The following is a 115,343-nucleotide window of genomic DNA, read 5'->3' on the forward strand; positions in this document are numbered from 1 at the left end:
CGTAAATATTACAGGGAAAAAACCGCTGTTTGAAAAAATAGATTTAAGAGAAAAAACGGCAGTACAGGATTTCTTTAAAAAACATAGTGACGTTACAGGAGTAATTCATTTTGCAGCTTCAAAAGCAGTTGGCGAAAGTGTTGAAAACCCGTTATTGTATTATGAAAATAACATTAGCAGTTTGGTTTATCTTTTGCAGGAACTAAAAGAAAAACCGGAAGCAAGTTTTATTTTCAGTTCGTCATGTACAGTTTACGGTCAAGCCGAAAAAATGCCAATTACCGAAGATGCGCCCGTTCAGACAGCAATGTCTCCTTATGGAAACACAAAACAAATTGGCGAAGAAATCATTACAGATACCACAAAAGTTACAAACATAAGTGCTATTTTATTGCGTTATTTTAATCCGGTTGGAGCACATCCAAGTACAGAAATTGGAGAATTGCCTTTAGGCGTTCCTCAGAATTTAGTGCCTTTTATTACACAAACCGGAATGGGATTACGTCAGGAATTATCTGTTTTTGGAAACGATTATCCAACACCTGACGGAACTGCTGTTCGTGATTATATTCACGTAGTAGATTTAGCAAAAGCACACGTAATTGCATTGCAGCGTTTGTTGAATAAAAAGAATATACAAAAAGTAGAAACCTTTAATCTTGGAACCGGAAAAGGAAGCTCGGTTCTGGAAGTAATTCATAGTTTTGAAAAAGTGAGCAATAAAAAATTGCCATACAAAATCATGCCGCGTCGCGAAGGTGATATCACCGAAGCTTACGCCAATACAGATAAAGCAAATAATGTTTTGGGCTGGAAAGCAGAATTAAGTCTGGACGAAGCAATGGCAAGTGCCTGGAAATGGGAACAGAAAGTTCGTTCTTAGTTTTCAGTCTCAGTCTCAGTTTTCAATTAAAACTAAACATAATAAAAAATCCCAAGAATTCAGATAAAATAAAAATCCTCATAAACAATCTGTTTATGAGGATTTTTTTATGTGTAGTTTTTAAACTGAAAACTTAAAACTGAGACTGAATACTAAAATTTAAGCATTCGCTGTAACCGCTTCTTTGTCAATTTTATTAATCAAGCCGGCCAACACTTTTCCCGGACCAACTTCTGTAAATAAAGTAGCCCCGTCAGCGATCATTTGCTGAACAGATTGCGTCCATTTTACCGGAGCGGTCAATTGTATAATTAAGTTCTTTTTGATTTCGTTTGCATCAGAAACCGCATTTGCCGTTACGTTTTGGTAAACCGGGCAAATAGGAGTTGAGAATGTAGTCGCTTCAATAGCTGCAGCTAATTCTTCTCTTGCGGGTTCCATCATTGGTGAGTGAAATGCTCCTCCAACAGGTAAAATTAAAGCACGTTTTGCTCCTGCAGCTTTCATAGCTTCACAAGCTTTTTCAACAGCAGAAGTTTCTCCAGAAATTACCAATTGTCCCGGACAGTTATAGTTTGCAGCAACCACAATTCCGTCGATAGAAGCGCAAACTTCCTCCACAATATTATCGGCTAAACCTAAAACTGCAGCCATTGTAGATGGAGTAATTTCGCAGGCTTTTTGCATAGCAAGAGCACGTTGCGAAACTAATTTAAGACCATCTTCAAAAGATAAAGCTCCGTTGGCAACCAATGCAGAAAATTCTCCTAAAGAATGTCCTGCAACCATTTCTGGTTTAAAATCTTCGCCTAAAGTTTTTGCTAAAATAACCGAGTGTAAAAAAACAGCCGGTTGCGTAACTTTAGTCTCTTTTAGTTCTTCGGCAGTGCCTTCAAACATAATATCTGTAATTCTAAAACCTAAAATTTCGTTAGCTTTTTCGAATAATTCTTTGGCTAAAGCCGATGATTCATATAAGTCTTTGCCCATTCCTGTAAATTGTGCGCCTTGACCCGGAAATACGTATGCCTTCATTTGTCTAATTTAATTTTTACTTTTTTTTGAATTGAATATTAGTTTCAATTGAAAGGCAAAAGTAATATTTTTTTAGCTCGTATAATCCTTAAACATATAAATCCACACTAATCTTGAAAATCGAAGATTGAAAGAAGTAAGTAAAGTGATGACAACAGCAATAATAGGTATGATTCTTAAATCGAAGTTTTTTTCGAAGAAAAACTGCGCAATACAATAGGTTGCTATTCCCTGAGCAACTGTTAATCCGTAGTTTACATACATTGCGCCAAAGAAATAACCAGGTTCTTTCTGGAATTTATAATTACAATGACTGCAATATTCATTCATTTTTGGTAAACCAAAACTTAGAAAAATATTGTTGTCTTTAAAAACTTTTCCTTTATGACAAACCGGACATTCATTGCTTAAAATATGAGTTAATGCACTTGACATGATCTTGATGTTTTTTATTTATACAAAGGTAAATCAGAGTAAGATAAAAGTCTTTTTTATATCTTCGCTACTTATAGCACAATAAAGACATTTGTATGAAAAAATATCCAATTTATAGTGTTCAGAATTTTAGCTGTAATGATGTTCATCGTGATTTTTATGTAAACACTTTTACAGAACATTTAAAAAACCATAGTTTTGTCGAAGAGCCGCATCGTCATGACTCTTATTTAATGGTTTTTTTTACGAATGGTTCCGGATTACATGAAGTCGATTTTGACCAATTTGAAATAAAAACAGGAAGTTTATTTGTCCTGCAACCCGGACAAATGCATCATTGGAGTTTGTCTGAAGATATTGAAGGCTTTGTAATTATTTTTTCGCAGGAATTATATAATCTGTATTTCGGACAAAAAAACATCACTGATTATAATTTTTATCATTCGATTCACAATCGGCCAGAAATGGTTTTTGAAGAAAATGAAATACCTAAAATACTGCCTTATTTTAATTTACTAATTCAGGAAAATAATCAGGAAAATAAATTGCAATTAGACAAATTACTGAATTTATTAGATTGCATTCATATCGAAATTTCAAGAAAATATAGCGAGACTTATTCGCATCAGGCACATTCGTACAATATTAAAATAAATAAGTTTGAAACACTTTTAGAAGAATATTTCAGAACAGAAAAATTACCTTCTTTTTACGCAGAGAAATTGAATATCACATTAAAACACTTAAACCGAATCTGCAATGAAATTCTTCAAAAAACAGCAACAGAAGTTATTACAGATCGCGTTATTTTAGAAATAAAAAGAATGCTGATTGATAAACAATTGGCTGTAAACGAAATCGCTTTTAAGGTTGGTTATGAAGATTATTCGTATTTCTCCAGATTCTTCAAAAAACAAACCGGACTTTCTCCAACAGAATTTAGAAATACTGTGCGATGAGTTTTAGCCACGAATTTCACGAATTAATATTTTAATTTTTGCCACAGATTAATGGATTCTTTAGATTTAAATCAGTGAAAATCAATTAATCTGTGGCAAAAAAAAATCGTGCAATCCGTGGCAAACAAAAAAAGCCTGCACTTCCTAAAAAGTGCAGGCTTCTCAACCAACCAAATTAAAACCTAATTATAAAGTATTAAGCTTGTTTTACAAATTGTAACTCAATGTTTAAACGAACTTCTTCTCCAACTAAAACCCCTCCGGTTTCAAGAGCAGAGTTCCAGTTTAAACCCCAGTCTTTACGATTAATTTTTCCTTCAATGCTTAAACCTACTTTAGTATTTCCCCAAGGATCAGTCATGATTCCGCTAAATTCTACAGGAAATTTAACTGATTTAGAAACACCTTTAATGTTTAGATCTCCAGTTAATTCATAATCTCCGGCATCAATTTTTTTGAATGAAGAACCTTTGAAAGTTAATTTTGGATTGTTTTCAGCATCAAAGAAATCAGCGCTTCTTAGGTGACCGTCTCTATCTGCATTTGCAGTATCGATAGAAGCGATATCGCCAGAAAATTCGATTGCTGCATTTTCAAAATCATTTCCTTCTGTAGTAATTGTTGCATCGTAAGTTCCAAATTTACCTGAAACATTTGTAAACATCATGTGTTTAACTTTAAAACCAATTTCTGAGTGAGTTGGGTCAATTGACCATTTTGTAGTTGCCATAATTTTTATTTTTAAAATATTACTTTCATTTTGATAGGACAAAGTTACTTCTGCTGTCTTCATTTGGCACTTAACCTAGATTAAGAAATAAAAAACGAAATAACTTTTTGATTGCCCATTTGTTTGTTTTGTTGCTTGAAAATTGCTGTTGATCAATAATTCATCGGAATTTCCATTAAAAGAAACTCAGCATCAGTATTTGCTTTGATGTTTAAAGTTTCAAAATCTGAAATTCCCATTGCGTCACGCGTATTTAATTCCTGACCGTTTATAGTTACATTTCCTTTTAAAATGAAAGCATAAACTCCGTTTCCTTCTTTTTTCAACTTATATTCTGTTGTGGTTCCGGCATCAAAATTTCCCATATGAAACCACGCATCCTGATGAATCCAAACCCCTTCATCATCAGCATTTGGAGATAAAATTTGAGACAATTTATTATGTCTGTCAGCCACATCCAAAGTAATTTGCTGGTAACGAGGCTCTACATTTCTTTTATTAGGAAACAACCAGATTTGCAATAATTTAGTTTGGTCATCGGCATTTGGGTTAAACTCACTGTGCTGAACTCCGGTTCCGGCACTCATTACCTGAATATCGCCATTTTTGATGATTTCAGTATTTCCCATACTGTCTTTGTGTGCTAAATCGCCTTCTAACGGAATCGTAATGATTTCCATATTATCGTGAGGATGCGTTCCAAAACCCATTCCGCCAGCAATTGTATCGTCATTCAAAACACGAAGTGCTCCAAACTGAATTCTATCCGGATTGTACCAGCTTGCAAAACTAAAACTATGATAAGCGTTAAGCCATCCGTGATTTGCGTTTCCTCTTGTTTCTGCTTTATGTAATACTATATTTTCCATGATGTTTTGCTTTGTGTTATTATTATGGTACAAAGATATCACCAAGGTCAATGAAAGGCACTTAATGTAGATTAAGTTCTTTAAGGCTCAAAGTTGGAGAGGTTCAAAGAGGCAAAGTTTTTTAGGTTCAAAGTTTCAAAGTTGCAGAGGCACAAAGGTTTTTACGTAGAGGCGCAAAGCGGTGCGTCTTTTGAAGCACAGTTTGTTATCTCGACGAAGGAGAGATCACACACGAAGCTCGACAAAGATTGGCGATGTTCTGGACGGAGTTACTTGCGGAGATCTTTCGTTCCTCAGGTTGACAAGATTGCGCTTACTGGATTATGTTCAAACTAGCTAAAATCTAAAATCTACAATTAACTATACTGATTAATAAACTGCTGAACAACCAAATCCGTATTCTCATGGCGTTTTTTCTTTTCTAACGCAATTGGTGGCGCGGCTCTTTCTAAACAATTTTTTACATCGCAGGTTTCGCAGGTAACGCCAACAATTCTTTTGACTAATGGTTTTCCTTCAATGAATTTGAATTTCTTTTTCATTGTTGGATTAATTAAAATTCCAACAGAAATACTGCGAATATTATCTTTTATAAAAGGATCTTTTGTGGCCGATGAAAAAACCAAATATTCATTGCCGCTATGAACGTAACTTGAAATTTGGGCATCAAAAAAATGCGGTTTGTTTTGTCTGATGGCTTCGTCAATCGTTTTTACCGAAACCCATCTTCTGCAATAATGTTCGTTGGTTTCGTTGGCGTGCGGTTCTTGCTGATTGGTAATATGTAATTCTTTTTTAATCTGATAAAAATCAGAACCAATTTTATGAGACATTCTTAAAAAGAATAAATTTTTCAGATGGAAATCTTTTGGCAATAAATTGGTTAATCGCTGGTAGAAAGATTCCGGAGAAACTTCGAAACTTTCTATTAAAGCGACAAATTCTTCCGGATTTGGTTTCTCATTATTTAAGAAACTATTGATTTTGTCTACAACCAATTTTCTTGGTAATAATAAAGCTCCGGCAAAATAAGAAGCGTAAAAGTTGTGCAAAACCTGATCGAAATTTTCAAACTTAATCCAACTAAAAGTCAGCAAACGATCTGAAATTTTCAGGTAATTATAAGCAATTTCTTTGGCTAAAATAAAAGCCCTTTGTGGTTGATCAATTTCTGTTGAAAGTAATAAAGTCTTGCTTTTTGGTACATAAATAGAACGTAAATCTTCTAAAGCTTCCTGATCTGTAAAAGCAATTTCTTTTATAGTGTATTCAAATTCTTCTTTAAGAATGGCTTCCAATTCTTCAATTGTAATTTTAGAATCTAAATTAATTTGAAATGATTTCGAAAATGCAATTACTTTCTCTTCCAGATCTTCAAAATAATTACTGTGCGCTTCCTGATAAGAACGTAAAGCAGCGAGAAAAAAACTTTCTCTGCTTAAATTATAATGCTGAGCGATTTCGATAATCGTACTAATAAAAGCATTGACCTTGGCCGGAGCATTGGCAATTATATCAATTAAATCAGCTTCCTGAATTCCAAAAAGTTCGAGCGGAATTTCTTTTAAAATACCGGATTTTAAGATTTCGCCAATCGGAGCAAGGTTATTGTCCAGTTTTAAAGATATCATTTGATCGTAAGAAACATCTAAATGTTTGCAAAGCAGCAAAATTTTATCTGTTTTTGGATATTTTTTTCCCTTTTCAATTTCGTTTAAGTACGATTTTGAAAGATTTGTCAATTTGGCTAAGCCAAAAAGTGATAGGTTTTTTTGCGTTCGAACTTGTTTCAGTTTTAACCCAAATATCAGCTTTATATAGTCTTTTTCGATATCCATGATTCAAATATAACCATTTAAAAAATAAACGCCAAAATATTATTTTTAATATTTAGCGAACGTTCGCTTGTTTTGTAAAAAACTTTTTTCTAATATTGTGGTGTAGAAAATATTAGATATCAGATCGTTATCATTTAATGCTTTGAAAAAGACAAAAGCGATTCAATTGATACTAATAAAAATAAATCCACAGCTATGAAAAACCAATTAGAAATTACCGAAACGGCAATGGAATTTTTAGCCGAAAAGAAGCTTTCTTATCCAAACATCTGGACAGAAGAAGCAATTGCATTTATAATCGATTTGCATCGAAAATTCGAATCGCAACGAAAATTGCTGTTGTTGCAGCGTGATCAAAAACAAGTCATGTTTGATCAGGGAATAATGCCAACTTTTCCTTTAGAAACAAAACACATCAGAGAAAGTAATTGGACAGCAGGAGAAATTCCGAAAGATTTATTAGACCGAAGAGTTGAAATTACCGGACCGGTTGATCGCAAAATGATTATCAACGCATTGAATTCGGGAGCGAAAACTTTTATGGCCGATTTTGAAGACAGTACTTCTCCAACCTGGAAAAATTTGATAGACGGACAAATAAATTTGATAGACGCTGTAAATAAAACGATTTCTTATACCGATGAAGTTAAAAATAAAAGTTATCAGCTAAATGAAAAAATAGCCACGTTAATTGTTCGTCCAAGAGGATTGCATCTTTTAGAAAAGCACATTTTAGTTGATGGCGAAATGGTTTCAGGTTCTTTAGTTGATTTTGGATTGTATGTTTTTCATAATCATAAAAAATTGTTGGAAAACAATTCCGGACCCTATTTCTATATTCCAAAATTAGAACATTATTTGGAGGCACGCTGGTGGAATAATGTGATTGATTTTACCGAAGATTATTTGAAATTAGAAAGAGGAACTACAAAAGTGACGGTTTTAATTGAAACGATAACGGCAAGTTTTCAATTGGATGAAATTATCTACGAATTAAAAGAACATATCGTTGGGTTGAATTGCGGTCGTTGGGATTATATTTTTTCTTACATCAAGAAATTCCGTAAGAATCCAAAATTTATTGTTCCCGATCGCGATCAGGTAAATATGACTTCGCCTTTTATGAATGCATATTCTAATTTGGTAATTCAAAGATGCCACAAACGCGGGATTCATGCCATTGGCGGAATGGCAGCGCAAATTCCGATTAAAAATAATGAAGAAGCAAATGCTATCGCTTTCGCAAAAGTAAAAACCGATAAAGAACGCGAAGTAAAAAATGGTCACGACGGAACCTGGGTTGCGCATCCGGACTTGGTTTCAATAGCCAAAGAAATTTTTGATAAAGGAATGCCAACTCCAAATCAAATTCATATTAAAAGGGAACATCGCAAAATTACAGAAGCTGATTTGATTGAACCACCAATTGGAATCATAACAGAAAATGGTGCTCGAAAAAATATCAATGTAGGAGTTTTGTATCTGGCTTCTTGGCTAAACGGACAAGGTGCAGCTGCTTTGCATAATTTAATGGAAGATGCTGCAACAGCTGAAATTTCGAGATCGCAATTGTGGCAATGGCTTCAAAATAAAGTGGTTTTAGATAATGGCAAAAAATTAGATCTGGCATATTATCATGAATTGGCTTTAGAAGAATTTCAAAAAATTAAAAACGAATTGGGCGAAGAAAATTACGAGAAACGTCAATTTCCTTTAGCTGAAAAAGTTTTAGAAAGATTAGTTGTAAATACTGATTTTGTTGACTTTTTGACGATTCCGTGTTACAAATATCTATAATGAATTAAAAATTGAGAATTAAAAATTAAAAATTAAAAATCTGCTGGATCTGCTAGATCTACGGGCTAATAATTTTTCACGCAGATTTAGCAGATCAGGCAGATAAAAATGAGATTGTAAAATCTTCGCAGATTATTTAATCAAACATGGGAAATGCTTTAACACATAGAAACATAGATTTAAAATGTAAATAAAAAGAGTTTTACAAAAAAACTAGTTTTTCACACATAGCTATGTTTGTTTAAACAAATGAAATGCCTTGAACCACGAAGAAAGCTATGTTTCTATGTGTTTTAAAAAAATAAGTCCAGTTAAAACTGAAAACTTGAAACTGAGACTGAAAACTATTTACTTACTAACCACTTTAACTAAACTATTTATGAAAACAACAGAAGACAGAATTCAGGAATTGATTAACGATTGGATTACGAACCCAAGATGGAAAGGAGTTGAACGCCCTTATACAGCCACAGAAGTAGTTACGCTTCAGGGTTCGTATCAAATTGAGCATTCTATTGCAAAAATGGGAGCGCAAAAATTATGGAGAAAGTTAAAAAATCAGGATTATGTTGCTGGTTTGGGCGCTTTAACAGGAAATCAGGCAATTCAGGAAGTCGACGCTGGTTTAGAAGCGATTTATTTGAGTGGCTGGCAAGTTGCGGCCGATGCAAATTTGGCAGGAGAAATGTATCCTGACCAATCGCTTTATCCTGTAAACAGTGTGCCAATGGTGGTTAAAAAAATAAATAATGCTTTATTACGCGCTGATCAGATTCAGACCGTAAATAGAGTTGAAGATAAAAAAGATTATTTGGTTCCGATTGTGGCTGATGCCGAAGCTGGTTTTGGTGGAAATCTTAATGCTTTCGAATTAATGAAATCAATGATTGAAGCCGGAGCGTCTGGAGTTCATTTTGAAGATCAATTGAGTTCTGCTAAAAAGTGCGGGCATTTAGGAGGGAAGGTTTTGGTGCCAACTCAGGAAGCGATTAATAAACTAATTGCTGCTCGTTTAGCGTCAGATGTTATGGGAGTTTCTACCTTAATTGTTGCCAGAACAGATGCTGATGCGGCAAATTTATTAACAAGCGATGCAGATCCAAGAGATGCTAAATTTATTACGGGCGAAAAAACAAACGAAGGTTTTTTCTATGTAAAAAACGGAATCGATCAGGGAATTGCAAGAGGTTTAAGTTATGCGCCTTATGCTGATTTAATTTGGATGGAAACCAGTAATCCGGATTTGGTATATGCTAAAAAGTTTGCCGATGCCATGAAAAAGGAATTTCCGGATAAAATGCTTGCCTACAATTGTTCACCTTCATTTAATTGGGCTGCGAAATTATCTGTTGCAGAAATGGAAACTTTTAGGGAAGATTTGGCTGCAATGGGATATAAATTTCAGTTCATTACTTTGGCAGGTTTCCATGCTTTAAATACAAGTATGTTCGAATTGTCTAAAGCCTATAAAGAACGTGGAATGGCAGGATATTCTGAATTGCAGGAAAGAGAATTTGCTTTACAGAAAAACGGTTTCCGTGCTGTAAAACACCAGGCTTTTGTGGGAACCTCTTATTTTGACGCCGTTCAAAACACAGTAATGATAGGGAAATCAACCATAACAGCAATGAAACACTCTACGGAGGTTGAGCAATTTTAATTCAAAATAAAACCAGTTCAATGAACTGGTTTTTTTGTTTTTTGCCACAGATTTTATAGATTAAAGGATTAAAAATGTTGCCACTAATTTCACGAATTCTCGCGAATTTTAATTCAATTTTTAGTAAATTAATTTGTGCAAATTTGTGCAATTCGTAGCGAAAAAAATCATTTTAATCTGTGAAATCTGTGGCAAAAAAAATCTTTATTTCTTCAAAAGTCGGGCTTTCATTTTGCTGAAAAATTCGGGTGTTACGCCAATAAAAGAAGCGATTTGTTTTTGGGGAACTTTATGAACAAGTGTTCCGTATTTAGTACAAAATTTCTCGAAACGTTCTTCGGCTGGTAAACTCAAATTATCCATTAATCGCTGTTGATTGGCAACCAATGAATTTTCAATTAAAATTCTGAAAAAGCGTTCTAATTTTGGAATATCATGATATAATTGTTCCTGATTTTCTTTAGATAGAGAAATCACTTCGGCATCTTCTAAAACTTCTATAAAAAGCTGTCCAGGTTTTTGCGAAAAATAACTGTACATATCGCTCATCCACCAGCCTTGACAAGCAAATGACAAAACATGTTCGACAATATTATCATTGATATTGAAGCTTCTTAAAATTCCGGAATTCACAAAATAGGAATGTTTGCAAACTTCGCCGGCACTTAATAAAATAGTTTTTGCTTTGTAAGTATGTGTTTCGGTTTTAGATAAAAAATGTGCTTGTTCTTCGGGCGTTAGCGAAACGTGTTTGGCAATGTTTTCTAGAATTAAATCCATTTACGAATGTACTTTTATTAAGGTTGCTGTTTTTTTAGCGCGTTCTATAATTTCTTCAATTGGCGTTGCTAATGAATCGCTGCTTAAAACAACTCCCATTCTGCGATACGGTCTTGAAGTTGGTTTGCCAAATATTCTGAAGTCGGTTTTTGGTAAAGCAGCTACTTTTTCAATTCCGCTAAATGTTGGATTTGTAGAATCTTCAGAAGCTAAAATTACGGCACTTGCTCCGGCTTTTTCTAATGTGATTTCGAAAATTGGAAGACTTAAAATCGCTCTCAAATGCAATTCGAATTCGTTAAAATTTTGTGTTCCCGCCAAAGTTACCATTCCGGTGTCATGCGGACGTGGAGAAAGTTCAGAGAAATAAACACCTTCATTGGTCAGGAAAAATTCAACGCCAAAAAGCCCTGCGCCGCCAAGCGCTTCGGTAATTTTTTCGCCCATATCCTGCGCTTCGTACAAATCTTTTTCTGAAACTAAAGCAGGCTGCCAGCTTTCCTGATAATCGCCACGCTCTTGTCTGTGACCAATTGGTGCACAAAACAAGGTTGGATTATTATTTTGTGTAATAGTCAAAAGTGTAATTTCTGAATGAAAATCAACAAAAGCCTCAACAATAACTTCGATAACATCACCACGCGAACCAGCAACGGCATATTGCCATGCTTTTTCAATATCACTCTCGGTTTTTATTGTCGATTGACCTTTTCCGGAAGAAGACATTAGTGGTTTTACAACACACGGAATCCCAACTTCCTGAACGGCTTTTTGCAGTTCTTCTGCCGAAGTTGCGTATTGATATTTGGCAGTTTTTAAACCTAATTCTTTTGAGGCTAAATCACGAATAGCTTTACGGTTCATGGTAAAATTCGCCGCTTTCGCAGAAGGAACAACGGTGATTCCCTGTTTTTCGTAATCGTAAAAACGTTCGGTACGAATGGCTTCTATTTCAGGAACAATAAAATCTGGTTTGTGTTTGGCTACAATTCGGTCAAGAGCTTCACCATCTAGCATATTGATGACTTCAAAACCGTGAGCAACCTGCATCGCGGGAGCATTTTCGTAACTATCAACAGCAATTATGGTTTGTCCGATTCGTTGTGCGGCAATGACAAATTCTTTGCCTAATTCGCCTGAACCGAGGAGTAGTATTTTCATAGGGGGAAGTTTGAATTTGGAAAATAATGGAGTAGTAAAAGTAAGGAAAAATGTTTTTAACCGCAAAGTTCTATTTATATGTATTAACGTAGAGACCCGGAGGGACACGCCCAAATAAAAATAAAAAAACCGACACTTTAAAAGTATCGGTTTTGTATCTTAATGAAAATGATCTTCTTCGATTTCAAATTCGGCGTCTTTTTCCCAAATTTCCATTTCGCAAGGTTTACAGTTGAATTTTAGTTTGTATTCTAATTCGCCTTGTTTTAAAACCAGAGGTTCTTTTACCTTGACACCTACTATGTCTTTTTGGTGTATCGGACATTTTTTTAATTCGTATTTAATGCAATATTTGGTTGTCATTACACGAGATTTTCCCGGATCCCATTGTAATTCGAATGCTTTTTCGATTTCGGTAACACCGTGACGTTCATAGAATTTACGGGCAATTTTGTTCGAAACATTGTACATGAAATCTAGTTTGGTTTCAGGATACGGATGCGAAGTTTTTACCAATTGGTGTTCTTCGCGTTTGTAATTTGCCAAACGAATCTCTGTTAACTGATCGTAAACTGTTCTTCGCATTTCGTTGATTTTTGAAATAGGAAGGAACCAGTTTTGAGAGAACATCACATTAATTTCATCAGCAGTATAAGGCGTAAAACCTGTTTTTGCCAATTGTGTTTTGATGTTTTCTTCGATCGATTCTCCGGTTTTAGTCTGCTCTTTTGAATGTTCTAAATTTACAATGCTTACATTTCCGTCTTCATCAGTAGCGATTAATTCAAAACCTGTTTCGTTTTCTGTAAGCAATAAAGTCGTGCTAATTTTTCGAACTGCACTATCTTCTCTTTCAACAATTTTGATAAAAGCAGCATCGTTATTTCTATAGATAAAAGTTCCGTCTTTAATTTCTTTTAAAACGTTCGGATATATTTTTCCGTTTTCTGCCTTGTTCACATAAATTCCGTCGGCTTCATTATTTTCGTTGATGAAACAAAGTCCGTCACCGTTGTTTAGAAATTGACCGTTTTCAATTTCATAAGCGTTTCCAACAGTTCTGATTAATTTACCAATGTATTGTCCTTTTGATTTTGGGCTTTCCCAAGAACCAATAGAGCTGTGTCTTTCATTTACAAAATAATCGGTATAACCACGGTTAAAGGTTCTGCTTAAAGACGAATCAAAAGTGTAAGTACATTTTCCAGATGAAGCTTTTGTATATTTGTCGCTTCCTTCGCCTTCTAAGAAACTGTCTAATTTTTGACGTAAATAAGATACGTTGTTTTTTACATAAACAACATCTTTCAATCTTCCTTCAATTTTAAAAGAAACAATTCCGGCTTCGATTAGATTCGGAATCTGATCTGAAATATCTAAATCTTTAATAGAAAGTAAGTGACTGTTTTTGATTAATGTTTCTCCGTTTCCGTCGATTAAGTTATATGGTAAGCGGCAGTTTTGAGCGCAAGAACCACGATTGGCGCTGCGTTCTCCGTTTGCTACACTCATATAGCAGTTTCCGCTGAATGAGACACATAATGCTCCGGTTACGAAAAATTCTAATTCAACATCTGCGTGATCGTAGATTTGTTTAATTTGATGCAGGTTTAATTCACGCGCCAAAACAACACGTTTAATTCCCGCATCTTTAAGAAATTTAATTTTATCAGCATCGCGATTATTGGCTTGTGTACTGGCGTGAAGTACGATAGGAGGAAGCTCCATTTCCATAATCGCCATATCCTGAATAATCAGGGCATCAACTCCAATTTCGTATAATTCCCAAATCATTTGACGACACGTTTCCAGTTCGTTGTCATACAAAATGGTATTCATTACCACAAAAACCTGAGCGTTAAATAAATGCGCATATTTTACTAATGCTGCAACATCTTCAATTGAATTGTTGGCATTTGATCGCGCGCCAAATTGCGGTGCACCAATATAAACTGCATCGGCACCACTGTTGATGGCGGCCATTCCTCCAATTAAATCTTTAGCAGGAGCTAATATTTCAATTTTCTTCTTCATTTTTAAAACTTTAGGCTTTTGTGGTATTCACGGAAAAAAGTTTGCAAAGTTCTTATAAATAATTCGAGTTTGCTAATGCTGAAGTGACTTTTTTTGAAATAGTTAACTAATATGGAATGATGATGATTAAGATTAATCTAAAGGAAAAGAATATCCTGCCGTAAATCCTCCAAAAGATTGTTCACCAGATAGATTCCCGTAAAAAGAAACTCCAATTTCTATATTGTTTTTTGGACCTACTGCAAGTCCAAAACCGATGGGAATATGTGCGACTACACCACTTTTTTTCTCATTAACATAGTTTGTGTAGGTTTCAAAAGAACCTATTGAAGCACCAATACCAGTTTCTATAAATGGTGCGACCCAAGGTATTGGAGCACAAAGACGAACTTTTGTTCCAAGTAAAAATGCGTTAGTTTCTACTTTGTAACCTTGTGGGTTTTTAATTTTATCTTCATCAGTTGAAGTAAAAATAGCTCCGGCATATGGTCTTACACTAAACCATCTTGTTAAACCAATTATATATTCTCCTTCGGTATAAAAACCAAAGCCATCTATGATTTCCGGATTTTCTTCTTCGTAATTTGAAGTACTTGATCCAAAACCAATTGAGGCTTTAATAAAATGTCCTTTTGTTTGGGCATTTGCCAGATTAGAAAAAAATAATGTAAAAAGGATAATGGCAAAATAGCGGCGTACAGTTAAGATCATAAAATAAAGTGTTTTATTTATAAAATAATTGCAGCGAATCTAAGATTTGTTTTCGTTTTTACAAAAAAAACCTCCCCAACTTTTAAAAATTGAGGAGGTTTTCAGAAATAATATCTTTTAAATATTAATTCGATTTCATTTTAATTCTGTCCAATGTACTTTGAATATTGTTTAATTGTTTTGAAATAACAGCAATTTGACTTCCGTCAAGTTCGTTTTTTTCTAAAGCCATTTTGTATTTTTCAACTGCAGCTTCTTCTCCGGTTACGCAGGCATTAATGATAGCTTCTGTATCGCCACTTGTAAAAGATGATTTAATATCTATCCAGGCACGGTGTAAAACTCCTAATGGACCTCCGCCGGATGTTTCTGTTGATTTTCCTAATTTGTTGATTTCGTCTTGCAATTCAACAATAAATAAAGCTCTTTCTCTCGCATAATCAAGAAATTCAGCTTTGATTGCGTGATTGTCTACGTGCTCTGCGGCGTTTGTATAACCTAGTTTTCCATCTTCTAAAATAGAAATTAATCCGTTTAATGTACTAACTGCTTCTGTCGTGGTTTCATCTGTATGTATCATAACTTTTAATTTTAATTAATGTATAATACAAAGTTGGGATTTTATAAAGCCTTAATTATTATAGAATTACAATAGGTGTTTATAAAATTGTAGAATGGGAATTTTGAAAGTGATGAATTTTTTGCAACGAATTATACTAATTACTTTGTGTTTATTTTGAAAACAATTTTTGTAACCGATACAATAGCAATGTCGTCAAAGCTTTCATCAATCATTAATTAATTACAAAATGAAAACAATCTTAAAATATGTTATTTTATTCTTTTTAATTTCCTGCAATAATTTATCTGCTCAAAATTTAGAAGCAAAAGTAGATAAATTATTAAATGAAAAATTTAAAAAGGAAGGTCCGGGAAGTGTTTTTCTGGTAGCGAAAAAAGGAAAAGTAATGTATAGGAAAGCTTTTGGAATGGCAGATTTGGAAATGAATATAAAAATGCAGTCTGAGTTTGTTTTTGAAATTGGCTCGATGACGAAACAGTTTACGGCTATTTCAATTTTGATGCTGGTCGAACAGGACAAGATTAAACTAAATGATGAAATAACGAAATTTATTCCGGATTATCCAACTAACGGAAATAGTATTACAATTCATCATTTGCTCACACATACTTCTGGAATTAAAGATTTTACAAGTATGAAATCGATTAAAGATATTGCAAGAGCTGATTTGTCACCAAAGGAATTGGTTGATTTTTTTAAGAATGAACCAATTGATTTTAAACCGGGTGAAGCGTTTAAATATTGTAATTCCGGTTATGTTATTTTAGGATATATTATCGAAATAGTTTCCGGTCAAAGTTATGGGGAGTTTATTGATCAGCATATTTTTAAAAAGCTGGAAATGAAGAATAGCTATTATGCAAGCCATGAAAAAATTATTAAAAACAGGGTTTCAGGTTATCGTAATAAGGATGGATATATGAATACAAATTATATTAGTTTTTCTATACCGTATGCATCCGGTTCGATAATGTCGAATGTAGATGATATGTTGAAGTGGCAAAATGCAATTGATAAAAATAAATTGCTTAGTTCTGATATTGTTGAAAAGGCATTTACAAATTATAAGTTAAATAACGGAAGTAAAATTAATTATGGATATGGCTGGCATATAAAAGAGGTAAATGGAAAACTTACACGGGAGCATGGCGGAAGTATTTTTGGCTTTAAATCTATGGGCGTTTATTTGCCTCAGGAACAAGTTTATGTTATAGGATTGAGTAATTGTGATTGCAATTCGCCAACTGAAATAACGAGAGATATAGCAAGTTTGTTTGCTAATTAGAGTAAACAAAAAAAGGTGTTCTTTTGGAACACCTTTTTTTTTACTTTATTTAAAATAATTACACAGTCAAAGCTTCTTTGATTCTGCGTAAAGCTTCTTTTAATATATCGTTGCTTGTTGCATATGAGAAACGAATACAGTTTGGATTTCCAAAAGCATCTCCCGTTACTGTTGCAACGTTAGCTTCTGCCAAAAGATACATGGAAACGTCGTTTGCATCTTTAATTTCAGTTCCTCTCAACGTTTTTCCGAAGAAAGAAGAAACGTCAGGGAAAACGTAAAAAGCACCTTCCGGAACGTTGATTTTTACGCCTGGAATTTCTTTCAATAATCCAACAACTAAATCTCTACGGCCATGAAAAGCCTGAACCATTTCGTTCAATACGCTTGGGTCAGCATCTACAGCAGTTATTGTAGCACGTTGCGCCACAGAATTTGCTCCTGAAGTTACTTGTCCCTGAATTTTTGTACACGCTTTTGCGATAAATTCCGGCGCTCCAATGTAACCAATTCTGTATCCTGTCATAGCAAATGCTTTTGCCACTCCGTTCACAGTGATTGTTCTTTCTAACATTCCCGGAATTGAACCGATACTGCAAAAAGTTCCTGAGAAATTGATGTGCTCATAAATTTCGTCGGCAACTACGTATATATTTGGATATTTTTCTAACACTTTTGCAAGAGCAGTTAACTCTTCTCTGCTGTACACAGATCCAGATGGATTACAAGGAGAGCTAAACCACATCATTTTTGTTTTTGGTGTAATAGCAGCTTCTAATTGTTCTGGTGTAATTTTGAAATCAGTATCTACAGATGTTGGAACTTCAACAGGAATTCCTCCTGACAATTTTACAATTTCGAAATAAGAAACCCAGTAAGGTGCTGGTAAAATTACCTCGTCACCGTCGTTTAACATTACTTGTGCAATGTTGTATAAAGATTGCTTTGCTCCTGTAGAAACTACAATTTGAGTTGGTTTGTACTCTAATCCGTTGTCTCTTTTAAATTTTCTGCAGATAGCTTCTTTTAAATCCTGATACCCGTCTACTGGAGAATATGTACTGTAATTATCGTCGATTGCTTTTTTAGCAGCTTCTTTGATGAAATCCGGAGTATTAAAATCCGGTTCACCTAAACTTAAACTGATAATGTCTTTTCCCTGTGCTTTTAATTCACGTGCTAAAGCAGCCATTGCCAAGGTTTGTGATGTTGCTAAGTTGTTAATTCTGTCTGATAGAATATGATTCATTATAAAAATTTTGAATGTCCTTAATTTCAACTTTAATTAAGGAAGGTTAATTATTAATAGATTTTATGCTAGTTTCGGTTTCATACCAAGATCACGTAAATGTTTAAAGTGGGCAATTACGGCACTTGTCATGGTTTTATATTCGTAATATGGCAAGTTGCATTCTCTTGCGGTTTCCTTTACAATTTTTGCAATTTTACCGTAATGAATGTGACTTATATGTGGAAAAATATGATGTTCGATTTGGTGGTTTAATCCGCCTGTATACCAGTTTACAATGGCATTTTTAGGTGCAAAATTGGTCGTAGTAAACAATTGATGAATGGCCCATGTATTATCCATTTCGCCCAATTCATTAGGAGAAGGATTTGTAGTTTCCTCAACAACGTGAGCTAATTGAAAAACAACACTTAAAATTAATCCGGCTGTGTAATGCATAATGAAAAATCCAATTAAAACTTTCCACCACGTAATTCCTATTACCATTGGAAGAACAATCCAAATTGAAATGTAAATTACCTTTGTAATTATTAAAGTTGTCCAAAGAATTTTTGGGCTTTTTGGTTCTCCGTAAGATAATTTTCTTTTAAGATAATTTCTCATTTGCTTAAAATCGGTTGTAATAGCCCAATTAAAAGTCAACAATCCGTATAAGAAAACAGAATAGTAATGTTGAAAACGGTGAAAACTATGCCATTTTGCCTCTTGTGTAAAACGTATAATTCTTCCCGCGTCAAGATCTTCATCATGTCCGGGAATATTTGTATAAGTATGATGTAAAACATTATGCTGAACCTGCCAGTTATAAACATTTCCGGCCAAAACATAAATAGTTCCGCCCATGAATTTATTGATCCAGTTTTTAGTCGAAAAAGAACCGTGATTACCGTCGTGCATCACATTCATTCCAACACCTGCCATTCCAATACCAATAACGATGGACAAAAGCAGCATAACCCAAAAAGGCATATCAAGCGTTAGGATTAAAAAGTAAGGCGTTAAAAAAACTGCAAACAAAATAACCGCTTTTAAGTGCAGCTTCCAGTTTCCGGTTTTTTGAATATTATTTTCTTTGAAATAATTGTTTACCCGAGAGTTAAGTGTTCTGAAAAACTTCAGATTGTCTTGCCTTGCAAATGTAGGTGCAGTGTTATTCATAATTATTTTAAATAGTTTTCAAAGGTAATTATTATAAATTTTCAATTTGCAAAATTGAGTTAAATATTTCAATCGTAAAGTAGTACTTTTGTTAAAAAATTAGAGCAATGGATGAGATTCTGAAATATTTTCCTGATTTGACCGACATTCAAATCGAACAATTTCAAAAATTAGATTTTTTATATCACGATTGGAACGAGAAAATCAATGTTATTTCACGTAAAGATATTGATGCTTTATATACAAAACACATTTTGCATTCGCTTGGAATTGCAAAAATCATGAAGTTTGAGCCTGGAGCAACAGTTCTTGATGTTGGAACCGGAGGAGGTTTTCCGGGAATTCCTTTAGCAATTCTTTTTCCTGAAACCCGTTTTTATTTAATTGATGTTATTGCAAAAAAAATAAAAGTAGTTCAGGGCGTTGTTGATGCATTAGAATTAAAAAACGTTAAAGCAGAACAAAAACGTGCAGAATTAGTAAAAGGCGATTTTGATTTTATTGTAAGCCGCGCCGTAACCAATATGCCGGATTTTGTTTCCTGGATAAAAGATAAAATCAAAAAACAGCATAAACATGAGTTGAAAAACGGAATTCTTTATTTAAAAGGTGGAGATTTAACCGAAGAACTGGCAGCTTTCCCAAAAGCAGCTTTATATAATTTAGCCGATTATTTTGAAGACGAATTTTTTGAAACTAAAAAAGTAGTGCATTTGCCGTTGAAATTTCAGCCTTAAAAAAATATATGATTTGAAGTTTCACATTGTTGGAACTCTAAAAAATGAAAAATCCGAATCTAATTTTTAGATTCGGATTTTGTTTATAAATTAATTAGTGAAACTAAACAGCCATTTCGTTTATGTGTAAAAACGGATTGCTTTTATGGCTTAAATGATCTATAAAATCATTAAGTGTCTGTTGCGCTGATTCATTAGAATATTTGAATCTGGAATCAAAGAAAAATTCTCTGCAAATTACAGGTTCATTTGATGAATCATAAATTGCTTCGTCAGTTTCATCCAGATTTTTATCACTATATTGACAAGGATACAAACGCGATAATTTCATTATAGTAGTACTGAACCATTTATCAAAAACTTTCCTTTTAGGAGAAATATGACGCACCAGTAAAACCAAACCAACAATTTCACTTTGAATAAAATACGATCCTTTTCTATATCGTACATCAACCATTTTTGCATTCATAAGTGCAACCCAAACAGGTCCGTTTACAGAGCTTGATATTGGCATGTTTAAATCCGTATCAAAATCTAATGGCTCTGAATATTCAGGATTAGCAATTGAACACCAAAGTGCTTCTATACGCTTCTCGATATCGTTTGCTACTTTTGTGTATCCTGTAAAACGCCAGTTTACCCATTCTAATAGAGCAGCTGTTAAACCAACAGAAGCTTTGTGATTAATTCGGGCTAAAGCGTTTTCAAGTTCTTCATTTCCTTCTAAAGGATCTAAAAGGGCATTCATTTTCTTTTTGTTCCACTTAAAATCAATCGGATGACCAATGCATTTTGATTTTGCAATAATTTCAGGAACATTTTTTAAGTTTTTCATAAGCTTTTAATTTTAGGTTTTATTGTCATGTTTCTTTAAATCGGTAAAAACAGTTTGCACTCTTTTTCTTTGATCTAGATCTTTAACAAAATTATGTTTTAGCTTATTTCCAATGTCATACAAGAAGTTTTTAGAATGATAAATTAAGGTTTTTTAAATAGGTAAGTAGTTGATTATTAAGTAAATAAGAAAAATACTACAAATTTTACAATTATTTAAAAATGAGACGTTTATAATAAAAAAAGTAAATCCGCAAATTTCAATTTGAAATTTGCGGATTTATATAATTGACAAAGTTTCTAACTTGAAACCTGAAATAAAAATTAACCTAAAAACGGGTATCTGTAATCTTCCGGAGTTACAAAAGTTTCTTTAATAGTTCTAGGAGAAGCCCAACGCAATAAATTCAATGCAGAACCTGCTTTATCGTTAGTTCCTGATGCTCTTGCTCCACCAAATGGCTGCATTCCTACAACAGCTCCTGTTGGTTTATCGTTGATGTAGAAGTTACCTGCAGCATTTTGCAATTTCGTAGTTGCTACTTCAATAGCATAACGATCCTGGCTAAATACAGCTCCTGTTAAAGCATACTCAGAAGTAGTATCAACTAATTCTAAAGTTTCTTCCCATTTTGCATCTTCATAAACATAAATCGTAATAACTGGTCCGAATAATTCGGTTTCCATTGTAGTATATTTTGGGTTTGTAGTTACAATAACTGTTGGCTCAATAAAGTATCCTACAGATTTATCATAGTTTCCACCAATGATAACTTCAGCATCAGCATCTTTTTTAGCCTGATCAATATAACTGGCTAATTTATCAAAAGAACCTTCGTGGATAACCGCTGTAATGAAGTTTCCGAAATCTTCCGGAGAACCCATTTTCATAGATTTTGCATCAGCAATTAATTGTTCTTTTACAGCTGGCCATAAACTTTGCGGAATATAAGCTCTTGAAGCTGCAGAACATTTTTGCCCTTGAAATTCGAATGCACCACGAGTAATACCAGTTGCAACTTGTTTTACATTAGCGCTTGGGTGTGCAATGATAAAATCTTTACCACCAGTTTCACCAACAATTCTTGGGTATGTTTTATAGTTGTTAATGTTTGCACCAATTTTAGCCCATATATCTTTAAATACATGAGTAGAACCTGTAAAGTGAACTCCGGCAAAATCACGGCTAGCTAAAATGGTATCAGTAATCATTAAAGCATCTCCAAAAACAACGTTTATAACACCGTCAGGAACACCGGCTTCTTTGAAAACATCAATAATAATTTTTGCAGAAAATACCTGGCTGTCACTTGGTTTCCAAATCACAACATTTCCCATCATTGCAGCACTTGCAGGAAGATTTGCAGCAATAGCAGTAAAGTTAAAAGGAGTAATTGCGTACACAAAACCTTCAAGAGGTCTGTACTCTAAACGATTCCAAACTGTAGAATCAGATTTTGGCTGATCGTTGTAAATTTGAGTCATAAATTCTACGTTGTAACGTAAAAAGTCGATCAATTCACAAGAAGCATCAATTTCTGCCTGATGAATATTTTTAGATTGTCCAATCATTGTAGCTGCGTTAATACGGGCTCTGTAAGGACCTGCGATAAGTTCAGCAGCTTTTAAGAAAATAGCAGCACGTTGTTCCCATGCCATATTTGCCCATGCTTTTCTTGATTCAAGCGCATTGGCAATTGCTTTTTCGATATGTTGTTTTTCAGCTAAATGATACGTTCCTACGATATGTTTGTGATCGTGAGGTGCTGAGATAGTTTTTGTATTTCCAGTTTTGATTTCTTCACTACCAATGTATAATGGAACATCGATTTTAGAGTTCCACATTGAAGTGTATGCTGCCTGAACAGCTGCTTTTTCTGGTGAGTTCGGCGCGTAACCTTTTACTGGTTCGTTTACCGCTTTTGGTACATGAAAGAATCCTTTTAACATGGGTTGAAAGTATTTAAAATTACGAATTATTTAATTTTTTACAAAAGTACAAATGATATTTTGATTATATCATAACACAATATTAAAAGTTGTAATTAAATAAACTAATCCAACTAAATTGTAAAGAAGGTCAGATGATTAATAATTAAATTTGATAAAATGTACCAATAAGTTTTATTTTTATTTAAAAAGATAACGATATGAAAATCCCCCTTTTAGCTTTTAACGATAAAGGAATTTACTGCCAGCAGGCCGATGTTTATCTCGATCCGTGGCAGCCTGTAAAAAATGCTATTATTACACATGGACATTCTGATCATGCACGTTGGGGACACCAAAATTATATTACACATCATACCAATATTCCCATTATCCGTCATCGTTTAGGAGACATAAACGTAACGGGAAAAGACTGGAACGAAACCTTTGTAATCAACAATGTAAAATTCTCGTTTCATCCCGCCGGACATATTATTGGAAGTGCTCAAATTAGGGTAGAACACAAAGGAGAAGTCTGGGTTTTTACCGGCGATTATAAAACAGAAGACGACGGTATTTCGGTTCCGTATGAAGTAGTAAAATGCCATACTTTTATAACCGAATGTACTTTTGGATTACCGGCTTTTAATTGGACTCCACAAGCTGAGGTAATTACAGAAATCAATAATTGGTGGGCAGAGAATAAGGCAGAAGGAAAAACTTCAATTTTGTTTGGTTATTCTTTAGGAAAAGCACAACGGCTTTTAAAATACTTAGATACAGATCTGGGAACGATTTATACACACGGCGCCATCGAAAATATGACCAATGTGGTTCGTCCGTTAATTGATCTTCCGCCAACAAAATTGGTGACTTACGAAACCAAAAAAGAAGATTTATTAGGAAATATTGTTCTCGCACCGCCAAGCGCGCACGGAAGTACATGGATCAGAAAAATGACGCCATTTGTTACCGGTTCTGCAAGTGGCTGGATGGCTTTTCGCGGAGCAAGACGCAGACGCGCCATTGATAAAGGTTTTGTTTTAAGCGATCATTGCGATTGGTATTCTCTATTAGACAGTATTAAAGCGACAGGAGCAGAAAAAGTAATCTGCACACACGGTTATACCGATATTTTCTCTAAATATTTAAGAGAATTGGGTTATGATGCCAGAACCGAAAAAACGCAATACGAAGGTGAAACTTCAGAAATGGAAAAGGAAGTTGAAACAGAGAAAGAAGTGTAAACAATGAAGAATTTCGCCCAACTTATAAAAGTTCTTGACAGTTCGAACAAAACGAATGTAAAAGTCGACGCGTTAACAATGTATTTTAAAAATGCATCGCCGGAAGATAAAGTCTGGACAATCGCGATACTTTCACATCGACGTCCGCCAAGACCTGTAAATACTACTTTGTTGCGTAATTGGGCAAATGAACTGGCAAATATTCCGTTATGGCTTTTTGAAGAAAGTTACCATATCGTGGGCGATTTGGCCGAAACAATCGCCTTGATAATCCCAACCACAAAAGAACATTCAGATAAGAGTTTAACTGAATATCTACAGGAAATTATCGCCTTAAAAAAGAAATCAGATCCTGATAAAAAAGAATATTTACAGCAAAACTGGCTGGCATTAAATTATTACGAACGGTTTGTTTTTACCAAATTAATTACCGGAAGTTTTAGAATCGGCGTAAGCCAAAAATTAATGACCAGAGCACTTTCTAAAGCCGAAGATGTTGATGAAGATGCTTTGGCGTATAAATTAATGGGAAATTGGGATCCAAATACAATCACTTTTCAGGAATTGATTCTGGACGAAAAAAACAGCGATTATCTATCAAAACCATATCCGTTTTATTTGGCGTATCCAATTGAAGGTGAAGTTGATAGTTTAGGAAATCCCGAAGATTGGTCGATAGAACATAAATGGGATGGAATTCGGTCGCAAACCATTATCCGTGAAAACGAAATTTATGTATGGTCAAGAGGCGAGGAGTTAGTAACCGATAAATATCCGGAGTTTAAATCTTTCGTTGGTTTGATTCCGGATGGAACCGTAATTGATGCCGAAATTTTAGCATTTCCGGAAGGCGAAATTGGAACTTTTAATGATTTACAAACCAGAATTGGGCGCAAAACCATTTCAGCAAGTTTACTGGAGAAAGTTCCCGTAATATTAAAAGCATATGATATTTTAGAATGGGAAAGTCAGGATATTCGCCATTTGCCGTATGCAGAACGAAGATTATTATTAGAACAATTATACGATTCCATAAAAGATAAAACGCGTTATTTTCAATTATCAGAAAGAGTATTGCTCCATTCCTGGGAAGATGTTACGAACGAAAGAATGCGTGCCCGCGAAATGAAAAGCGAAGGTTTGATGTTAAAACGCAATAATTCTGCCTATTTGGTAGGAAGAAAAAAAGGCGATTGGTGGAAATGGAAAATTGAACCTTTGGTAATTGATGCCGTTTTAACCTACGCCATGCGAGGTCACGGACGAAGATCAAATTTATTTACCGATTATACTTTTGCACTTTGGCAGACAAATGACAACGGCGAAAAAGAATTAGTCACATTCGCAAAAGCCTATTCCGGTTTAACCGATGCTGAATTTAGAAAAGTGGATGATTTTATAAAGAAAAACACATTAGAACGATTTGGTCCCGTTCGAAGTGTAACGCCACAATTGGTTTTTGAAATTGGCTTTGAAGGAATTGCGCTTTCAAAAAGACACAAAAGCGGCATTGCAACCCGATTTCCAAGAATTTTAAGATGGAGGCATGACAAAAAAATCGACGAGGCAAATTCGATTGAAGACTTAAAAAGCATGATTTCTTAAAAGGTTCAAAGGGACAAAGTAACAGAGTTTCAAAGAAAAAAACTTTTGGAAACAGCTAAACTTTGTCTCTCTGAACTTTGCAACTTTGAACTTTATAAAAAAATGAACAGAGACGAACTATATACAATTGCAGAAAATTGGTTTCAGGATCAGGGCTGGAAAGTTTTTCCGTTTCAAACCCAAACCTGGACAGCATTTTTGCAGGGAAAAAATGGTTTATTAAACGCTCCAACCGGAAGCGGAAAAACGTATGCATTATGGTTTCCGATAGTTCTGGATTACATGAAGAAAAATCCTGATTTTAAAAACAAGCATAAACCGGGATTAAAAGCAATCTGGATTACGCCTTTGCGGGCACTTTCGGTAGAAATAAAACAAGCTGCCGAGAGAATTGTCGAGGATTTAGATTTGCCATTGACCGTAGGAATCCGTTCCGGCGATACTTCTCAAAGTGAAAGAACAAAGCAAAGTAAAAAAATGCCGGATTTGCTTATAACAACTCCCGAAAGTTTACAATTGCTTTTAGCATCAAAAGAATTTGCAAAAACTTTTGCCAATTGTTCTGCCATTATTGTCGATGAATGGCATGAATTGTTAGGAACAAAACGCGGTGTTCAAATGGAATTGGCTTTATCGCGATTAAAAACAGTGGCACCTAAAATGCGAATCTGGGGAATTTCGGCGACAATTGGTAATCTTGAATTGGCGCAGCAAGTTTTATTAGGATTAGATTCTGAAGCCTATAAAAACTCTGTTTTGATTAAGGCGAACATCAATAAAAAAATAAAAGTGCTTTCGATTTTACCTGAAAAAATGGACAGTTATCCGTGGCGCGGTCATATGGGTTTGCATTTAATTGATGAGGTTGCAAAAATAATCCGCAAAAGCAAAACGACTTTGATTTTTACCAACGTGCGATCAGCCTGCGAAATGTGGTATCAGGCAATTCTCGAAAAATATCCTGAGTTTGCCGGAGAAATGGCGATGCATCACGGAAGTATCAGTAGAGAAATCCGGCAATGGGTTGAAAACGCGATTCGAAATGAAGAATTAAAAGTTGTCGTTTGTACATCAAGTCTGGATTTGGGAGTTGATTTTGCGCCAGTTGAAACCATTATTCAAATTGGCGGTCCAAAAGGTGTCGCAAGATTTTTGCAAAGAGCCGGACGAAGCGGGCATCAACCGGGAAAAGAAAGTGTTATTTATTTTCTCGCCACTCACGCTATAGAATTAATTGAAGCATCGGCACTAAAAAAAGCAGCTGAAAGAACAATTGTAGAAGATCGGATTCCGTATTTGAATAGTTGGGATGTTTTAGTGCAATATTTAAATACACTGGCGGTTTCTGATGGTTTTTTTCCCGATGAAATTTTTGAAGAAGTCAGGAAAACATTTTGTTATCAAAATATAACCAAAGAAAACTGGAATTGGATTCTCAATTTTATCACCAACGGAAGTCAGAGTTTACAAGCGTATGATGAATACAAAAAAGTAGAAGTTGAAGAAGACGGACGTTTTAAAATAAACAGCCGGTTAATTGCAATGCACCACAGAATGCAAATTGGGACTATTATTGGCGACGCTGCTCTTAATGTTAAATTTTTAAGCGGAGGTTTTATCGGAACAATTGAAGAATGGTTTGCGTCTAAATTGAAACCCGGAGATGTTTTTACGTTTGCAGGAAAAAAACTGGAATTGTTTCGGGTTAAAAATATGCAGGTATTGGTTAGAAAAGCAGATCCTAAAAAAACGTCGAAAACAGTAAGCTGGATGGGCGGACGAATGGCGCTGTCTGTACAAATGAGTGAATTGTTGCGCGAAGAATTATATGCCGCAAATACAGAGAATCTAACACCGGAGTTAAAAGCCTTAAAACCCATTTTTGACAGACAGCGCAAAGAAAGTATCGTTCCTGATAATAACGAGTTTTTAATAGAAACATTTAAAACAAGAGAAGGATTTCATGCCGTTTTTTATCCTTTTGAAGGCAGGTTTGTGCATGAAGCTTTGGCGAGTATTTTGTCATATCGCATTAGTTTATTATCTCCAATCACTTTTTCTCTGGCTTATAATGACTACGGTTTTGAACTTCTTTCGGATCAGGAAATTGATATGCAGGCTGTTTTTGATAATGATTTATTATCTTCGGAATATGTGCATCACGATTTACAGAAAAGTTTGAATTCTACCGAAATGGCGCGAAGAAAATTCAGGGATATTGCCATTATTGCAGGTTTGGTTTTTACCGGAATGCCCGGAAAACCAATTAAAACCAAACATTTACAAAGTGGTTCTCAATTGCTTTTTGAGGTTTTTCGAGATTATGAACCTGATAATTTATTGCTTCAGCAGGCTTTTATAGAAACATTTGAACATCAGTTGGAAGAAGGACGTTTAATTCAGGCTCTGGAAAGAATTAACAGACAAACGATTGTATGGAAAAGATGCAATAAACCAACACCATTTAGCTTTCCGATAATTACAGATCGACTCAGGGAAAAATTATCTAGTGAAACTTTACAAGAAAGAATTAAAAAAATGACAGCCAGTTACATGAAATAATTTCTGGACTGATTTTTGGATAAAAATTGACATGAAAATAATAATAAACAATCAGGATTTTATTCTGCATAAATCCGGTGCGGTTTTTTGGGAGAAAGAAAAAATGCTTTTAATTTCTGATGTACATTTAGGGAAAGTAGCGCATTTTAGAAAACACGGAATGGCGATTCCAAACGATGCTATTTTTGAAAATTTTACACGCTTAAAAGCCGTTTTAGACTTATTTAATCCAAAGACAATTGTTTTTTTGGGCGATTTGTTTCACAGTAAAATCAATAACGAATGGGATTTATTTGTAGAATGGACCAAACAATATTCGCAGAAAATAATATTGGTTGAAGGCAATCATGATATTATTTCAAAAGAATATTATGCAGATTTAAATATCGAAATTTATACAGAATTAGAAATAGACAGTTTTCTATTAACACATCATCCAACAGAAAAAGAAGGTTTTTTTAATTTTTGCGGACATATTCATCCTGCCATAAAATTAAAAGGATTGGGAAGACAATTTTTAAGTTTGCCTTGCTTTTTTTTAAAGCCAAATCAATTAATTTTTCCGGCTTTTGGAGAATTTACGGGGAATTCATATCTAATTCCATCAGAAAATGACAAAGTCTATGCTATTACAAAAGAAGGAATTATTGAAGTTGCAATAAATTAATTTAATGCAAAAGGAGCGCACATTCTAAAAGTAGGAACAATTACTTTGAATGTTTTTGTAGTTGTAAAATTGATCATATTAAAATGACCTTTCATTGCTCCGTAAGGAGATGAAAGCAAACAACCTGAACTATACGTGTGATTTTCGCCTGGTTTTAAAACAGGTTTTTTTCCAATAACACCTTCACCGTCAACAACTTCAATGTCGTTTAAGGAGTCAAAAATATCCCAGTGACGAGATGTTAACTGAACAGAATCTTTACTGTGATTTTCGATTGTAATTACATAACTAAAGGCAAAATGAATCTTGTAGTTCTTGAAGTAAGTACCTTCAAAACTAGTTAAAACAGAAATTTTTATGCCTCTTGTAATCTGAGAAACCATACTAACGTAGTATATATGTGAGTGTTATACGGGCAAACTTACGAAAAAAAATCGTTTAGCCGAAATCCTTTAACAATGTTTTAATTGGTGATATTGATCGAGTTAGCATTTCCTTTTCCAATAACTCTTTCATATCGATCAGAACTTTGTTTGTAATAGACCAATATTGTGTATTCATTTTCGGTTTGATAGAAGTTGCCGTCAATCGCATTTTCATAATCAACAGTACCTTTTTTGTCTGCCACTTTATACTCAAAATTAGTAAAACCCTGCTTGATCATTATTGCTTTTTCGTACACCGCTTTATCTGTATTATAATCCATTTTGTTTTCTGGTGACAGGCTGTAATTATTGAACATTCCGGTAATATAAATGTCTTTGTTTAACCTGAAAGCAGGAGCAGAAAGCGTAAAGTAAACCCAGGCATAATCGGCTTCGATTTCATTGTTGGAGCCGTTGATATTCTTAACAACAAAATTTCCGTTTACATCTTCATAATTGGTATAAATTTGATTTCCTCTTGCCAGATTGGTGTATAAATAAGAATTGTAAATATCATTATTAGAACCCACTTTTCCCACATTATTACTGGCGGCGCGAATGTCTTTATTTTCAAAATATAAAAATTCATTTCCAGCCCAAAAAAGCGTTTCCTGCCCATATTTATAAACCAATTGATTACCAATCGTATATTGAGGCGGAATATTTTTAATGCTCGTGTTAAAATCTCCGTTTTGCAATAAAAGGACTCTCACATTTTGCAAAGGCGTTTGAAAAGCAATATCATTTGAAAGTATCGTAAACTCTAGATTTTGCATATAATCGATATTGCTGAGGTTACGGCTTCTTTTTACCTGAGCCGCAACAGTCGACTGTTCTTCATATAAAATAAATTTTCTGGAAAAAACGACTTCTTTATCCTCATTCAGGATTTTTATAATATAATTTCCTGAAAGTCGCAATTGGGTTGTAAACTGATTCGGAAAAGCAAGTCGGTAATGAGAATACACCTGAAGCGTATTAAAAGAATTGGAGTAATCTGTAATTCTTTGATTGTCAAAACCACGAAGAAAATCTGTTTTCGGAATATCGGTTGGTTTCCAGTTATAATCGCAATGCGTAATATCAAAATAATAATTGGCTTCATTGCCAAATAAATCATCAAATTGCAGTTCAAATGTAGAACCTAATTCGAATATTGGCACAACATTATTTCCGTTTTGAACAAACGAAACAGTTTTGATATTATAAGCAGGAATAACTTCGGTTTGTACTTCCTGGGCTGTCGCCGAAGCAAAAATGAAAAACAAAAGAAGGTTCTGAAACAAAAATTTTGGCATCTTATTAAGTTGTATGAACTCGTTCGTATAATTTTTTTAACACATAGAAACATAGATTTTGTAATTTCAAAAAAGGCGTTTCACTTATTTAAAATGCACAAAGTCGGCTAGGTGTGAGAAATATATTTCTCTTTTATATTCTTAATTCACACATAAAATCTATGTTTCTATGTGTTTAAATTATATCCGGCGCGTTTGTAAAATTGTAAATATAACAATTTATACAACGAAAAATAGTACATTTTATTGGTTTTAAGAACAATTTATTAGGAACTCAAAATGTAATCTAAATTTACTTCTATTTCGTCGTTGATATAACTTTCCTCTAAAAGTGAATCAGACAGAAGCTTTTTATTTTCCTGCAGTTTAATTATTTTTTCTTCAACCGTATTTTTAGAAATAAAACGAATAACATTTACTTTATTTAATTGCCCAATTCGATGTGCCCTTCCAACTCCTTGTTTTTCTGCAAAAGGATTCCACCACGGATCTAAAAACAAAACGTACGAAGCCTTGGTGATGTTTAAACCAACGCCGCCCGCTTTAAGCGAAATAAAAAATAACAAAGGTTGTTCTTTTTCCTGAAAAAGTTTTACTTGCTGTTCTCTTTTTGCAGCAGGAGTTTCACCTGTAATTTCACAAAAAGCTATTTTATTTTCCTTACACCAGGAAGTATAAAAATTCAAATTGGTAACAAACGAGCTAAAAATGATCGTTTTTTGTTTTCCTTTTACTAAATTTTCAAGATAATTTGTGACTGCAATATATTTTCCGGAATCAATTTCAGAATCCTGATCGACCATTTTTGGATGATTACTCAATTGTCTTAGCTTCATCAAAGTGTTGATAATGCTAATTTTATCAGGACCAGATCCATCAGTTTTTAGTAAAAAATTACGAGCTTTTGATTTTTCTTCTTCATAAAGTTTTTCCTGTTCAGGATCCATATTGCAATAATAAATCTGCTCTGATAATTCCGGTAAATCTTTTAAAACCTGTTCTTTGGTTCTTCTTAAAATATAAGGCTGAATAAGATTTTTTAATTCAGATAAACTATTTTCATCCTGCTTTTTCTCAATCGGAATTTTAAAATTCTCTGCAAAAAAAGTATAACTTCCCAAAATATCCGGATTTATAAATTGCATTTGCGACCATAAATCGTCCAGTGAATTTTCGATAGGCGTTCCGCTTAAAGCGATTTTATGAGCCGTACTTATTTTATTAATCGCTTTAAAAATTTTAGAATTTTTGTTTTTAATGTATTGACTTTCGTCTAAAATTAAATAGCGGAAATTGCATTTTTCTAAAATTGAAATATCACGATGAACAATGCTGTAGCTCGTAAAAATTAAATCTGATGATTCTAATCTGCTTGCTAATAACTTTCTGTCGTTACCAACATATTGCACTTTCGAAAAATGCGGAGTAAATTTTGAAGCTTCGTTATACCAGTTAAAAACCAGTGAAGACGGCAAAACAATCAGCGTTTTTAAAGGTTCTCTTTCAACAGTAGTTTCATTTTGAAACAAATCAAAATTCGAGGTTTTTGTTGTAAAACCTAATTGTTCCTGAACAGCAACCAAAACAGCTAAAGTCTGCAATGTCTTACCAAGTCCCATATCATCGGCAAGACAAGCACCTAAATTTGAATTAAAGTGACCTAAAAGCCATTTTACACCGTCAATTTGATAAGGTCTTAAAGTTGCTTTTAGTAAATCAGAAGCACTATATTCAGCATTGTAAATTGGTTCAGCATCATTTTTGATTTCCGGAATCGCATCTAAAGCAGCAAAATTACTTTTGCGTAAAAGCAGATTTCCGTTTTCTGTTTTCGCCAGTTTTGCAAGCGAACTATATTTGCTCAGCCATTCTAAAGGAATCAAAAAATAATTTCCGTCAGGCAGTAAAAAGAGTCTTTCCTTGCTTTTTATGTTTGGAATAATTTCGCTGAAATTAATACTGAAATCGTCAATAGTAATGATGATTTTGATATCAAACCAATCTCCTGTTGTTTCTTTTGAAGTCAAAACACTATGGTTTTGTGTAATGATTTCTTTGCTTTCCAGTTTTAAATTCTGAATCGTAAATCCTAAACTTTCCAGCTCTTCTTTACGATCAATAATAAACTGAATATTAATGTAAGGATCGTTAACTTCCGTATCAGAATTCAATCCGAATAATTCGTTTTTGATTTTTATTAAACCAATTTCAATTAATTTATCTGTATATAAAGTTTCATCAGCACTTCGTTTAAACTGAATTATTTTAGGCTCATTGATAATGCTAAAATCAACAAACGAATGTGTTTTTTTAGTTTTACCGGCATCAAATAAATAACCATTATAATCAAAAAACAGATTAAGGTAATAACAGTTTTTGAAGAAATCATAAACAGGCTGAATCGTGCAGAAAATAATGGTATCACGAAGTTCAATTTCAAAACCAGTTGCCTGAATATCTATTTTTTTGGCTATTTCAGGAATGAAATTTTTAAAATAATTATCAACTAATTTCGAAGGTATTTCGATTGATTTTTTGGTTAAAAAAGGCGAAAGTTTTTTAGCATTCAAATCTTTTAGCTGTCCTAATTTTTTATCTATAATTAACCAGCCCGGTTCATCTAACAGCATGTCAACGCTGCTGTTCATGGGTAAAAATGTAGTTTCGTTTTCTTTTAGAGACAACGTATAGGTAATTCCTTCAGAATGCTTGTCAAATTGAATTTGAGGTACAAAATACAACGGATTTGTATGAACTCTGGAATGATAAAAATCTTTTTCAACGCCCAGATTAATCGATAACGGAAATTGGTCTTCAACAATTAAACTGTAAAAGGCACTTAAATTTAGCTGCAAATGCTGACGAATTGCAAAATCAATTTTGGAATCTTTTTGTAAATCAGCAATTGTTTTTGCCGATTTAATTTTGGCGCTAAACTTTTTAAATATAAAGTCAGGCTTTAATGATTCGCAGGCTGTCAGTATTTTTTTTGTATTGGAATCTAAATTTTCAAATACAATTCCAAAACCTGAAAGCACATCGGCACTTGCTTTTTTATTTAAATACTTGATTTCATCGGTATCCTCAACGATATAGGCTGTTGGGATATAAACATTCAGGTTTTTTTCAAAACTGATGTCAAAACAAAACTGAAATGATTTTGAACGTTCCAAGATTAGGGGTGGTTTGATTGATTTGGGAAGCTGTCTAAATTTAAAAAGTTTTCAAAATATTAATAATTTGAAAACTTTTTAAATGAACTTATATCACTTATATAGTGTAAAAAATATGTGTTTAGTTTTCTTGTTTGAAACAAAGTGGAATAATTTCGCCTTTTGCCAAACAATATTTTTCTACCAATTCAGGCGCAATTTTATTCGTATAATCTTCTTCGATTACGATAAAACCAATGCTTCTTAATTTGTCAAAATAATCGCGTCCATAAATACGTACGTGATCGTATTGACCAAAGATTTTAGCGCGTTCTTTTTGATCTGTAATGGTATCGTCAGCAAAAGTTTTTTCTCTCGATAAGTCTTGTGGAATTTGTAAAACTGCCATTCCGCCTGGTTTTAGTACACGAAATAATTCCTGCATTGCTTTTGTATCATCCGGAATATGTTCTAAAACATGATTACACAAAATAACATCATATTCATTGTCTTTGAAAGGCAAATTACAAATGTCTGCTTTTACATCTGCCAAAGGCGAAAATAAATCTGTTGTAGTATAATCAAGGTTTTTTTGCTTGCGAAATAATTTGTAAAATGCTTGTTCCGGAGCAAAATGCAGCACCTTTTTCGGAGCTGTAAAAAAATCTGTCTGATCGTTTAAATACAACCAAAGCAAACGGTGTCTTTCTAACGAAAGTGTACTTGGCGAAAGCACATTATTACGTTGTTTTCCGTATCCGTAAGGTAAAAATGATCTAAAGCTTTTTCCGTCAATCGGATCAGTAAATTTGTCTCCTTTTAATGATAAAGCCAAAATCGGACGCGCCACATAACTCAAACGAATTAATAATGGGCGAGGGATTGTGTTAAGTACTAATTTGAAAAGTTTTTTCACGGTTTAATAGATTTGAACACGAATTTCACAAATTTACACGGATTACCGTAGTGGTGAAATTTCACGAACCTTTGATTTGGGTTAAAGTATTATTCTTTTATATTTTAGGCTGTCCTCTCCAAAATTAACTAGTAAACCTAGTTTGTTTTTTGATGCAGCCAGATAATTTAATGTTTGTTTAATTTCGCTAGTAGAAAGAGCTGCAATTGCTTTTAATTCTAAAATGATTTCATTGAAAATTACAAAATCAGCAAAATAATAACTCGATAATATAATGTCCTTAATAAGCAATATTATATTTTAATTCTCGATTATAAGGAATTTCATTTCTTTGAAACTCATATTCCAAAGCATCACCATACACTTTTTCACTATGTCCTTTTCCTAAAATTTTATGGACTTCCATACAGATTCCTATAATTTTATAAGACTCTTCTCTTAAATATAATTCATTCATCATTTATTCAATCAATCATTTATTCAGTGAAATTTGTACACGATATTATTTCGTGTTAATTTGTGAAATTCGTGTTATAATACTAACGGCACTTTTCGAAATTCATCTTCTTCATTGCTTTCAATTCCTAACGCTTTATAGATATATTGAAAAGTCGATAATAATTCTGGTTTTCCATCAATTAAGGCAACGTCGTGTTCAAAATGTGCACTTGGTTTTCCGTCAGCGGTAAGGATTGTCCAGCCGTCTTTAAGTTGTTTGATGTTTCTGGTTCCCATATTAATCATTGGCTCAATTGCAACGACCATTCCTTCAACAAAAAGCTTTCCACGACCACGTTTTCCGTAGTTTGGCATTTCTGGTTCTTCGTGCATTTTTTGTCCTACACCGTGACCAACCAGTTCACGAACAACTCCGTATCCATGAGCTTCGGTATATTTTTGAATCGCGTTTCCAACATCTTCAACACGATTTCCGGCTTTAAATTCTCTAATTCCAACATAAAGAGATTCTTTCGTTACTTTCAAAAGTTTTTTAACTTCCGGCGCAACTTCTCCAATTTCAAAACTATAAGCGTGATCACCGTGATATCCGTTTTTAAAAGCACCACAATCCACAGAAATTACATCTCCGTTTTTCAAAGGTGTATTATTTGGGATCCCGTGTACAACTTGTGCATTTGGACTCATACAAAGTGAATTCGGAAAATCGTACAATCCCAGAAAACTAGGAACTGCGCCATGATCGCGAATAAATTCTTCGGCTAATTTGTCAAGATATAATGTAGTAACTCCTTCTTTAATTTCAGAAGCAATCATTCCTAATGTTTTAGATACGATCAAAGCACTTTCGCGCATTAATTCAATTTCCTCTCTTGTTTTTTGGATAATCATATTTTTCAGATTTTCAGTTCGCAAAAGTACAATTTTTAATATAAATTTCAGGCTAAAATTTTCCGTGATGAATTGGTTTTTTTTCACCACGATTTGCTTCGCCTGTTTGCTATCGCTCGAGTCACGAATGAATACAAATTATTTATTTGGCAATTAATATATAGTTTATAAAAATTCGTGAATTCGTGGCAAACTTCAATAAGATTAAAGTTTCTTTTTGACAGAAAAAACGTAAATTAGTAGTAAAAACGTTTACAATCATGAAAACTCCAATAGTTCAGGAAAATATATCCAAAGAAAAAGCTTTACGAAAAATGAAAGGAAATGCTTTGGCACTTTTAGGTTTTGCGGTCCTTTTATTTATAATTGCTATTTATTTTAAAATTCCGATGCTGCAGGCTTTTAGCGAAGCGGCAATGGTGGGCGGAATTGCAGATTGGTTTGCAGTTGTCGCTTTATTTCGCCATCCGATGGGAATCCCGATTTGGCATACAGCAATTATTCCGACCAAGAAAAATGAGATTGGAGAAAATTTGGGAAGTTTTGTTTCAGAAGAATTTCTGAATCGTGAAAAGCTGGAAATTAAAATTGAAGAATTCAACTTTGCTACAAAAGCTTCAGATTGGCTTTCGCAGGAAGAAAATGCCAATAAAATTGCCAATCTGGTTGCTGTAAATATTATTCCGGGTGTTTTAAAAACCATAAAAGACGAAGATATAAAACGATTTATTCAGGTTCAGTTTAAGGAAAAACTCGAAGGAATTAATTTTGGAGATTGGGTTGCTTTGGCATTAGAACCTTTGCAGAAAGGAAATGTCAAAGATGAATTATTGACGAATCTTTTGGGAGTTATGAGTACAGAATTGGCTAATAATAAAGAACTGATTCGGAAAAAAGTAAAAGAATCAACGCCTTTTTTGAGTTTTGGCTTAGCCGATAAAAGTATCTCAGAAGGTATTTTTAATGGATTGGCGGAGTTTTTAGATGAAGCCAAAAATCCTGAAAGTGCCGTGAGAATTAAAATTGACGAATACGTTTATAATTTTCTGGATGAAGTCAAAAACTCAGAAGAAATGAGAATCAAAATAAACAATCTTATTCTGGGTTTTGCCGGTAAAAAAGAGGTTCAGGATTATGTAAACGGAATTTGGGATGAAATAAAATTGTCGATTTCTAGCGATTTGAAAAAAGGGGATGAATCGTCTATCAAAAAAAATATTGCTGGTTTAATTCAGGGTTTTGGAAACGGAATACAAGAAGACGCTGTAATGATCGACAAAATCAATAATTTTATCAAAAATGACTTATTATCAGTGCTTTTAAATAATAAAAAAGTAATTGGCGATTTGATTTCGTCAACCGTAAAAAGCTGGGACGGAAAAGAAGTTTCTGAAAAATTAGAACTGGAAATTGGTAAAGATCTTCAATACATCAGAATCAACGGAACTTTGGTTGGCGGACTTATCGGGATTATAATTTATTGCGCCGAATGGACGTATCATTATTTTGTTGTTTAACAATGAAACAAAAAAAGACGCACAGAAGTGCGTCTTTACAATTTATATGGTGAAAAATGAATTTCTACAACAGCGAATGACAAGTCATTGCTGCCGGTTGCTGAACGCCCATTAATTCTAAAATAGTAGGGGCGATGTCGCCTAAAACACCATCGTTTATGTTTTTTAATTGTTTGTCAACCAAAATAATCGGCACCGGGTTTGTTGTGTGTGCGGTATTTGGGCTTCCGTCAGGATTAATCATGGTTTCACAATTTCCGTGATCGGCAATTACAATTGTAGTATAATCGTTTGCAAGAGCGGCTTCGACAACCTGTTTAACACATTTATCAACAGCTTCACAGGCTAAAATTGCAGCGCTCATGATTCCTGTATGTCCAACCATATCGCCGTTGGCAAAATTTAAACACACAAAATCAACTTCACCTTTATTTAATTCAGGAACAAGAGCTTCTGTAAGTTCAAAAGCACTCATTTCGGGTTGTAAATCGTAAGTAGCAACTTTAGGAGAATTTCTTAAAATTCTGGTTTCACCTTCAAAAGGAGTTTCTCTACCACCGGAAAAGAAGAACGTTACGTGTGGATATTTCTCCGTTTCGGCAATACGAATTTGTTTTTTGCCGGCTTTTTCTAAAACTTCACCAAGAGTTTCGGTAATATTATCTTTGTTATAAACCACTTTTACGTTTTGGTACGTTTCATCGTAGTTTGTAAGCGTAACATAATACAGGTTTAATTTGTGCATGTTTTGCTCGTGAAAATCCTGCTGCGAAAGTGCTTCTGTAAGTTCACGACCTCTGTCTGTTCTAAAATTAAAGAAAATTACAACATCGCCTTCAATAATTGTAGCCAATGGATTTTCGTTTTCATCAACCATTACAATTGGCTCGATAAATTCGTCTGTAACCTGATTGGCATAACTGTCAAGAACACTCGCAACTGCATTTTGAGACGGAGTTCCTTTTGCATTTACCAATAAATCATACGCAAGTTTTACGCGTTCCCAGCGTTTGTCACGATCCATTGCATAATAACGACCAATAATCGAAGCAATTTTTACGGGAGTTTCTTTAATATATTCATCTAAATCGTGAATGTATTTTGCTCCGGATTTCGGGTCAACATCACGACCATCTGTAAAAGCGTGAATAAAAACATTTTCCAGACCATATTCCTGAGAAGCATCGATTAATCCGCGTAAATGAGAAGTATGAGAGTGAACACCTCCATCAGAAACTAATCCTAAAAAGTGTACTTTTTTGTTATTTTCTTTGGCATAAGTAAAAGCATCAATAAGTACTTGCTCTTTTGCAAGGGTTTTGTGTGCTACTGCCAGATTTATTTTGGCTAAATCCTGATACACAATTCTTCCGGCACCAAGATTCATATGACCCACTTCGCTGTTTCCCATTTGTCCTTCAGGTAAACCTACGTTTAAACCATCAGTTCTAAGTTGTGCGCTTGGGTAATTTTGGTAGAGACTGTTTATAAAAGGAACATGTGCATTGTCTATTGCAGATACTTTAGGGTCAGGAGATTTTCCCCAACCATCTAAAATCATAAGGATAACTTTTTTGTTCATCATTTTTAGTTTTCTACAAAGATAAACCATTTATAAAATGCGTAAGAAAGCAATGCCACAATTTATATTTAATAAAATGAATTGTCTTGAAAAATATTAATTTAATTATATATGTCTTTATTTTTTAAAATTAATTCACACTACGCGCGCTTTCTAATCTTATTTTTGACAGCATTATAGTCAATAAAGTATTTTACGCTTACTGAAAAAACATGTTTTAGTGCCGTATTATTTAGCAATTCAGCAACATTAGATTTGAATTCTTTGTCAATCGTACGTTCAAAATTAGCCGCACTATTTCGGTATAAAATAGAAACCTGACTTCCCGGTGCAAACCACCATGAATAGGATAAATCTGCGTTCCAGGAATAAAAACTTGAGTTTTTGTTTTCGGTATATTGAGGATATGGAGATAAAGTTCCGTCTTGTTCAAGCTCGAGAATATCTTTATTTTCTGCATACGACCAATATTGACGAATGGCTAAATTAAGTGTCATTGCGCTGTTTATGGCATATTTACCTCCTAATGTATTGGCATACGTAATGACATTTCTATTTGCAAAAACAATAGTTTCAGGCGTACTTTCATTATTGTCGTCGTCAGTACTGTCTATATAACCTTTATTGTTGTTTTTTCTAAAATAACTAAAAGTATAAGTCAACAAAAGTTTATCATTAAAACGATATCTTGGTCCAATATCACAGCCGTAGTTTATTCTTCCTGATTCATCAAAAAACAATAAGGACGGATTTAAATCTAAAGCAAATTTATGATTGTAATTGGTTGAAATACTGCCCCACCATTCTATTCTTCGCGGAAGCGCTACATATCTGTTTTCGGCTCTTGGCTCATAATAATCATATGATTCTAAAGGATAAAACGTAATTCCTGTTCCGTAATAATTATTTTTTACAGTCGTCAGGTTTACATTTGCATTGATACTGTTATCCTGTATTTTTCCGGATTCTTTGTTGAATTCCGTATACATATTATAATTGATCTTAAAACTATTAAAAAGCTTTGTCGGGTTTAGAATTCTGTAATTCGCATTCCCGTAAAAATTATAATAATTGGTATAGAAATTAATTCCTAAATCATTCGGGTCAAAACCTTTAGAAACAAAATCTGAACCAAAACTGTAGCGGTAATTCCCGCTTGTTTCGGCAAAGCCAATAGTCGAATAAATACCGTTCTTGTCTTCTTCGGCATTAATTAAACTATATTTTACATTTCCGGATAAATTATAGGTATTTGCTTTTGTGTTCAAATCCCAGGCTAAACCGGTTACATTGGCGTCGCGGTAATGTCCGTTTCGGGAAACATTTGTATTAATTAAAGTTACCGATGAATTTTTGCGGAAGCGCTGATCTAAGACCAAAACATTATAATTTGTCAAAGGTTCTACAATCTCGCGTCTGGTTGCTCCGGTAATTGTATCTTTTATTGTGGCAAACGTTTTTTCGGTAACCGCATTTAAAATCCCAATTCCTAATCCGTTTTTAGTTCTTCCCGAAACTTTTAAAGCGTTTATAAGATTAACATTCTGAACATTGTCGATTATTTCTTCATTGTCATTCAAATCCGGATCAATAGAAGGTTTTCCTCCAATTCTTCTCGAATAAAACATATTTCCTTTATTGAACAAATCAGTTCCTTCGGTAAAAAAAGCTCTGTTTTCGTTAAATTGCTGTTCAAACGGACCTAAATTCAGGATTTGATCGTCGTATTTTGTCTGACCAAAATCAGGAATTAAAATAGCGTCTAGCGTAAAAGCATCATTAATTCCGTATTTAATATCCATTCCGCCCTTAATTGTTCCGTACGTTTTTTGACCATCGCCGGCGTTTAAATAATAAGAAGCATACGGCATAAAAAACAATCGGGTAGGAGGTTTTATGTTTTCAATACCTTCAAGGTTACCGTTTTGCTGTGTAAAAGTGCCAATTTTGGTGTCAATTAAATTCCAAGTATATTTTTTACGTTCTCTTTTAATTTCCCTGAAAAAATTAATTCCCCACGTTTGTTTGTTTTCTGCAGAAAATCGTAACGCGGCGTAAGGAATTTTAATTTCCACAATCCAGCCTTTATCGTTTAATGTTGCCTTGCTAATCCAAACGGCATCCCAGGAATAATCCTCGCCAATAGCATCCGTCATAATGCAATCGCCCTGAACATCTGCGGCAGATACAAAAAACTCAAAATTTTGCTGACCGTCGTTAAACCCATTAATGAAAACGCCAAAAATATCAGCAGTTCCAAAATTATCGCGTTGCGAAATTTCTTTTAAAATCTTATCAGGTTCATCATCATACAGAGTTGCGCCTATATAAATAGCGTCATTATTATATAAAACCTTGATTTCTGATCTTTTTCCTTCCGGAATAGGTTTTCCGTTATCGGGGTCAAACATTACAAAATCTGAAGCGACAGCAGCATTTGCCCAGGCGGCTTCGTCTAATTTTCCATCAATCAAAATAGATTGAGAAATTGATTGCGCCTGCAGGGTTTTCTTTTGGCTGTAACCGAAAGATGCATATAATAGAAAACTAAAGAAAACTAACTTTTTCATTTTATATATGAAGAATACTTAAAATAATATAGACATTCAATTATGTTAAATGTTACACTTTAAAATCTAAAATTTATATTTTTTTAATATTGTAGGGTTACAGCTACGCATTAAAAGTTAAAATCATCAGCGAAAATAAGTTTTTTCCGTCGATATCATAATTTTTTGTTTCCCATTTGTTAAATTTTAAACAAAAAGTCACTGATTTACAGTCTTTTATTTTGTGCGCTGTATTTTTTTTATACTTTTGCTGAACCCAAATTTATTATTAACCTAAAGAATTTCAATGATTTACAAAATTTATCCCTTGTTGGTATTTTTGCTATTGTCTTTTGGAAAAGACACAAAAAATACTCCCGAATTAAAAGAGACGGCTAATAGAACTCTTGCTAAAGTTGAAAAACTTAGTGTAGATGCTAAAATTGAAAGTGTTTATAATACATTAAATTCTAACCATTTCGAGTTACCTGAACTTAGAACTTTTTCTGAAGCATTAAAAGGCTTTTACTTATTGAAAGAGAAAGGAATTGTTAAAAAAGACATTCTAACGCTGATTGATTTCAGTTTGTCATCCAACATCAAACGCCTTTGGGTAATTGATTTAAATTCAAATAAAATTTTATTTCATTCTTTGGTTGCTCATGGAAGAAACACGGGAGAAGAATTTGCTGATGCATTTTCAAATTCAAATTCATCTTTTAAAAGCAGCTTAGGTTTTTATGCAACCGGTGAAGTTTATCAGGGAAAACATGGTGTTTCACTAAAATTAGATGGTTTAGAAAAAGGAGTAAATGATCATGCCCGCGAAAGAGCTGTTGTGATGCACGGTGCTGATTATGTTTCTGAATCGTTCATCAGAAATAATAAAAGATTAGGCAGAAGCCAGGGTTGTCCGGCAATTCCGTTTGAATTAACAAACGAAATTATCCAAACAATAAAAGATAAATCATGTTTGTACATCTACCATCCGTCAAGAAGTTTTGCGATGGAAGAAAAACTAATCTCTTAGTTTAGCGTACAAATCCGAATCAAGATTATAAATATCAGCTCTGAAAATGAGCTGATTTTTTTTGCTCCATGCTGTCCAATACCATTGGTATAAAGCATATTTTTTGGTAATTCTGATGTTTATTGTTTTTTTTGTTTCAATAATAGAATCGATTTTTTCTTTCGGCCAATTTGTTGCGGTACTATCATTTAAAATATGTTCTGCCAATTCTAAAGGATTTTCAATACGAACACAACCGGAACTTAGCGAGCGATTATTTCTTCCAAAGTAATTGCGATGATTTGTGTCATGTAAATATACGCTGTGATGATTTGGAAATAAAATTTTCATTAAACCCAGAGAATTATTGTAACCCGGACTTTGTACATAGCGGTAACTGTTAGGTTTATTTTCGTTCCAGGCTTTTGGATCGACTTCACGACCGGCAGAATCAAATATGGTAATTCTTTTTTTGGCTAAATAATTCCTGTTTTTTTTCATTTCAGGAATAATATCTTCTTTCAAAATAGTGGGCGGAACGGTCCATGTAGGATTAAAAACAACCGTTCTTAGCTTTGAGGTAATAATAGGAGTTTTTCTTTTACTGGTTCCCACAACAACATTTCGCACAAGAGTAGTATCCTGACTTTCAACTACATTTAAACTGTAATTAGGAATGTTAATGATAAAATAATTGTCAGCAAAATTATTATTATACCATCTCCAGCGTTCTAAATTTGCAATTATTTGTTGTTTTCTTTTTTCTTTAGTAAAATTTAAAGCACTCAAAGTTCCAACGCCAATAACGCCGTCAGCAGCTAAGCCGTGTCGTTCCTGAAATCTTTTTACAGCTTCGAATGTTTTTGTGTCGTAAATGTTAGTCAAACTATCTTTTCCGGTTAGATCTTTCCAGAATAAAAGCTTCTTTTTGATGTTTATTAAAGCATTATTAGTATCCTTTAATGTTATTTTATCGACAGATTTTATAGTATCAGTTGCTTCTTCTTCAGGAAAAGTATTAATGATTTCAAGCGCTTTTAGTAATTGCTTGTAGGTTTGCGATTTCGACTGAATATTTTCGACAATACTATCTAATTTATTCTTGTTGAAAGCTTTAATCAGCGTATTGTTTGGATCGAACGTTTTTTCTTCCAGATCCCAATCCGTATATAGTTTTTTAGGATTTAGTTTTCCTTTATATAAATGACTTAGATATAATTCAAAATTATACGTTAGTAATATATCGTAAGTTGCTAATTGCTTGTCATTTAAAGAGCTGATTTTTTTCTCGTATTTTTCAAGTGTCGAAGCCTTATAATCTTCAGGATTTAAACCTAATTCATCAGACTTTTTTAATTGAGATAAAACGTAGGTTCTTTTTTTAAGATTTCCCCAAACGCTTTTGTTATCAGATGCAATATAAAATTGTTTTAAGGTTTCACTTTTAAAAACATTTATTAATGAAGTGTCTACAACTACTTTTCTTTCATCAGTAAGAATAATTGCCGGTGGAGGAGTTTTTACACGAATAACTTTAGGTTCATCTTTTTTGCAGCTAATAAAAATACAGATTACAATCAGAAAGTAGAGTTTCTTCATTTTATAATTTTTTAAACATTAAATAGTGTTCGCCGACATCTTTTATATCAAAAGGCTCGCCAATTATTTGGTAATTCATTTTTTTGTAAAACCCCACAGCTGCTGTTCTGGCGTTAAACCAAATTAAATCAACGTTTTGTGCTTTGCAAAAAAATTCACAATGTTTTACCAGAGCTTCACCGTATCCTTTTTTTTGATGATTTTCAAGAATAGCCATTCCTCGAATCTGAGCTTGATTTTCGTCCGCAAATATAGTGTTGGTTTGGGAGAATAACGAAATAATTCCTATTAATTCTTCGTTGTCAAATAATCCAAAATGATGTGTAGATTTTAAATCATCCCCTTCAAAGATGCAGCTTTCTATTGGTTTTCCCTTTCTGAGAACGGGTTGACGAACAATATAGGTATCTTTTGAGGGTATTTCTTTGATAATATTCATAATTTGTAAAAATAAATAAATGTATAACTTTTTAGTTTTAAATAGGTTATAAGGAATAGTTGTTTTTTAATTAATTTTTTTAAAAAAAAGCTTGTTTTGAACTGAACTTATTTTTTATATTTGCACCAGTAATGCGAAAGTAGCTCAGTTGGTAGAGCTCCAGCCTTCCAAGCTGGTTGTCGCGAGTTCGAGCCTCGTCTTTCGCTCTAAAAAACCGAAGCTTTATTGTTTCGGTTTTTTTATCAAACTTAAATAATTATTATTTTTTATTTTTTTAAATCATTTAATTGTTTATATTTGCACCCTGTTAATGCGAAAGTAGCTCAGTTGGTAGAGCTCCAGCCTTCCAAGCTGGTTGTCGCGAGTTCGAGCCTCGTCTTTCGCTCTTCAAAATCCTCAAACATCTGTTTGGGGATTTTTTTTTACCATTAAGATATTAAGCATTGAACTTTATTTTCTTAATATCTTAATGGTAAAAAAATTTAATGGTAAAAAAAACTTTATTTCAAATTACTCAAATCAGTTTCTGTTTCTAATTCCTGAGGATTTTCATTTTGCAGGAACAAACGAGCTTTTAAATTTCCTTTCAGGGTGATTTTTTCTCCTTTTACTTCAAGCCAGCTTCCTTCTCTTAAACCTAAAACCGGAATCGAGTTAAAAGCATGAAATTCCTTAATTCTCGTTTCGCGGGTTTCTCCCATATGTTTTGATTGTAAATCGGCATCTAAATAATGCGGATTTAAATTAAAAGGAATCAAACCCAAAGTCTGGAAACTTGGCGGATAAACAATTGGCATATCGTTCGTAGTCTGCATCGATAAACCGCAAATATTACTTCCGGCGCTTGTACCTAAATAAGGTGTTCCGTTTTTTACGGTTTCAGAAAGAATCTGCATCACATTATGATAGTATAATTTAGTGACCAATAAAAAAGTATTTCCTCCTCCGGTAAATATTCCTTCGGCATTTTTTATGGCGTCTTCGGCGTTTTCAAATTCATGAATTCCTTTTACATTTATGTTAATTGCTGCAAATGCCTGCGACACTTTTGCGGTATAATCATCGTGCGAAATTCCGCCCGGACGTGCGTAAGGAATAAATAAAACGCTTTTACAATTTTTAAAATGGACTTGTAAAGTAGGTAATAAATACTCTAAATAGCTGCCTTCGTGCAATGTAGATGTACTGGCAATAATAATGCTTTTCATAAAATTTAAGCTCAGATTGTTTCGGCTAAAGATATTAAAAACTCCTTTTTAAGACTTAAAATCCAAACTTTAATTAACATTTTTTTACCAAGCCGTTAATACTAAATTTGGAACACATTAAGATATTTTTACACTTTTAAGAATAATTCTAATTTTTCTATTTTGATCAATAAGGTTTTATGTGTTTTATGTGTTGTTTTGAGCCAAACTGCGTGGACTCAAAATCAGGAACGTGTTATTGTAAACGGTAAAATCATTTCAAATTCAAATGATCTGGAAGGTGTTTATGTGGTTAATGCGCAAACTGAAGCTATGACAACAACCAAAGCTGACGGATCTTTTTCGATTATGGCAAATCCTGGCGATACGCTTGTTTTTTCATCGATTCAATTTAAAGAAAACAGGGTTTTGTTAACAGCCGAAAATTTTTCGGACCTTAATTTTACCGTAAAACTAAATCTTGTAATACATCAATTGCAGGAAGTGATTGTTAGAAGATATGATAATATAAATGCTGTTGCGCTGGGAATTATTCCCGCAGGACAAAAAACATATACTGAAGCCGAAAGAAAATTACATACAGCTACGGCTTTAAATGCTACGGCTAGTGCAGAACTAATGGCCGGAGGTTCAATTTCGGCAGATCCTTTGCTGAATTTTTTATCCGGACGCACGGCAATGCTCAAAAAAGAGGTTGTAGTTGAGAAAAAAGAGTTTTTCATGAAACTTTTAGAGAATATGTTTAGTCTGGATCATTTTGTTAACCGACTAAAAATTCCAAATGAATATGTTAAAGGATTTGAATATTATGCCGTTGATAATGATAAGTTCACGACAATTTTGAATTCTAAAAATAAAACTTCAACAGAATTTCTTTTAGGAGAACTGGCTGTTAAATATAAAGAAATACTAGCTGTTGAAAACAAATAACTTTTTACTGATACTTTTTTTGTGGATTACTCAAATTTCATTTGGACAAACTACGGGCGCCAAAGAAATTCTCGGGCAGGTATTCGAACAATCAACTTCTGTTGAAGGTGTAAATATTATCAATAATACAACGCAGGTTACGACGGTTTCTGATGTAAACGGAATGTTTTCGATTGTTGCCAAAGAAGGTGATGTGCTGGTTTTTTCATCTGTAAATTTAGAACCGTTTAAACGGAGAATTACGGCTGAAGATTTAGTTTCTAATTTGGTTCAGGTTAAAATGGTTGCGAAGCAAATTGAATTGAAAGAAGTTGTGGTAAATGAAAACGCGAATATTAATGCTGAAAATCTTGGCATTATTCCTGCCGGACAAAAAAAATATACACCGGCAGAACGAAAAGTTTATACGGCGACATCTACTTCTGTAGATAAATTATTGAACGCAATGTCCGGGCGAACTAAAATGCTGAAAAAAGAGGTTGAAGTAGAGAAAAAAGAGGCGCTTTTTAGAAAAATGGAATACCTTTTTGAGGAGAACTATTATACGGAAAGATTGAAAATTTCTACAGAAGATATTAAAGGATTTCAGTTATATTGCATAGAAGATACCGAATTTGCTGTATCTTTGAGTAGTAAAAACAAAACAATGAGTATGTTTTTAATAACCGAATTAGCCAGAAAGTATCTAAAAATTCTAGAAAATGAAAAATAGCCTAAGAATAATCGTTATATGCCTATTTTGTCAAATTGCAGTGGGACAAAACTCAAGAAAACCATTACACGGACAAGTAACTAATAAATCGCTTGCCATAGAAAGTGGTTATGTGATGAATGTAAATGCCAATGTTAGAACTTTCATTGGATTAAACGGATTGTTTGATATTATGGCAAGACCTAAAGATACTTTGTTGTTTACGGGACTTGCATTTCAATCCAGAAAAATTGTATTAACAGAAAAAGATTGTGCCGAAGTGCTTTTTTCAGTGCCTTTGGATTTAGTAAATATTGAACTAAAAGAAGTTTTAGTTCACAAAGAGTTAAAAGTAAAGTCGCTGCAAGGAGGATCGCAAGGTATAGTTGATATGCAATTTGAAGATGATAAATTATCCAGTCCGGAAAATAAGGTAATGTACTCAGATCAGACTATTAAATACGGAACTGATTTTGTGCGAATATTTAAAGATGTAAAAAAACTTTTTCGTAAAGATGAAGACGTAAAAGAAGAAGTGATAAGCGATATTGCTTTTGTTGAATATGCGAAAGATAATTTTACTCCTGATTTTTACACTAAAACATTGGACTTAAAAAAAGATGAAATAGATTTGTTTTTAATGTATTGCTCTAATGATGCAGAATCTAAGCAGCATTTAAAACCGGAAGAAAAATTTGAATTGATGGATTTCATGATTAATAAAAACAAGGAATTCAAAAAAGTGGAGATGAGTAAAAAATGAAAAAAAGATTAGTTTATTTCTTAATTGGGATCTTGTTTATATCGTTGTCATCTTTTGCGTTTCATAAATTTTATATGGGCGTTTACCAGATCAATTATGCGGCTGAGAAAAAGATGATTCAAATTACATCGCGTATTTTTATTGATGATTTGAATAATGGTATGGAAAAAAAGTACCATAAAAAAACATTCGTCGGAACGGAGAAAGAAACACAGGAAGATATAGATTTATTAAAAAAATACCTTTCGGAAAATTTCACCATAAAAATAAACGGACAATCTAAGGCAATTACTTTTTTATCTAAAGAAGTCGAAGCCGGAGATGTGCTCGTTTGTTATTCCCGAATAAAAGATATTGACAAGTTTAAGACAATTGAAATTTCAAATACTATTTTGGTCGATTGGAATGCTGAACAGCAGAATATTACACATATTACAGCTTTTGGTACTAAAAAGAGTGTTCTCTTTACAGAATCTTCAAGGAAAGAAGTGTTAAAGTACTAATGGAAGACTAAAATTACCATTATAATTGTTATTTTCACACCCTGACAAAAAACTACCTATTACATTTTTATGAAAAAGCTTTCATTATTATTAATTTTTCCTGCTTTATTAATGGCTCAGGAAAAATCAACTTCTATCGTTACTCCAAAACAACAAGGAAAATACGATACGAATAAATTTAGCCAGATGTATGATTTATTAGCAACGCCTAATATGTTTCGTACGGCTTCCGGAGCGCCGGGACCTGCTTATTACCAACAACAGGCAGATTATAAAATTGATATCGAATTAGACGATAAAAAGTCAAAAATAACAGGTTCTGAAGTGATTACTTATTCAAACAATTCTCCGGATAGTCTGGAATATTTGTGGATTCAGTTAGATCAAAATCAGGCAAAAGCAAATACACAGTCAACTTTGGCTGAAAGCGAAAAAATCAATCAGGTTTTGGCACTTGATGGTTTTTCGAGCAAATATTTGAAAAAAGATTTAGAGCGCGGTTTTAATATTGAACAGGTAAAAGACGCAAAAGGAAATCCTATGTCGTATACGATTAATGAAACCATGATGCGTATTAATCTGGCAACTCCTTTAAAACCGGGAGAAAAAATTTCATTGGCAATAAAATGGTGGTACAACATCAATAATTATAGAAAAGAAGGCGGACGTTCCGGTTATGAATTGTTCGAAAAAGACGGAAATAAATTATATGTAATTGCTCAGTTTTATCCAAGAATGGCCGTTTATAACGACGTTGAAGGATGGCAAAACATGCAGTTTTGGGGAAGCGGAGAGTTTGCTTTGCCTTTTGGAAACTTTGATGTAAATATTACAGTTCCTGCAGATCACGTTATTGATGCAACGGGAGAATTGACAAACAGAGCAGAAGTTTTTACGGCAGAACAGGTAAAACGTTACGAACAGGCTCAAAAATCATTTGACAAACCAGTTGTAATTGTTACGCAAGCCGAAGCCGAAGCAGCTGAAAAAGGTTTCTCTGAAAAGAAAAAAACATGGAAATTTAGTGCTAAAAACGTACGTGATTTTGGTATTGCTTCGTCAAGAAAATTCATTTATGATGCAATGGCGGTACAGTTAGGCGGTAAAACTGTTATGGCAGAATCTGTTTATCCAAAAGAGGCAAATCCACTTTGGGGAGAAACTTCGACAATGACAGTGGCACATACTTTAAAAAGCTATTCATCACATACTTTTGATTATCCTTATCCAAAAGCAGTTTCAGTTTCTGCCGAAGATCAGGGTATGGAATATCCAATGATTTGCTGGAATTTTGGTCGTCCTGACGAAAATGGAGTAACAAGCAAAGAAGTTAAAAACGGAATGATTGGTGTTGTAATTCACGAAGTTGGACATACTTTTTTCCCAATGATTGTAAACTCAGATGAGCGCCAATGGACCTGGATGGATGAAGGTTTAAATTCATTTTTAGAATATTTGGCAGAACAGGAATTAGATCCAAATTTCCCTTCAAGACGCGGACCTGCAAAAAATATTGTTCCTTATATGAGTGGAGATCAAAAGTTTTTAGAGCCAATTATGTCAAACTCTGAAACAATAGTTCAATTTGGTAATAATGCTTACGGAAAACCGGCTACAGGTCTTAATATTTTAAGAGAAGTAGTTATGGGAAGAGAATTGTTTGATTACGCCTTTAGAACATACGCAAACAGATGGAAATTTAAACATCCAACTCCTGAGGATTTCTTTAGAACTATGGAAGATGCTTCTGCCGTAGATTTAGATTGGTTTTTTAGAGGATGGTTTTACTCAACGGATTTTGTAGATATCGGAATTAAGGATGTAAAACAATATTATGTTTCTGATACTCCAACGGCTGATCTTAAAGATGTAAAAGTTAGGAAAGGACGTTTTGGTTTCGAAAAAGGACCATTTGTTTATTTAGTAGCAAGTGATAATGCCGAAGTTAACACATCAAAGAAAAAAGCTTTGAAAGTGGATGAAGTAAAATTATTATCTGATTATGTGGACCAAACTTTTACAGCAGAAGAAAAAGCAGGTTTAAAATCGCCTAAATATTTTTATGAAGTTGAGTTTAATAAACCAGGCGGAATGATTATGCCAATTCTTGTTGAGATTACTTATGAAGATGGTTCTAAACAAAACTTCCAGTATCCGGCTCAAATCTGGAGAAAGAATAATGATACTGCCAAAAAAGTATATGCTACAGAAAAAGCAATAAAAAGCATTCAGATAGATCCAAAATTAATGACTGCAGATATTGATGTAACCAATAACTCGTGGCCAAAAGCAGAAGAAAAATCAAAATTTGATTAAACATACAATTAGAAAGACTCTGAAAAGAGTCTTTTTTTTTTAAGTAAATTTTAAAACTCTCAGCTACAAAATTTAATATCTTTGTGGCACACAAAAATAAAAGATATGTTTGGTATAGGAGGAGGAGAATTAGTTTTCATACTATTTATAGTTCTAATGCTTTTTGGTTCAGACAAAGTGCCGGAAATTGCCCGTACAATGGGAAAAGCAATGGCGCAGTTAAAAAATGCAACCAACGATATTAAAAGTGAAATTCAAAAAGGAGCCGAGTCCAATGGTCTTGATGCTAAATCTTTGACGGATATTACAGGTAATATCAATGCTCAGATAAATGATGCCAAGTCTAACTTACTAGGTGATACTACGAATTTATCCGGTAACTTATTAGGAGAAACTACTACTGAAATCAATAAGGTAAAAGAAGACATAGAAACAATCTCAGGACCTGTTAAACGCCAACAATAATGCTTGAAAACATAGAGAAATCAGATATCAATTTATTGGTATATCTTAACGGTTTAGGTTCTGAAAAATACGACGGTTTTTGGCTTTTTATTACCAATCAGCTATATTGGACGCCATTCTTTTTGTTGCTGCTTTTTCTTATTTATAAAAAAGTAGGAGGAAAGCAAACTTTATATATATTGCTTTTTGTTGCAGTTTTGATTGCTTTTACAGATCAGACCTGTAATTTATTCAAACACACTTTTCAACGTTTACGTCCTTGTAATAATCCTGATCTTAAATCAGTTATTCGTATTGTTCAGGTTCGTAATTCATACAGCTTTTTCTCAGGACACGCAGCTAATACAATGGCTGTTGCAACCTTTTTATTTTTGGTTTTAAAACGCCAATTCAAGTATTTAGGATTCTTGTTTTTATGGCCTTTAATTTTCGCTTATAGCCGAATTTATCTGGGATTGCATTATCCGGGAGATATCCTTACGGGTTATTTCTTCGGGGCACTTTTCGGGTTTTTAATTTATTTAGTTTATAAAAGACTAAAACCGCAATATTTTCCGGGGTAAATTTTTTTAAAGCTTCTAAGTTACTAAGCTTCTAAGTTTTTCAATTTTTAGAAAACTCAGGTTCTTAGTAACTCAGCAACTTAGAATCTTCTTAAAGCACCCTGCTAACCGTCAAACCATCGCGAATTGGCAGCAAAACTGTTTCAACTCTCGGATCGTTCTTCAAAAGTAAATTGTATTCTAAAAGCACTTTTGTACTAATATCATTTGGGTGAACAGGTTCAAGGATTTTTCCGCTCCACAAAACATTATCTGATAAAATAATTCCGCCTTTATTCATTTTCGGAACAATCATTTCCCAATAGTTTAGATAATTTTCTTTATCAGCATCAATAAAAACCAAATCAAATTTTACGTCAAGCGTTGGAATAATGTTAATCGCTTCTCCCAGATGCTGAAAAATTTGTTTTCCCCAAGGTGAAGCATCAAAATATTTACGCTGAAAATCGATTAATTCTTCTTTAATATCGATAGTGTGCAGTTGTCCGTTTTCCTGCATTCCTTCGCACAAACACAAAGCAGCATAACCTGTATAAGTACCAATTTCAAGAATATTTACAGGACGAATCAATTTAGATAACATACTTAAAACGCGGCCTTGAAAATGTCCGCTTAACATTCTTGGTAAAAGTATTTTTTGATATGTTTCCTTATTTAGTTTTGCCAGCAATTCCGGTTCGTTTTCAGAATGCTGTTCTATGTAATCTTCTAAGTCTTGAGAGATAAAATGCATTGTAGTGTGTTCTAATTTGAATGCAAAAATACAAAAAATATCGGTTTGCTTTTTTGCAAAAAAAACCACTCGCCGTAGCGAATGGTTTCAATTTTGATCTCAAATGAAATTATTTTTTCAATGCTTCATTAACGTCTTTAGCCGTTTTTACAGTTCCGTCTTTTGCAGCTTTTGCAGCAGCTTCGGCTTTATCAGCAGTTTTTTTAGCAGCTTCTTTTACGTCTGCAGCTGTTTTTTTGGCAGCATCCGCAACTTCAGTTGCTGTTTTTTTAGAGGCATCTTTTACCTCTTCAACAGTTTTATTCGTAGCAGCTTTTGCTTCAGCAGCAGCGTTTTCGATTTTAACTGCAGCAGTATCTTTCACTTCTTCAATATCTGTTGTTAAAGAATCAACTTTGTTTCCAAGAGTTAGATTGTCTTCTTCTGGTTTTTGTTCTTTATTTCCACAAGATTGTACGGCAAATGCCAATAATGCAATAACAGCGAAGCTTAAAATTTGTTTTTTCATGATTAAATTCATTTTTAAAGTTGATAAAATATAAAGGTTATAAAGCTGAAAAAATAAAAGTACAAATTTTAAAATTAAGCGCTCTTCGTAAGATTATTTTTCTGTTGAGAGCAAGACAATTCCCGTGCCAAAAATTTGCATTTTTGAAACTTAGATTCAAATTTTATTTAAAATCAGTTTTAAGTTATAGGAATCAATTTTGAGTCAAAGATTTTCTCCTATTTAATTCGCTTAAAGTAACATTAGAGGTTATAAGCCTTGGTATATCGACAGAAGTTTTTAAGAAAAAAACAGTAACTTTGCACCATGCAAATTGAGAAAAAAGATATAAGAGCCTTATCAAAAGATCAGTTACGAGATTTTTTTGTCGAAAATAATGACAAAGCATTTCGTGGTAATCAGGTCTACGAATGGTTATGGAGCAAGGGAGCGCATAGCTTTGAAGATATGACAAATGTTGCCAAAACAACACGTTCTATGCTCGAAGAAAATTTTGTAATCAATCATATTAAGGTTGATACCATGCAAAGAAGCAGCGACGGAACAGTAAAAAACGCCGTTCGTTTGCATGATGGTTTAGTTGTAGAATCAGTTTTAATTCCAACGGCAACAAGAACAACAGCTTGTGTGTCAAGTCAGGTTGGCTGTAGTTTAGATTGCAATTTTTGTGCGACATCAAGATTAAAAAGAATGCGAAATCTGGAACCGGGAGAAATTTACGATCAGATTCTCGCCATCGATAAAGAAAGCCGTTTGTATCATAATCATCCGCTTTCGAATATTGTTTTTATGGGAATGGGCGAACCTTTAATGAACTATAATAATGTCATTAAAGCGATCGATATGGTTACGTCATCAGAAGGTTTGGGAATGTCTCCTAAACGTATTATGGTATCAACGTCCGGAATTCCGAAAATGATTAAGAAAATGGCAGACGATGATGTAAAATTCAAACTCGCAGTTTCCCTGCATTCGGCAATTGATGAAATTCGTGCGCGAATCATGCCTTTTAGCAAAAATTTTCCTTTAGCAGATTTACGTGAATCATTAGAATATTGGTACAGAAAAACAAAAAGTAAAATTTCATACGAATATGTGGTTTGGAAAGGAATTAATGACGATAAAGCTTCGATTGATGCCTTGGTGAAGTTCTGCAAATATGTGCCTTGTAAAGTTAATTTAATCGAATATAATCCAATTGATGACGGAGAGTTTCAACAAGCTTCAGAAGAGTCTATTATGGCATATATAAAAGCCCTGGAAAATATTGGAATAGTAGTAAAAGTGCGTCGCAGCCGCGGAAAAGATATTGATGCCGCATGTGGACAATTGGCAAATAAAGAAGGATAATTTGATTGAATTTGTGTAGTCCCTGCGGGACAAACGCACGTAATGATAATTTTTTTTACAATATATAATCTCTCCGAGATATTTTGCAGGAAATTAAATCATCCCAACATTAATCTCAAAATAAATTCTGTTAGGAATTAAATATTGGTAGAATTAATAAAGACAAATAATGTAAATATCCCGTAGGGATTACACATTCCTAATAAATGATTTAAAATAAATAAAAAAGCATTAAAGACAAGTAAACCTGTTTTTAATGCTTTTTTGTTTTGGGCAAAAAGGGTTATTTTTTCAAATCAATTTCTTCGGTTACGCCATCTTTAGTAACAGTTACTAAAGTATTGCAATCTCCGTTTCCGTAATCAATAATGGCATTTGCTCCATTTTTCGTTAACGATAAAACACCTTTTACAGCAAATGGTTTTTTACACGCGGCATTAAACTCTAAAGGAGTTGTAATTTCTGCGGAATAAGTATCGCCATTCGGGAAAGTTGTCGTTCCGCTTCCTGTTACAACAGATTTATTATCATCCCAATTAAACCACGTATTGTATCCGGAAATCGTTTCTTTCGTTAAAGTTCCTTTTCGGGTATAAACACCGCCGTCATCAAAAGTAATTGTCAGGTCAATTGTAGCGGTTAAAACCGGATGTGCTTCTGCCAGTAAATCAGTTGCTTTTTTGGTTCGGACAATACTTTTGCTTCCCTGAAGTTTTTTGCCATTGTGATAAAAACCTTCAAAAGTGTAACTTATAGTTTGTGTCGCTGCAGTAAAGTCATTAGAGAACGAAATAACCATTTTTCCTTTTACAGAATTCCCGTTATCAAGCGTACAGCCTTCAACACCAAAATCGACTGTTCTTGTCCAGGTGCTATTCGTTAAAACCGTAGTAATTGTAGCGCAGCCTGGTAAAAAGTTTTTAATAGGTCCGCTAGGTTTATTTGTGCTGTTTTGTTGTGCATCAAATTGATCTTCAGCAATATTAGTCACATCTTCTATCGAAGCGTCAATTTTAGAGTTGGTAATAATCTCATCATTAGAGATTTTGGCATTCGTTCCGTCGTTTCCACTTTCATCAGAATTACAACTAATAAAAAATGATAAAGTGATACATGTTCCAATTAATAAAAATTTTGTTTTCATAATAAATAGTTTAGGTTTTACTTTTAATTAATGAATTCAAATTAGGAATTGGAATTAGATGTTTTTTTGGTTTATTTTTTAATTAGTGCATAAATTATTTATATACTAACATAAAATAGACAACGTTTTTTTATTTAAAATAGTATATTTGGAATCGAAATGAATATTACTTCTCAAATAAAACAGCCCATTTTTAATGAAATGGAACTTTTCGAAAAAAAGTTCCATGAATCGATGACTTCAAAGGTTGCATTGCTGAACCGCATAACCTATTACATCGTAAATCGAAAAGGAAAACAAATGCGTCCGATGTTTGTTTTTCTAACAGCAAAAATGGTTTCCGGCGGCATTGTAAACGAAAGAACGTATCGCGGAGCATCTGTTATTGAGCTTATTCATACCGCAACTTTAGTACATGATGATGTGGTTGACGACAGTAATCGCCGTCGCGGATTTTTCTCTATCAATGCACTTTGGAAAAATAAAATTGCCGTTTTGGTTGGTGATTATTTACTTTCAAAAGGATTATTGCTTTCTATAGATAATGGCGATTTTGATTTGCTTAGAATTATTTCTGTAGCCGTTCGCGAAATGAGCGAAGGAGAATTACTTCAGATAGAAAAAGCAAGAAGACTTGATATTACCGAAGATGTTTATTATGAAATTATCCGAAAAAAAACCGCTACACTTATTGCGGCTTGTTGTGCTCTTGGCGCAAAATCGGTAATTGAAGATGATATTCAGGTGGAGAATATGCGCAAATTTGGTGAACTTATCGGAATGGCTTTTCAAATTAAAGACGATTTATTCGATTATAGCGAAGAAGCCATCGGAAAACCAACCGGAATCGATATTAAAGAGCAAAAAATGACTTTGCCTTTAATTCATGTTTTAAATACGTGTACTCCGCAAGAAAAAAAGTGGCTGATAAACTCGATCAAAAACCACAATAAAGATAAAAAACGCGTTAAAGAAGTTATTACTTTTGTAAAAGACAATAATGGTTTGGCTTACGCCGAAAATAAAATGGTCGAATTCCAGCAGGAAGCACTTTCTCTATTAAAGAATTACCCCGATTCTGAGTTTAAAGATGCCCTTATTTTGATGGTGAACTACGTTATCGAAAGAAAAAAATAATTAGATAATCAGATAATTTGTTAATTGGATAATTGGTTTTAAATACTTAAAATCAATTGCTTAACGGTGGATTATTGGAATTTTTATTTTTTTTATTGTATTTTTTTTGCCCTACATGCAACCATTTCGAAATGATAATCGTCTATGCTAATAGAAGTCTGTTAGTAAAACAAAATCTGAACGCTTATTAATGAAAATTATTCATTTACATCAGGAAGAAACCGAACTTATAAAGTTGGCTGTCGAAAATAATCGACAAGCGCAACAGCAAATTTATAGTCGGTTTTCTTCAAAAATGTTAAGTGTTTGCCGTCAATATATAAAAGACATTCAATTGGCAGAAGATGTAATGATAACCGCTTTCATGAAAGTATTTACCGGCTTAAACAAATTCGAACATAAGGGAAGTTTTGAAGGCTGGATTCGCCGAATTATGGTTAATGAATGTATTTCGTATTTAAGAGTTCAGAAAAAAGTAAAGTTTACCGAAGACGAGATTTATACCGAAGAAAGTTTCAACGCAATTGACAGTCAGTTTTCGATAGAGCAAATTCAGTTTTTAATTGATGCTTTGCCGGACGGTTATAAAATGGTTTTCAATTTATACGCTATTGAAGGTTACAAGCACAATGAAATTGCAAAGATGTTAGGCATAAATGAAGGAACATCAAAATCGCAATTGTCGCACGCCAGAAAAATGCTGCAAACACAGATTAATACCTTAAAAAAACAAGATAATGGAACCGAATAATTTCGAAAAGGATTTCCGTGATAAACTAAATCAGCGCAAAATTGAACCAAGCGACAAAGCTTGGGATCGATTAGACGCCATGTTAAGTGTTGCTGAAAATAAAAAACCGAAAAAAGATAGAAAATGGCTTTCTATCGCAGCAAGTATTGTTGGGTTTTTATTGGTTGGAACTTTCTTTTTTAATCAAAAGAAAAACCCTGTTGAAACGCCAAAAAAGAAGGTGGTTATAGAGAATACAAAGAAAGATTCTGTAGTAAAACCAACTTTAAATGTAATAGATTCAGGTAAAACAGAAATTGCAATTTCAGAGAAAGAATTAATGCAAACTTCAAATAAAAAAGAAGAGAATATTAATTCAAAGGTTTCAAAACAAAAAACAAATGAGGTTATAAAAAATGAAACAAATCAAATAGCGGAGTCTTCAGTCATCATCAAAAACAATCACGAAACACAATCAATCAATAATCAAACTTCAGTTGTCGAAACTTCTAAAAATGAGAGTGTAGATCAATTGTTGAATTCAGCCGAGAAAACTGTTGTTGCAGAACATTCGGCTAAGCCAAAATCAAAAATTAAAGTCAACGCCAACGATTTGCTCCATCAGGTTGATGGCGAATTAGAACTTTCGTTTAGAGAAAAAGTAATTACAAAAGTCAATAAAAATTATCAAACAGTAAAAGTGGCTTTGGCCAATAGAAATCAGCAGGAATGAAGAATATAGAATAAAGAGTAAAGAAAAAAGAGCAAAGAATAAAGAGCAAAGAATAAAGCTAGCAATTAATAATCAACAATCAACATTTCACCATCAATAATTAACAATTAAAAAAACAATCATCAATCAATCAATCAATCAAAATCAATCATGAAAAATTTTACCCTTTACCTCGTAATTTTAGTTTTCTTATTTGTCAGTAAAGTGCTTGGACAAGAAAGTTTTGAATCAAGAGCAAAACAAATTGCCAATAAAATAGAGAAAATTACCAAAGAAGAAAAAGCAGCTTTGAAAGAAGAAGTCGAAGCTGTAAACGTTCAATTATCTAATGGCAAAATTACATTGGAACAAGCCGATAAACGCAAGAAAGAACTTGCAGAAGCACGCGCTGTAATTATCGAGGAGAAAATAACTTTGGCGCAAAACGAACTAAATGATTTGGTTCAGCAAAAAGTAGATGGAAAAATCAAAGAGCAGGAACAGGATTCGACCCGAAAACATACTTTGGTAATTCATTGGAACGACAGAAACTGGAGCGACAAAAACAGGGAAAAAAGAGATTCTATTCATGGAGAAAAAAGAACTACTTCGCAATTTGTGTTCGCAATGGGTTTGAATAATATGATGGCCGACGGAAAACTTCAGGATTCAAATTATAGTTTTATAGGTTCGCATTTTTATGAATGGGGTTTTACCTATAATTCAAGATTAATGAAAAACAACAATTTACTTCATGCAAAATACGGACTTTCATTAATGTACAACAATATTCGCCCAACAGATAATCGCAGTTTTGTGGTAAACGGAGACCAGACTAATCTGGAAGTGAATACTGTAAATCTTGATGAATCCCGATTTAGAAATGTCTATTTGGTATTGCCGCTGCATTTGGAATTCGATTTTTCTAAACCCACAATTAGTAACGGAAAAACCTATTTTAAAACACATAAAAGTTTCCGTTTCGGAATTGGAGGTTATGCCGGAATCAACGTAAAGTCAAAACAAATTTTGAAGTTTGAAGAAGAAGATTTAAAATATAAAACAACTATAAAAGGCGATTATAATGTAAATAATTTTATGTACGGATTAAGTTCTTACATCGGATATAAAGAATTTAGTTTGTATTGTAAATATGATTTAAACCCTTTATTTCAGGATAATGCAGTTGACGAAAAAAATATTTCATTAGGATTACGTTTCGATTTAAATTAAGAATACGGTTGAGTTTAGTTAGTAGAAAAAGCGCTTCGAAAGAGGCGCTTTTTTTATGAAAAAATGATCAAATTTCAGGATGGATTTATGTATTTTTACAGGCTCTCAACTTTAAAAATATTTTACGTTTTGATTTCACAAAGTACAATTGATTCTGTTTTTGAAACTGCTCGTGTAGAGGAGGTTATTGGTGATTTCGTGAATTTAAAACGTGCCGGAAGTAATTTTAAAGGTCTGAGTCCATTCTCGGATGAACGTTCTCCTTCGTTCATGGTTTCGCCTGCAAAAGGAATCTGGAAAGATTTTAGTTCAGGAAAAGGAGGGAATTCTGTCGCTTTTTTGATGGAACATTCCCATTTTACGTATCCGGAAGCCATTCGGTATTTAGCCAGAAAATACAATATTGAAATTGAAGAAACTGAACAAACAGATGCTGAAAAAGCGATAACAGATGTTCGCGAAAGCATGTATTTGGTTTCGGAATTTGCAAAAGAATATTTTCATAACACGCTTTTAAATTCAGAAGAAGGAAAAGCAATTGGACTTTCGTATTTTAAAGAAAGAGGTTTTACAAACGAAACCATCAAAAAGTTTAGTTTAGGATATTCGCCTGAAACCTGGGATGCGCTTACTAAAGAAGCTTTGGGCAAAGGATATAAACTTGAATTTCTTGAAAGTACAGGTTTAACAATTGCGAGAGAAGATCGCCCTTTTGACCGTTTTAAAGGCCGCGTAATGTTTCCTATTGAAAGTATGTCGGGACGTGTTTTGGGTTTTGGAGGACGTATTTTAACCAATGATAAAAAAGCCGCAAAATATTTAAACTCGCCGGAAAGTGATATTTACCATAAAAGTAAAGTGCTTTACGGAATTTTTCAGGCCAAACAATCGATCGCAAAACTAAATAATTGTTATTTGGTTGAAGGTTATACTGATGTGATTCAGTTTAATCAGGCCGGAATTGAGAATGTTGTAGCTTCGTCAGGAACTGCTTTAACGCCGGACCAAATTCGTTTGGTAAATCGTTTAACAAAAAATATAACGGTACTTTTTGATGGTGATGCTGCAGGATTACGCGCTTCTATTCGTGGAATTGATTTAATTCTGGAAGAAGGAATGAACGTAAGAGTTTGTACTTTTCCTGATGGAGAAGATCCGGATAGTTTTGCACGAAAAAATTCGCACGATGATTTAGTGGCTTATTTAGAAGGAAACAGTAAAGATTTTATACAGTTTAAAGCTTCGATTTTAATGAACGAAGCCAAGAACGATCCTGTAAAAAAAGCCGATCTGATTCGCGATATGGTAACGAGTATTTCTAAAATACCGGATCGTATTCAACGAGAAGTATATATTCAGGAATGTGCACGAATAATGGATATTTCCGAGCAGGTTTTGGTGAGCACTTTGGCGCAGTTAATTCAAAAAGATGTTGCAGAAGCTAATAAAAAGCAAAAGCAGGAACAAAAACCTTTTGAAGTTCTTAGAAACCAAAACCCAAAATATAGTGGAGGAGATCCTGAAGATCCAAGATCAGGACCGCCGGAGGGTTATCCGGGAGAGTTGGGATATCCGGGACAGCAGACTGAAAAAGTCGATATTTTATATGGTTTTGAACGCAAAATAATAGAAATATTATTGCTTTACGGTAGTGTTCTCCAAGACTTTGAAGACGTTTACCTAAAAGCCGATGAAGAAGGTGTTGTTAAAGAAGTTACAGAAAAAAGAAAATATAAAGTCTACGAAAAAGTTTATTTAAGCCTGCAGGAAGACGAAGTAGAGCTTTCAAATTCACTGTTCCAAAATATTTACACAAATATCATGGATTTCTACAATCAAAATGAAAATTTTAGTTTAGATAAATATTTGATGCATTTACAGCCTGAATTTGCTCAGGAAGTAACGAATATTTTAATGGAAGACGAAAAAGTAGTGATTCATAATTGGGAAGGGCAGAATATTTTTCCAAAACATAAAAATGTAACAATCGAACAAAATGTTTCGGAAACTATTTTTTCGATGCGCTGGTATTTAGTTTCAAAAATAATTCATGAATTAAAGAATTCGCTCCTGTCGGATCCACAGGAAGATAATTCAGAACTTCTTTCTATGGTTATTGATTATTCTAAATTACTCAATAATTTTTCGAGAAAGCTGGGTAGAGTAGTTGTTCCTTATCACTAATAAAAATTAAAAAGCTCTATACTATTTAAAATAGCATAGAGCTTTTGTCTACGGTTTTTGGATTATTCTCCCTGATATTTGGAATATACCAGTGTCGAGTAATTTTACACCATTAAATAATTTCTAATGTCTTAGCTTTATTAACTAAGTCAACTAAATTAGTCACGTTTAATTTAGTCAATAATCTCAATTTGTAAGTACTGATCGTTTTTTCGTTCAGGTTTAAAATTTTTGAGATCTCATTATTTTTCTTACCATCACTTAAGTAGCGCAAAACTTCAATTTCGCGGTTCGAAAGTTTTCTGTACAAGCGTTCGCTTTTGCTTTGTTTAGCAATAAGAGCCATGTTTTTACGTACAGTTTCGTTGATAATAATTTTCCCTTCGTGTACTTTAATAATAGAAAGACCTAATGTTTCAAGTTTTTCTGTTTTGTGCACATACCCGGAAACTCCCGCTTTAATCGCATTTGGAGCGTACATTTGTTCAGCGAGGTCACTAAAAATTACAATTTTTGTTTTTGGGAAATTTTTCAGAATAGATTTCACTTCGAAGATGCTCGAAAGACCCTCTAATTCTAAATCTAGAATTAGAATATCGATCTCCTTCGTCTGAAGAATATCTCTAACCATTGAAAAATTGCCTACGTTGGCAACAATTGAAATTTGATCGTGGTCTTTGAAATAAGATTTCACGCCAAAGTGAGTCACAGGATGATTGTCTGCAAGACATACTTTAATCATAATTTTACCTTTTTAGAATTATTATCATGTTTTTTGGAGTTGTAAAATTAATAAATAAATTCTGTAATTAATCGAAGACAAATGTTAAAAAGTTTATTTTAACGTTTTTGGTATCAAACAAACGGGTATCGAATCCATTTTATGCTTGTTGCTGGTGTTTAAACGTTTATAAATTTCAAAGACAGATTTTTCTCTCCCAGTGAAGTCAGCTGGCGTCTTTCCTGACTCCGCGGCCAACATCGCCCATTCGAGCTCGTCATAACTTGCTCCCAATTGATCTTCATCGGTTCTGTTGTCACCAAATAATCCATCAGTAGGTGCAGCTGTTAAAATTGAGCCTGGAATTGTTAAAAATTCTCCCAGAGCATAAACATCTGATTTCATTAAGTCGGCAATTGGACTTAAATCGACTCCTCCATCTCCATATTTTGTATAAAATCCTACACCAAAATCTTCTACTTTGTTTCCGGTTCCGGCAACTAAAAGACCATGAATTCCTGCTAAATAATATAATGACGTCATACGTATACGTGCACGAGTATTTGCCAAAGAAAGATTTACTTTGCCTTCGTCGTCTGTTTTTGGTACAGAGCCCTTAAAAGCTTCAAAAACGGCTGTTAAATCTGTTTTTACGTCAGACACATTCGGGAAACGTTTTTTTAATTGCTCAATATGTTCCCTTCCTCTCGAAACCTGACTTTCTGCCTGATGAATTGGCATTTCTACACAAAGAACTTTTAATCCCGTCTGGGCGCATAAAGTAGAAGTCACAGCAGAGTCAACTCCACCGGAAATTCCGATTACAAAACCATTTACTTTTGCGTTGCTAGCGTAATTTTTTAACCACTCTACAATGTGTGTATTTACTTTTTCTGTTTGAATAGTGCTTTTTTTAGTCATAATTGGTCAAGTTTAAGATACTGGAATGTATATTTGCACAAATATTTTTAAGTACATGTTTTTCTTAAATTCATGCAACACAAATCTAATTAAAATAAAATGAAAATATATCGCTTTGTAGTGGTTCTGTGCTTGTTTTTTTTGTCGTGTGACCAAAAAAGTAAAGTAGAAAAAGCTGTCGAGGAAATCCCCGTTGATGTTAAGGTGGAACGTTTTGATAAGGTGTTTTTTGAAACCAAACCTGAGGATTTAGCGAAAGTAAAAAAACAATATCCTTTCTTTTTTCCTGCCGGAAACGATGATAATGTCTGGCTGCATAAAATGCAGGATCCAATATGGAGAGAGGTTTATACGGAAGTTCAAAAAAAGTATTCAAATTTTGAACCGGTTCGTGAAGAATTCAATGCACTTTTCCAGCATGTTAAATATTATTTTCCTGAAACTAAAATACCAAAAGTAATTACGGTAATTGGAGAAATGGATTATAATGCAAAAGCTATTTATGCAGATAGTTTAGTTATTGTTTCGTTAGAATTGTATTTAGGAAAAGAACATAAGTTTTATGAGTTTCCAAATTACCTAAAACAGAATTTTGAAGAAAGACAAATCATGCCGGATGTGGTTTCGAGCTTTGCTTTTAGAAAAATTCCTGCTTCTCCGGATAGAACGCTGCTTTCTCAAATGATTTTTGAAGGAAAACAATTGTACACAAAAGATTTGCTTTTACCTGAATATACAGATGCGGAAAAAATGGGTTATACACCGGAACAAATAAAATGGTGTGAAGAAAATGAAAGTTATATGTGGCGTCATTTTATTGAAAATGAAATGCTTTACAGCGAAGATCCAAAATTAAATACCCGATTTATTGCTCCTGCGCCGTTTTCTAAATTTTACCTGGAAATAGATAACGATTCTCCGGGAAGAGTTGGAGCCTGGATTGGATGGCAAATGGTACGATCGTACATGAAAAACAATAATGTAACTTTGCCGGAATTATTAAAAACAAATGCGAAAGAAATTTTCGAAAAGTCAAAATATAAACCTAAGAAATAATGTCAGATACAATAAACTCAGAAATTAAATTCAATATAGAATTAGACGAAAACCGTGTTCCCGAAAAATTAACATGGAGCGCTCAGGACGGCGGTGTTCAGGCAGAAGAAGCAAAGGCAATTATGTTGTCTATTTGGGACAGTAAAGCCAAAGAAACAATGCGTATTGATTTATGGACGAAAGATATGCCGGTAGATGAAATGAAGATTTTCTTTCACCAAACATTAGTAGCAATGTCAGATACTTTTAAACGCGCTACAGACGACGAAAAAATGTCGGATACAATGAAAGATTTCTGTGATTATTTTGCGGAGAAACTGGAATTAACGAAATAGTGGAAATGACAAAAAATAGTAAACCCGACAAGTTTTTAAAACCTGTCGGGTTTGTTATGTATAAAAAACTGGAATTTAAAACTGACTATTGTTCTTAAAAACTTCCTGATTTACTTCGTCAATATAATTTAATACATCCTCTTTTCCTGTTGATTCTGTTGCAGAGGTTACAAAATAATGAGGCATTTCTTCCCAGTTATTGGCAAACATTTGCTTTTTGTAAGCTGCAATATGTGAGTCAATTTTTACTTTACTGATTTTATCCGCTTTGGTAAAAATAATGCAAAACGGAATTTCGCTTTCGCCCATATACGACATAAATTCAATATCTATATTTTGAGCTTCATGACGAATATCAATCAAAACAAAAGCACAGACTAATTGTTCTCTTGTTTCAAAATAATCAGTAATAAATTGCTGAAATACTGATTTTGTTTTTTTAGATACTTTAGCGTAACCGTAACCCGGTAAATCGACCAAAAACCAATTGTTGTTGATTTTAAAGTGATTTATTAATTGCGTTTTTCCAGGTCTTCCTGATGTTTTTGCTAAATTTTTATGATTGGTAAGCATGTTAATCAAAGATGACTTGCCTACGTTTGATCGGCCGATAAAAGCATATTCCGGCAAAAAATCCTGCGGACATTTTGCAACTTCAGAATTACTGATAATAAATTCGGCGGTTGTAATTTTCATTTGTTTTGTTTTTAAAACCTCCTTAAATTCGAAAGGTATGTGCTATAAATTCTTTTTAATGAGCCATTCTTCCAGAATTTTATTAAATTCCTGAGGATGTTCCATCATAGCAGCGTGTCCACATTTGTCTATCCAGTATAAAGTTGAATTAGGCAATAATTTATCAAATTCTTCGGCCACATTTGGTGGGGTTACAGCATCATTTTTACCCCAAATAATACAGGTTTCAGCTGTCATTTTTGGTAAATCTTTTGCCATATTGTGGCGAATAGCGCTCTTTGCAATTGTTAGGGTTTTGATTAATTTGATGCGGTCGTTAACTGTTGCATAAACTTCATCGATAAGTTCCGGAGTTGCTATTGCAGGATCATAAAATACATCTTCAGCTTTCTTTTTGATGTATCCATAATCGCCTCTTTTTGGGTAACTATCTCCCATTGCACTTTCGTAAAGACCGGAGCTTCCGGTAATTACAAGTCCTGCAACTTTTTCAGGATATAATTTTGTATGATAAAGAGCAATATGTCCTCCTAGTGAATTACCTAATAAAATTACCTTATCAAAACCTTTAAAGGTGATAAAGTCTTTTACGTATTTTGCAAAACTTTTTACATTGGTTTTTAAAATACTTTGAGTATATATTGGCAAATCAGGAATGACAACTTTGTATCCTTTCGTTGGAAAATATTCTGCTACAGCGTCAAAGTTACTCAGGCCTCCCATTAAGCCGTGTAAAATAACTATAGGAGTTCCTTCACCAGCTTCATAATAGCTGTATCTGCCTTCTTTTTTGTAGTTTTTGTCCATCTAATCTAATGCCAATTTCAATTTGGACAAATATAGGGTTTAATAAATAAAAATGGATTTTTGCTGCCATTTTTTAACTACATAATTTTAGTAGAACTTCTAAGTGGTTAAAAATCAGGTTTTATTCATGAAAATTAAACAATTGCAAAATGTTAAAAAATTAATATAATAAGCGGTTTTTAAGAGAATAACCAAGTATTTTTTGCAAATGTTAAATAGAATTATCGATTCATTAATTATAATCTATAGTATTGATTATCTATTAATTAGGTGATTTGTGGCAAAAGTGGTTAAACTTATTAACAAAGTGGTAGATTGTGGTAAAATGTGGTAATATTTTTTATATTTTTGCTGTATAACATGTTAATGAATTTTTCTTGAACACAATTGTAGGAACATACGAGTGTAAAGTCGATGCTAAAGGGAGGCTATTAATGCCTGCACCTTTAAAAAAGCAGTTGGCATCCTCTCTTCAAAGCGGTTTCGTTTTGAAGCGCTCTGTTTTTCAGCCGTGTTTAGAACTGTATCCGATGGAAGAGTGGGATTTGATGATGCAAAAAATCAACAAATTGAATCGCTTTGTAAAGAAGAACAATGATTTTATTCGAAGATTTACTGCCGGAGTTAAAGTAGTAGAGATTGATGCATTAGGAAGATTATTGGTTCCAAAGGATTTGGTTGCATTTTCAAATATTTCGAAAGATGTGGTTTTTTCATCTGCTGTTAATATTGTGGAGATTTGGGATAAGGATTTATATGAAAAATCAATAAGCGGCGAAGATATGGATTTTGCAGATTTAGCCGAAGAAGTAATGGGAAATATTAATGACGACGACAATGGAATATCATAATCCGGTTTTACTTCATCCTACAGTTGATGGTTTAAATATTAAACCTGACGGAATATATGTAGATGTAACGTTTGGTGGCGGAGGTCATTCAAAAGAAATTTTGAAACAATTGGGACCAAACGGAAAGTTGTTTGCTTTTGATCAGGATGAAGATGCGCTTGCAAATGCGTTGCCGGATGAAAGGTTTACTTTAATTAATGAGAACTTTAGATTTATAAAAAGATTTTTACGTTTTCACGGAGTAAAAAGTGTAGATGGAATTTTGGCAGATTTAGGTGTTTCATCACATCAGTTTGATGTTCCGGAGCGAGGTTTCTCGACAAGATTTGATGCCGAACTCGATATGCGGATGAGTCAGAAAAATGATTTAAATGCTTACCGTGTGGTTAATGAATATGAAGAACAGGATTTACGTCGTGTTTTTTTTGATTATGGAGAGTTGAAAAATGCACCCGTTTTGGCAAGAACAATTGTAGAAGCAAGAGAACATCGCCCAATTAAAACAACAGACGAATTAAAAGATGTTCTCGCAAAATATTTACCGGAAAGAGTTCGAAATAAAATATTGGCTCAGATTTATCAGGCGATTCGAATTGAGGTAAATCAGGAAATGGATGTTCTGAAAGAATTTATTGAGCAGTCATTAGAAATTTTAAATCCGGGTGGACGATTTTCAGTAATCTCATACCATTCATTAGAGGACAGATTGGTAAAAAGATTTATTAAAAACGGAATGTTTGAAGGTGAGCCGGAACGTGATTTTTACGGAAATTTTTCAGTTCCGTTTAAAACCATCGGAAAATTAATTGTTCCTGATGATGCTGAAATTAAAATTAACAACAGAGCAAGAAGTGCAAAATTAAGAATTGCTGAAAAGATATAATTAAGGTATAAAATGAAAGGCGGAGTATTTAGCATATTAAAAGCAAGGTTTCTAATAAACGATGACGCGGTGAAAAACTGGCGATTTATTGTTTTTCTTATTTTGCTTGCCATAATAATGATTGCCAATACACAGCGATACGAACAAAAGGTTTTTGAAATTGCAAAACTGAATAATGAAGTAAAAGAATTGCGATCAGAATTTGTAGACAGAAGATCAGAATTAATGAAATTAAAAATGGAGTCAACGATATCGGATAAAATGCTCGAAAAGCAAATTTTTCCATCAACAGTTCCTCCGGTGAAAATAGAAGTTAAAAAAGAAGAAGAAAAAAATTTCTTTAAAAGAATATGGCAGTAGACGATAAACATATATCCTACAGAATTTACCTCGTAGCAGTTTTCATCTTCGTGATGGCAATTGCTATTGTTGTTAAGTTAACCAATATTCAATGGGTTGAAGGAGATTATTACAGAAAACTGGCGAAACAGCGTACGATTAAGAATTTTGTAATTCCGGCAAATAAAGGAAATATATATTCAGCAGACGGAAGTTTACTGGCAACATCAATACCTAATTATGAAATTAGATTTGATGCAAAAGCGCCAAAAACAGAAACTTTTGAAAAACACGTAAAAGCATTATCAGATTCATTAGCAACCGTTTTGGACAGACCGGGAGGTTTTTATGAAAAAGAATTAAGAAAAGCCAGAGAAAACAAAAATCGCTATTATTTAATAGGACGCAATTTAAGTTATACGGAATATGTAAAAATAAAAGGTTTTCCGTTGTTCAATTTAGGTCCGTTTAAAGGCGGAATTATCATTGAACAGGAAACTGTGAGGAAACATCCGATAGGAAAAATTGCTGAAAGAACAATTGGTTACGACCGAATTGATCCTGCAACCGGAGTTGAAGTTGGAAAAGGAATTGAATGGGCTTTTAAAAATTACCTGAACGGGAAAGACGGTAAAATTCTAAAACAAAAAATTGCAAAAGGACAGTGGAAGCCAATTCGCGATTTAAACGAAGTTGATCCTATAGATGGTTATGACGTAATCTCGACAATTGATGTTTTTATTCAGGATATCGCGCATCACGCTTTGTTGAAACAGTTGGAAGATTATGAAGCAGATCACGGTTGTGTGGTGGTTATGGAAACAGAAACAGGTCATGTGAAAGCGATTTCGAATTTAGGAAGAGCAGAAGACGGATCATATTACGAAACCACAAATTACGCTATTGCAGAATCTCAGGAACCGGGATCGACTTTTAAACTAGTTGATTTAATGGCGATTTTAGAAGATAAAGTAGCAGATACAAGTACGGTTTATGATAGTAAAGCCGGAGAAATTAAATATTATGGCAGAACCGTTCGAGATTCGCACAAAGGAGGTTACGGAAAAGTTTCATTAGCCCGCGGATTCGAACTTTCGTCAAATACAGTAATGGTTCAGGCGGTTTATGATAATTACAAAAATAATGCGAAAAAGTTTGTAGACCATATTAATGGATACGGATTAAATAAGACATTAGGATTACATTTTAAAGGAGAAGGAAGACCATATATTCCACAGCCCGGAGACAAACATTGGTCAGGAGTTTCACTTCCGTGGATGGCATTTGGTTACGGAGTTTCGGTTACTCCAATGCAAACACTGGCTTTTTATAATTCGGTAGCGAATAACGGAGTAATGGTGAAACCTCAATTTGTTTCTGAAATAAAAGAATGGAACAAAACCATCAAAAAGTTTGATGTTGAAGTGATCAATCCAAAAGTATGTTCGCAGGAAACGATCGCTAAAATAAAAGCAGTTTTGCTTAATGTGGTAAAAAAAGGAACGGGTTCTAAATTGTATTCGAAAGATTTTTCGATGGCAGGAAAAACGGGAACGGCTCAGGTAAATTATGGAGGAAAAGAAGGAAAATCAGCATTGTATTATGCATCTTCTTTCGTAGGATATTTTCCGGCAGATCATCCTAAATATTCTTGTATTGTAGTGGTTCACAAACCAAATACATCTAAGAATAATTATTATGGAGCCGATGTTGCAGGACCTGTTTTTAAAAGAATTGCCCAAAAGATATTTACAGATGCCCCATCAACAAATAAAATTAAAAAACTGGATTCAAGAGTTCCAAAGCAGGATTTAAGTTATGATAAATATTATGTGGTTGAAGCCAATAAAAAATCAAACCAAGTTCCTGATTTAAAAGGAATGCCGGGAATGGATGCTATTGCTTTACTGGAAAACTTAGGTTTAAAAGTAAAAGTAAACGGGGTAGGAAAAGTTAAAAAACAGTCTTTGCAGGCTGGACAAAATATTAGTAAAAACACAACTATAGTATTAGAATTATCGTGAAAATACTGAAAGACATATTATATAAGGTAGCAATTGAGTCTGTAACAGGTTCGACAGAAATTGCTATAAACAAAATTGATTTTGATTCAAGAAAAATTGAAGAGAATGATGTTTTTATAGCCATTCGCGGATCACTTTCTAATGGTCATGATTATATCGAAAAAGCAATTCAGTTAGGTGCAGTTGCTGTTATTTGTGATACTTTACCAGAAAATCCTGCTAAAGGAATCACGTATATAAAAGTAAACGATACCAATACGGCATTGGCTTTTATGGCGGCTAATTATTTTGGAAATCCTTCTGAAAAATTAAAATTAGTTGGCGTAACCGGTACAAACGGAAAAACAACAATTGCGTCATTATTGTTTCAATTGTTTCAAAAAGCAGGATTTAAAGTTGGTTTATTATCAACCGTAAAAATCATGGTGAATGAAACCGAATATAATGCAACACATACAACTCCGGATTCGATCACCATTAATCATTATTTAAATGAAATGATTGAGGCTGGCGTTACACATTGCTTTATGGAAGTGAGTTCACACGGAATTCACCAAAAACGTACAGAAGCATTGCATTTTGTTGGAGGGATTTTTACCAATCTTTCGCACGATCATTTAGATTATCATCCAACTTTTGCAGAATACAGAGATGTTAAAAAATCATTTTTTGATTCATTGCCAAAAACGGCTTTTGCTTTATCAAATATCGATGATAAAAACGGAACTGTTATGCTGCAAAATACAGTGGCAAGAAAACGCACATACGCCTTAAAAACATACGCCGATTTTAAAGCTCAAATTTTAGAAAGTCAATTATCAGGTTTATTATTAAAGGTAAACGACAATGAAGTTTGGGTAAAACTAATTGGGACTTTTAATGCTTATAATGTTTTGGCAATTTACGGAACTGCGGTAGAATTAGGAATAGATAGTCTGGAAGCTTTGCGTTTATTGTCTGATTTAGAAAGTGTTTCGGGACGTTTTCAGTATATCGTTTCAGAAGGAAATATTACAGCGATTGTAGATTATGCACACACGCCGGATGCATTAGATAATGTGTTAAAAACGATTGCTGATATCCGCACTAAAAACGAGCAATTGATTACAGTTGTGGGCTGCGGCGGAAACAGGGACAAAACAAAAAGACCAATTATGGCTAAAATCGCAGCAGATTTGAGCGATAAAGCCATCTTAACATCTGATAATCCAAGAAACGAAGATCCTGAAGTGATTTTGGACGAAATGGAAAAAGGTGTTGAACCACAGAATTATAAAAAAATGCTGAGAATTACCGATAGAAAACAAGCCATTAAAACCGCTTGTCAATTGGCTCAGCCTAACGATATTATATTAATTGCCGGAAAAGGACACGAAACGTATCAGGAAATAAATGGTGTTCGCCATCATTTTGACGATATGGAAATTATAAAAGAAATATTAGATCAACTAAGAAAATAAAAGTTTAACCGGTTAATTGATTATTCGTTTAATCGAATAATTATTAAATCAAACTAACGAATAAACAAATAAACGATTTACCAAATAAACCACGATATATGCTATACTATTTATTTGAATATTTGAGAAAAACATTAGACATGCCAGGGGCTGGAGTTTTTCAGTACATCACTTTTAGATCAGCTTTGGCATTTATGCTTTCGCTGCTTTTATCAACGATTTATGGAAAACGGGTTATCAATTTTCTGCGTAAGCAACAAGTTGGTGAAACAGTTCGTGAGCTTGGTCTTGCAGGTCAAAATGAAAAAGCAGGAACGCCAACAATGGGTGGACTGATTATCATTTTTGCTACGTTGGTTCCGGTTTTATTGTTTGCTCGTTTGCAAAATATTTACATCGTATTGCTTATTGTAACTACACTTTGGATGGGAACAATTGGTTTTGTGGATGATTATATTAAAATATTCAAAAAAGATAAACAAGGGCTTAAAGGTATTTTTAAAGTTATTGGTCAGGTTGGTTTAGGACTTATTGTGGGTACGGTTTTATACTTTAATCCTGCTGTTACGATAAGAACAGATAATGTCAGAACAGATTTATTGAGAGCAAATAATAATACAACTGTTGTATTGCCTGCTCCGGTAGAAGAAAAATCGACAGCAACGACAATTCCTTTTGTAAAAAATAATGAGTTTGATTATGCTGAAGTTTTATCGTTTTTAGGAGACGGATATGAAAAATGGGCTTGGCTGATCTTTATTCCGGTTGTAATTTTCATCATTACAGCAGTTTCAAACGGAGCTAATTTAACGGATGGAATTGACGGACTCGCCGCAGGAACCTCGGCAATATCGGTTCTCGCACTCGGAATATTCACGTTTGTTTCAGGTAATATTATTTTTTCGAATTACCTCAATATAATGTACATACCCAATTCGGGAGAAATGACGGTTTTTATATCTGCCTTTGTGGGTGCTTTAATTGGATTTCTCTGGTATAATTCCTTTCCCGCATCTGTGTTTATGGGAGATACCGGAAGTTTGACGATTGGCGGAATCATAGCAGTTTTAGCCATTGCAGTTCGTAAAGAAATATTGATCGTTTTATTCTGCGGAATTTTCCTTGCAGAAAGTGCTTCTGTAATTATTCAGGTAGCTTATTTTAAATATACAAAGAAACGTTTTGGCGAAGGCCGAAGAATTTTCCTGATGTCGCCTTTGCATCATCATTATCAGAAAAAGGGCTATCATGAAAGTAAAATTGTAACCCGTTTCTGGATTGTTGCCATCATGTTAGCCATATTATCAATAGTAACATTAAAATTAAGATAGATGAGATTGGTAGTTTTGGGAGGAGGAGAAAGTGGCGTTGGAACGGCTATTCTCGGAAAAAAACAAGGATACGAAGTCTTTGTATCTGATTTTGGAAAGATAAAGGAAAGCTATAAAGAAGTTCTTATTATTAATGGAATTGCTTGGGAGGAAGAACAGCATACCGAAGACCTGATTTTGAATGCCGATGTCGTCATGAAAAGTCCGGGGATTCCTGAAAAATCTCCTATAGTAAAAAAACTTATTGCGGCGGGAGTAAAAGTGATTTCAGAAATTGAATTTGCAAAACCGTTTACCGAAGCTTTAACAATTGGAATTACAGGCAGCAACGGTAAAACTACCACAACAATGTTAACACATCATTTGTTGAAATCGGCAGGTTTGAATATAGGATTGGGAGGAAACATAGGAAAGAGTTTTGCCTGGCAGGTAGCCGAAAATAAATACGATGCATACGTTCTTGAGTTAAGCAGTTTTCAACTCGACGGAATTATAGATTACAGGCCGGATATTGCCATAATTACCAATATTAGTCCTGATCATTTAGATCGATACGAATATAAATATCAAAATTATATCAATTCGAAATTTCGAATTACAATGAACCAGACTGAAAGCGATTATTTGATTTACGATGCAGACGATGAAGCAATTACAGAATGGTTAAAAAATAACAAAACAAAAGCAAAATTAATTCCTTTTTCACTGACAAAAAGTTTTGACGAAGGAGCTTCTATAAATAACAACAAAATGGAAATAAAGATCAACCAAGAAGAGTTTACAATGGAAACAGAATACATTGCGTTAGAAGGAAAACATAATATGAAAAATGCAATGGCAGCAAGCTCTGTAGCAAAATTGATGCAAATTAGAAATGCAACAATTCGCGAAAGTTTATCAAATTTTCAAGGTGTTGAGCACCGTTTAGAAAAAGTATTGAAAATTCAGAATGTACAATATATCAACGATTCAAAAGCAACAAATGTAAACGCTACTTTCTTTGCTTTAGACAGTATGAATGTACCAACTGTTTGGATTGTTGGTGGTGTTGATAAAGGAAACGATTATAATGAATTGATGTCATTGGTTCGCGAAAAAGTAAAAGCAATTATTTGTTTAGGAATTGATAATCAAAAAATCATCAATGCTTTCGGAAATGTTGTAGACATTATGGTTGAAGTAAACAACATGAACGATGCAGTAAAAACGGCACAAAGATTAACAGAAAAAGGTGACGCTGTTTTGTTATCTCCAGCCTGCGCAAGTTTCGATTTATTCGAAAACTACGAAGATCGTGGAAAGCAATTTAAGCAAGCGGTACACAATTTATAGAAAATAGTTTAAAGTTTCATGTTTCAGGTTTCACGCTAGGAGAAACCTGAAACCTGAAACAAAGAAAAACCTGAAACAAAAGATTATGAAAGAACTGGTTAACAAATTAAAAGGAGACAGAGTAATATGGTCATTCGTGGCTTTATTGGCGCTGTTTTCGTTTATGCCTGTTTTTAGTGCGAGTAGTAATTTGGCGTATATAGGTCACGGAACGGGAAATACATTGGGTTATCTGGTAAAACATTTGGCACATATTTGTATTGGTTTCATGATTATTTATTGGGTACATAAAGTTCCGTATCATTATTTCAGGGCTATTTCAAAAATTGCTTTGCCTGTGGTTTGGATTTTATTGCTTTATACCTTGTTGAAAGGAACTGTTATTGCAGGAGCAAATGCAAGTCGTTGGATTCAGGTTCCGTTTATTGGGATTACGTTTCAAACTTCGACTTTGGCTTCTATTGTTTTGTTTATTTATGTGGCAAGATATTTATCAAAAACCAAAGAAGAAAATGAGCCTTTTCAAACCTCATTTGTACAGCTTTGGATTCCGGTTTTTATTACGCTTGCACTTATTTTACCGGCGAACTTTTCGACAACAGCGTTGATTTTTTCAATGGTTATGATGCTGACATTTATTGGTAAATATCCATTAAAATATATTGGTTTTATTATTGGTTCAGGAATTGCAATGCTGGCGTTCTTTTTATTGGTTGCCAAAGCATTTCCCGAATCAAGATTTTTTAGCAGGGTTTCAACTTGGGAAAGTCGTATTGCGAACTTCACCACAGATAAACCTGATGAAGATGATTATCAAATTGAAAAAGCAAAAATTGCCATTGCTTCGGGAAGATTGGGCGGATTAGGTCCCGGGAAAAGTGTTCAGAAAAACTTTTTGCCACAATCATCTTCGGATTTTATTTATGCCATTATTGTTGAAGAATATGGTCTTGTGGGGGGAGTTTCAATCTTGGTTTTATATTTATTGCTTTTATTCCGATTTGTAATTGCTTCGCATAAAGCGACAACATTATTTGGAAAATTAGTCGTCGTCGGACTCGGTTTTCCAATGATATTTCAGGCGATGATTAATATGGCGGTTGCAGTAGAATTATTGCCGGTAACGGGGCAAACGCTTCCGTTGATAAGCAGCGGTGGTAGTTCGATCTGGATGACGTGTTTTTCTCTCGGAATTATCATTAGCGTTACTAAAAAAGACGAAGAAATTGTTGAGGAACAACTGGAAAAAGAAAGAAGAAAAGAAGCGCTTCAAAGATTAATTGATAAAGAACTGGCGGAAGAAGATTTGCCGGTTGATGAAAGAGAAGAAATCTACGAAGGAGAACCAATGTATTCTATCGAAGACAAATCAAGAAACCCGATGAATGCAGTTTTAAACAAATAGATTAAAAGAGAATAATTTTTTAAGGAGAATAACTTTTAAAAATATGACAAATTATAAATTCATATTAAGCGGTGGCGGAACTGGAGGACATATTTATCCTGCAATTGCAATTGCAAATGAGTTAAAATTACAGTTTCCTGATGCTGAATTTCTTTTTGTGGGTGCCAAAGATAAAATGGAAATGCAAAAAGTGCCTCAGGCAGGTTACGAAATAAAAGGTCTTTGGATTGCGGGTTTACAAAGAAAATTAACGTTGCAGAATTTGATGTTTCCTCTAAAATTGGCAACAAGTTTGTTAGAGTCAAGAAGAATCATCAGACAATTTAAACCCAATGTAGTAATAGGAACCGGAGGTTTTGCCAGCGGACCATTATTACAGGCGGCGGGAGGAGCAGGAATTCCTACAGTAATTCAGGAACAAAATTCATTTCCGGGAATTACGAATAAACTGCTGAGTAAAAAAGCAAGTGCTATTTGTGTGGCATACGAGAATTTAGAGCGTTTTTTTCCAAAAGAAAAAATGGTTCTTACAGGAAATCCGGTTCGTCAGGATTTGATCGATATCGACAGTAAAAGAGATGAAGCAATCGCTTTTTACGGTTTAGATGCAAATAAAAAAACATTATTGATTTTAGGCGGAAGTTTAGGTGCCAGAAGAGTCAATCAGTTAATTGAAAAGGAATTGCATAATATACTTTCTCAGGATGTTCAGATTATCTGGCAATGCGGAAAATTATACTTTGAAGATTATAAAAAACATCAGCAGCAACATGTAAGAGTGGTTGATTTTATTGAAAGAATGGATTTTGTTTACGCTGCGGCAGATATTATTATTTCCCGTGCGGGCGCATCATCAGTTTCGGAATTATGTATTGTGGGGAAACCGGTAATTTTTATTCCGTCACCAAATGTAGCGGAAGATCATCAGACAAAAAATGCACAGGCAATTGTAGATGCAAAAGGAGCGGTTTTACTGAAAGAATCAGAATTGGAAAGTCAGTTTAGTATTGTTTTTGAAGCTTTATTGAAAGATTACGGAAAGCAAAATCAATTGAGCGAAAATATTAAAAAACTTGCTAAACCAAATGCGACAAAATTGATTGTTGAAGAAATTAAAAAGTTGTTATAATATAACTTTTTAATAAAATTATAGAACAAAATAAAAAATTTAGAACGCTATTTTTAAGCGTTTTGAGTTATTAAAATAAGAAAATTACAAAGGCTTAATTACTAGTTTTTTAACAAAATAAAGTGACTTGTAAATAGCTCAAAATTAAAATTGAAATGAATTTAAATCAAATACAAAACGTTTATTTTATTGGCATTGGAGGCATCGGAATGAGTGCTCTGGCCCGTTATTTCAAATATATTGGAAAACAGGTTTCAGGCTACGATAAAACGCCGTCAATGCTAACAAGTGAATTAATTGAAAGCGGTATTGATATTCATTTCGAGGATAATATTAGTTTAATTCCAAATGATTATTTTGTAGAGAATACATTAGTGATTTTTACCCCGGCGGTGCCTAAAACACATTCTGAGTGGAATTATTTCATCGAAAGAAATTACGAGATTAAAAAACGTGCCGAAGTTTTGGGACTTATCACGAAAGATACTTTCAGTTTTGCTGTTGCCGGAACACACGGAAAAACAACGACATCAAGTATTTTAGGGCATATTTTATATGAAAGCGGCGCTGATGTAACGGCTTTTGTGGGTGGAATTGTAGAGAATTACGACTCGAATTTAATTGGAAACGGAAAAACCGTAACTGTTGTAGAAGCCGATGAATTTGACAGATCATTTTTGCACTTGCATCCAAATATTGCCTGTATAACATCGATGGATGCGGATCATCTTGATATTTACGGAACGAGTGAAGCAATTGAAGCTTCGTTTGTAGAATTTGCTTCGAAAGTTGAAAATAAAAATAATCTGTTTATAACTAAAGAATTGCCTCTTGAAGGAGTGCAATGTGCTATAAATGAAGATGCTGTATATAAGGCTTTTAATGTTAGAATAGAAAACGGAAGTTATGTTTTTGATGTGCAGACGCCATCAGAAATTATGAAAGACCTGCGTTTTGGATTGCCCGGAAAACACAATTTAATGAATGGATTGATGGCTATTGCAATGGCTAAAACGTTCGGCACCCCGACCGACTCCATTGCAAAAGCTATCGCTTCATTCAACGGAATAAGACGAAGATTTTCGTACCAGATTAAGTCTGAAAATTTAGTTTATATAGATGATTATGCACATCATCCAACAGAAATAAACGCTGTGCATCAAGCAGTTAGGGAATTGTATCCAAATCGTAAAGTTTTGGCCATTTTTCAACCGCATTTATTTAGCAGAACAAGAGATTTTGCAGATGGTTTTGCAGCGAGTTTATCTCAATTTGATGAAGTGTTTTTGATGGATATTTATCCGGCACGCGAATTACCGATGGAAGGGATTACATCAGAATGGCTGTTGGAAAAAATGACAAATTCGAACAAAAAAATTGTTGCCAAAAATGATTTATTAGCGCAAATCAAAGCCAGTGATGCGCCAATAATTGTAACAATTGGAGCTGGTGATATTGGAGAAATGGTTCCGTCAATTAAAAAAATGCTCAATGAAAATATTTAACTGGACAAATATAAGATTGCTTCTCATTTTTGGGCTTGTACTTTTTTTGTATTCGTTCGCGCAGCATCGAAACGGAGATAGAAAACTGAAGAAATCTATGGTTGTTTTTGTAGGAGAAAACACGCTGTTTGTAAAGCCTGAGGCGGTTAATAAATTGTTAATAGAAAATAAAAAGGACGCTTCCAGTATCCGAAAAGATGAAGTAGATTTGAATAAGATAGAAAAAACCCTTGATACGCAAGACATGATCGAGAAATCGGATGTATTTGTAAGTATCGACGGCGTTCTAAAAGCGATAGTAAAACAGAAGACACCAATAGCAAGAGTTTATGATGGTGAGAACTCTTTTTATATTGACTATGAGGGAAATAAAATGCCTTTATCAGACAATTTTACAGCGCGTGTTCCTCTTGTTTCAGGAGCAATAAATAAAAAAAATAACGAAGATTTAGCCGCCCTATTTCGCACAATTTATGACGATGCGTTTTTGAAAAAAAACATCATTGCAATCCAAATTATGCCTAATGGCAGCCTAAAAATGTTTAATAGAAATTATGATTACTTCATCGATTTTGGCAGAACGATGAATGTTGATAAGAAATTTAGAAACTACAAAGCCTTTTTTCAAAAAGCAGTTTTAGATAGTTCGTTATATAAATACAATAAGATTGACCTGAGGTTTACAGAACAAGTAGTTTGCACAAAATAATAGAAAATGGAAAAAGATAACATTGCAGTAGGTCTAGATATTGGAACAACCAAGATAGTTGCCATGATAGGCAAGAAGAACGAGTATGGCAAGTTGGAAATTTTGGGAATTGGTAAGTCCAAAAGTTTGGGTGTTGCGAGAGGTGTTGTAAACAACATTACGCAAACTATCCAATCAATTCAACAGGCTATTTTAGAAGCAGAAAATAATTCAGGATATAAAATTAAAGATGTTGTTGTGGGTATTGCCGGACAACACATTAGAAGTATACAGCATACAGATTACATCAGCCGCAGTAATCCGGAAGAAGTAATTGGCGAAAATGATATTCAGCTTTTGATTGATCAGGTTAATAAACTTGCGATGTTGCCGGGAGAAGAAATTATTCACGTTTTACCGCAGGAATTTAAAATCGACGGACAATCGGAGATCAAAGAACCAATTGGAATGTACGGTGGAAGATTAGAATCTAGTTTTCACGTAGTTGTTGGGCAGGCATCATCGATCAGAAATGTGGGAAGATGTATTCAGAGTTCAGGAATTGAATTATCCGGATTGACATTAGAGCCATTGGCTTCGGCAGATGCAGTTCTTAGTCAGGAAGAAAAAGAAGCCGGTGTTGCGCTTATCGATATTGGTGGCGGAACAACAGATCTGGCCATTTTTAAAGATGGAATTATTCGTCATACTGCTGTAATTCCTTTTGGAGGAAATGTAATTACAGAAGATATTAAAGAAGGATGTTCAATAATTGAAAAACAGGCAGAACTTTTAAAAATTAAATTTGGATCAGCCTGGCCGGGAGAAAATAAAGATAACGAGATTGTTTCTATTCCGGGATTAAGAGGAAGAGAGCCAAAAGAAATTTCGCTTAAAAACTTATCTAAAATTATTCATGCTCGTGTAGTAGAAATTATAGAACAGGTTTTTGCCGAAATTAAGGCTTACGGACACGAGGATCCGCGTAAAAAACTGATCGCAGGAATTGTTCTGACAGGTGGTGGAGCTGAGTTAAAACATATCAAACAATTAGTAGAGTATATTACAGGTATGGATACCAGAATTGGATATCCAAATGAGCATTTAGCAGGAAATTCAAGCGAAGAAATTTCCAGCCCGTTGTTTGCAACCGCAGTTGGTTTGGTCATGAACAGCATCGAAAACAGTACGCAAAGTGCTGTTAGAATGGAGTTGGTTAACGAACAGCCAAAAGTGGTTTACAGAACTCCTCCGACTAAGCCACAACTACCGGTAAAACCGCTGGAATACGAAGTTGAAGAAAACTACGTTGAAAGAGAAGAAACTTTTGAACCGCCAAAACAAGTTGGAAATAAGAGGCCTTCAAAAGATGAATCTACCGAAACAAAAATCAGAAAATCATTTTTTGATACATATGTCGATAAAATCAAAGAATTTTTAGACAACGCAGAATAAAATAATAATAAACGAAAAGGATTACTTTTTGCCCCAAGTCAAGAAGTAAAAAATGTATTTAATAAGAATTTCAAAACCAAAAAGATGATGAGCAACTCAGAATTTGGAAGTATTTCATTTGATTTACCGAAAAACCAATCAAATGTAATCAAAGTAATAGGTGTTGGCGGAGGCGGAAGTAACGCAATCAACCACATGTTCAAGCAAGGTATTAAAGGGGTAGATTTTATCGTTTGTAATACAGATTCACAAGCACTTCAAAATAGTGCTGTACCAAATAAAATTCAATTAGGGATGAACCTGACAGAGGGTCTTGGCGCAGGAGCGAACCCTGATGTCGGACAACAATCTGCTATTGAAAGTATTGCCGATATCGAAAAAATGTTAGACCGTGGTACTAAGATGGTATTTATTACCGCTGGTATGGGTGGTGGTACAGGTACGGGTGCTGCTCCGGTAATTGCACAATTGGCAAAAGAAAGAGAAATTTTGACGGTTGGTATCGTAACAATTCCGTTTCAGTTTGAAGGGAAAGTGCGTCAGGAACAAGCGCTTTTAGGAATCGAAAAATTACGTAAACAAGTAGATTCGTTAATCGTAATCAACAATAATAAATTAAGAGAAGTATACGGAAATCTTGGTTTTAAAGCCGGATTCTCTAAAGCGGATGAAGTTTTGGCAACTGCCTCAAGAGGTATTGCCGAAGTAATTACGCACCACTATACTCAAAATATCGATTTACGTGATGCAAAAACTGTTTTGGCAAACAGCGGAACTGCGATCATGGGATCTTCTGTTGCCGTAGGTGAAAACAGAGCGAAAGATGCTATTATTTCGGCATTGGATTCTCCGTTATTAAACGACAACAAAATTACAGGAGCCAAAAACGTATTGTTGCTTATCGTTTCTGGATCAAACGAAATCACGCTTGATGAAATTGGAGAAATCAACGATCATATCCAGGCAGAAGCAGGTTATAACGCTAATATTATCATGGGAGTTGGTGAAGACGAAACTCTTGGTGAATCTATTGCGGTAACGATTATTGCGACTGGTTTTGATGTTGAACAGCAAAATGAAATTGTAAATACAGAACCTAAGAAAATTATTCACACATTAGAAGATGAGCAAAGAAGTGTTCATAATTTAACGAATAAAGCGCTTACTTCTTTTGATTTAACAATGAATACGCCTACAGCAAAATCAGAAGAAAAAATTGTTTTTGATTTAATGGAAGATACGGCAGTTGCTCCCGTAATCCCAACTCCGGTTGCTGTTGCTCCAGTAATCAATCAGGACGAATTGGTAGTAATGTCAGAGTTTATTAAAAATCTTGATGTAACTTTTGAAATCGTTTCGCCAATTACAGATATCGATTTTACTATTTCCAGTCCGCAAACCCCCGCTTTTCAGGAAGTAAAACCTGTACAGCAAAGAGTATTTGAAAAAGAAGAACAAACAACATTCTCTTTTGATTTGCCTCTTTTTAGAGCTGAGCCGGAAGTTAAGAAAGAGCCGGTTGTTGAAGACACGAGAATTTTGTTTGAATTAACAAACGAAACCCGCAATATTAAAGTGAACGATCCGGTTTCATTTGTTCCGGTAACAGAACTTTCTGATAATGGAATCATCAAATATTCTCTGGAAGAATATATGGAAGTTGAAAATGATTTAGTTACATCAAAACCAATTGAAAAAGTGGTTGAAGATGTAATTCCTGCGGAATTAAATATCACTATGAAACCAAGAGTTGATTTTGCTCAGGAAGCTGCTTTTACGACAACGGATCACGCTTCTCCGATGGAATTAACAATCGAAGAAACATTACGTTTAAGAGCAGAAGAAAGAAGAAAGAAACTAAAAGAATTTAATTATAAATTCCATAACAATGTTTCGAGAATTGATGAACTTGAAAAAGAGCCTGCTTACAAAAGATTAGGTATTGATCTTTCAAATAATCAGTCTAATACAACCAATTCAAGAATTTCTGTTGGTACAGATAGTAATAATGATTTGCAATTGCGTTCAAATAATTCATTTTTGCACGATAACGTAGATTAATTTTACATTCATATAAATAGGATAACCCGAAAATTGGATTTAATTTTCGGGTTATTTTTTTTATCTTCGCACAGAATTTAGAAATTTGACTTCCTTAATAGGCTTTTAAAGTGAATCTTATTGTCAGTTCGAGTCCTTCGGCTTCGCTCAGAATAAACTAGTAGAGAACAAATTTTAAATAAATACATCAATCATAAGCATAGCTTATTAAAATAAAAACAAAAAAATGAGTTTACAAACATTAATCATGGACGAGATTAAAACGGCCATGAGAGCAAAAGATACAGTAGCATTAGAAGCTTTAAGAGCTATTAAATCAGAAATGTTATTAGCTGCAACAGCCTCAGGATCAAAAGAAGAATTAACTGAAGATGATGAAGTTAAATTGCTTCAAAGATTGGTTAAAACCCGTAAAGAAAGCGCAAGAATTTTTACAGAACAAAATCGTCCTGATTTGGCTGAACCGGAATTAGCTCAGGTTGCTGTAATCGAAAAATTCCTTCCTGCACAATTAAGCGAAGAAGAAGTAGAAGCTGTGGTTGCAAAAATCATCGCTGAAACCGGAGCTTCGGGAATTGCTTCAATGGGTAAAGTTATGGGATTGGCTTCTGCACAATTAGGTGGAACTGCTGAAGGAAAAACAATTTCTGCAATTGTAAAGAAACTTTTAGTTTAAATAATATTAATTTTAGAGTTCAGATTTTAGATTCCAATCAGTAATCTAAAATCTGAACTCTAAAATCTAAAATCATAATCAAAAGACCGCGTAGTTCAACTGGATAGAATATCAGATTTCGGCTCTGAGGGTTGGGGGTTCGAACCCCTCCGCGGTCACTTTTTTAAACAAATAAAATCCGTAAGTCATTTATTTAATGGCTTACGGATTTTTTATTTGAGTATTGTTTATATCTAATAGACAATTGATTATTTCACGAAATTAAAATCACTTATTGAATAATTTATCCTCAAATCATAAAATGGAACAAAGAGATACTTCTTTTTGTTCCATTTTTATTTAAAAGTTAATTTATTAGAATTTAATATTCTTCCTACAAATTGTTTTTTCGAAGTATTAATATATAATGTGTTAATAATCTGACATAAATGGCAATATATCTGTTGTAATACCTAAATATATACATATTAATAGAATTATTTTCAGAATTTATTTGTTAATTTCACATGGCTTTTTTGTAAAACACTGTATATCAATATGTTATGTATTATATATAATAAGGTATAAAACGGCATTTTAATCCTCTCTATTTTCTATATGCCATCTTCTCCACATTATCAAAGAATTCACTGATTTTTTCATTTTTAAAAACTTTTATTATGAAGCTAAAATTATCTTTGTTACTCGTTTTAATTATTACGTTTTCATGGTCGCAGAGCTCTCAGACCATCAAAACATTTACAGCCAATGGTACTTTGGTAGTCCCTGCTGGTGTTACCAGTATTAGTTCTCAGGCTTGGGGCGGAGGAGGATCTGGCGGAGGTGCCAGTGGTGCTGGATTGCTTTTTGGGCGAGGTGCCGCCGGTGGAGGTGGAGGAGCTTATGCAAGTGCTACACTTCCGGTTACTCCGGGCGAAACCCTATATGCAACTGTTGCAGGCTCAACCCCGGGATCTACGGGATCTAATGGTACAGCTGGATTGAATTCTTCAGTTGCCACAGCTTATGATTTATTGCTTTCTGCAGCCGGAGGATCTGGCGGTGGCGCTAATAATGCCGGAGGCACACCACTAGGCGGCATTGGCGGAACAGTTGCTGCATCGACAGGAACAATTAAGTTTGCAGGTTTGAATGGCGTTAATGGTAATACATGGTCGCTATTGTCTATACTTTTAACGTCTGGTGCCGGAGGTGCCGGAGCAAATTTTGGAGGTGCGGGCGGTCCTGCAGTTGGAAGTTTAATTTTAGGTACTGCACCCGGTAATTCAGGTTCAGCACCCGGCGGCGGCGGTAGTGGTGCAATCAATTCAGCACTTGGTACCTCTCAGGCTGGCGGATCTGGCGCTGCGGGTAAAGTAATTATTGCGTATACTTGTCCAACTTATAGTATAACAAGTCTAAGTGCAACAAAGATTTGTGCTGCCGGTAATCATGAATCTACAGTAACAATAAATTCTAGCACTTCATCATTACCAGTTGGTACTTATGTGGTAACGTATAACAGAAGCAATCCAAGTGCTACTGGATTAACTGCAAATTTAACCGTTACTACAGCTGGTACAGGAGACTTTCAGGCAGTAGGATTAAGTTCTACAAATGGATTTTGTGAAATAACAATTACTAAACTTGCTTCTGTATCTTGTTCTTCTACATTGACCAGTAATAATGTAGCTGGCATAGTAATACTGCCGGCAACCGTAGGAGGAACAGTAAGCGGTGGTACTACAATTAATTCAGGAAGTACAAGTGGTTTGTTAACCTTGTCAGGCAGTATAGGAGAACCTACTAATTGGCAATCCTCAGTAAGTCCTTTTACGGTATGGATGGATATAGCGAATACTAGTACACAGTATACTTCCGGTCCATTAACACAAACTACTCAGTTTAGAGCTGTTGTCGAAAGTGTATATTGTGATCCGGAATATTCTACGGCAACAACTGTTACTGTAAATACTGCTCCAACAATACAGCTGGCAAATTCTACTTCAAATGTCTGTTCCAGCAGTATTGCAAAAACTACAACTCTGGAACGTGGCTGGGATTCGGGATCACTAACTACTTATAGTATTATTTGGAATTCTTCTCCACCCAATAGTTTTGCAGCAGTTACTGATGTAGCGTTAGTGGTAGCCACCCCATTACAAATTGCAGTTCCTGCCGGAACATTACCCGGAACTTATACAGGAACAGTAACTGTAAAAAACACAAATGGAGCTGTTAGTAATCCGGGGAATATTTTTACTCTAACTGTAATTAAAACTCCTACAATTACTACAGAAGGAACAATTACTTCAGTTTGTAAAAGTGGGGGAATAGAAACTACATCACTTGTTTATACTCAAAGTACCGATGCTCCCACAGCATATAGAATTGATTGGAACGATACAGCAAATGCGGCATTCTTGACAGATCAGGAACTTACCCCATTTAATTTTTCACCAGGCGGTGGTATTAACAATACAATTGAGGTATCACCAAATGTTACGCCAGGAACATACTCAGGTATACTTTATGTTAAGAACAGTAATTGTGAGGGATCGGCTCCTGTATCTATAACGATTTCACCTGCAACAGTTGGCGGAACAGTAAGCGGAGGGACAACAATTAATTCAGGAAGCACAAGCGGTTTGTTAACCTTGTCTGGTCATACTGGATCAGTTGTTAAATGGCAATCTTCAGTAAGTCCGTTTACAACATGGTCAGATATTGCGAATACAAATACGACCTATACTTCTGGAGCATTAACAGAAACTACACAATTTAGAGCTGTTGTTCAGAGTTGTAGTGAAGTAAATTCAGCAGCAACAACTGTTACTGTAGATAGTGCTCCACAAATAACAGATGTATTTGTACTTGAGACTTGTTTTGTTACTCGTCAATTTTCAATATTTATGCCATTGCATTACACAGAAACTACCGGTACAGGAACAACGTATAGCATCGTCTGGAATTCATCTCCTGCAAATAGTTTTGCAGCGGTTACTGATGCAGTTTTGACACCTAGTCCGCTCAGTATTATTATTCCTGCAGGAACAGTTCCCGGGACTTACACAGGCATATTGACCATAAAAAATTCAAGTGGGATTAGCAGTCCGGGATTTGATTTTACTGTAAAATTAAATGAGATCCCTCAAGTTGTTATACCTCAGCCAATTACTTCTGTGTGTGCAAGTACAAGCCTGCAATATACATCATTGCAATATTTTAATGGTACAGGCAATGCCACCGAATATTTTATTGATTGGGACAATACAGCAAATGCTAGTTTGCTAAATGATCAGCCTGTTACTCCATATAAATTTGCAGAAGAGGGTATTCTCGAAACAATTGAAATATCTGCAAATGCGCTTCCCGGAACTTACTCTGGTACAATTTATTTGGCAAATGAACATTGTAACGGATCATATCCGGTATCTATAACAATTTCACCTAAAACTATTGGTGGAACAGTAAGCGGAGGTACAACAATTAATTACGGAAGCACAAGTGATTTGTTAACCTTATCAGGTCATACAGGATCAGTTGTTAAATGGCAATCTTCTGTAAGTCCGTTTACAACATGGATAGATATTGCGAATACAAATACGACTTATACTTCAGGAGCATTAACCGAAACTACTCAATTTAGAGCTGTTGTTAAGAGTGGTGTTTGTAGTGAAATAAATTCAGCATCAACAATTGTTACTGTAGATAGTACTCCACAAATAACAGACGTATTATTGATTGAGTCTTGTTCTACTCGTCAATTTTCAACATTTGTGCCATTACATTACACAGAAACTACCGGGACTGGAACAACGTATAGCATTGTCTGGAATTCATCTCCTGCAAATAGTTTTGCAGCGGTTACTGATGCAGCTTTGACCCCTAGTCTCAGTATTATTATTCCCGCAGAAACAGATCCGGGGACTTACACAGGCACATTGACCATAAAAAATTCAAGTGGGATTAGCAGTCCGGGATTTGATTTTACTGTAAAAATACATGAAGTCCCTCAAATTTATACAACTCACGAAGTTCCTTCTGTGTGTGCAAGTACAAGCCTGCAATATTTCTCATTGCAATATTTTGGTACGACAGGCAATCCCACCGAATATTATATTGACTGGGATGATACAGCAAATGCTGCTTTGCTAAATGATCAGCCTGTTACTGCATATAAATTTGCAGAAGAGGGTATTCTCGAAACAAATGAAATATCTGCAAATGCGCTTCCCGGAACTTACTCTGGTGTAATTTATTACACCAATGAACATTGTACCGGAGGATATAGCATACGCATTACAATTTCACCTGCAACAGTTGGAGGAGCAGTAAGCGGAGGTGCGACAATTAATTCCGGAGACACAAGTGGTTTGTTAACCCTGTCAGGTCAAACAGGATCAGTTGTTAAATGGCAATCAGCAATTAGTCCTTTTACAGAATGGACGTGGACAGATATAGCCAATACAGATACTACATATACTTCAGGATCATTAACGCAAACTACACAATTTAGAGCTGTTGTTCAGAGTGGTGATTGTGCTGTTATAAATTCAGAACCAACCACTGTTACTGTAAATAGTGTACCAACTATCGAGTTAACAAATTCTGCAATACAATATTGTTTGGATGAGTATACCTATTCACACTATGCGAATTTACCTTACGATAATACAACGGGATCTCCTGTAACATATAGTATAGTTTGGGATTCATCGCCAACTAATAACTTTACACCAGTCACTGATGTTGCGTTACCTGCTACTCCAATTAAGATTTTTGTTCCTGTAGGAACAACTTCAGCGACATACAGTGGAACATTAACGGTAAAAAATGCAAATGGCGACATGAGTAGTCCTTTGGCTTTTACTTTAAAGATTGGCAAATCCCCTTCAATTACTATATATGATGTAATTAGACCCGTTTGTGCGAGTAGTGATTTGCAAAATGCAGTATTAGAATATTCTATCGTTTCAGGTAATCCTACCAGTTATTATATTGACTGGAATCAAACGGCAAATGATGCTTTATTGGATGACCAGCCTAGCACTCCGTATGAATTTGAAGGAATAGGAGGTCTTATAGAAACAATTCAAATTTCTGCAAATGCCCAGCCGGGAACTTATTCCGGAACACTATATATTGTTGATGCCCCTTGTGTGGGTTCTCATGCGGTATCTATTGTAATTAAAGCGTCGCCAACAGCTCCTATTATTGGCGAAATCACTCCAGCTTTACCCAACGGTCCTCTAGGAACCGTTGCTCTAAGCGGGCTGCCATTGGGTGAATGGGTAATATTGGTCACTCCAATGTCTGGGGGACGTCAATCCTTGCAACGTGGGAGTGGTGAAAATACATTTATTACTGCTCTTGGTGAAGATTCATATACTTTTTCAGTGACCAATAACGATACTGACTGTGGATCTGCAGAATCAGAAATTGCTGTAGTTCCTTATGCTCCTGCACAAGAAAAAACGACTAAAACTAAAGTAACTTCTGAATCGTCGGATAATAATGTTTTGGTATCGGTTTTAAACAAAGAAATTAATATCGATACTTTTAATCAAAATATCGATAATGTATTTGTTTACGATGTTTCCGGTAATTTAATCTACAGGAAAAATGCAGTAGGAGATTCTAAATTAAGTATCGATAATTTACGAGCAAGCAATCAGGTCTTAATTGTAAAAGTAGTGCTTAGTAACAGTCATATCGAGACTAAAAAAGTAATGTATTAAATATTTTTGAGATTAGATTAAAAAGCCACTTGTCGAAAGATAAGTGGTTTTTTTATTAGGAGCTATTTCCTGCCATCCACTATATCTTTACTTTCCTAAAGAAGGAAAGCAAAGGATGCCGCTTCTGTCAGGGCTAAGGCATTTGGTTTAATAGAAACTTTATTGTTCAATATTCTTTGCTGCAAACTATAGTTTATACTGCAATGTTTTCATTTCGACTTTCTTTTACAATTTTATTACTTTAGAAGAGAATAAATCCAGTTACAATAAAAGGCAAAATATACACTAATATATTTTGCCTTTTTTTATTGCCTAAAAAAAGACTACCTCATTTGTTTTATGTGAGTTTAAATTTATTCTTATTTATTGCTCTTTCTTCATCCGATTTTCAAACATCACTTGGCTAGTAATTCTATTTGATTTACCTATTAAAGTATCAAGTTAAAATACTTTGCTGTTAACCTATAGATTTTGTTCCATCATTATATCATATTTCTTACTGCCTTTTCTACAATTCTACTATTTGCAATAAATGCCTTTATCTGTCAAACTAAAAACTTTTAAAGGAGCAATTACATCCTTAATAGTTGCAATATTTGAATAACTAAATAACGGCATCCCTTGGATCTAAAGGGATTCAGGGTATTTATCCGCAATAGTTTTGCAATCAGCGTATTATGCTTTCTGCTTCTTTTTTATCCAAAACAGCAATCATTTATCACAATGATTTTTTATGAGAATTTTAAAAATTAAGCAATGAGTGAATTATGGCCGATTGTTTTTTAAAAATGGCATTAGTTTAAAAATTAGAAAATGAAATTAAAAAGTAATTAAAAAATGAGTTAAAAACAAAAAAAATGGATGAGGAGAAAATTAGCAAAATGAATTAAAAACTAAAAACAGAAATGAAGAGAAATAAAATAAAAATGAACAAAAATTTACTTATCGTATTAGCCTTTCTTTTATTTAATATAGGATACGGGCAAACATTAAAAACATGGACAGGAGCTACGAGTTCTGCCTGGGAAGAAGGTTCGAACTGGGATACTGGAAATGTACCTACACCTCTTGATGATGTACTAATAACAAATGCCGATAATCAGCCTGAAATATCTGAATTAGGAACATCTTGTGCTGCCCTTATGTTGACAAATTCAACTTCAGGTAGTGTTGTTGTTCTTACTGTAAAAACAGGATCGTTTTCTACAGCATCAATAACAATGAACAATACCGGAGGTGATGCAACCAGCGATTGTAGTTTAAAAATTGAGGGTGGAACAGTAAGTGTAACAGGAAATATTGTAATGACTGGTACCGCTCTTCAAAATGACGTGACTTTTACCGGTCTCGGAAATTTAACAATAGGAGGAATAATGAACGGCGGAACGTTAAATGCCATTGGAATGGGAACTGTAACTTATAATGGTACAGGGACACGAAATGTAGGCACATATACTTATCATAACTTAACGCTATCAGGTAGTGGTGTCAGAACCATAACTCCTGGAGTACTGGTAAACGCTACCTTTACTATGGCAGGTGCCGCAAAAGCTTCTGCTGCGCCAACTTATGGTAACAATGCTGCTTTAAAATATAGTGCAGTATCCACCACGGCAGGTCCGGAATGGATTACGCCATTTGCTGCAAAAGGAGGAATTGAAATTATTCAAGGTAGTACGGTTGCTTTAAATAGTCCTACTGCAGCAGAAAAAAGATTTAACGATGGAGTTCCTTTTATTATAAATGAGGAGGCTTCGTTAGCAGTAACTAATACGGAATTATATTTTGGAGGTAACTTTATCAATAACTGGGGTTCTTTAACTACTGATAAATTTGTTTATTTAACAGGTGGTGTTAATCAGACCATAGCTAGTTTTACATCTACAGAAGGTATTGCTATGATTAAAAGTGCTGGTATTGCAACTTTTATAGGAAAAATAGAGACAAAACAATTAACGATTAATGGCTTAGGAACACTTAATCTAGGCTCAGGTCTAACTCATACATTTTCTTCTGACTGGACCAGAACTCAGGGAACATTAAATGCAGGTTCCTCTATTTTAAAAATAGCAGGTAATGTAGTAGGTACTGGAGGCAGTTTTAATGCGGGAACCAGTACAGTAGAGTTTAATGGAGCAGCACAAAATTTAGGAACGGGATCACTGATATATAATAATCTTAAATTGTCTGGAACCGGAATTAAAACTTTTGGAGCTACAACTACTATAAGTGAAACTTTTTCGATATCGTCAGGAGTATTTGCTGATCTAACTGCTAATTTGGTGCATAAGGCAAAATATATAAAACTAGGAGACGCTGCTCAAGCTGGTGGATCATGGGGAAGTAAAAATTCGAACGCAGTTAATAAAAACGATTCTTATTTTATTCTTAATAATGGTATTGTAAATGTTGGCCCTACAATAGTAGTAAATACTAATAGTATAGCAGCAATGACTTCTGTTTATGGTACGCCATCAGCACCAAAAACTTTTACTATATCAGGTACTGATATTGTTGGAGGAATTTTAGTTACTACGCCTGCAGGATTTGAAGTAAGCACAGATGGAACTAATTTTTCTAATACAATTACGATAGGTCCAGCAGGTTATATCGCCAATACAATAGCATATGTTCGATTAAAAGGAACAATTGATGCAAAAAATTATTCTGGAGATATAGTTTTAACAAGTACTGGTACAACTCCGATAACGATACCAATTCCAACAAGTACAGTAGATAAAGCACCGTTAAAAATCACAACAGAGAATAAGAATATAAAATATGGAGATGAAATTCCAGTTTTAACAGCAACTTATGATAAATTCGTAAATAATGATACTACAGCAAGTTTAGGCACATCCTTTAAAATTGAAACAACAGCGGTTAAAGGAAGTGCAGCAAAACAATATAACATCACATTTAGTGGAGCAAATTCATTAAACTATGATATTACTTATGGGCAAAAAGGAATCTTAACTATTGATAAAGCTGTCTTAACAATTACCACGAATAGTGATAGTAGAGCTTACGGATCAGATAATCCAGTTTTCACAGCTAATTATGTTGGTTTTAAAAACGGAGATGCAGTAGCAAGCTTAGGTCCATTATTTAAAATTGAGACTGAGGCTACAAAACAAAGTCCGGTAGAAAAATATAAAATTATAGCTAGTGGAGCAGATTCACCAAACTATACTTTTGATTACAAGCAAACTGGAATTTTAGATGTTTTTGCTAAAGAATTAATTATCACAGCAGATAGAGTTGAAAAAACACACGGCGAAAAGAATCCAATTTTAACCGTAAAATATTCTGGCTTTATAGATGGAGATAACGAAGAGAGTTTGACTTTTACTAAACCTGTCATTACAACTACGGCAGTTACTGAAAGCATAATAGGAAATTATCCTATTACGGTTAGCGGAGCAGCTTCTAAAAATTATGAAATTACATTTGTTGCTGGTATTTTAGAGGTACTTCCTTCAAGTGATGCTAATTTATCTGATATTATTGTTAATAAAGAGGACATAGTTCCAGCTTTTGATCCGGCTAAAAAAGGTTACACTATAGAGGTTCCAAATAGCACTGATTCAATTGTAATTAATCCAATACCACACAGCCCATATGCAACTGTTGTAATGACAATTGAGGGAGTAACGATTGATCCTTTAAATCCATTAGATTTAAAAGTAGGAGATAATGTAATTAAGATTGAGGTTACAGCTGAAGATGGTATTACACAAGAAACGTATGAAATAATTGTTAAAAGAGAAGAAGCTCCTCTTTCTAATAATTCAGGTTTAACAGATTTAGCGATTAGTGAAGGTAAGTTAGAGCCTGGTTTTACAGAAGGAAATACAGCTTATACAGCAACAGTACCTTATAATGTTGAAAATATAACTGCTACGCCAGTTACAGCTGATTCTACAGCAAAAGTAACTATAGATGGAGTGGAAGTACCTAGTGGAACTGCTTCGGCAGATCTTCCATTAAAAGTTGGTGAGAATACGATTACAACCGTAGTTACAGCTCAGGACGGTACAATTACTACTTATACAGTAGTTGTTACCAGAGAAGCAGCACCTTTATCTAATAATTCAGGTTTGACAGACTTAGCGATTAGTGAAGGTAAGTTAGAGCCTGGTTTTACAGAAGGAAATATAGCTTATACAGCAACAGTACCTTATAATGTTGAAAATATAACTGCTACGCCAGTTACAGCTGATTCTACAGCAAAAGTAACTATAGATGGAGTGGAAGTACCTAGTGGAACTGCTTCGGCAGATCTTCCATTAAAAGTTGGTGAGAATACGATTACAACCGTAGTTACAGCTCAGGACGGTACAATTACTACTTATACAGTAGTTGTTACCAGAGAAGCAGCACCTTTATCTAATAATTCAGGTTTGACAGACTTAGCGATCAGCGAAGGTACATTAAGTCCGGTTTTTGAAGAAGGAGTTACAAAATACGACACTACTGTTCCTAATGATGTTACAACTATTAAAGTAACGCCAACTACTGCAGATACTACAGCGACAGTAACCGTAAATGGAAAAGAAGTACCGAGTGGAAAATCTTCTGGTGAAATTGATTTACAAGTAGGTAAAAATGAAATTACTACTGTAGTTACAGCTCAGGATGGAACTACAACTACTTATACAGTAATCGTTACAAGAGAGCCTTCCGGTAATGCAGGTTTAGCAGATATTGCTTTAAGTGACGGAGATTTAAGCCCGGCATTTAATACAGATACAAAAGATTACAGAGTAGATGTGCCAAATGAAACTAATTCAATTGTAATTACACCAACTCCAATAGATCCAACTGCAAAAGTAGAAATGATCGTTGACGGTGTAACTGTTGATCCTACTGCTCCAATAGATTTAAAAGTAGGAGACAATATAATTACAGTAGTTGTTACTGCAGAAGATGGAACAAAAGAAACGTATACAGTTATTGTAAACAGAGCAGATGAAGGACCACAAGCAATTGTGCCAACAAATGTAATAACTCCAAACGGAGATGGTAAAAATGACTATTGGATAATTGACGGTCTGGATAAATATCCAAATAATTCAGTTAAAGTTTTTGACAGAGCAGCAAGATTGGTGTATTCTAAAAATAATTATAACAACGATTGGGATGGTACTTTTAAAGGATCTCCGGTTAATGAAGATACTTATTACTACCTAATTGATTTAGGAAATGGTTCACCTAAAATGAAAGGATTCATTTCAATCATTAGAAACTAAGAATCTAGAGCAAAAGAAACTAAAAATAGTAAAAGTGGTTAGAAGACAACCACACAGACATCAATACAATGAAGATAAAATCAATAAAAACAGTCTATTTACAGGCAATTTTGTTCCTGCTAATAGTAGGAACAAACTCCGCAAATGCGCAGTTAACAGAATACGAGGCCATGTATTTTCAAAATCAGTATATTAATAACCCTGCTATGGCAGGGTTAGAGGAAGGGGCAAAACTGAACTTAGGATACCAAAGACAATGGGACGAAGTTCCGGGGAATCCGATATTGATGAATGCAACTTTTGAATACAATTCTGGAAACAGAACCGGACTTGGATTAAATGTAACAAGCGACAGAGCCGGTTTAATTAACAGAACAAGAATAATGGGAACCTATGCTTATCATTTGCCAATAGGAGCAGAAGAAAAGCTTCATTTCGGGATATCTGCAGGAGCAAAATTTGCTTCAATTGATTATGGTAAAGTGATAGGTGATAAAGATGATGCTGTTTTGCAAAATTTTAATGAAGGAGTAAAATTAGATGGAGATTTAGGTATTGCATATACCGACAGATTATTGACAGTTCAGGCATCAGTGCCAAAACTTCATAATTTGTTCTATGAAAATGATAATGGTGTGCAAAATTACGCAGATCGCTCTACTTTTTATTCAGCCGTTAGTTACAAGATATTATTATCAAATTACGATGAAAACTTAAATATTGAGCCATTAGTTGCGTACAGAGGTATTAAAGGACACAAAGATATTTTAGACATGGGTGGAAGATTTAATTTTCCGGATTACAAGATGAATATATCTGCATTTTACCACACCAATAAAACTGTTTCGACAGCATTTGGAATTTCAGTTGATGATTTAGGTATTTTCCTTGCTTACTCTAAATATTTTGGAAGTTTGGGCGCTTATGCAAACAATACTTTTGAAGTTGGATTGAATTATAAAATAAAATAAAGAATTTGAAAAAAGCATATAAGTTCTTTAGTAGAGGAAAGAATTTAATATGTTTTCAAACAAAAGCCAGTGATATAATTTCACTGGCTTTTTTGGTTTTGACATATTTTAAATACGTATCATCTATTTGTATTCTCTTCTTCTATTCCCATAGTGAGTCTGTCGTCAAGTTATAGATTTCAAAAATATATACCATTCAAAATCAGACTTCGGCAAAACCTTTATTCTTCAAAAACTTTTTCAGTATCAACAGGATTATTCTCCTGATATAATTTTTTACCAATCATACCTTTATCACCAAGAGCCCGTCCTTTTATCAGCCATGCAATTCCGAAAGCAAAAAGAGCAAGCGCCTCAAAAAGTAAAGTTGAATACGTAAACAATTTCAAGGTTTCGGAAACAGGAACCATAACCACAAAAACAAGTATCGAATAACCGCAAGATCTGTAAATATTATTCTCGTTAAGAATGCTTTTAGGATCTCTCGTTTCATTTTTCTGACCAATCGTAAAAACGTTAATCGACAATAAAGCCATGATTAAAAACAGTAAAGCTGCAAAACTATAATGAAGCCATCCCAGCCATTTTTCAGGATAAGGAATCAGTGTGTAAATTTTAATCGCAAAATCATCCGGATTCATTGGAATTAACGCTACACCAATAGCCATAATTCCGGCGATATTAGTTAGCAAGTTATCATTTTTCCAGATCGAAGCATTGCTGGTACCTTTGTAGCAAATCAAAAATAAACCAACAGCACACAAAGTTCCTGTGAAAATTTCCCTGAGATTAGTGAAATAATAATGACTAATTGAAGGCTGAACCTGTGTTTTGAAAAAAGAAATAAAAGACAAACCAACCAAAAGTATCGGCATGCTTATTCCTAAATAACCAATGGCACGCCTGATTCTTCTGTAAGTAAAAATATCATCGCGCTCGATTTCGATTTCTGTGTTGTTTATTCTCATAGACGTTGCATTAATATAGAAATCAGTTATTTTGTGTTATTTAAATCACTATTTTCTCGAAAACAAATTCTCCACAACCCACGCCGGACCAATCATTAAAAATTGAAGATCTTTTAAAAACGAAGGTTTTTTGCCTTCAATATTATGTCCGTAAAATTGACCAATCCATGCGATAATAAACACGCCAATAGAGAATATCCATAACGGTAGAAATTGCCCAATATAATAATTCACCACCAAGCAAATTGCAGAAAAAATAGCGATTTTGATTGCCATTGCAACAGATAACCGAATGTAAAAAATGAGCACAAAAAGCAAAACAACAACAGCCCAGTTTTCTATAATTGGCGCATTCAGTTTTAAAGTATTGGCGATAAAGCCACTCGGAATACTCATCAGTAATCCTACAATCGAAAAGTAAATTGCCGGAACACAAACATAGTGTATTGCTTTGTTTTTTGGGTTTTGATGACTTACGGCATATTCGTCAAACCATTGGTCTAATGTTCTCATTTTTTTGGGTTTAGATAGATAACAAATCTATTAAATTTTTCTGAGTTTGTTTTAAATCAAAAAAATATAAACATTAACCCGTTCCGGAATTAGTTAAATGAAAGGCAAAAAGTAACTTCAGGATGAAAGAAAGAACCGATACGAAAATTTAACTACGATTGTGAATATCTATTTTTAGAATTTAAGAGTTTTATTTTCTTTAAAATCTATCTTTGGCATCCTTAAAAAAAATGAAAAATGAGCGCAACTTGGTACGAATGCAAAGTAAAATATAGAAAAACAGATGATATCGGAACACAAAAGGTTACTACAGAACCTTACTTGGTAGATGCGATATCGTATACAGAAGCCGAAAGCAGAATTAATGAAGAAATGAAGGCATATGTAAGCGAAGAATTTAAAATCACGAATATAAAAGTGGCAAATTATGCCGAAATTCATCCTTTTGAAAATGCCGATCGATGGTTTAAATCGAAAGTTACTTTAATGGCTTATGATGAAGAAAGCGGTAAAGAACGCAAAACAAATATGTACTTGTTAGTTCAGGCAAACGATGTAAAAGAGGCGTACGACAATACGATTGCGGCAATGAAAAACACAATGGGCGACTACACAATTCCCGCAATTTCTGAATCGCCAATTATGGACGTTTTTCCATATTTTAGTGGCGAAGAAGGAGATTTAGAACAATTAGAAAGATTTAATGCACTAAAAGCTTCTAAACCAGAAATTGTTGCCGTGGGAGATGCAGGCGAAAGCATAGAAGATCTTGTTGAGGTTGAAAATGAATAACTTATCAAGATTATAAAACAAAAAAAGAGAACCTTAAAGTTCTCTTTTTTTGTTTTGTCGTTCCTCGAAATTACAATATCATACTTAAATTTTACTTCTGATTATAATCAAAAACATTATCCCATAATTCATCAATTTGAATTAGTGCTTTGTCTAACGGAATCACTTCCCATTTTCCATTTGTTTCAGTACCAAGGCCAATATTTTTAAGTTTCAATAAAGCATCTGTTACATCAAAATCAAGATCAGTATGTAATCTTGTTTTAAACCAAGATTCAATTTGATGATCGAGTTCTTCGGCAGTTAAAGGATTCTCGCTTTTTTGTAAAAAAGCATATGCAAGAATAGTTTCTTTGAGCACTTCTTCTTCAGATGAGTTTAGCAGCGAATAAAAAGCGCCGCTATTATTTCCAAGATTTTTAAAGTACAAACTATCCGAAAGCATTTTTGAATACCTGATTTTCTTATTTATAAAATTATTGTATTGGCGAAAACAATAAGCAGATAAAATTCCCAGCGCGATTAATCCCTGATTCAAAGATGTTTTGCTGTTGAGTAAATCGATTGTTTCGCCGGTTTCATACGCAGTATACATATTAATCAACGCCGGAGCTACCTTTGCACTTAATAACGAAATACCACCAAAAATCCCCGGAACCCAAAGCAGCATTTTGTCTTTCAAAGACATTCTGGGAATGGCATTTGGAAAAATAGTTTCAAGATCGTTTTTAGGAACACGCTTAAAAATTTTTAACCCAATTGAACCCGGATCAATAGGCATTTTTCCAAGTTTGACTTTGTTTTCTTTCAGATAATCGGCTTCGTTATAATTGAGGTAAATCATAACGCGATCATAATATTCGATCTCGATTTCTTTCTTCCAGAAAATATATTTCTTTACTTTTTCTTTGGCTTTATGACTGCCTCGAACGTACAATTCGTAATCTTTAAAAGCATTAAAATCTATAGAAAGATTTAAACCAATTAAATCAGAATCTTTAAAAGCTTTGTCTAAAGTTTCCTTATCGATTCGGGTATAATTACCGCGCTCCAAAACCTGACGAAGCGTTTCTTTAAAAACACCAAAATCACTTTTACCAATAAAACTTTCGCGTTCTTTCAAACTCAAATCTGGATCGAATAAAGCGTAGTTTTGTTTTAAATTTCGGTTAAGATTAAAAGCTTCATAATGATAATAATGTTCGATAATATCGAATAGTTTTTTAAAATCATCAACCTTTTTTTTGTCTTCGGTGAAAGCAGCGATTTGTTGTTCGAGTAAAAATTCCTTATTAAAGGGAATATAATGTTCTCGTGTCATATTTTGTAGGTTCTGAGGGACTAAGGTTCAAAGATACAAAGGTTTTTTTTAAAAGGGAGCATAGGTTTAGAGGGAGCATAGGTTTAGAGGAACAAAGGAAGAAAGGAAGAAAGGAAGAAAGGAACAAAGGAAGAAAGGAGCAAAGGCTCAAGGAAATAGGGAAACATTCACAACATAACCACAAAGTATGTCATCCTGACGGAGGAAGGATCTTCGCAAGAAACTCGACAAAGGTTTACATGCAAACTCTGCAATTAAAAAAACTTTACGACTTAATGATTCTAAAACGGCTGGGATATTGAGGCCACAAACTTTTTTTGTTGCCATAATAATCCATAAAATCTTCGCAAACAAAAACTGCGTGTGCTGTTGACCAGGCCACAACGCCACAAAATTCACTTCCGGATTGTCGTTTTAGCTTTTGAATCTGTTTGCCTTTTTCAAAACCTAAATATTTATAAATGGTTGGTGTATAAACTTCACCATCTTCTAAATCGTCCATAGCTTTTTCAAAAGTGTCGATTTTCTCAATAATTTGTCTGCATTTTGCCATTACAGCGTATGTCAATACAGCATATTCTGTTATTTTTTCGCTCTCAGGATTATCTTTTATATAGACAAAATCAGCAGAAAATCTGGCTTTATCTATTTCCTCTTTTTTTAAATTAAACGACGTATTATTTTTCAACGTTATTTTATATAAACCATCGTTTACTTTTTGAGTTATAAAAAGATTCTCTAATCCATAAACATTTAAAGAAGCCTTAATAAAAGCAATTGATGAACAGTTTGTTCGTTCTCCCTGTTTAAAGCTTTCAAAAATTTGATCTGAACTTAATTGCGAGTAAGAATTGGAACAAATAAACATGAAAAATAAAAATGTAGAAGTAATAAATTTCATTGTCTTAATTTTATAATAGTTTCCGGTGATTTTTGATACTATGTAGATTTGCAAATCTATAAAAATCAACTAATAATTAGCGTTTTTACTTTTAACTTTTTTATGGAAGAAAATTTTGCGAAGTAGGAGAAACAAAAAGTGAGATTTCCAATCTTATTACAGATTCGAAATCTCACTTTATTGCTCCAAAAAAAATAATACTTTAAATAATTTCCTTTTGGGAAATTATAATTTATAGACAAAACTATTAGAAGACAAGTCTACCACTAAATAAAGTTTTGGCAACACGTATTTATACCTGTTTTTGTTTTTTTTGAAGCTGGAAAACTCATAACTGTAAGATTTATAAGCATAAACAAGATTACAGCAAACGAGAATTAATTTGGATCCGATTTTTTTAATTCAATTATCTTATAAATGTATTGCAGCAAATTTTCTTTTTCTACCGAAAAAACCGCTTTTTCATCTTCCGTACTCAAATATAAATCTGCAATACTTTCAGCATTCATATTATTGTTTTGATATTGATGCTCAATATATTTTATTAGATTATCTATAAAAAGTTCTTGTAGTCTTCCTTTTTCTAAAGTTTCCGGATCACCATTTTTTATTTTTTCTATCTCAGATTCCGGTAAATCTATAGTAAGATACGTAGTATCTACAGGTACTTTTAAGAGCTGTTCTTCGGTAATTTTTCCAGACGCATCACAATAAGCGCATGGACCGGGTGCCCATTTTAATTGCTTATTTAAGCGTCGTATATCTTCAGGACCTACAAATCCTTTTCCCAAACATCTTGGGCATTCTAAATTTGAATTTTTAAACAGGAAATTAAAAAAAGTCATTCTACTTTAAATTTGGGGGGTTAACGTTTCATGGCTTTGCGAAGATACTTATTTATGTAAGAAATTTATTTTAATGTTCATTGTTTTTTTGAACAGAAGTGTTTGTAAGGCACTTTTTGGATATTAAGATTCAAAGCTTCAAAATAACAAAAAGACTCAGAACATGGATATTACGCAAGGATTTTCTTAGAACTATGCAAGCTGATTAATAGATTATTATAGTAAATTTGAATAGAATCATTTGTTAATAAAATGTTTCAATTAAAATTAAATCAAATCTGAAATGGAAAATATACATACTACCAAAACTCAAAATTTCTTTAGAATAGTATTAGGAATCTTTATGATAACGGCCGCTTTTGGTCACTTTACTTTTCAGAGAGCCGATTTTCAGGCACAAGTTCCAAATTGGGTTCCCGTAGATAAAGATTTGGTTGTAATACTTTCCGGAATTGTAGAAATTGCATTAGGTCTTGGTATGTTGTTTCTAAAAAAATACAGAATATATGTTGGAATCGCACTTGCCACATTTTACCTGTTAGTTTTTCCTGGTAATATTGCCCAATATCTAAACGGAACAAGCGCTTTTGGACTCGATACAGACGAAGCACGTTTGATTCGATTATTTTTTCAGCCCGTTTTGATTTTTCTTGCTTTGTGGTCTACAGGAGCAATTGCTTTTTTACGAACAAAGTTTAAAGAGAAATTAGAATTATAAAAGTTTTAAGCAACTAAGTTTTTTTTAAGGTTCAAAGAGACAAGAGTCTAAAGTTTGGAATTTATTTTTTCTGTTTTCTCAATAAAAACACGAAACTAGCATGAGCCATTTCTATTAGCCTACCTTACACAAAAAAGATGGCGATAGAAGAGAAAGTTAGGCAGGTTGAAGCATTATTTGAAAGACTTGAAATTGAAATTACTGCTTTTAAATCAGACACACATATATATTGCAACGCCGGTTGTGGTAAATGTTGTTCTACGCCTAATATAGACGCCTCACCTTTAGAATTTTTACCCTGGGCATTTCATTTATTTTTGAATGGAAAAGCCGAAGAAACATTAGTTGAACTCACAAATAATAAGGTAAAAAATTGTCATTTATATCGATCTATTTCTGTTTTAGAATATCAAAAAGGAAGTTGCAGCAATTATCGTTATCGAGGTTTAGTATGCCGACTTTTTGGTTATGCGGCAAATACCGACAAATTTGGAAAATTGCGATTGGCAACCTGCAAAATAATAAAAGAACAACAAACTGAAAACTTCACCAAAGCAGAAGAACTTATAAACAGAGAAATATATGTTCCTATTTTTTCTGATTATTACATGCGACTCGCACAAATTGATCTTAGAATGGGTGTCATTTTAATTCCGATAAACGAAGCATTAAAAATGGCAATTGAAGAAGTTTTGCATTATTATGCTTACCGACCTTTGCCGAATGGATTGGGGAATATTGCTTAGGAATATCCTTTAATAATGATGAAACCTCTAGTGATTACGCGGGTTTTTGTCTATCTTTGCAGTCCTAAATGCAAAAAAAATATGAACTCAAAAAAATTTTTACCCGTGTGGTATGGTGGCGGTATTGGAAACAACTGCAACGTTCTTTGCGACGTAGGACATCTTAGCCATGCGGGTTTATATTTCCTAAAATGCAAAATTATGAGTACAAACACTCTTTCAAAAGAAGCCGAATTGAGGCTTACAGATTTTTTCAACAAAACTGTAGATCCTAAAACCATGGCAAAGACAATCCGACATCTCAATTACTTATTAGCTCTAAGCGTAATGAGAGAAAACGAAACCCTTAAACTGGAAATGCCCAATCTGGAAAACGGTTTTTACTGGCTAAATCAATTAGCCGAAGTTCTAAACCCCTATCTAGATGTTGAGTAAAACGTAGATAAAGAAAAGCCACTTTTTTAGTGGCTTTTTGGTTTTATTACGGATTGCAAATCCTCGCAATCGTTGTGTAACTATATCCGTGTGATCTGCGTTTAGATCAAATAAACTGTCTTTTTTACCTAAAGAAACTATCCAACAAAATCTGGTATTTCCGTCCTACAGGAACAATCTCATTATTACACATCGTTAAAGATTTAAAAGTAACCGAAGAAATTTTAGTAACGTTTACAATAAAAGAACGGTGCACCTGAACAAAATTATTGCTGTCAATTTCTGACGCAATACTAGAAAGCGAACCATACACAATTAAAGGTAAATTGAGTTTGGTGCTGTAGAGTTTCATATAATTGCCAAGACTTTCGATGTAAATAATATCCGTTAAAAAAATGTCTGTCATTTGACCGTTTACGCGAATAGAAAGTACTTTTTCGCAGGAGTTGTCTTCTTTTTTTAAACTATTTCCGGAGAAGTAAATCTTGGCTTTTTCGATTGCTTTAGAGAATTTTTCAAACGAAATAGGTTTTAGCAAATAATCTATTGCATCGTTTTGGTACGCCGAAAGAGCAAAATCAGAATAAGCTGTGGTAACAATCGTTAAAGGTCTTTTGGGTTGTAATTCCATTAACTCAACGCCCGAAATTACAGGCATATTAATATCCAGAAAAATAATATCGTAGGCATTTTCGTTGAGCATTTTTATCGCTTCCATTCCGTTAAAAGCACTTCCGGAATGTTCCAGATCTTCAAATTTCGAAATATGAGACGCAAGTGCCTTGTGTGCCGGCGATTCATCATCTATGATAAGACAGCGGTAGGTAAGTGCCATATATTTAATTTTACGATAAAGATATTCTTTTCTTTTTTACAGTTCAATTCATGCTTTAAACCATAAACTTCGAGACGTCTTTTTAGGTTTTCGATACCAATTCCCGTACCTGAAATTCGGGAGCCGGAATTAAGATAACTATTTTTTATAGTAAAAGATAAACTATTGCATTTTACCTTTAAATCAAGATTTATAAAAGGTTCAGCAGTTTCTGCCGAAAACTTAACTGCATTTTCTACCAAAGGCAAAAAGAACAATGGCGGAATATCTATGCTGTCAAAATTGCCTTCAAATTTTTGGGTTATTGCCAGTCTTTCATTTCTAAAAGTATAATATTCCATATACTTTTTAATAAAAGCAATTTCTTCATCTAATAAAACATAATCTTTTTTGGTAGCTTCAATTTGGTAGCGAAGCATGTCGGAAAGATTCAAAATTCTGTCCGGAACTTTATCCGGTTCTGCAAGAGATTCTCCGTATAAATTATTCATCGCATTCAGCAAAAAATGTGGATTAAGCTGTTGTTTTAAAAATGAAAGTTCAGACTTGAAATTCATAATATCCTTATCTGTATCCATGATTTTTTTGGTAATCACAACATGAATAAAATAAAAAAACATTCCGTTGATAATAAGCGATAATATTTGAAGTGTTTTGAAATTTCCTAAACCCATAAGAGGGAAAAACCAATTCATGAAAAAGTAAAAACAAGTCCAGTAAATGACGAAAAGCGCAAAGAATATTTTAGCCTTTTTTTTGAATAAGAAAGGTTTAATGATAAAAAGATTGAAAATCGTAATCCATACAATACACGGAAAATAACCAACTGCTATTTTACTCATCATATACGACCAACTGTGTCCATCTAGTCTTAATTCGTCATAAACACAGGCCAAAATCACCAAAAATATGAAAGTGTGTACGATAAGGTTTCGAAGAAAAAAATTCTGATAGATTTTAAGCATTTTCATAACGGCAAAATTAGAGTAATATTATAGTTTATACCTACTTACGATAAAAAAATTATACGAACGCCATTGGTATAAATAATACGCCATTAGTATAATTATACTATTATAAAAGAGGCTTCTCATTTACATTTGCCAAGAGTTTCAATCATTTCAAAACCAAATAAAATACCACGCTTATTTATGAGAAAAAGAATCATCTCAGTTCTGTTTGTATGTACATCTTTGCACATAATGGCGCAGGAAAAGAATCAGCCCATGCAAACGGTGGTAAAAGTAATTACAGATAAATTTCCGACCACAAGAATTTTAGATGTGCAATACGAACAACTAGGACCAACAAATTATGATTCGGAGTTGTTTGGAAATCGTTTTGAAAGAGGCAGAATCGAAAATCATAACAGACTTAAAGTCGCATTTAATGTGCCGTTTTATGTATCAGAATCGAAACGACTTATTTTAACCGGTTCATTGCGTTATAAATATGAAACGTACGGTTTTGGCGATATTTATAATTATAATTCAAACACAAATTATACAAGAGAGAAAGAAGATTTTCATTTTATGGCTGCTGCAATGAGTGCAACCTATATGTCGACACTTTTTAAAAAACCTATTATTTATAACGCAACCGCCACGGTTGACGGAAATGAAGATGGTGTACAACGTGTAAAAGGATTTGTAACTGCAAATTTGGTTTTGAAACGAACAGCCAATACCACAATTACACTTGGTGCTTTAGCGATGTTGGATCCTTCTGCAATTATTCCGATAACGCCTTTGTTTACTTATAATCATAAGTTTAAAGACTCAAAGTGGGATGTTGATTTCATTTTACCGCAAAGATTACTGTTTAGAAGGGAATTATTAGAAAATGGAAGAATTTCCTTAGGTACTGAATTAAACTCTGAAAGTTTTTACTTAAATTTGAATACCTCAAATTTGAAGGGGATTTATGAGTTGAATCAGTTGGAGTTAAAATCCGGCATTACTTACGAATACTGTTTTACGCCAAAAGTAATCAGTTTTTTTAAAGTCGGAGTCAATAATGTATTAAGCACGCGAATTACCGAAAAGGGCGAGCGAACAAACAAATATGTTTATGACCACAGCGAAGACACTCAGGGATATTTTAGAGTCGGAATATCATACAATCCTTTTTAATCGAAATTCATGATTTATTGTAATTTAAAATAAATAATTATGGTTGTTGAGGTTTTTAAAACAAATGTCCAGAAAGAGGCAGACAAAAATTATATTATTGCCGTGATTCAAAGTCAGTTTCCTGATTATAAAGTTAATTTTGATCTGGAAGACTGCGATAAAATATTAAGGGTTGAAGGTGTTGAACTTGAACCTAGAAACATCATAGATTATGTAAATTGTCTGGGATATGTTTGTGTGGCTCTTGAATAAGTGAAAATTTAGTTTTGTGTAGAAAAAAGGGTATAAACACCCGTTTTTTTCTATTGGATTATCAATAATTTTGGCGAAATAATTTCTTCGTAAAACTTTTATATTTACTCGTCATGATAAGTTTCATTCTTTCGCTTTTAGTGTTTTTACTTCATAAGCTGTCCTAAAAAGCTTTGTTATTTAATTGTTTTCAAGCTCTTTTTCGATAGAAAGGTTTATTGACTTTGTGCGCATTATTTTTTTAAATTTGTGCACTTATGAAAAAAGTTTTCTCTCTCTTCGACTTTTCACAAAAGGTCAATTACAAAAACGAAATTTTGGCAGGTTTAACTGTAGCAATGACAATGATTCCCGAATCGTTATCGTTTGCAATTTTGGCAGGATTTCCTCCTTTGGTTGGTTTGTACGCTGCTTTTATTGCAGGTTTGGTTACGGCAATTTTTGGCGGAAGACCCGGAATGATTTCCGGTGGAGCAGGAGCAACAGTAATTGTTTTGATCGCGTTAATGAAATCGCACGGCATAGAATATGTTTTTGCAGCCGTGGCATTAGGCGGTGTAGTACAAATTTGCATCGGACTTTTTAAACTCGGAAAATTTATCAGACTGGTGCCGCAACCTGTAATGTTTGGTTTCGTAAACGGACTCGCAGTTGTAATTTTTATGTCGCAGTTAGAACAGTTTAAAACGGTTATAAACGGGCAGGTTTCGTGGCTGCAGGGAACGCCGCTTTATATTATGCTGGGTTTGGTTGCACTTACAATTGGTATTGTTTTGTTTTTTCCGAAAATTACAAAAGCAATTCCGGCTTCTTTAGTCGCCATTATGGTGGTTTTTGCAATTGTATTAATTTTTAATATCGAGACAAAAACGGTAGAAGATATTGCTTCTGTTCAGGGCGGATTTCCTCCGTTTCATATTCCGAATATTCCAGTTTCTTTTGAGACCTTAAAAGTGATATTTCCGTATTCTGTAATTGTAGCCGCTGTTGGCTTGACAGAAGGTTTGCTTACGCTGAATTTGGTTGACGAAATTACCGGAACGCGCGGAAATAGTAACAGAGAATGTATCGCTCAAGGCGGATCAAATATTTTGAACGGTTTCTTTTTCGGAATGGGTGGCTGCCCAATGATTGCGCAGACTTTGGTAAATCTTGGTGCAGGTTCAAGAGCCCGACTTTCTGGAATAATTGCCGCTTTAACCATTTTAATAATTATACTTTTTGGAGCTCCCGTAATTGGAAAATTACCAATGGCAGCTTTAGTTGGCGTTATGATGATGGTAGCAATTACAACATTTGAATGGGCAAGTTTTAAGGTGATTAATAAAATGCCAAAACACGATATTTTTGTTGGAATTCTCGTTGCTGTAATTACTATCGTATTGCACAATTTAGCTTTGGCAGTTTTAATTGGGGTTATTATTTCAGCTTTGGTTTTTGCGTGGGAAAGTGCTAAACGCATTCGCGCAAGACATTTTATTGATGAAGCAGGAGTGAAGCATTATGAAATTTACGGACCTTTATTTTTTGGTTCAATTGCCGCTTTTATGGAAAAGTTTGATGTGCAAAATGATCCGTCGCATGTTGTTATAGATTTTAAAGAAAGCCGTATCGCCGATATGTCAGCGATTGAAGCACTTAATAATTTAACTAAAAAATACAGTCAGCTAAATAAGATTATCGAATTGAAACATTTAAGCGAAGATTGCAGGGTTTTGCTTAAAAATGCTGATGCCGTTATTAATGTAAATGTTATTGAAGATCCTACCTATAAAGTGGTTTCTTGATTAGAAAATGAGTCAATTAGAAAATTAGATAATGATTATACGTTATCTATAAAATTTTCTAATTGACTTGTTTGTTATTTTATTCGGTTAAAATAGCTTTTTAGAATTGGAATCAACAAATCAAAAACTATTAAAGCTGCGATGAGAATATAAAATATTGATTTTTTATACATAAAATCCACATGAAAAATCATTGTGGTTATCACATAAAGAAGAATAATTATATATAGGCTAATTCTAATTTTTTTCATTTTCGGATAGGATTAATTTGCTAAATTTCTAAAAAGCCGGTTAAGAACTTTTGTAATACAAATTTATCATAGTTCCGTCCATTAATTTGGACGGAAGTTATAGGGCTTAATATTTAACAAAAAATACTGCAAAGTCGAATTAGTTTCTCAGGCTGAGCGAAGTCGAAGCCCACACGCCAATTGGAGCGTCCTTCGACTTCGTTCAGGGCGATACATTAGTAAACCCGACAGATTTTAAAACCTGTCGGCTTTATTGTATTATAATTATCACATTTTCTAATTGCCAAATTTTCTAATTATCAAATTGACACATTCTCTAATTTAAATAATTTGATTTTCGTAACTTTGTCAAATGAAACTCACAGAAACCTTAGAAGATTTTTACACAATTAAAGTAAACGGAATGCCCGAGAATCTTAAAAAAGAAATCGGACATTTTAATGTTTTTAAACTGGATGATTTTGTTGGTAATATCTGTAAACCATTTCCTTACACGCGGAAAGATTTTTATAAAATAAGTTTGATCATCGGGAAAAACAAAGTGCATTATGCTGATAAGATTTCTGTGATTGAAGATCAGGCTTTGTTTTTTGCGAATCCTCAAATTCCATATAATTGGGAACAGGTTGATGAAAATCAAACGGGATTTTTCTGCATTTTTACTGAAGCATTTTTTAGTCAGTTTGGGAATTTAAAAGAATATCCTTTATTTCAGCCCGGCGGAAATCCGATTGTTCCTATTTCAATGGAATTGGCAGAATCTTTAAAAACTGTATATTTAAAAATGTTTGATGAAATCAATTCAGATTATGCTTTTAAATATGATGTGCTTCGAAATCTTGTTTTCGAAATCATTCATTTGGCTTTAAAAACACAAACCGTAACTACTTCATTATACAGTAAATCGAATGCAACAATCAGGGTTTCTTCTTTGTTTTTAGAATTATTAGAAAGGCAATTTCCGATAGAATCGATCTCGCAGCAAATCAATTTCCGCTCGCCTTCAGAATTTGCAAGTCAGTTAAATGTACATGTAAATCATTTAAATAAAGCCCTGAAAGAAACGACAGGAAAAACAACTTCACAAATCATTTCTGAAAGAATTGTTCAGGAAGCCATGATTTTACTTAAACAAACCAACTGGAATATTAATGAAATTGCGTGGTGTTTGGGCTTCGAAGAATTGTCTCATTTTATCAATTTCTTTAAAAAAAATGTTCAGGTTTCACCTAAAACGTATCGCATAACCGAAATTGTTTGATTTTCGTAACTTCTTGTTTGATTGCTTTAATTTTTAGAAGGCACTTCACTAATAACTTTGTACCATAATTAAATGTAAAAATTAAAATCATGGAAAATAACAAAGTTTGGTTTATCACAGGTGCGTCAAAAGGACTTGGATTAGAATTAGCAAAAAAATTATTGGCAAAAGGTTACAAAGTAGCAGCAACGTCAAGAAGTGAAGACGCCTTAATTAAGGTATTAGGAAATCCATCGGAAAATTTTCTTCCTCTGGAAATGGATTTAGTAAATGAACAAAGCGTTAAAAATGCCATTGAAGTAACGGTAAGTCACTTTAAAACAATTGATGTTTTAGTAAACAATGCAGGTTATGGTTTATTAGGATCGCTGGAAGAATTGACAGATGCAGAATCCAGAAAAAATTATGAAGTAAATGTTTTTGGTTTATTAAATGTGATCAGAAATACAATGCCTTATATGCGTGCCAATAAATCTGGACATATTTTTAATATTTCTTCTGTTGGAGGATATTATGGAGAATTTCCGGGTTGGGGAATTTATTGCTCTACAAAATTTGCAGTTGCCGGTTTAACAGAATCTTTGGCAGCTGAAGTAAAAGAATTTGGAGTACATGTTACATTGGTATATCCGGGTTATTTTAGAACAGATTTCTTAAAAGACAGTTCTTTATTATTACCACAAAACCCAATTGCAGAATATAAAGAAGTGAGACAATCTGAAATTGCCCACAAAGATAGTATTAACGAAAATCAGCCAGGAGATCCTGAAAAATTAGCCGAGGCTTTAATCAAAATGAGTCACGAAGAAAATCCTGCTTTACACTTATTTTTGGGACAAGATGCTTACGATATGGCTAATCAAAAGATTAAAAGTGTTCAGGGTGAATTGGAAAAATGGAAATCAGTTTCTGTTTCGACTGGATTTTAATTAGAAATGTTTCAATTAGAGAATGTGCCAATTAGAAAATTAGATAATGATTTAGTATTTTCATTATCTAATTTTCTAATTGGCACATTCTTTTTAATTGTTCTCTTTAAGCATATTTTTAACTTCACTGAGTTTTCCATCAACGGCATCAATTTTCAATCCTAAAATATGTGCAATTAAAGGGTAAACAGAAACATTTTGAAAAGTAGAAACTTCTTTATCTACTTTAAAAGCGGGACCTTTTGCGTAAAAAATAGCATGCATATCTTTTTCCTTATTGTCATAACCATGCGTTCCGCCTTTTATGTTTTGGGTTTTATTACTTACTAAACTATATCCTTTTTTGGCTTCAATAACAAAATCATGTACACGCGGATTAGTTCCGTAATGCAGTCTTTTTGGAACTTCGGCTGATTTCCAGAATTTAATATTTGGTACTTTTTTCAAAGCGTTAGCAATAGAATCCTGATAACCCGGTTTTGCCTGTAAACTCATAATTGGGTTGATTACTTCTTTATAACCCAGCCATTCCGGTTTTAAATAATCTAAAATTGCTACTTTTTTGTCATTGCTGATATCCGTCATTCCGTGATCTGAAACGATAATTAAATTGATTTGTTTTCCGATGGATAATTGATCCAGTTTTGATGATAATTGACCGATAACGGAATCCATTTTATGAACCATTTTTTCATTTTCAGGAGAAAGCGGACCAAAATTGTGTCCTGTATGATCTGGTTCGTCAAAATATAAAGTAATTAAATGCGGACGTTGTTTCTCAGGAAGTTCTAACCATTTTATAACCGTATCAATTCTGTTTCCGTATGGAATTTTATTGTCGTAGGTTTTGTAAATACTGGGTCTTTTTTGATCCGTATCTGATCCCGGCCAAAAGAATGAAGCTGTTTTTACACCTTGTTGTTCAGCGACATTCCAAATTGGATTTCCACTATAAAATCTCGAATCATTTTTTGCATTGGTCGATAACGCAAAAGATTCATTTAGTGTGGCATCATAAAAAACATTATTAATAATACCGTGATGATCCGGATAAAGTCCGGTCACTATCGAATAATGATTTGGAAAAGTTTTACTTGGATAAGATGGTTTCATTGATTTGGCGTGAACACCTTCTTTGGCGATTTGTTTTAGATTTTGAAGATGAAAATGCTTTGCATAATCCCAACGAAATCCATCCATAGAAACTAATACAACATAAGTGTCTTTGCTAGATTGGGCTTGTAAAAGGAATGAAAGTAAAACGAAAGTTAAAGATAAAAGAGAGGTAAAATGCTTTTTCATTATTGAAATTTATTGAGATGCAAAGTTACCGATAACCGTTTTTAAGAGCAAAAACAGAATGTTAAACAATTATAAAATAAAAAAAATCATTTTATCCCATAAACTATCGGGAGTGCCAAAAAAAAAACGCCAGATCAAATCTGGCGTTTTAAATTTTAAGAAGTTAAGAATGATTACATCATTCCTGGCATACCGCCACCCATTGGCATTCCGCCTCCGTTTTCTTCTTTAATATCAATTAATGCACATTCTGTAGTAAGGATCATTCCGGCAACAGACGCAGCATTTTCAAGTGCTACACGAGTTACTTTTTTAGGATCGATAATTCCAGCTTTAAGCATGTCTACATATTCATCAGTTTTAGCATTATATCCAAAATCACCAGAACCTTCACCAACTTTTGCAACAACTACAGAACCTTCAAGACCTGCATTTTCTACAATAGTTCTTAATGGAGACTCAACAGCGCGAGATACAATCTGAATTCCTGTTGCTTCGTCAGCGTTGTCAGCTTTAATACCTGCCAGCGCAGCTTTTGCTCTTAATAAAGCAACACCACCACCAGCAACAATTCCTTCTTCAACAGCTGCACGAGTTGCGTGTAAAGCATCGTCAACTCTGTCTTTTTTCTCTTTCATTTCAACTTCAGAAGCTGCACCAACATAAAGAACAGCAACACCACCGGCTAATTTAGCCAAACGCTCTTGCAATTTTTCTTTATCATAATCAGATGTTGTAGTTTCCATCTGACCTTTAATTTGGTTTACTCTGTTTTTGATAATGTCAGCTTCACCGGCACCACTTACAATTGTAGTGTTGTCCTTATCGATAGAAACTCTTTTTGCAGTTCCTAACATTTCGATAGTTGTATTTTCTAATGTATAACCTCTTTCTTCAGAAATTACAGTTCCACCGGTTAAGATGGCGATATCTTCTAACATTGCTTTTCTTCTGTCTCCAAAACCCGGAGCTTTTACAGCAGCAATTTTAAGAGCACCTCTTAATTTATTTACTACAAGAGTTGAAAGAGCTTCTCCGTCGACATCTTCAGCAATAATCAATAATGGTTTTCCTGATTGAGCAACCGGCTCTAAAACAGGTAGTAATTCTTTTAAAGAAGATACTTTTTTGTCGTATAATAAGATGTATGGAGAGTCTAATTCAACTTCCATTTTCTCAGGGTTTGTTACGAAGTAAGGAGAAAGATATCCTCTGTCAAACTGCATACCTTCAACAACATCCACGAAAGTGTCAGTTCCTTTAGCTTCTTCAACAGTAATAACTCCTTCTTTGCCTACTTTTGCAAAAGCAGTAGCGATTAACTCACCAATAACTTCGTCGTTGTTTGCAGAGATAGAAGCAATTTGTTTGATTTTATCAGAATCGCTTCCAACAACTTTAGCTTGTTTTGCAAGATCAGCAACGATAGCTTCAACAGCTTTATCGATACCACGTTTCAAATCCATTGGATTTGCACCTGCAGCAACGTTTTTCAAACCTTCTTTTACAATTGCCTGAGCTAAAACTGTAGCAGTTGTAGTTCCGTCACCCGCTAAATCATTAGTTTTAGAAGCAACTTCTTTAACCATTTGCGCGCCCATGTTTTCTAATGGGTCTTTTAATTCGATTTCTTTTGCAACCGAAACTCCATCTTTAGTAACAGTTGGTCCACCAAAAGATTTACCAATAATTACGTTACGACCTTTTGGTCCAAGAGTTACTTTTACAGCATTTGCTAATGCATCAACACCACGTTTTAATCCGTCACGTGCTTCAATATCAAATTTTATATCTTTTGCCATTTTTTTAAATTTTGTTTAATGTTTGGTTTGTTTCAAGTTACTGGAGTCTTAATACTCAGAACTTAATACTTATTATTTTTAGATTATTGCAAGAATATCGTCTTCGCGCATAATCAAATAATCAGTTCCTTCAAGTTTTAATTCTGTTCCTGCATATTTACCATACAGAACAGTGTCGCCAACTTTTACGGTCATCGTGTGATCTTTAGATCCATTTCCTACTGCTACTACAGTTCCTTTTTGTGGTTTTTCTTTGGCAGTATCCGGAATAAAAATCCCTGATGCAGTTTTTGTTTCAGCTGCAACAGGCTCAATAAGTACGCGGTCTGAAAGCGGTTTAATGTTTAAAGCCATGGTTTTATAATGTTATAAGTTATACGTTTTTAATGTTCAATGAACTTTCAGAAATTATGCCATCCTCTAAAAACTGACATTATTTCTTAAAAAAAATGCCAGCTTTGACAGGCTGGCATTTCATATTATTTCAAAATGATTATTTTGCTGCAGGTGCTGCCGGAGCAGGTGTTTGTTGTACCGGAGCTGCTGGTGTATTAGTTGCAGGAGCTTCTGTTTTTTCAATAAGTTTAGAATCAGTATCGCTTAAAGATCCTGTAAAGCTTAAACTTGAAAGTAAGATTAAAGCAATCAAAATAGTAGCTAATGTCCAAGTACTTTTATCTAAAAAGTCAGTTGTTTTTTGTACTCCACCTAACATTTGAGTTCCACTAATAGTAGACGACAATCCGCCTCCTTTAGGGTTTTGAACCATGATTACTACGATCAATAGAAAACAAACTATTGTGATTAAAACTAAAAAAATTGAAAATGTGCTCATTGCTTAATTATTATTGTTATTTTGTTGTAAAATCTTTATATCCGAAATACGGTCTGCAAAGAAACTAATTTTTTCTGGATATTTCAAAATTAATATTTCATATGCTTGGATTGCCTTTGTATATTTTTTTTGCTCCAGATAAACACGGGCTAAAGTCTCTGTCATTAAATATGAATTATCTTCCTGATTAATATCAAATTGAATTGGAGGAAGCGTTATCGCTGTTGCTTTAATGGGCGAAATTTTAGGATTCGTTTCTATAAATTTATCGATTATCTGTGCTTTTTTCTTTTTTTCTTCCTCAGCATCTTCTGTTTGTACAATTGTAAGAGGTTGATGCGTTTTTTCAGGTGTTTTTAATTTTTCCTCAATTGGTTTTGTTTCAATGATAGCATCAACAGTTTTTTCGAATTCTTTTATATTTTCTTCAATAGTTTCATTAGATCTGTCGATAGGTTCAGGTTTTGCTAATTGCAGCCATTCCTGAAAAGAATGTTTTTCGTTAACAGAAAAATCTAAAGGTTTTCCAATTTCCAGATTTTCTTCTGCAATTTTCACCGTTTCTTCGAATCGGGTTTCCGTAGCTTGTTCTTCAATTGCTTTCGGCTCTTCAATACTATCAGTTGTAAGTTTAATAGGTTCTTCTTCAAAAGTTTTTACTTCTTCAGAAACAACAGATGTAACTTCTTGAAAATCTGCTATAAAGGTTGGTTCTTCAAGAATAACAGTAATAACTTCGCTCGGATTTTCTTCAAATGTTTTTGTCTCTTCCAAAACAATTGGAGTAACCCCGTCAGATTCTTCTTCTAAAGTTTTTACTTCTTCAAAAATAACCGTTGCTACTTCTTTAGGCTGTTCTTCTATAGGTTTTAGATCTTCAAATACAATTACTGCTGGTTCTTTTTCTGAAGGTTTTGACTCTTCAAAAATAACAGTTGTTGCTTCTTTAATTGAATTATATATAGATTCTTCTATTGGATCGATTCTAATTTCATTGAATTTTTTAGAATCTTCAAAAACAACCGGCTCAGTTTCTTCAACAGAAATTGGCGCAGATTTTTCAACATTAGGATAAAAAGATTCCTCTTCACTTTCTATTACTTCTTCAAAAAAAGTGTGCTTGGTTTCTTTAACAGGAATAACAATAGTTTCTTCCTTAATAGTATCAATTGATTCGTTATCGTTTTTTATTTCTTCAAAAACTGTAGTTTCTTCAATCGGAGCAGCAGATTCTTCAACGGTAATATCTTCTGATTTTGTTGCTTCTTCATAAACAACTGATTTGTTTTCATCAGCCGAAGCCAAAGCAGTTTTGTCAATAATTGTTTCTTCTGCTTTTACTACTT

General features: G+C 33.9%; 98 protein-coding genes and 3 tRNA genes (1 of these 101 cut by a window edge). 56 read left to right on the forward strand and 45 right to left on the reverse strand.

All coding sequences use genetic code 11. The features are described from left to right. A protein-coding gene (gene galE / locus OLM54_RS20060) for a UDP-glucose 4-epimerase GalE (RefSeq protein ID WP_264536309.1) crosses the window boundary here: on the forward strand, window positions 1-883 show its 3' portion. It extends 131 nt beyond the left edge of the window; 883 of the gene's 1,014 nt are visible here — the last part of the coding sequence; its start codon lies off the left edge, out of view; the stop codon is at window positions 881-883. A 159-nt stretch (window positions 884-1,042) separates the two neighbouring features. Here the strand turns inward: galE and fabD are convergent, their stop codons facing one another. Together fabD and OLM54_RS20070 are read right to left on the reverse strand one after the other, a co-directional pair. Then, a complete protein-coding gene (fabD, locus tag OLM54_RS20065; RefSeq protein ID WP_264536310.1) occupies window positions 1,043-1,918 on the reverse strand; it encodes an ACP S-malonyltransferase in 876 nt (291 codons plus the stop codon). A gap of 72 nt (window positions 1,919-1,990) precedes the next feature. After that, a complete protein-coding gene (locus tag OLM54_RS20070; RefSeq protein WP_264536311.1) occupies window positions 1,991-2,353 on the reverse strand; it encodes a DUF983 domain-containing protein in 363 nt (120 codons plus the stop codon). 95 nt (window positions 2,354-2,448) lie between these two features. Here OLM54_RS20070 and OLM54_RS20075 point away from each other — a divergent pair, with 95 nt between their 5' ends. Continuing rightward, window positions 2,449-3,312, forward strand: coding sequence for an AraC family transcriptional regulator (locus OLM54_RS20075; protein ID WP_264536312.1), 864 nt, complete (start codon window positions 2,449-2,451; stop codon window positions 3,310-3,312). 196 nt (window positions 3,313-3,508) lie between these two features. On the opposite strand, the gene OLM54_RS20080 is transcribed toward OLM54_RS20075, so the two are convergent. From OLM54_RS20080 to OLM54_RS20090, 3 genes are all read right to left on the reverse strand, one after another. Next, window positions 3,509-4,042 (reverse strand): YceI family protein, encoded by a 534-nt coding sequence (locus OLM54_RS20080; protein ID WP_264536313.1) that lies wholly within the window; start codon window positions 4,040-4,042, stop codon window positions 3,509-3,511. Between the two features lie 152 nt (window positions 4,043-4,194). After that, window positions 4,195-4,911: a pirin family protein gene (locus OLM54_RS20085; protein ID WP_264536314.1), complete on the reverse strand. Its 717-nt coding sequence runs from the start codon at window positions 4,909-4,911 to the stop codon at window positions 4,195-4,197. 356 nt (window positions 4,912-5,267) lie between these two features. Beyond that, complete coding sequence (locus tag OLM54_RS20090) at window positions 5,268-6,749, reverse strand: helix-turn-helix domain-containing protein (RefSeq protein WP_264536315.1); 1,482 nt, start codon at window positions 6,747-6,749, stop codon at window positions 5,268-5,270. Between the two features lie 195 nt (window positions 6,750-6,944). On the opposite strand from OLM54_RS20090, the gene aceB reads away from it, so the two are divergent. Both aceB and aceA read left to right on the forward strand, forming a co-directional pair. After that, window positions 6,945-8,546, forward strand: a complete 1,602-nt coding sequence (gene aceB, locus OLM54_RS20095; protein WP_264536316.1) for a malate synthase A — start codon at window positions 6,945-6,947, stop codon at window positions 8,544-8,546. 379 nt (window positions 8,547-8,925) lie between these two features. Continuing rightward, window positions 8,926-10,206: an isocitrate lyase gene (gene aceA / locus OLM54_RS20100; protein ID WP_264536317.1), complete on the forward strand. Its 1,281-nt coding sequence runs from the start codon at window positions 8,926-8,928 to the stop codon at window positions 10,204-10,206. A 204-nt stretch (window positions 10,207-10,410) separates the two neighbouring features. Here the strand turns inward: aceA and OLM54_RS20105 are convergent, their stop codons facing one another. The 5 genes from OLM54_RS20105 to OLM54_RS20125 all read right to left on the reverse strand — a co-directional run bounded on the left by OLM54_RS20105 (window position 10,411) and on the right by OLM54_RS20125 (window position 15,472). Further along, complete coding sequence (locus tag OLM54_RS20105) at window positions 10,411-10,986, reverse strand: Crp/Fnr family transcriptional regulator (RefSeq protein ID WP_264536318.1); 576 nt, start codon at window positions 10,984-10,986, stop codon at window positions 10,411-10,413. Further along, window positions 10,987-12,147, reverse strand: coding sequence for a formate-dependent phosphoribosylglycinamide formyltransferase (gene purT / locus OLM54_RS20110; RefSeq protein WP_264536319.1), 1,161 nt, complete (start codon window positions 12,145-12,147; stop codon window positions 10,987-10,989). It lies immediately after the preceding gene. A 159-nt stretch (window positions 12,148-12,306) separates the two neighbouring features. Further along, a complete protein-coding gene (locus tag OLM54_RS20115; RefSeq protein WP_264536320.1) occupies window positions 12,307-14,181 on the reverse strand; it encodes a peptidase U32 family protein in 1,875 nt (624 codons plus the stop codon). A 132-nt stretch (window positions 14,182-14,313) separates the two neighbouring features. Further along, complete coding sequence (locus tag OLM54_RS20120) at window positions 14,314-14,892, reverse strand: autotransporter outer membrane beta-barrel domain-containing protein (protein ID WP_264536321.1); 579 nt, start codon at window positions 14,890-14,892, stop codon at window positions 14,314-14,316. 124 nt (window positions 14,893-15,016) lie between these two features. Further along, window positions 15,017-15,472, reverse strand: coding sequence for a ferritin-like domain-containing protein (locus tag OLM54_RS20125; protein ID WP_264536322.1), 456 nt, complete (start codon window positions 15,470-15,472; stop codon window positions 15,017-15,019). Between the two features lie 229 nt (window positions 15,473-15,701). Here OLM54_RS20125 and OLM54_RS20130 point away from each other — a divergent pair, with 229 nt between their 5' ends. Continuing rightward, the gene (locus OLM54_RS20130; protein WP_264536323.1) at window positions 15,702-16,760 is read left to right on the forward strand and encodes a serine hydrolase domain-containing protein; all 1,059 of its coding nucleotides are present in this window, start codon (window positions 15,702-15,704) and stop codon (window positions 16,758-16,760) included. A gap of 58 nt (window positions 16,761-16,818) precedes the next feature. Here OLM54_RS20130 and OLM54_RS20135 read toward each other — a convergent pair whose 3' ends face one another. Together OLM54_RS20135 and OLM54_RS20140 are read right to left on the reverse strand one after the other, a co-directional pair. Beyond that, window positions 16,819-18,009 (reverse strand): pyridoxal phosphate-dependent aminotransferase, encoded by a 1,191-nt coding sequence (locus tag OLM54_RS20135; protein ID WP_264536324.1) that lies wholly within the window; start codon window positions 18,007-18,009, stop codon window positions 16,819-16,821. Window positions 18,010-18,072: 63 nt separating this feature from the next. Then, a complete protein-coding gene (locus OLM54_RS20140; protein WP_264536325.1) occupies window positions 18,073-19,167 on the reverse strand; it encodes a fatty acid desaturase family protein in 1,095 nt (364 codons plus the stop codon). A 107-nt stretch (window positions 19,168-19,274) separates the two neighbouring features. On the opposite strand from OLM54_RS20140, the gene rsmG reads away from it, so the two are divergent. Further along, a complete protein-coding gene (gene rsmG / locus OLM54_RS20145; protein ID WP_264536326.1) occupies window positions 19,275-19,904 on the forward strand; it encodes a 16S rRNA (guanine(527)-N(7))-methyltransferase RsmG in 630 nt (209 codons plus the stop codon). Window positions 19,905-20,007: 103 nt separating this feature from the next. Here rsmG and OLM54_RS20150 read toward each other — a convergent pair whose 3' ends face one another. Continuing rightward, on the reverse strand, window positions 20,008-20,739 hold the full coding sequence (locus OLM54_RS20150; RefSeq protein WP_264536327.1) for a hypothetical protein: 732 nt from the start codon (window positions 20,737-20,739) through the stop codon (window positions 20,008-20,010). 323 nt (window positions 20,740-21,062) lie between these two features. Further along, entirely contained in the window at window positions 21,063-22,688 is a 1,626-nt protein-coding gene (pruA, locus tag OLM54_RS20155; RefSeq protein ID WP_264536328.1) for an L-glutamate gamma-semialdehyde dehydrogenase, read from the reverse strand. Between the two features lie 200 nt (window positions 22,689-22,888). Between pruA and OLM54_RS20160 the strand changes: the two genes are divergently transcribed. The 4 genes from OLM54_RS20160 (at window position 22,889) to pdeM (ending at window position 28,748) form a co-directional block, all read left to right on the forward strand. Continuing rightward, complete coding sequence (locus OLM54_RS20160; protein WP_264536329.1) at window positions 22,889-23,914, forward strand: ligase-associated DNA damage response exonuclease; 1,026 nt, start codon at window positions 22,889-22,891, stop codon at window positions 23,912-23,914. A gap of 3 nt (window positions 23,915-23,917) precedes the next feature. Next, window positions 23,918-25,519 carry an ATP-dependent DNA ligase gene (locus OLM54_RS20165; RefSeq protein WP_264536330.1) on the forward strand — a complete coding sequence of 534 codons (1,602 nt, stop codon included), beginning with the start codon at window positions 23,918-23,920 and terminating at the stop codon, window positions 25,517-25,519. A 102-nt stretch (window positions 25,520-25,621) separates the two neighbouring features. Next, window positions 25,622-28,081 (forward strand): ligase-associated DNA damage response DEXH box helicase, encoded by a 2,460-nt coding sequence (locus OLM54_RS20170; RefSeq protein WP_264536331.1) that lies wholly within the window; start codon window positions 25,622-25,624, stop codon window positions 28,079-28,081. A gap of 31 nt (window positions 28,082-28,112) precedes the next feature. Further along, window positions 28,113-28,748: a ligase-associated DNA damage response endonuclease PdeM gene (gene pdeM / locus OLM54_RS20175; RefSeq protein WP_264536332.1), complete on the forward strand. Its 636-nt coding sequence runs from the start codon at window positions 28,113-28,115 to the stop codon at window positions 28,746-28,748. Here pdeM and apaG read toward each other — a convergent pair. The 7 genes from apaG to map all read right to left on the reverse strand — a co-directional run bounded on the left by apaG (window position 28,745) and on the right by map (window position 35,889). Next, on the reverse strand, window positions 28,745-29,131 hold the full coding sequence (gene apaG, locus OLM54_RS20180; RefSeq protein ID WP_264536333.1) for a Co2+/Mg2+ efflux protein ApaG: 387 nt from the start codon (window positions 29,129-29,131) through the stop codon (window positions 28,745-28,747). The genes pdeM and apaG overlap by 4 nt on opposite strands. Before the next feature lie 80 nt (window positions 29,132-29,211). Continuing rightward, window positions 29,212-30,471 carry a DUF5103 domain-containing protein gene (locus OLM54_RS20185; protein WP_264536334.1) on the reverse strand — a complete coding sequence of 420 codons (1,260 nt, stop codon included), beginning with the start codon at window positions 30,469-30,471 and terminating at the stop codon, window positions 29,212-29,214. Between the two features lie 266 nt (window positions 30,472-30,737). Next, window positions 30,738-33,644: a DEAD/DEAH box helicase gene (locus tag OLM54_RS20190; RefSeq protein ID WP_264536335.1), complete on the reverse strand. Its 2,907-nt coding sequence runs from the start codon at window positions 33,642-33,644 to the stop codon at window positions 30,738-30,740. Window positions 33,645-33,765: 121 nt separating this feature from the next. Then, window positions 33,766-34,539: a class I SAM-dependent methyltransferase gene (locus OLM54_RS20195; RefSeq protein ID WP_264536336.1), complete on the reverse strand. Its 774-nt coding sequence runs from the start codon at window positions 34,537-34,539 to the stop codon at window positions 33,766-33,768. 81 nt (window positions 34,540-34,620) lie between these two features. Continuing rightward, window positions 34,621-34,830, reverse strand: coding sequence for a GxxExxY protein (locus OLM54_RS21660; protein ID WP_319802292.1), 210 nt, complete (start codon window positions 34,828-34,830; stop codon window positions 34,621-34,623). Then, window positions 34,820-34,945 carry a GxxExxY protein gene (locus OLM54_RS21665; protein WP_319802293.1) on the reverse strand — a complete coding sequence of 42 codons (126 nt, stop codon included), beginning with the start codon at window positions 34,943-34,945 and terminating at the stop codon, window positions 34,820-34,822. Before OLM54_RS21665 ends, OLM54_RS21660 begins: the two co-directional genes overlap by 11 nt. Before the next feature lie 125 nt (window positions 34,946-35,070). Then, on the reverse strand, window positions 35,071-35,889 hold the full coding sequence (gene map, locus OLM54_RS20205; protein ID WP_264536337.1) for a type I methionyl aminopeptidase: 819 nt from the start codon (window positions 35,887-35,889) through the stop codon (window positions 35,071-35,073). 260 nt (window positions 35,890-36,149) lie between these two features. Between map and OLM54_RS20210 the strand changes: the two genes are divergently transcribed. Continuing rightward, the gene (locus OLM54_RS20210; RefSeq protein WP_264536338.1) at window positions 36,150-37,406 is read left to right on the forward strand and encodes a DUF445 domain-containing protein; all 1,257 of its coding nucleotides are present in this window, start codon (window positions 36,150-36,152) and stop codon (window positions 37,404-37,406) included. A 64-nt stretch (window positions 37,407-37,470) separates the two neighbouring features. Here OLM54_RS20210 and gpmI read toward each other — a convergent pair whose 3' ends face one another. Together gpmI and OLM54_RS20220 are read right to left on the reverse strand one after the other, a co-directional pair. Then, complete coding sequence (gpmI, locus tag OLM54_RS20215) at window positions 37,471-38,988, reverse strand: 2,3-bisphosphoglycerate-independent phosphoglycerate mutase (protein WP_264538589.1); 1,518 nt, start codon at window positions 38,986-38,988, stop codon at window positions 37,471-37,473. Between the two features lie 140 nt (window positions 38,989-39,128). Continuing rightward, entirely contained in the window at window positions 39,129-41,558 is a 2,430-nt protein-coding gene (locus OLM54_RS20220; RefSeq protein WP_264536339.1) for a carbohydrate binding family 9 domain-containing protein, read from the reverse strand. Window positions 41,559-41,844: 286 nt separating this feature from the next. Between OLM54_RS20220 and OLM54_RS20225 the strand changes: the two genes are divergently transcribed. Further along, a complete protein-coding gene (locus tag OLM54_RS20225) occupies window positions 41,845-42,567 on the forward strand; it encodes a murein L,D-transpeptidase catalytic domain family protein (RefSeq protein ID WP_264536340.1) in 723 nt (240 codons plus the stop codon). On the opposite strand, the gene OLM54_RS20230 is transcribed toward OLM54_RS20225, so the two are convergent. Then, window positions 42,556-44,145: a L,D-transpeptidase family protein gene (locus tag OLM54_RS20230; protein ID WP_264536341.1), complete on the reverse strand. Its 1,590-nt coding sequence runs from the start codon at window positions 44,143-44,145 to the stop codon at window positions 42,556-42,558. The genes OLM54_RS20225 and OLM54_RS20230 overlap by 12 nt on opposite strands. Window position 44,146: 1 nt before the next feature. Next, entirely contained in the window at window positions 44,147-44,584 is a 438-nt protein-coding gene (locus OLM54_RS20235) for a GNAT family N-acetyltransferase (RefSeq protein WP_264536342.1), read from the reverse strand. A gap of 133 nt (window positions 44,585-44,717) precedes the next feature. On the opposite strand from OLM54_RS20235, the gene OLM54_RS20240 reads away from it, so the two are divergent. Continuing rightward, window positions 44,718-44,790, forward strand: a tRNA-Gly gene (locus tag OLM54_RS20240). A gap of 106 nt (window positions 44,791-44,896) precedes the next feature. Further along, window positions 44,897-44,969: transfer RNA gene (locus OLM54_RS20245), tRNA-Gly, on the forward strand. Between the two features lie 115 nt (window positions 44,970-45,084). On the opposite strand, the gene pepE is transcribed toward OLM54_RS20245, so the two are convergent. Next, complete coding sequence (gene pepE / locus OLM54_RS20250; protein WP_264536343.1) at window positions 45,085-45,792, reverse strand: dipeptidase PepE; 708 nt, start codon at window positions 45,790-45,792, stop codon at window positions 45,085-45,087. Between the two features lie 162 nt (window positions 45,793-45,954). On the opposite strand from pepE, the gene OLM54_RS20255 reads away from it, so the two are divergent. The 7 genes from OLM54_RS20255 (at window position 45,955) to OLM54_RS20285 (ending at window position 52,023) form a co-directional block, all read left to right on the forward strand. After that, window positions 45,955-46,722 carry a carboxypeptidase-like regulatory domain-containing protein gene (locus OLM54_RS20255; protein ID WP_264536344.1) on the forward strand — a complete coding sequence of 256 codons (768 nt, stop codon included), beginning with the start codon at window positions 45,955-45,957 and terminating at the stop codon, window positions 46,720-46,722. Further along, entirely contained in the window at window positions 46,709-47,434 is a 726-nt protein-coding gene (locus OLM54_RS20260) for a carboxypeptidase-like regulatory domain-containing protein (protein WP_264536345.1), read from the forward strand. The genes OLM54_RS20255 and OLM54_RS20260 overlap by 14 nt, the downstream gene beginning before the upstream one ends. Then, window positions 47,424-48,176, forward strand: a complete 753-nt coding sequence (locus OLM54_RS20265; protein WP_264536346.1) for a hypothetical protein — start codon at window positions 47,424-47,426, stop codon at window positions 48,174-48,176. The genes OLM54_RS20260 and OLM54_RS20265 overlap by 11 nt, the downstream gene beginning before the upstream one ends. Next, the gene (locus OLM54_RS20270) at window positions 48,173-48,679 is read left to right on the forward strand and encodes a DUF6702 family protein (RefSeq protein ID WP_264536347.1); all 507 of its coding nucleotides are present in this window, start codon (window positions 48,173-48,175) and stop codon (window positions 48,677-48,679) included. The genes OLM54_RS20265 and OLM54_RS20270 overlap by 4 nt, the downstream gene beginning before the upstream one ends. 69 nt (window positions 48,680-48,748) lie before the next feature. Further along, window positions 48,749-50,995 (forward strand): M1 family metallopeptidase, encoded by a 2,247-nt coding sequence (locus OLM54_RS20275; RefSeq protein WP_264536348.1) that lies wholly within the window; start codon window positions 48,749-48,751, stop codon window positions 50,993-50,995. 105 nt (window positions 50,996-51,100) lie between these two features. Next, window positions 51,101-51,460 carry a twin-arginine translocase TatA/TatE family subunit gene (locus tag OLM54_RS20280; RefSeq protein ID WP_264536349.1) on the forward strand — a complete coding sequence of 120 codons (360 nt, stop codon included), beginning with the start codon at window positions 51,101-51,103 and terminating at the stop codon, window positions 51,458-51,460. Beyond that, window positions 51,460-52,023 carry a phosphatase PAP2 family protein gene (locus tag OLM54_RS20285; RefSeq protein ID WP_264536350.1) on the forward strand — a complete coding sequence of 188 codons (564 nt, stop codon included), beginning with the start codon at window positions 51,460-51,462 and terminating at the stop codon, window positions 52,021-52,023. Before OLM54_RS20280 ends, OLM54_RS20285 begins: the two co-directional genes overlap by 1 nt. A gap of 91 nt (window positions 52,024-52,114) precedes the next feature. Here the strand turns inward: OLM54_RS20285 and OLM54_RS20290 are convergent, their stop codons facing one another. Both OLM54_RS20290 and OLM54_RS20295 read right to left on the reverse strand, forming a co-directional pair. After that, window positions 52,115-52,756 carry an O-methyltransferase gene (locus OLM54_RS20290; protein ID WP_264536351.1) on the reverse strand — a complete coding sequence of 214 codons (642 nt, stop codon included), beginning with the start codon at window positions 52,754-52,756 and terminating at the stop codon, window positions 52,115-52,117. A gap of 109 nt (window positions 52,757-52,865) precedes the next feature. Next, complete coding sequence (locus OLM54_RS20295; protein WP_264536352.1) at window positions 52,866-53,264, reverse strand: hypothetical protein; 399 nt, start codon at window positions 53,262-53,264, stop codon at window positions 52,866-52,868. A gap of 306 nt (window positions 53,265-53,570) precedes the next feature. Between OLM54_RS20295 and rlmN the strand changes: the two genes are divergently transcribed. Beyond that, the gene (gene rlmN / locus OLM54_RS20300) at window positions 53,571-54,614 is read left to right on the forward strand and encodes a 23S rRNA (adenine(2503)-C(2))-methyltransferase RlmN (protein WP_264536353.1); all 1,044 of its coding nucleotides are present in this window, start codon (window positions 53,571-53,573) and stop codon (window positions 54,612-54,614) included. A 283-nt stretch (window positions 54,615-54,897) separates the two neighbouring features. Here rlmN and OLM54_RS20305 read toward each other — a convergent pair whose 3' ends face one another. Beyond that, complete coding sequence (locus OLM54_RS20305; protein WP_264536354.1) at window positions 54,898-55,758, reverse strand: hypothetical protein; 861 nt, start codon at window positions 55,756-55,758, stop codon at window positions 54,898-54,900. 159 nt (window positions 55,759-55,917) lie between these two features. Between OLM54_RS20305 and OLM54_RS20310 the strand changes: the two genes are divergently transcribed. The 5 genes from OLM54_RS20310 to dnaG all read left to right on the forward strand — a co-directional run bounded on the left by OLM54_RS20310 (window position 55,918) and on the right by dnaG (window position 61,754). Further along, window positions 55,918-56,895 (forward strand): polyprenyl synthetase family protein, encoded by a 978-nt coding sequence (locus OLM54_RS20310; protein WP_264536355.1) that lies wholly within the window; start codon window positions 55,918-55,920, stop codon window positions 56,893-56,895. A 190-nt stretch (window positions 56,896-57,085) separates the two neighbouring features. Then, entirely contained in the window at window positions 57,086-57,646 is a 561-nt protein-coding gene (locus OLM54_RS20315; protein WP_264536356.1) for an RNA polymerase sigma factor, read from the forward strand. Further along, window positions 57,633-58,358, forward strand: coding sequence for a hypothetical protein (locus tag OLM54_RS20320; RefSeq protein WP_264536357.1), 726 nt, complete (start codon window positions 57,633-57,635; stop codon window positions 58,356-58,358). Before OLM54_RS20315 ends, OLM54_RS20320 begins: the two co-directional genes overlap by 14 nt. Window positions 58,359-58,508: 150 nt before the next feature. Next, on the forward strand, window positions 58,509-59,570 hold the full coding sequence (locus OLM54_RS20325; protein ID WP_264536358.1) for a hypothetical protein: 1,062 nt from the start codon (window positions 58,509-58,511) through the stop codon (window positions 59,568-59,570). Window positions 59,571-59,699: 129 nt separating this feature from the next. Then, the gene (dnaG, locus tag OLM54_RS20330) at window positions 59,700-61,754 is read left to right on the forward strand and encodes a DNA primase (RefSeq protein ID WP_264536359.1); all 2,055 of its coding nucleotides are present in this window, start codon (window positions 59,700-59,702) and stop codon (window positions 61,752-61,754) included. Between the two features lie 112 nt (window positions 61,755-61,866). On the opposite strand, the gene OLM54_RS20335 is transcribed toward dnaG, so the two are convergent. Further along, a complete protein-coding gene (locus OLM54_RS20335) occupies window positions 61,867-62,496 on the reverse strand; it encodes a response regulator transcription factor (protein ID WP_026730588.1) in 630 nt (209 codons plus the stop codon). 93 nt (window positions 62,497-62,589) lie between these two features. Continuing rightward, window positions 62,590-63,396 (reverse strand): NAD(+) synthase, encoded by an 807-nt coding sequence (nadE, locus tag OLM54_RS20340; RefSeq protein WP_264536360.1) that lies wholly within the window; start codon window positions 63,394-63,396, stop codon window positions 62,590-62,592. A 99-nt stretch (window positions 63,397-63,495) separates the two neighbouring features. Here nadE and gldB point away from each other — a divergent pair, with 99 nt between their 5' ends. Then, a complete protein-coding gene (gene gldB / locus OLM54_RS20345; RefSeq protein WP_264536361.1) occupies window positions 63,496-64,452 on the forward strand; it encodes a gliding motility lipoprotein GldB in 957 nt (318 codons plus the stop codon). Continuing rightward, the gene (gene gldC / locus OLM54_RS20350; protein WP_026985662.1) at window positions 64,452-64,787 is read left to right on the forward strand and encodes a gliding motility protein GldC; all 336 of its coding nucleotides are present in this window, start codon (window positions 64,452-64,454) and stop codon (window positions 64,785-64,787) included. Before gldB ends, gldC begins: the two co-directional genes overlap by 1 nt. 75 nt (window positions 64,788-64,862) lie before the next feature. Here gldC and yihA read toward each other — a convergent pair whose 3' ends face one another. Together yihA and OLM54_RS20360 are read right to left on the reverse strand one after the other, a co-directional pair. Then, window positions 64,863-65,483 (reverse strand): ribosome biogenesis GTP-binding protein YihA/YsxC, encoded by a 621-nt coding sequence (gene yihA, locus OLM54_RS20355; protein ID WP_264536362.1) that lies wholly within the window; start codon window positions 65,481-65,483, stop codon window positions 64,863-64,865. 42 nt (window positions 65,484-65,525) lie between these two features. Then, window positions 65,526-66,290, reverse strand: coding sequence for an alpha/beta fold hydrolase (locus OLM54_RS20360; RefSeq protein WP_264536363.1), 765 nt, complete (start codon window positions 66,288-66,290; stop codon window positions 65,526-65,528). Between the two features lie 377 nt (window positions 66,291-66,667). Here OLM54_RS20360 and OLM54_RS20365 point away from each other — a divergent pair, with 377 nt between their 5' ends. The 18 genes from OLM54_RS20365 to OLM54_RS20450 all read left to right on the forward strand — a co-directional run bounded on the left by OLM54_RS20365 (window position 66,668) and on the right by OLM54_RS20450 (window position 95,372). Next, window positions 66,668-67,141, forward strand: a complete 474-nt coding sequence (locus tag OLM54_RS20365) for a division/cell wall cluster transcriptional repressor MraZ (protein WP_264536364.1) — start codon at window positions 66,668-66,670, stop codon at window positions 67,139-67,141. Then, window positions 67,116-68,024: a 16S rRNA (cytosine(1402)-N(4))-methyltransferase RsmH gene (gene rsmH, locus OLM54_RS20370; protein ID WP_264536365.1), complete on the forward strand. Its 909-nt coding sequence runs from the start codon at window positions 67,116-67,118 to the stop codon at window positions 68,022-68,024. Before OLM54_RS20365 ends, rsmH begins: the two co-directional genes overlap by 26 nt. A gap of 12 nt (window positions 68,025-68,036) precedes the next feature. After that, entirely contained in the window at window positions 68,037-68,384 is a 348-nt protein-coding gene (locus OLM54_RS20375) for an FtsL-like putative cell division protein (protein ID WP_264536366.1), read from the forward strand. Next, entirely contained in the window at window positions 68,375-70,387 is a 2,013-nt protein-coding gene (locus OLM54_RS20380) for a penicillin-binding protein (RefSeq protein ID WP_264536367.1), read from the forward strand. The genes OLM54_RS20375 and OLM54_RS20380 overlap by 10 nt, the downstream gene beginning before the upstream one ends. After that, complete coding sequence (locus OLM54_RS20385) at window positions 70,384-71,847, forward strand: UDP-N-acetylmuramoyl-L-alanyl-D-glutamate--2,6-diaminopimelate ligase (RefSeq protein ID WP_264536368.1); 1,464 nt, start codon at window positions 70,384-70,386, stop codon at window positions 71,845-71,847. The genes OLM54_RS20380 and OLM54_RS20385 overlap by 4 nt, the downstream gene beginning before the upstream one ends. Window positions 71,848-71,945: 98 nt before the next feature. Further along, window positions 71,946-73,178, forward strand: coding sequence for a phospho-N-acetylmuramoyl-pentapeptide-transferase (gene mraY / locus OLM54_RS20390; RefSeq protein ID WP_264536369.1), 1,233 nt, complete (start codon window positions 71,946-71,948; stop codon window positions 73,176-73,178). Next, window positions 73,179-74,510: a UDP-N-acetylmuramoyl-L-alanine--D-glutamate ligase gene (murD, locus tag OLM54_RS20395; RefSeq protein WP_264536370.1), complete on the forward strand. Its 1,332-nt coding sequence runs from the start codon at window positions 73,179-73,181 to the stop codon at window positions 74,508-74,510. A gap of 85 nt (window positions 74,511-74,595) precedes the next feature. Then, window positions 74,596-75,915: an FtsW/RodA/SpoVE family cell cycle protein gene (locus OLM54_RS20400; protein WP_264536371.1), complete on the forward strand. Its 1,320-nt coding sequence runs from the start codon at window positions 74,596-74,598 to the stop codon at window positions 75,913-75,915. A gap of 43 nt (window positions 75,916-75,958) precedes the next feature. Further along, entirely contained in the window at window positions 75,959-77,044 is a 1,086-nt protein-coding gene (murG, locus tag OLM54_RS20405) for an undecaprenyldiphospho-muramoylpentapeptide beta-N-acetylglucosaminyltransferase (protein WP_264536372.1), read from the forward strand. A 155-nt stretch (window positions 77,045-77,199) separates the two neighbouring features. Then, window positions 77,200-78,549, forward strand: a complete 1,350-nt coding sequence (murC, locus tag OLM54_RS20410; protein ID WP_264536373.1) for a UDP-N-acetylmuramate--L-alanine ligase — start codon at window positions 77,200-77,202, stop codon at window positions 78,547-78,549. Next, complete coding sequence (locus OLM54_RS20415) at window positions 78,536-79,258, forward strand: cell division protein FtsQ/DivIB (RefSeq protein WP_264536374.1); 723 nt, start codon at window positions 78,536-78,538, stop codon at window positions 79,256-79,258. The genes murC and OLM54_RS20415 overlap by 14 nt, the downstream gene beginning before the upstream one ends. Window positions 79,259-79,264: 6 nt before the next feature. Continuing rightward, window positions 79,265-80,692, forward strand: a complete 1,428-nt coding sequence (ftsA, locus tag OLM54_RS20420; RefSeq protein ID WP_264536375.1) for a cell division protein FtsA — start codon at window positions 79,265-79,267, stop codon at window positions 80,690-80,692. Window positions 80,693-80,776: 84 nt separating this feature from the next. Further along, complete coding sequence (gene ftsZ / locus OLM54_RS20425) at window positions 80,777-82,753, forward strand: cell division protein FtsZ (RefSeq protein WP_264536376.1); 1,977 nt, start codon at window positions 80,777-80,779, stop codon at window positions 82,751-82,753. A gap of 226 nt (window positions 82,754-82,979) precedes the next feature. Beyond that, window positions 82,980-83,429 carry a GatB/YqeY domain-containing protein gene (locus tag OLM54_RS20430; protein ID WP_074659845.1) on the forward strand — a complete coding sequence of 150 codons (450 nt, stop codon included), beginning with the start codon at window positions 82,980-82,982 and terminating at the stop codon, window positions 83,427-83,429. Between the two features lie 84 nt (window positions 83,430-83,513). After that, window positions 83,514-83,587 (forward strand) — tRNA-Arg (locus tag OLM54_RS20435). Window positions 83,588-84,088: 501 nt separating this feature from the next. Then, window positions 84,089-89,149: a T9SS sorting signal type C domain-containing protein gene (locus tag OLM54_RS20440; RefSeq protein ID WP_264536377.1), complete on the forward strand. Its 5,061-nt coding sequence runs from the start codon at window positions 84,089-84,091 to the stop codon at window positions 89,147-89,149. A 926-nt stretch (window positions 89,150-90,075) separates the two neighbouring features. Next, window positions 90,076-94,401, forward strand: coding sequence for a cadherin-like beta sandwich domain-containing protein (locus OLM54_RS20445; protein ID WP_264536378.1), 4,326 nt, complete (start codon window positions 90,076-90,078; stop codon window positions 94,399-94,401). A 68-nt stretch (window positions 94,402-94,469) separates the two neighbouring features. Further along, on the forward strand, window positions 94,470-95,372 hold the full coding sequence (locus tag OLM54_RS20450; RefSeq protein ID WP_264536379.1) for a PorP/SprF family type IX secretion system membrane protein: 903 nt from the start codon (window positions 94,470-94,472) through the stop codon (window positions 95,370-95,372). A gap of 221 nt (window positions 95,373-95,593) precedes the next feature. Here OLM54_RS20450 and OLM54_RS20455 read toward each other — a convergent pair whose 3' ends face one another. Beyond that, the gene (locus OLM54_RS20455; protein ID WP_264536380.1) at window positions 95,594-96,340 is read right to left on the reverse strand and encodes a hypothetical protein; all 747 of its coding nucleotides are present in this window, start codon (window positions 96,338-96,340) and stop codon (window positions 95,594-95,596) included. Between the two features lie 48 nt (window positions 96,341-96,388). After that, on the reverse strand, window positions 96,389-96,853 hold the full coding sequence (locus OLM54_RS20460; protein WP_264536381.1) for a DUF962 domain-containing protein: 465 nt from the start codon (window positions 96,851-96,853) through the stop codon (window positions 96,389-96,391). A 237-nt stretch (window positions 96,854-97,090) separates the two neighbouring features. On the opposite strand from OLM54_RS20460, the gene OLM54_RS20465 reads away from it, so the two are divergent. Further along, complete coding sequence (locus OLM54_RS20465) at window positions 97,091-97,645, forward strand: DUF4494 domain-containing protein (RefSeq protein WP_264536382.1); 555 nt, start codon at window positions 97,091-97,093, stop codon at window positions 97,643-97,645. Between the two features lie 91 nt (window positions 97,646-97,736). Here the strand turns inward: OLM54_RS20465 and OLM54_RS20470 are convergent, their stop codons facing one another. From OLM54_RS20470 to OLM54_RS20480, 3 genes are all read right to left on the reverse strand, one after another. Next, the gene (locus OLM54_RS20470) at window positions 97,737-98,966 is read right to left on the reverse strand and encodes a TMEM143 family protein (RefSeq protein WP_264536383.1); all 1,230 of its coding nucleotides are present in this window, start codon (window positions 98,964-98,966) and stop codon (window positions 97,737-97,739) included. 265 nt (window positions 98,967-99,231) lie between these two features. Continuing rightward, a complete protein-coding gene (locus OLM54_RS20475; RefSeq protein ID WP_264536384.1) occupies window positions 99,232-99,867 on the reverse strand; it encodes a hypothetical protein in 636 nt (211 codons plus the stop codon). A gap of 377 nt (window positions 99,868-100,244) precedes the next feature. After that, window positions 100,245-100,712, reverse strand: coding sequence for a hypothetical protein (locus OLM54_RS20480; RefSeq protein ID WP_264536385.1), 468 nt, complete (start codon window positions 100,710-100,712; stop codon window positions 100,245-100,247). Between the two features lie 283 nt (window positions 100,713-100,995). On the opposite strand from OLM54_RS20480, the gene OLM54_RS20485 reads away from it, so the two are divergent. The 3 genes from OLM54_RS20485 to OLM54_RS20495 all read left to right on the forward strand — a co-directional run bounded on the left by OLM54_RS20485 (window position 100,996) and on the right by OLM54_RS20495 (window position 102,611). Continuing rightward, window positions 100,996-101,430, forward strand: coding sequence for a hypothetical protein (locus OLM54_RS20485; protein WP_264536386.1), 435 nt, complete (start codon window positions 100,996-100,998; stop codon window positions 101,428-101,430). 137 nt (window positions 101,431-101,567) lie between these two features. Then, window positions 101,568-102,176 (forward strand): YkgJ family cysteine cluster protein, encoded by a 609-nt coding sequence (locus tag OLM54_RS20490; protein ID WP_264536387.1) that lies wholly within the window; start codon window positions 101,568-101,570, stop codon window positions 102,174-102,176. A gap of 201 nt (window positions 102,177-102,377) precedes the next feature. After that, window positions 102,378-102,611 (forward strand): hypothetical protein, encoded by a 234-nt coding sequence (locus tag OLM54_RS20495; protein WP_264536388.1) that lies wholly within the window; start codon window positions 102,378-102,380, stop codon window positions 102,609-102,611. Between the two features lie 124 nt (window positions 102,612-102,735). On the opposite strand, the gene OLM54_RS20500 is transcribed toward OLM54_RS20495, so the two are convergent. Together OLM54_RS20500 and OLM54_RS20505 are read right to left on the reverse strand one after the other, a co-directional pair. Further along, complete coding sequence (locus tag OLM54_RS20500) at window positions 102,736-103,446, reverse strand: LytR/AlgR family response regulator transcription factor (RefSeq protein ID WP_264536389.1); 711 nt, start codon at window positions 103,444-103,446, stop codon at window positions 102,736-102,738. Then, window positions 103,416-104,417, reverse strand: a complete 1,002-nt coding sequence (locus tag OLM54_RS20505) for a sensor histidine kinase (RefSeq protein WP_264536390.1) — start codon at window positions 104,415-104,417, stop codon at window positions 103,416-103,418. The genes OLM54_RS20500 and OLM54_RS20505 overlap by 31 nt, the downstream gene beginning before the upstream one ends. 180 nt (window positions 104,418-104,597) lie before the next feature. On the opposite strand from OLM54_RS20505, the gene OLM54_RS20510 reads away from it, so the two are divergent. The 5 genes from OLM54_RS20510 (at window position 104,598) to OLM54_RS20530 (ending at window position 110,058) form a co-directional block, all read left to right on the forward strand. Further along, complete coding sequence (locus OLM54_RS20510; protein WP_264536391.1) at window positions 104,598-105,578, forward strand: hypothetical protein; 981 nt, start codon at window positions 104,598-104,600, stop codon at window positions 105,576-105,578. A 39-nt stretch (window positions 105,579-105,617) separates the two neighbouring features. Next, window positions 105,618-105,830, forward strand: a complete 213-nt coding sequence (locus tag OLM54_RS20515) for a hypothetical protein (RefSeq protein ID WP_264536392.1) — start codon at window positions 105,618-105,620, stop codon at window positions 105,828-105,830. Window positions 105,831-106,087: 257 nt separating this feature from the next. Continuing rightward, window positions 106,088-107,617, forward strand: a complete 1,530-nt coding sequence (locus OLM54_RS20520) for a SulP family inorganic anion transporter (protein ID WP_264536393.1) — start codon at window positions 106,088-106,090, stop codon at window positions 107,615-107,617. A gap of 603 nt (window positions 107,618-108,220) precedes the next feature. After that, window positions 108,221-109,129, forward strand: a complete 909-nt coding sequence (locus OLM54_RS20525) for a helix-turn-helix domain-containing protein (RefSeq protein WP_264536394.1) — start codon at window positions 108,221-108,223, stop codon at window positions 109,127-109,129. An 89-nt stretch (window positions 109,130-109,218) separates the two neighbouring features. After that, the gene (locus OLM54_RS20530; protein ID WP_264536395.1) at window positions 109,219-110,058 is read left to right on the forward strand and encodes an oxidoreductase; all 840 of its coding nucleotides are present in this window, start codon (window positions 109,219-109,221) and stop codon (window positions 110,056-110,058) included. A 93-nt stretch (window positions 110,059-110,151) separates the two neighbouring features. Here OLM54_RS20530 and OLM54_RS20535 read toward each other — a convergent pair whose 3' ends face one another. The 5 genes from OLM54_RS20535 to OLM54_RS21730 all read right to left on the reverse strand — a co-directional run bounded on the left by OLM54_RS20535 (window position 110,152) and on the right by OLM54_RS21730 (window position 115,095). Further along, window positions 110,152-111,360, reverse strand: coding sequence for an ectonucleotide pyrophosphatase/phosphodiesterase (locus OLM54_RS20535; RefSeq protein WP_264536396.1), 1,209 nt, complete (start codon window positions 111,358-111,360; stop codon window positions 110,152-110,154). Window positions 111,361-111,533: 173 nt separating this feature from the next. Continuing rightward, on the reverse strand, window positions 111,534-113,162 hold the full coding sequence (groL, locus tag OLM54_RS20540) for a chaperonin GroEL (RefSeq protein ID WP_264536397.1): 1,629 nt from the start codon (window positions 113,160-113,162) through the stop codon (window positions 111,534-111,536). A 78-nt stretch (window positions 113,163-113,240) separates the two neighbouring features. Further along, the gene (gene groES / locus OLM54_RS20545; RefSeq protein WP_012023920.1) at window positions 113,241-113,516 is read right to left on the reverse strand and encodes a co-chaperone GroES; all 276 of its coding nucleotides are present in this window, start codon (window positions 113,514-113,516) and stop codon (window positions 113,241-113,243) included. 139 nt (window positions 113,517-113,655) lie between these two features. After that, window positions 113,656-113,997: a preprotein translocase subunit SecG gene (gene secG / locus OLM54_RS20550; RefSeq protein WP_042563867.1), complete on the reverse strand. Its 342-nt coding sequence runs from the start codon at window positions 113,995-113,997 to the stop codon at window positions 113,656-113,658. A gap of 3 nt (window positions 113,998-114,000) precedes the next feature. Beyond that, entirely contained in the window at window positions 114,001-115,095 is a 1,095-nt protein-coding gene (locus tag OLM54_RS21730; RefSeq protein ID WP_413614471.1) for a tetratricopeptide repeat protein, read from the reverse strand. Window positions 115,096-115,343 lie beyond the last annotated feature (248 nt).

The organism is Flavobacterium sp. N1736 (assembly GCF_025947065.1).
Taxonomy (GTDB): domain Bacteria; phylum Bacteroidota; class Bacteroidia; order Flavobacteriales; family Flavobacteriaceae; genus Flavobacterium.

What these genes read in the sequence shown, in the direction of transcription:
- OLM54_RS20325 (WP_264536358.1), top strand. Translation starts at nt 58,509, where the DNA reads ATGAAAAATTTTACCCTTTACCTCGTAATTTTAGTTTTCTTATTTGTC.
- OLM54_RS20450 (WP_264536379.1), top strand. Translation starts at nt 94,470, where the DNA reads ATGAAGATAAAATCAATAAAAACAGTCTATTTACAGGCAATTTTGTTC.
- OLM54_RS20275 (WP_264536348.1), top strand. Translation starts at nt 48,749, where the DNA reads ATGAAAAAGCTTTCATTATTATTAATTTTTCCTGCTTTATTAATGGCT.
- OLM54_RS20135 (WP_264536324.1), bottom strand. Translation starts at nt 18,009, where the DNA reads ATGAATCATATTCTATCAGACAGAATTAACAACTTAGCAACATCACAA.
- pruA (WP_264536328.1), bottom strand. Translation starts at nt 22,688, where the DNA reads ATGTTAAAAGGATTCTTTCATGTACCAAAAGCGGTAAACGAACCAGTA.
- OLM54_RS20290 (WP_264536351.1), bottom strand. Translation starts at nt 52,756, where the DNA reads ATGCATTTTATCTCTCAAGACTTAGAAGATTACATAGAACAGCATTCT.
- OLM54_RS20140 (WP_264536325.1), bottom strand. Translation starts at nt 19,167, where the DNA reads ATGAATAACACTGCACCTACATTTGCAAGGCAAGACAATCTGAAGTTT.
- fabD (WP_264536310.1), bottom strand. Translation starts at nt 1,918, where the DNA reads ATGAAGGCATACGTATTTCCGGGTCAAGGCGCACAATTTACAGGAATG.
- OLM54_RS20305 (WP_264536354.1), bottom strand. Translation starts at nt 55,758, where the DNA reads ATGAAAACAAAATTTTTATTAATTGGAACATGTATCACTTTATCATTT.
- rsmH (WP_264536365.1), top strand. Translation starts at nt 67,116, where the DNA reads ATGACGACGACAATGGAATATCATAATCCGGTTTTACTTCATCCTACA.
- OLM54_RS20530 (WP_264536395.1), top strand. Translation starts at nt 109,219, where the DNA reads ATGGAAAATAACAAAGTTTGGTTTATCACAGGTGCGTCAAAAGGACTT.
- OLM54_RS20520 (WP_264536393.1), top strand. Translation starts at nt 106,088, where the DNA reads ATGAAAAAAGTTTTCTCTCTCTTCGACTTTTCACAAAAGGTCAATTAC.
- OLM54_RS20430 (WP_074659845.1), top strand. Translation starts at nt 82,980, where the DNA reads ATGAGTTTACAAACATTAATCATGGACGAGATTAAAACGGCCATGAGA.
- OLM54_RS20185 (WP_264536334.1), bottom strand. Translation starts at nt 30,471, where the DNA reads ATGCCAAAATTTTTGTTTCAGAACCTTCTTTTGTTTTTCATTTTTGCT.
- OLM54_RS20535 (WP_264536396.1), bottom strand. Translation starts at nt 111,360, where the DNA reads ATGAAAAAGCATTTTACCTCTCTTTTATCTTTAACTTTCGTTTTACTT.
- OLM54_RS20490 (WP_264536387.1), top strand. Translation starts at nt 101,568, where the DNA reads ATGGCGATAGAAGAGAAAGTTAGGCAGGTTGAAGCATTATTTGAAAGA.
- map (WP_264536337.1), bottom strand. Translation starts at nt 35,889, where the DNA reads ATGATTATCCAAAAAACAAGAGAGGAAATTGAATTAATGCGCGAAAGT.
- OLM54_RS20335 (WP_026730588.1), bottom strand. Translation starts at nt 62,496, where the DNA reads ATGATTAAAGTATGTCTTGCAGACAATCATCCTGTGACTCACTTTGGC.
- OLM54_RS20210 (WP_264536338.1), top strand. Translation starts at nt 36,150, where the DNA reads ATGAAAACTCCAATAGTTCAGGAAAATATATCCAAAGAAAAAGCTTTA.
- OLM54_RS20485 (WP_264536386.1), top strand. Translation starts at nt 100,996, where the DNA reads ATGGAAAATATACATACTACCAAAACTCAAAATTTCTTTAGAATAGTA.
- OLM54_RS20525 (WP_264536394.1), top strand. Translation starts at nt 108,221, where the DNA reads ATGAAACTCACAGAAACCTTAGAAGATTTTTACACAATTAAAGTAAAC.
- groES (WP_012023920.1), bottom strand. Translation starts at nt 113,516, where the DNA reads ATGGCTTTAAACATTAAACCGCTTTCAGACCGCGTACTTATTGAGCCT.
- OLM54_RS20150 (WP_264536327.1), bottom strand. Translation starts at nt 20,739, where the DNA reads ATGAAAAACTTAAAAAATGTTCCTGAAATTATTGCAAAATCAAAATGC.
- pdeM (WP_264536332.1), top strand. Translation starts at nt 28,113, where the DNA reads ATGAAAATAATAATAAACAATCAGGATTTTATTCTGCATAAATCCGGT.
- OLM54_RS20225 (WP_264536340.1), top strand. Translation starts at nt 41,845, where the DNA reads ATGATTTACAAAATTTATCCCTTGTTGGTATTTTTGCTATTGTCTTTT.
- OLM54_RS20380 (WP_264536367.1), top strand. Translation starts at nt 68,375, where the DNA reads ATGGCAGTAGACGATAAACATATATCCTACAGAATTTACCTCGTAGCA.
- OLM54_RS20495 (WP_264536388.1), top strand. Translation starts at nt 102,378, where the DNA reads ATGAGTACAAACACTCTTTCAAAAGAAGCCGAATTGAGGCTTACAGAT.
- OLM54_RS20090 (WP_264536315.1), bottom strand. Translation starts at nt 6,749, where the DNA reads ATGGATATCGAAAAAGACTATATAAAGCTGATATTTGGGTTAAAACTG.
- OLM54_RS20280 (WP_264536349.1), top strand. Translation starts at nt 51,101, where the DNA reads ATGTTTGGTATAGGAGGAGGAGAATTAGTTTTCATACTATTTATAGTT.
- OLM54_RS20080 (WP_264536313.1), bottom strand. Translation starts at nt 4,042, where the DNA reads ATGGCAACTACAAAATGGTCAATTGACCCAACTCACTCAGAAATTGGT.
- OLM54_RS20085 (WP_264536314.1), bottom strand. Translation starts at nt 4,911, where the DNA reads ATGGAAAATATAGTATTACATAAAGCAGAAACAAGAGGAAACGCAAAT.
- gldC (WP_026985662.1), top strand. Translation starts at nt 64,452, where the DNA reads ATGTCAGATACAATAAACTCAGAAATTAAATTCAATATAGAATTAGAC.
- aceB (WP_264536316.1), top strand. Translation starts at nt 6,945, where the DNA reads ATGAAAAACCAATTAGAAATTACCGAAACGGCAATGGAATTTTTAGCC.
- ftsA (WP_264536375.1), top strand. Translation starts at nt 79,265, where the DNA reads ATGGAAAAAGATAACATTGCAGTAGGTCTAGATATTGGAACAACCAAG.
- ftsZ (WP_264536376.1), top strand. Translation starts at nt 80,777, where the DNA reads ATGATGAGCAACTCAGAATTTGGAAGTATTTCATTTGATTTACCGAAA.
- OLM54_RS20315 (WP_264536356.1), top strand. Translation starts at nt 57,086, where the DNA reads ATGAAAATTATTCATTTACATCAGGAAGAAACCGAACTTATAAAGTTG.
- OLM54_RS20415 (WP_264536374.1), top strand. Translation starts at nt 78,536, where the DNA reads ATGAAAATATTTAACTGGACAAATATAAGATTGCTTCTCATTTTTGGG.
- murD (WP_264536370.1), top strand. Translation starts at nt 73,179, where the DNA reads ATGAGATTGGTAGTTTTGGGAGGAGGAGAAAGTGGCGTTGGAACGGCT.
- OLM54_RS20375 (WP_264536366.1), top strand. Translation starts at nt 68,037, where the DNA reads ATGAAAGGCGGAGTATTTAGCATATTAAAAGCAAGGTTTCTAATAAAC.
- aceA (WP_264536317.1), top strand. Translation starts at nt 8,926, where the DNA reads ATGAAAACAACAGAAGACAGAATTCAGGAATTGATTAACGATTGGATT.
- OLM54_RS20500 (WP_264536389.1), bottom strand. Translation starts at nt 103,446, where the DNA reads ATGGCACTTACCTACCGCTGTCTTATCATAGATGATGAATCGCCGGCA.
- OLM54_RS21665 (WP_319802293.1), bottom strand. Translation starts at nt 34,945, where the DNA reads ATGGAAGTCCATAAAATTTTAGGAAAAGGACATAGTGAAAAAGTGTAT.
- OLM54_RS20115 (WP_264536320.1), bottom strand. Translation starts at nt 14,181, where the DNA reads ATGAAGAAGAAAATTGAAATATTAGCTCCTGCTAAAGATTTAATTGGA.
- OLM54_RS20465 (WP_264536382.1), top strand. Translation starts at nt 97,091, where the DNA reads ATGAGCGCAACTTGGTACGAATGCAAAGTAAAATATAGAAAAACAGAT.
- murG (WP_264536372.1), top strand. Translation starts at nt 75,959, where the DNA reads ATGACAAATTATAAATTCATATTAAGCGGTGGCGGAACTGGAGGACAT.
- OLM54_RS20505 (WP_264536390.1), bottom strand. Translation starts at nt 104,417, where the DNA reads ATGAAAATGCTTAAAATCTATCAGAATTTTTTTCTTCGAAACCTTATC.
- murC (WP_264536373.1), top strand. Translation starts at nt 77,200, where the DNA reads ATGAATTTAAATCAAATACAAAACGTTTATTTTATTGGCATTGGAGGC.
- apaG (WP_264536333.1), bottom strand. Translation starts at nt 29,131, where the DNA reads ATGGTTTCTCAGATTACAAGAGGCATAAAAATTTCTGTTTTAACTAGT.
- OLM54_RS20470 (WP_264536383.1), bottom strand. Translation starts at nt 98,966, where the DNA reads ATGACACGAGAACATTATATTCCCTTTAATAAGGAATTTTTACTCGAA.
- gpmI (WP_264538589.1), bottom strand. Translation starts at nt 38,988, where the DNA reads ATGAACAAAAAAGTTATCCTTATGATTTTAGATGGTTGGGGAAAATCT.
- OLM54_RS20310 (WP_264536355.1), top strand. Translation starts at nt 55,918, where the DNA reads ATGAATATTACTTCTCAAATAAAACAGCCCATTTTTAATGAAATGGAA.
- OLM54_RS20460 (WP_264536381.1), bottom strand. Translation starts at nt 96,853, where the DNA reads ATGAGAACATTAGACCAATGGTTTGACGAATATGCCGTAAGTCATCAA.
- OLM54_RS20070 (WP_264536311.1), bottom strand. Translation starts at nt 2,353, where the DNA reads ATGTCAAGTGCATTAACTCATATTTTAAGCAATGAATGTCCGGTTTGT.
- OLM54_RS20475 (WP_264536384.1), bottom strand. Translation starts at nt 99,867, where the DNA reads ATGAAATTTATTACTTCTACATTTTTATTTTTCATGTTTATTTGTTCC.
- OLM54_RS20320 (WP_264536357.1), top strand. Translation starts at nt 57,633, where the DNA reads ATGGAACCGAATAATTTCGAAAAGGATTTCCGTGATAAACTAAATCAG.
- OLM54_RS20105 (WP_264536318.1), bottom strand. Translation starts at nt 10,986, where the DNA reads ATGGATTTAATTCTAGAAAACATTGCCAAACACGTTTCGCTAACGCCC.
- OLM54_RS20455 (WP_264536380.1), bottom strand. Translation starts at nt 96,340, where the DNA reads ATGAGAATAAACAACACAGAAATCGAAATCGAGCGCGATGATATTTTT.
- nadE (WP_264536360.1), bottom strand. Translation starts at nt 63,396, where the DNA reads ATGACTAAAAAAAGCACTATTCAAACAGAAAAAGTAAATACACACATT.
- OLM54_RS20120 (WP_264536321.1), bottom strand. Translation starts at nt 14,892, where the DNA reads ATGATCTTAACTGTACGCCGCTATTTTGCCATTATCCTTTTTACATTA.
- purT (WP_264536319.1), bottom strand. Translation starts at nt 12,147, where the DNA reads ATGAAAATACTACTCCTCGGTTCAGGCGAATTAGGCAAAGAATTTGTC.
- rsmG (WP_264536326.1), top strand. Translation starts at nt 19,275, where the DNA reads ATGGATGAGATTCTGAAATATTTTCCTGATTTGACCGACATTCAAATC.
- OLM54_RS20130 (WP_264536323.1), top strand. Translation starts at nt 15,702, where the DNA reads ATGAAAACAATCTTAAAATATGTTATTTTATTCTTTTTAATTTCCTGC.
- OLM54_RS20295 (WP_264536352.1), bottom strand. Translation starts at nt 53,264, where the DNA reads ATGAAAAAACAAATTTTAAGCTTCGCTGTTATTGCATTATTGGCATTT.
- mraY (WP_264536369.1), top strand. Translation starts at nt 71,946, where the DNA reads ATGCTATACTATTTATTTGAATATTTGAGAAAAACATTAGACATGCCA.
- OLM54_RS20270 (WP_264536347.1), top strand. Translation starts at nt 48,173, where the DNA reads ATGAAAAAAAGATTAGTTTATTTCTTAATTGGGATCTTGTTTATATCG.
- OLM54_RS20400 (WP_264536371.1), top strand. Translation starts at nt 74,596, where the DNA reads ATGAAAGAACTGGTTAACAAATTAAAAGGAGACAGAGTAATATGGTCA.
- OLM54_RS20075 (WP_264536312.1), top strand. Translation starts at nt 2,449, where the DNA reads ATGAAAAAATATCCAATTTATAGTGTTCAGAATTTTAGCTGTAATGAT.
- secG (WP_042563867.1), bottom strand. Translation starts at nt 113,997, where the DNA reads ATGAGCACATTTTCAATTTTTTTAGTTTTAATCACAATAGTTTGTTTT.
- rlmN (WP_264536353.1), top strand. Translation starts at nt 53,571, where the DNA reads ATGCAAATTGAGAAAAAAGATATAAGAGCCTTATCAAAAGATCAGTTA.
- OLM54_RS20265 (WP_264536346.1), top strand. Translation starts at nt 47,424, where the DNA reads ATGAAAAATAGCCTAAGAATAATCGTTATATGCCTATTTTGTCAAATT.
- OLM54_RS20170 (WP_264536331.1), top strand. Translation starts at nt 25,622, where the DNA reads ATGAACAGAGACGAACTATATACAATTGCAGAAAATTGGTTTCAGGAT.
- OLM54_RS20220 (WP_264536339.1), bottom strand. Translation starts at nt 41,558, where the DNA reads ATGAAAAAGTTAGTTTTCTTTAGTTTTCTATTATATGCATCTTTCGGT.
- OLM54_RS20160 (WP_264536329.1), top strand. Translation starts at nt 22,889, where the DNA reads ATGAAAATCCCCCTTTTAGCTTTTAACGATAAAGGAATTTACTGCCAG.
- OLM54_RS20125 (WP_264536322.1), bottom strand. Translation starts at nt 15,472, where the DNA reads ATGATACATACAGATGAAACCACGACAGAAGCAGTTAGTACATTAAAC.
- OLM54_RS20230 (WP_264536341.1), bottom strand. Translation starts at nt 44,145, where the DNA reads ATGAAGAAACTCTACTTTCTGATTGTAATCTGTATTTTTATTAGCTGC.
- groL (WP_264536397.1), bottom strand. Translation starts at nt 113,162, where the DNA reads ATGGCAAAAGATATAAAATTTGATATTGAAGCACGTGACGGATTAAAA.
- OLM54_RS20445 (WP_264536378.1), top strand. Translation starts at nt 90,076, where the DNA reads ATGAACAAAAATTTACTTATCGTATTAGCCTTTCTTTTATTTAATATA.
- OLM54_RS20360 (WP_264536363.1), bottom strand. Translation starts at nt 66,290, where the DNA reads ATGGACAAAAACTACAAAAAAGAAGGCAGATACAGCTATTATGAAGCT.
- OLM54_RS20480 (WP_264536385.1), bottom strand. Translation starts at nt 100,712, where the DNA reads ATGACTTTTTTTAATTTCCTGTTTAAAAATTCAAATTTAGAATGCCCA.
- gldB (WP_264536361.1), top strand. Translation starts at nt 63,496, where the DNA reads ATGAAAATATATCGCTTTGTAGTGGTTCTGTGCTTGTTTTTTTTGTCG.
- yihA (WP_264536362.1), bottom strand. Translation starts at nt 65,483, where the DNA reads ATGAAAATTACAACCGCCGAATTTATTATCAGTAATTCTGAAGTTGCA.
- OLM54_RS20235 (WP_264536342.1), bottom strand. Translation starts at nt 44,584, where the DNA reads ATGAATATTATCAAAGAAATACCCTCAAAAGATACCTATATTGTTCGT.
- OLM54_RS20285 (WP_264536350.1), top strand. Translation starts at nt 51,460, where the DNA reads ATGCTTGAAAACATAGAGAAATCAGATATCAATTTATTGGTATATCTT.
- OLM54_RS20515 (WP_264536392.1), top strand. Translation starts at nt 105,618, where the DNA reads ATGGTTGTTGAGGTTTTTAAAACAAATGTCCAGAAAGAGGCAGACAAA.
- pepE (WP_264536343.1), bottom strand. Translation starts at nt 45,792, where the DNA reads ATGAAAAGCATTATTATTGCCAGTACATCTACATTGCACGAAGGCAGC.
- OLM54_RS20440 (WP_264536377.1), top strand. Translation starts at nt 84,089, where the DNA reads ATGAAGCTAAAATTATCTTTGTTACTCGTTTTAATTATTACGTTTTCA.
- OLM54_RS20510 (WP_264536391.1), top strand. Translation starts at nt 104,598, where the DNA reads ATGAGAAAAAGAATCATCTCAGTTCTGTTTGTATGTACATCTTTGCAC.
- OLM54_RS20165 (WP_264536330.1), top strand. Translation starts at nt 23,918, where the DNA reads ATGAAGAATTTCGCCCAACTTATAAAAGTTCTTGACAGTTCGAACAAA.